Here is a 109,570-nt window from a genome sequence, read left to right on the forward strand (position 1 = left end):
TTGCCAATGTGTCTTGTGTCCATTTGCTGGAAACCGCTGCGGATTTTTCAGCGGCTGTCAAAGCAACTGAAGACAGTTTTTCGTTCAAAGCTGTTGTGGATTTGAACGCGCCGTCCATTGCGGATGTGTCGACCGGGAAAGAACCCATAACGTCTTTGAACATCGCTGTGAAATCTGGTGTATTTGTCATTGGTCTAATCCTTGTTCTATTTTCTATGCAGCGCGGCTGGGAGGAACCGTTTCTTGCTGCGTCTGCAAACTATATAGATGCCGCAGCGCAGCATTGCAAGGATTTTTGCTGCACCGCAGCATATTTTAATATCGTTTATTTACAATCGCTTGACTTGACCACGACGTAAGTACCGGGGGCATCACACAACACAGGGTGGCTAGAATCACCCGGAATACGGGCGTTGACCTGCTTGCCAGACTGCTTAGACAGCCATTTGTCCCAGCGCGGCCACCACGACCCCTCGTGGAATTTTGCACCCTCTAGCCAGTCGGCATGATCAAGGGTCAGATCCTTGTTGGTATAGTGGCCGTATTTCTTTTTGCTGGGCGGATTGACGATGCCGGCGATATGGCCGGACTGCGTCATGATAAATGTCTTGTCCGCTGATCCCATCTTTTGAACGCCGCGATAGCTGTCTTTCCACGGGGCGATGTGATCGGTTTCGCAGGCAATCGCGCAGATCGGTACGTCGACCTCGTCCAGCACCAAATGATGCCCCGACAGGTCAAAGCCGACGGTGGCAAGTTCATTACGTTGGCACAGCCCGCGCAGATATTGTATCGCCATTTTGCCGGGCAAATTCGCCCCATCCCCGTTCCAATACAGCAGGTCAAACGCAGGTGGTGTTTCGCCCAGCATGTAGCTTTTGATTGCCGGCGTGTAGACCAGATCATTGCTGCGCAAAAACGAGAACGTGCGCGCCATCACGACGGAAGGCAAAATGCCTTTGTCCGCGATCTCGGCTTCGATCCCGTCGATAAAGTCGTTTTGCAAGAACGGGGTGAATTCGCCCTGATCGCCAAAATCCGTGAGCGCGGTAAAGAACGTGGCTGATTTTACGGATGTATCGCCGCGTTGCTTCATCAGCGACAAGGTTAACGACAACGTGGTGCCGGCAATACAGTAGCCAACGACGTTGACCTGTTTTTGATCTGTGATCGTTTTGACCTCTTCGAACGCGGTCAAATAGCCGTCTGTAATATAGTCTTCCATTCCGATGTCGCGGTAGGATGCATCGGGGTTGATCCACGAGACAATGAACAGCGTGTAGCCCTGATCGGTCAGCCATTTGACCATCGAATTCTGCTCTTTGAGATCAAGGATGTAGTATTTGTTGATCCAAGGCGGAAAGATGATCAGCGGCGTTGCGTGCACGGTTTCGGTGGTTGGCTCGTACTGGATCAGCTCCATCATCTTGTTGCGAAACACGACCTTGCCCGGTGTGGTCGCGATGTTACGGCCGATTTCAAACGCGGAATCGTCGGCCAGTTTCACAACCAACTCGCCGTTGTTGGCCTCAAGATCAGAGATCAGGTTTTCCAAACCGTCGATAAGGCTTTGGCCTTCGGTGGCGACGGCCTTTTCTAAAGCATCCGGATTGGTCGCCAAAAAGTTTGTCGGGCTCATCATGTCGATGATCTGGCTGCTGAAATAGGTCAGGCGCTGCTTTTCCAGCGGCTCCATGTCCGACACATCTTCGACGGCCTGCTGCAGCGCAGCGGAATTCAGTTGATATTGCTGTTTGATAAAGTTGAAATACGGGTTCGTGTCCCACATCGGATTGGCAAAACGGCGATCTTTGGGGCCCGGATCGGCGGGGGCCTGCAATTTCCCGTGCGACAACGCTTGTTGCGCCTCGACAAAATGAGTGACCGATTTCGACCAGAAATCCAGCTGATGTTCGATCACTTTGGCAGGATTTTGCATCGCCTCAGCCCAATATGCTGTGGTTGCCTGACTGAACAACGCTTGATCCGGTCCATCCAAACTGGATTGGTGGGTCGTTCGATTCGACATAACGCGGCTCAGCCGCTCGGATAATTCCTCTACTTTACGTAGATTTTCATTAAGTTTCTCGAGGTTTGCGCCAGAGATCTCCGAATTATCGGTGTCTTTGGTTGTCATATTAATAATTCCCTCGTATCGTTTGTTTGCAGCTGCAGCATTTTTGCGCGACTGCAGCATCTTGTTACCGGACTAAAATGGGCAAAACGACGCTAAGTCGCACCCACCGGGCAGTATTTTAGGAGTTCCGCATGCGGTACATGGCCACTTACGATCTGATGGAAACGTTCAGAAACACGAATCAGTGGCTGGGCGCGTCGGCTCTCGCTCTGGGATCATACCCTGCCTTTTCGTTTATGCCCAACCCCGCGCTGGATATGTTACGGGCATGGGGCGAAGTGACGGAACGTACATTCCAACGCATGTCGGTCAAACCTGATTGGAACATTCCAACAATCGTCGGCGCGTCTGGAAAAGACCGCATTATCACCGTCGAAAAAGAGCTGGAAGGCGCGTTTGGCGACCTGATCCATTTCAAAGTGGCAGCACGCACATCAAAGAAACCACGCGTTTTGCTGGTCGCCCCGATGTCGGGCCACTACGCGACGCTTTTGCGTTCAACCGTGCATTCGCTGCTGCCGGACACCGAATTGTTTGTGACCGATTGGCACAACGCCCGCGACATTCCCGTCAGCGAAGGCAAATTCGACGTCGAAGATTACACCCTGCGTTTGGTCGAATACATGCGCCACCTGGGGCCTGACACCCACGTAATTGCCGTGTGCCAACCTGCCCCGCTGACCTTGGCCGCAACCGCCTATCTGGCCGAAGAAGACCCCGCCGCGCAGCCGCGGTCTCTGACGTTGATCGGTGGCCCGATTGACCCTGATGCCAATCCGACGGATGTCACCGATTTTGGCCACCGCATGACGATGGGCCAACTTGAGGAAACGATGATCCAACGCGTCGGCTTCAAATACAAAGGTGTTGGACGCAAAGTTTACCCGGGCCTGCTGCAATTGGCCTCGTTCATTTCGATGAATGGCGAAAAGCATCAAAAAGCGTTCACCGACCAAATCCAGCGCGCCGCGCAAGGCGAAAGCTCGGATCACGACAAGCATAACAAGTTCTACGACGAATATTTGGCAGTGATGGACATGACCGCGGAATTCTACCTGTCCACAGTCGACCGCATTTTTAAAAATGGTGAGATCGCCAAAAACCAATTTGTCGTCGCTGGCAAACAGGTCGACATCGGTAAGATCACAACCGTCGCTGTAAAAACAGTCGAAGGTGAAGCGGACGATATCTCGGCCCCGGGCCAATGCATCGCAGCACTTGATCTATGCACCGGTTTGGACGAGTCCAAAAAGGCGAGCTACGTCGCACCTGCAGCGGGTCACTACGGCATCTTTGCAGGCAAAGCCTGGCGCAACAATATCCGACCTCTGGTATTGGATTTCATCACGGCCAACAGCCATCCAGTTGCACCAAAATCGAAAAAACCTGCGAACAAAAACGCCGCCGCATAGGGTGGATCAAGATCCACCTTACCACACATGTGGGTGGGGTGGGTCGACAGTTTCAGGAATGTTCAGCGGGAACGATCTAGACTCGTAAGGTGGATCTTGATCCACCGTTACCAACCAGCGTTATTGCAAAATCATCGGCTTTTTAAGCCAATCGCGCAGCGCCAAGGTGGTTTCTTCCGGTGCTTCTAGTGTCGGCAGATGCCCTGCCGTTTCAATAACCTTCAGTTGCGCATACGGGATCAGTTCAGCCATGAATGTATGGCGTTTGATCGGGCAAAGCGCATCATGCGCGCCGCATAAAACCAACGTCGGCACCTTGCATTTACGCAACGTGCCTTGTTGATCACGGCGACGTTGTAGTGCACGTGATTGGCGTACGAACACGTCTGGTCCCAGCGCTTCGGCCATGTCCATCACCAGTTCTAATACAGCGCCACGGTGTGATCCCGGTGCCAGATAATTCGGCTTCATTTCGTCGCGCATCACTTCGAACAGGCGGCCCGTGCGCGCGCCAATAATTTGCGGTTCACGCGCCGCTGCAACCTGCGGGGTTTCGGCCAGCGGATTGGTGTCCATCAAGGCCAGCCGTGTGATCCTGTCTGGCGCGCGGCGCAGCAGTTCCATCGCGACGATCCCGCCCATGCTAAGACCCGCTAAAGCAAAGCGTGCTGGCAGTTGATCCAGCAGTCCCGATGCGATCTCTTCGATCCGTTCGCCTTGGGTGACGGGTGCAACTGTGACGCTAAATTCTGCTGACAATTCAGCTATTTGCGGTCCAAAAAGGCGCGCATCGCACATCATGCCTGGCAAAAAGACGATAGGCTCAGGCACAATGCACCTGCGCTGTGTTTTCGGTCTGCGCCTCTGTCTTTGAAATCACGTCAGATGCCCAACTTTTGCAATGCCTTCGGTGCTGCACCATGGCGCGATCTTGCCAAATGAGCAAGCGATGCCCGGCAGTTTTCAGCCCTTAACTTTGGACCAGAAATGCGCCAAATGCCGGCTCACGATTTCGTTATAACGATCTGATTGCTTGAGCGTCGCAAGCCCGGCGTTCAGGCGGTACAAATGTGTGGTCCCGCGCCAGTGCTTTTTGGAAATGATCACATGCATGCCTTGGATCGACAAAGGCCGTTGCAAAGGCGCGATCTGCTCAGACAAGCCCAACTCAAACATCTTTTCGACGCCTAAAAATTCATTCACCGCAACCGCATCAACCTGCCCTGTCGCGAGCATGTTAAAACAGTCGTCAGGCGTGTCCGGCTGCACCAGCGTGATCAAGTCTTGGGACAACCAGTTGCGATCCGGCGTGTCCAAATCATGGGTGAAATATCCCGCAGGGCGGCACAAAGTCTTGCCGATCACATCGCTGTCGGCCTCGAAACGCATCGACCCGTCGGTGCGTGCAAACAGCAAAATGACCAGATCAACCAGCGGGTCCGAGAAATGAAAATTCACACACCGCGAATGTTGCGGATTGTTTTCGCAATCCGGGCGAAACCACGGAAACCCCATGTCGACCTGCTTTTCGTCCAGCATCGGGCTGAGGTGTTTGGACCAGTTGTCTTCCCATACGATTGCGTATGGAATTGGCGACGGGCTTTCCTCAAGCGCTGCGTTCACCAGTTCCGTCACCATGCCGTGCCCGGGCCAGTTCCAATCCGTGAACGGCGCGTAGTTCGACGCTGTGACCAAGGTCAGCTCTGCGTCGGCTTGCTGCAAAGGCGTGGGATCAGGCGCTTTTTGCACACTGCCTTCGGGGCATGGAATGTCCAAAACCGTGCCGACTGGAACCTCTAGCAAGCTGCCGCCCTGCAAGTCGGGGTTGTTGTAAAAAATCAGCGACCACTTGGTCAAATCGCCAATCTGGGCCTCGGCAATCGAAAACAACGTGTCGCCATCTTTGACGGTATAGCTTGGTTGGCAGGCCTGCGCGGCACCAGACATCGCAAACGCCGTGCCTGCGGCTAGGATCAAATGTCGTATCATCGTGACGGCTCCTTTGGCCAAGAGGTTTAGCCTAAAAGCTGGCCCAGATTGTCGACATGTGTGTGTCTACGATTTGCTGATACTGGCCGGTGTCCTTGATCTGTTGCAGACCAGAGTTCACGGTCGCCAACAGCGCATCCGCGTTCGGGTTGGATTTGTGGATCAGCACATGCAGGCCCGTGATCGAAATCGGCCGCGCTTGCACGGCGATGATCTGATCCTTCAGACCCATTTCTTTGATCGCGGTGCGCCCGGTGAATTCATTCAAAACAACAGCGTCAACTTTGCCCTGCTGCAACATTTCGAAACAGGCAGACACGGCGACGGGTTGCACCAGCGTAATCTTGTTGCCTTTCACCCAGTTGCGCCCGTCGCTGTCCAGCATGTGGGTTGTATAGCCTTTGGGCCGACACAGCGTGCGCCCATCGATGTCGGAGTTTTTCGAGAACGGGATCGGCCGGTTTTTGTCCACAAACATCAGAACCAGATATTCAAACATCGGATCCGAGAAGTGGAAATTCACACATCGCTCGTGCTCCGGGTTGCTGTTGCAATCCGGTTTTGCCCAAGGGAACGCGAGATCCATGATGTGCGACGACATCATCGGATCCAGATGCGCGCTCCAGTCATTGACCCAAAACGTATCAAACCCTTCTGCCGATACGGACGACGTCAATGCCGCTTGAAACACATCCGCCATCAAGCCGTCGTTCAGCAGGCCGCGGTGCGTAAAAGGTTTGAAATCATCCGCTGTCACCGCTTTGATCAAAGGCAAAGCACCGATCGCCGCAGCTTTTGCCGCCGGTCTTGCGATTGGTTTTGCTGCGGTAACAGTTGCGGTGGCCCCGCCAGACAGCCCTGTCGGCAGGCCATCGATGCAGCCCAAATTCAGCTTCATTCCGACGCTGATGGAATTCGGATTTTCGCCAATCGCGCTGATGTTGTTGGTGTGGATGGCAGACCAGCGGCCGACATTTTGATACTGACGGTCCGCGATCAACGACAGGCTATCGCCGCGTTGCACTGTGTAAACGCCGCCGCAGCTTTGCGCGGCCACCGGTGCCGCAAACGCCGACAGCATCAACGTTGCCGCAGTCAAGAATCGTTTCATCAGTCATCCCCCAGATGCATTTTGTTGGGGAATGTCCCTTATTTAGTGTAGTTAGGTCAACGTGAAAACGACATCTTGGGGCCCGACATAGATGCTTTTGTCGTTAACCACCTCAGGGATAACGAATTCCCCGAAAGGTAGGAAAATCGTCGTAACGGCTTTGGCGTTGCGTGAGCGTCTCATGTGGCTGTTGTCCGGCCTTCAACAGCATTCCGCGCGGGGCGATATAGCTGGAAATCGTGCGCAAGGGCGTCGCCCGCCACACCAGGTTAAACGCGGCCAATTTCGGGAAAAACCAGATGTCGGAATATTCCAGATGATCGTGCATCCACCACGCCAGATCCTGCCAATCGCGCCCTGCGTCGTATTGATCAGCAAACCACGGGATCACGATGGATGCGCCCGCAATTGCAGCCTCGCCCTGATGCCAATCCCAGATGTGACATTCGAGCGGATTATCATTCGCCGCGCAGTTCAGCTTGTTGTCATTGCCGTATTTGTTCAACTCGGGCGACCGATACCCCGAGCGCACAGCGATCCGTCCAAAGGTCTCTTCAAGCGGGTCCAGCAGCGTCGTGCAAAACGCGCGGCCATGTTCTAGCGTCACATCGGGATCGGTCGGAATATTCGGCACGCCGTGAAAACCGTTGATCTCGGAATACATGAAATCGCGCATGTAAAAATGTTTGGACAAGCGTTGACGCCCAAAGGTTTCAAGGCTCCACATGCTGCGCGGCTGGCGCATCAGGCGGCACCGTTCCACTGGAATTCGCCCTGCGGTCCAAGCGGGCTAAACGGGTTGTGCGCAATTTCCCAAATGTGCCCCTCGGGGTCGGCAAAATAACCGTGATGCCCGCCCCAGAACACATCTTGTGCAGGTTTCAAAACCTGTGCGCCTGCGGTTTCGGCTGCGGCCAAAAGCTCTGCAACCTGGTCCTTGGTTTCGACGTTGTGGCCCAAGGTCATGCGCCCGTTCCCCAAGTCATCGACGGACAATCCGATATCTTTGGCCAGTGCATCTAGCGGGTACAACCCCAGTGTTTGTCCAATTAAATCAAAAGCAACGACGCCATCCGGGCTCTCGACGCGTGTCCAGCCCAAGGCTTCGTAAAAGGCGGCAAGTGCTGCGATATCGCGCACGCCCAAAGTGATCAAGCTGACCCGTTGTTGCATGGCTACAGTCCTTTCGCCCAGTCAATGATCGCCGCAGAAGAGCGCGCAGTTTGCCCCGGGGACATGATGTCACCCGCGATGACGTGGAAAAACGGATCGTCGCCGTCGCCCAAATCCGGCCGCACAGTTGTGACAGCCCCACCCCAATTTGCAGCGATGCGATCCGTCACTTCGGACACAACCACGCGATCGTTTTCAGCGTAGTGAAACAGGGCGGGAATGCGCACTTCGGAATAATCCAGCGCCACGGCGGCCTTAACCGCGGCAGCCATCGGCAATGTTGCAATCGTCCGGTACGAGGTCGTCCAATGCGCAGCTTGACCGGCGTTCAGTGGCTCGAAACTGCGGATTTCGCCGGCGACCAGTGGGCCCCAGTACCGCACCGCCGGCATGGTCAAAAGGCCCGCTGCGGGATTGTTTATCGCAAAGTTTGGCGAGACAAAAACCACGCCTGCCACGTCCTGTTGCAGCGTGGGTTCGTGCAACGCGAGGGCCGCAATCGTGCCGCCCGTAGATGTGGTCAGGATGATCACCTGTTCACCAACAGCGCGCGCCACGGCCAAGGCCTCAACCGCGTCCGTCATCCATTGGCTCGCACTCGCTTGTGCCATCGCGTCGCTGTCACGTCCGTGACCCTGAAAGCGGGTGTAAACCAGATTTGCCCCAAGGGCTGCAGCGACGTTGTCTGGCACCGGTCTGATTTCTTCGGAGCTGGCGGAAAACCCATGGAAATAAACGACTGACAGCGGCGTTTTCACCTCGACCCCACCTGCCCAAATCACCCGTTTGTGGCTGTCAGGGCGGATGTCATCAAACGCCGCTTCGGAGGCATCAAAGAACGCCTGAACGCCGCCTGTCAGCTGGCTTTCATCAAAATCGGTGTCCGTGTTGACCTGTTCATACGGGCCAAATTGCCAAAGACCGGCACCCAGAACAACAAGGATCAACAGGATCCGCCCGATCCATTTGCCAAGTGTTCTCATGCGTCCATGACCTCTTGGATTGCGGTTTCGATCAGACCCAAACATGGGCCGTCGGAAAATCGGTGGTCAGCGTCTTTGACCAATGTCAGGCGCATGTCGGGGCTACTCGCGTGGTCCAGCAAGGTCGTGGCGCGGTCCGTCGAAACGGCCGTATCGGCAGTGCCTTGCAGCATACGCACAGGAAACGGCAGGTCCAAAGGTGTACGCAAAACCAACTGGTTACGCCCGTCCTCGACCATCCGTTTGGTGATAATGTAGGGGTCCATGTAGTCGGACGGCATTTCGATTTGCCCGTCGCGATCCAGCGTCGCTTTTTGCGTCTCACTAAACGAGGCCCAATAGCCGTCTTCGGTGAAATCGGGGGCCGCGGCGATGGTCACCAAACCTGCCATCCGTTCAGGGTGATCGCGGGCGAACAGCAACGATTGCCATCCGCCCATCGATGATCCAACTAGCACCACAGGGCCATCGGTTAATGCGTCAATCGCCGCTGCGGTATCTTCGGCCCAATCGCCGATACACCCTTGTTCAAAGCTGCCAGAGCTAAGGCCGTGACCGGAATAATCAAACCGCAGAAACGACTGGCCGCGCGCCTGTGCGACGGCCTCAAGATGCACCGCTTTGGTGCCTTCCATGTCGGATTTTAATCCGCTTAGAAACACGATCCACGGACCCTGCCCGACGCTACGTTTATACGCGATGCGCCGCCCTTGCGGTGTGTCCAGATAGTGCGCGTCGTTTTGAACGTCGGCCATGTCGCCCCCTTGCGTCGTTTCCGAGCACAATGGCGGGACGGGCCCTAGCGCGCAATCCGCAAACGCAAACTTAGCCGCTGATGTAGGCACCAGCGCGTGGGCGGTAGAATGCTTTTTGATTGTGCAGGCGGCCCAGCAATTCGTGAATTTGACGCACATCGTCGCCTTCGGGCGCGGTGTTTGGCCGTTTCTTGAGGCTGTCTTGCGTCAACGCCAACTTGTTGCGCATCAGCGCAGTCTCGATCAGATCAAGGTCTTCGACAGAAAGTTCAAACTGTGTGTTGTAACCTGGCATGAGATCCTCTTTCGGGTGGAGTTTCTTTTCCAAAGTTTCGCACAGCTGGCAGGGGGAAATCCAGCCCAATCTGTCGCATATTGCGGACATTTTGTCGCTTTTCACCCATGTGAATATTTGTTGCCTTTCGGGTCGCGCGCCGTGCCCCATGCGACGTTACGCTATTCTTGATCTTACGCGCCCCCGGATCATAGTCACAAACATGAGCAGTCCCCCCAAGCTAATCCTTCCGGTCATTTCGACCTGCAACTTTCTGATCGGGGTTGGTGCGTTTGTGATCATCGGCGTACTGGAACCCTTGGGGGCCTCGCTAAACGTCGCCCCTGAGCGCGCGGGCATTTTGATGACGGTTTACGCGCTGGCCTACGCTGTGCTGTCGCCTGTTCTGGTTTCTGTCACCGGACACATCGGGCGGCGCCGCGTGATGGCGTTCGGCCTGACAGTGTTTTTGTGCTCGGCGATCCTGTCGGCCATGGCGACCTCGCTGACGATGCTGGCGGCCGCGCGCGTGTTAGCCGCCGCAGGGGCTGGCATGTTCACGCCCGTGGGGGCCGCCGTTGTCGCCGGATTATTCCCCGAAGACCAGCGCGCCCGCGTTCTCGCCGCCGCAATGTTCGGGTTCACGTTGGCCCAAGTCCTTGGCGTACCCGCAGGCAGTTGGGTTGCCTACACATTCGGCTGGCGGTGGGCGTTCTGGGGCGTCGTGATCCTGAACCTGCCCTGCATTTTCCTGATCTGGACCTTCGTCCCTGCTGGGCTCAAATTTCAACCCGTCAGCATGGATGATTTGCGCAGCATCCTGACCAACGGGCGCATGATGCTCGCCATCAGTTTCACTGGCGTGTTCCTCGGCGCGATCTACGTTCTCTACACTTATTTCACCCCGATGCTGAGCCAAATGATGGGCATGGGGCGTGACGGCATCACGTTTATTCTGGTCCTGTCCGGCGTCGGAGCTGTGGCAGGCAACATCATCGGCGGGATCATGGCAGACCGCCTTGGTTGGTACAAAACCCTGATCATCCTGTGTTGCGCACAAATGCTGCTGATGCCGATTTATTCCTTTCTGCCTATCGCCATGCCGGGCTTTTTCGTTCTGTCCATCGCGTGGTCCATCGCCGGCTGGTCGTTCATGGCCGGACAACAAATGCGGCTAATCGGCTTGGCAGGACCCAAAGCGCCGGTGGTTTTGGCCCTGACCGCCGCCTGCATCTACATTGGCGCGGCCATCGGATCAGCGATCGGGTCCATCGTGATCGCATACTTCGGCATCGCAGGTTTGGGCATCGCCGCCGCACTGTGCGCATCACTGGCACTGGCCAATTTGATACTGTCCGCACGCTTTCCACCCAAAGCCCTAACTGGCTCTTGACGGATTCGCGCCGACTTGCCAGATAAGGCGCGAACACATTAACCCGCAACCGGGCGTTTCGTAGGCGCCAAACTGACGAGGAGTGCCCAGATGGCATCAGTCTCCCTTACTTTTCCCGACGGCAATGCACGTGAATACGACGCAGGCGTAACCGCCGCGCAGGTCGCCGAAAGCATTTCAAAATCGCTCGCCAAAAAGGCGATCAGCGCCACAGTCAACGGCGAACACTGGGACATGCAGTGGCCCATTGACGGCGACGCATCGATCGCGTTGCACACCATGGCCGACGACGAACAGGCCAATGAACTGGTGCGTCACGATCTGGCCCACATCATGGCCCGCGCGGTCCAAGAAATCTGGCCGGATACACGCGTCACAATCGGACCTGTCATCAAAGACGGCTGGTACTATGACTTTGATCGCAAAGAATCTTTCACCCCCGAAGACCTGAGCGTCATCGAGAAAAAGATGCGCGAGATCATCAACAAACGCGAACCCGTGCGCACCGAAATTTGGGACCGCGCCCGCGCGATTGCCCATTACAAGGCCAATGGCGAGCCGTACAAAGTCGAGCTGATCGAGAGCATTCCGGGCGATGAACCCCTGCGCATGTATTGGCATGGCGACTGGCAAGATCTGTGCCGCGGCCCGCACCTGCAACACACCGGCCAAGTGCCCGGTGACTCGTTCAAATTGATGTCCATCGCGGGTGCCTACTGGCGCGGCGACAGTGACCGCGCGATGCTGCAACGCATCTACGGCGTCGCCTTTACCGGCAAGGAAAAGCTAAAGGCCCACCTGAACATGCTGGAGGAAGCGGCCAAACGCGACCACCGTAAACTGGGCCGCGAGATGGACCTGTTCCACATGCAAGAAGAGGCCCCGGGCCAAATCTTTTGGCACCCGAACGGCTGGTCGATCTACACCGAACTTCAGGATTACATGCGCCGCAAACAACGTGCGGCGGGCTATGTCGAGGTGAACACACCGCAGGTGGTAGATCGCAAACTTTGGGAAGCGTCCGGCCACTGGGACAAATACCAAGAACACATGTTCATCGTCGAAGTGGACGAGGAACACGCACGCGAAAAAGCCATCAACGCGCTAAAACCGATGAACTGCCCCTGCCACGTTCAAATCTTTAACCAAGGTATGAAATCCTATCGCGACCTGCCCTTGCGCATGGCCGAATTCGGATCGTGCAGCCGCTATGAACCGTCAGGTGCCCTGCACGGCATCATGCGTGTACGTGGATTTACCCAAGACGACGGCCACATTTTTTGCCGCGAGGACCAGATCGAGGCAGAATGTGCAGCGTTCATCACCTACCTGTCTTCGGTCTACAAAGATCTCGGGTTTGATAACTTTGAAATCATGTTCGCAACCCGCCCTGAAAAGCGTGTTGGCTCCGAAGAAAGCTGGGACCACGTCGAAAACGCGCTCGAAAATGCGATCAAAGTTGCGGGTCACCCCTATACTTTGGACGAAGGCGAAGGTGCGTTTTACGGACCAAAGCTTGACTTTAAACTGACCGACGCAATTGGCCGCGAATGGCAATGCGGCACGTTCCAAGTTGACCCCAACTTGCCGGAACGCTTGGATGCAACCTACGTGGCCGAAGACGGAGCAAAGCATCGCCCCTACATGCTGCACCGCGCCTGCCTTGGCTCGTTCGAGCGTTTCATCGGTATCTTGATCGAAAACTCGGCAGGTAAATTGCCGTTTTGGCTGGCACCGCGCCAAGTTGTTGTCGCCTCGATCATCTCGGACGCGGACGATTACGTACACGAGGTGGTCGCCGCCCTGAACGCCGCAGGCGTGCGCGCCGAGGCCGACATTCGCAACGAAAAAATCAACTACAAGGTCCGCGAACATTCAGTTGGCAAAGTGCCGGTGATCTTGGCCGTCGGTGCGCGCGAAGTCGAAGAACGCACGCTCACCGTGCGCCGCTTGGGTGAAAAGCAAACCTCGGTCCAAGGGTTGGACGACGTGATCGCAGGCCTAAAAGTCGACGCAACACCACCCGATTTGCGTTGAAAGTATTACAAAGCCGGATCGCGCGGGCGGTCCGGTTGAAACAAAACCGGCCTTTGACGGGACATTTTCACGTCAATTCACACATCGCGTAACGCGCATGTGACACACAGGCTCGTGACTGGTACTGTGTCAGTCAGCGGGTAATTTGAATGCACAAACAGCGACGACGCCAGTTGTAAAAGGAACATGCTCATGTCTCATTCGAACACATCCAACGCAAAATCCATCGCGATCGCCGGTGCTGTAGCCGGGGCTTTGACAGCACTTGTCGCCGCCCAATCTACGGCCGCCTATGCCGCAACAAAAGAAAAATGCTACGGCGTGTCACTGGCGGGTCAAAACGACTGCGCGGCGGGTGCAGGCACCACATGCGCGGGCTCATCTTCGGTCGATTATCAAGGCAACGCGTGGACGTTGGTCGATGCGGGCACCTGCACCAGCATTGATTTGCCCGACATGGCAAACGGTGCAAAGCGCACAGGGTCGTTGCAGCCTCAGACCCGCGATTTGCCAGCGTAAAGGCAGGCATGCGAGAATTTTCGCCCCTCTGTGATCCTTTACCCGACGCTGTTGGCGTCGGCTATAAACCGCAGCATTTCACAGATATTCTGGACGCCCCCGGCCCTGTCAAATGGGTCGAAATCCATGCGGAAAACTACATGGGTCAAGGCGGACGTCCCATCGCGCAACTGCGTGCTTTGGCAGAGAAATTTACCATTTCGGTTCACGGTGTTGGCCTGTCGATTGGCGGCGCCGGGCCGCTGGACCCCACCCATTTGGCGCGCCTGAAACACTTGATCGATTGGGTCAAACCCGCCAGCTTTTCCGAACATTTGGCGTGGTCCACCCATGGCGGCACCTTTTTGAACGACCTGCTGCCCCTGCCCTACACCGCCGCCACGTTGCAAACCGTCGCGGATCACATCGATCACGTTCAAAATTTGCTGGGCCGTCAGATGCTGCTGGAAAACCCGTCCAGTTATCTCGCGTTTGACAGCTCGACCTACAACGAAACCGATTTTCTGGCGGAACTGGTGAAGCGCACGGAATGCGGGCTGCTGCTGGATGTGAACAACGTGTTCATTTCGGCGACAAACCTTGGCTACACGCCCCACAGCTACATTGATGCATACCCGCTCGCGGCCGTCGGGGAAATGCACGTCGGTGGTCACGCGCTAGACCAAGACGACCACGGCGCGCCTTTGTTGATCGACAGCCACGGTGCTGCGCCCTCGACCGAGGTCTGGGATTTACTGGCTTATACGCTGCAAAAAACCGGACCAAAACCGCTGCTGGTTGAATGGGACAACGATGTGCCTGATTGGAATGTGCTGCGCGCGCAGGCGGATGTGGCAGCCTTGGCCCTTGATCAGGCCGCGACAAAATGAAGGTCCAAACCCAGTTCCGCGAGGCCTTGTTCGATGCGGCCCGTGATGCCCCCCGCGGATTGCAGGACAGTGCAGGCAACCCCGCAGGATCACGCTACGACGTCTATCGCAACAACGTCGTCACGTCCTTGCAAGATGCATTGGCCCGCAATTTTCCTATTCTGGTCAAGCTGTTGGGCGAACAGATCTTTGGATCCTTGGCTGACATTTATTTACACCAACACCCGCCGCAGTCGCCGTTGATGATGCAGTACGGCGATCAGATGCCCACCCTGTTGGCCGGCTTTGCACCGTTGGAGCACATCGGATATCTGGCAGATGTCGCACAGTTGGAAATCGCCCTGCGCGACAGTTATCACGCAGCAGATGCAGACCCGATTGACCCAAGCACATTCGCAATTGATGACGCGGAACTTGCGCTAACCACGTTGACGTTTGCACCAGCAACCGCGCTGATCCACTCCGTTTGGCCGCTGTTTGATCTGTGGCGATTTAACACCGAACCGGATGCACCTGCCCCGCAGGCTGTCCCGCAACCGGTTCTGATCACGCGCGCCGAATTTGACCCACAACCGCACCCATTGACGCCCGCGCAGTACGAATGGATCGTCAGTGTCAGACAGGGCGACACGCTGGGCACAGCACACGCGCAGGCCCTGCAAACCGACGCCACGTTTGATCTGACGCCGCTGTTAACGCTGCTGCTGACCAACAACGCGCTGACCAAAGGATCACAGGAATGACCCATCTTCACAACGCTTTTTTCGCGCGGATTGAACGGGCCGACTGGCTGCTGCCGACCCTTGCGCGTTTGGTCTTTGCGGCGACTTTGTTGATGTATTTCTGGATTTCGGGCCTGACCAAATTGGGCGAAGGGTGGACCGGCATCTTTTTCCTGTCCGACAGCGCCTACATCCAGATGTTCCCCAAAGCGGTCGAGGCGTTGGGCTATGACACGGCCCAGCTGTCGATCGGACATCGGATGATCGCGCTGGTTGGCACGTGGGCCGAATTCATTTTGCCGTTGTTTATTGTTTTGGGCGTGCTGACGCGCCTGTCGGCACTTGGCATGATCGGATTTATCGCCGTGCAGTCGGTGGTCGATGTTTTGGGACACGGGGTGGCGGCCAAAGACATCGGCACGTGGTTTGACCGCACGTCCGGCGCGCTGATTTTAGATCAACGCGCGTTCTGGATTTTGCTGTTGCTGATCCTGGTGATCAAAGGGGCCGGACCACTGTCGTTTGACCGCGCCTTGGCCCCGATGAAACCCGTCTAGACCCCCAAGGCGGCTTGCGTGTCTTTGGTCCACCCCAGATACATCTGATCATCTTTTACAATCAGCGGCCGCTTCATCAACGCAGGGTGCTGCGCGATCAAATCCAGAGGCGCACCTGCGCGCTCAGCCTCGCTGAGGCCCCGCCACGTGGTCGATCGTGTGTTCAACAATTGGGCATCAAACTGCGCATAGGCGGCATTCAGCACCTCTTGGGGCACCCCGTCAGCCCGGGCATCAACCAGTTCGAAACCCGCCAGTGCTTTCAACGCCTTACGGCAGGTATCACAGTTTTTCAGGCCATAAATCTTCATCATTTTTCCTTGCGTATTCATCGTTTTAACCCAACGTCGTTAAGTTTTTCGCGCCAATTTTCTTGATTTTTTGTCCGACTGATCAATGTTGTTGTGCACGTATTGGGCGTCTCACATCAAATCAGATGCGTTGTGTCCAGTCAAAGACGCCAGCGCTTTTGGCAGCACTGGTTTGGTTACAAATTAAAAGGAGGCACCGGATATGCCTAACGGTACAGTAAAATGGTTCAACACCACAAAAGGTTTTGGCTTTATCGCGCCCGATGACGGGGGCAGCGACGTGTTTGTGCATATTTCTGCTGTGGAACGCTCGGGACTGACCGGACTGACGGACAACCAAAAAGTCAGCTATGACCTAAGCGAAGGACGCGACGGGCGTCAAATGGCAGGCGAGCTGCAACTGCTCTGATCACCGAGACAATCCACAAAATTTAAAAACCGGCGCTGGGATCCCCAAGCGCCGGTTTAATTTTGCCTGATGCAAGGGCAGACAGATCGATCCGCCCCATCATATTGCCTAGACCTTAGTCAAATGTGCAGCCTTTGGTGCCGACGGTGCAGTTGACCTGCGCACGGGCGCGGTGCACGTGACGTTTGATCACTTTGCGTGGTGCCGGCGTCATTTTCGCCTGCTGATACGAGATCGACTGGTTCGGTTGACCGCAGCACACAACACCGGAAATGGTGATTGGCTGGTAGCCTGCCGGGCAAAAGTTTTCACCGTGATATGGATAGATTTTCGCTTCTGCAAATGCGGGTGCTGCGCCCATCATCATCAGGCCGAAACCGGCTGTCAGTACTGTTTTGATACGCATATCTTCCCTCATCTGTCGATCATGCCACTATATACATGGCCAATGTGCCTGAGGATGGTGGCAAAAGTCTAGCTTTTTCTGAACTTTAAAGGTCGGGGGCAAGGTGCGCGCGCATGGCAGAATACCCGCGAAACCGAACGCGCCCACCACTCGTTCGCCCCGTGATTGTGTAATCGGGAAAGGCTTGCAAAAACCGGTGCAGTGCAACGCGCCCTTCCATGCGGGCCAGCGTCAGCCCGACGCAAACATGCGGACCACCGGCAAAGGCCAGATGACGGTTCGGCTTGCGGCTGATGTCGAAATGCGCAGGATCTGCAAACACGTCAGGATCACGGTTTGCGGCCCCGATACACAGGTGCAGGTTCGTGCCTTGCGGGATGGTCATACCGCCGATTTCAACCTCGCGCGCGGTCTCGCGATTGCCGAACTGGTTGGGCGAGGCGATGCGCAACACTTCCTCAACCACGCCCGCCATCAAGCCCGGATCGCCCAGCGCCAAGGCGCGTTGATCGGGATTGTCATGCAACAACGCCAGCCCGTTGCCAATCAGATTGGTGGTGGTTTCGTGCCCCGCATTCAGGATGAAAATACAGTTCTGGATCAACTCGATTTCGCTCAGCTGCCCTTGGGTGTCGCCGATGATCAACCGCGTCAGCACGTCGGTTTCAGGATCACCTGGGGTCGCCTTGCGCCGCGCGATCAGGTCCTGAAGGTAGGTTTTGAACTCGCTCGCCGCCGTGTGACCACGCTGTAGTTGCGCATCCGTCAGCACCGGTTCCAGCGCGCCCAAAATCGCCAGCGACCAGTCGCGCAAGGGTGCGCGTTCCTCCATGGGAATGTCGAGCAGATTGCCGATGATCTGGATCGGAATGATGCTGGCGAAATCCTCGATCAAATCAGGCGTGCGGGGCATTTGGGCCAACAGGTGGTCAACCGTTTCGATCAATCCTGATTCCATCCGCGCAATTGCGCGCGGTGCCAACGCCCCCGCCATGATCCGGCGCACACGGCTGTGCAACGGCGGATCGTTGAACACGAGGCTGGTCGTGTGATGTTCAAACAACGGCGAGCCGACACCGAATTTCGGCGCAAATGCTGCCTGTTTGTCAGACGTAAACGTCGCCGTATCCTTATACACCCGCTCCAAATCGCTGTGTTTGGACAGGATAAACGACCCATCCGGTTGCGGATGCACGGGCGCATGTTTCAAAAGCGCATCGTAATATTGAAACGGGTTTTCGTGGAAATCACGCGGAAGGGATGCGAGGGTCAGCATTTAAGCGGTTCATTTCTCAGCAAAATTGGGTGTCTCAAAAGGTCTGTGATCATTTCTATACTGCGCTGCCTGAAAATGAGACAGTTTTATTCATGTAGGCCAAACCAACCCGACCTTCGCAAAATGTCACCGGTCCAACAGCAACAATCAGCCTCCGGTTTGTATTTCGATTGACGACACGGAACGCTATGCGCAAATATCGCCCAGATGGTTCTCAAAACCCGCAAAGGGTGGAGGGATGAAAAGGGAATACGGTGAGGTCTAGCCAATTGGCACCGACTCCGTGACTGCCCCCGCAACTGTGAGCGGCGAGCGCCCCCGAACGATCCACTGGCCAAAAGGCTGGGAAGGATTGGGGAAGCTGTGACCCGCAAGTCAGGAGACCTGCCATCATCAATGAAACTCGAACCGGGCGGGGTGTCCGGACTGGAGGCCATGATGGTTTTTACAGGCAACGCGCCTGCGCACTTACATGTTCCGATCCAAGCCCCGCTGCGCCGCGGAGGGCTGCATGGACCGAACAAAACACACAATTTCCGTAAGCACATCGTGCCGACACAAAGGGACCGACTGTAAACCCGGCCTTGAACTGATCGCACGCCTGCGTGCCGCATTAGACGCGGCAGGCGGGGTGTTCGCAGCTGATTTAGAAATATCTGGCGTTGCCAGCATGGCAGGTTGCGACCGGCCGTGCACTGTTGCCTATCACGCGACGGCAAAAGCCACCTACCTGTTTGGGGACATTGCCCCGGATCAGGATATGTCCGATCTGGTGGCGTTTGCAGATCAGTATCGCGCCCGCAACGATGGCTGGTTTTCCCCCACAACGCCCCCCGAAAAACGACACAGCGCACCACTGGCAAAAGTGCCTGCCGCCCTCATTTACGCAAAAGACGAATGTGTCCAATGACCAGCCGTTTCAGCAGCGCCCGTCGCGTATTTGCGCATTCCAAATCCCCCAGTCTTTCAATTCAGGAGAAAACCAACATGCAGACTGCATTTGCCCTTGTCGCCGCCATCACCGTAAACGCCTTTGCAACGGGCGCTGCCGCGCAGCCTACAGATTACCCGTTGTCCCTGACCAATTGCGGGCGCGACATCACGATTGACCGCGCCCCCCAAAGCACCATCACCATTGGGCAATCGGCAACGGAAATCATCTATGCTCTGGGTCTTGCGGACAAGGTTGTCGCCACCTCGGTCTGGTTCAGCGCAGTTCTGCCGGAATTCGCCGACGCAAACAGCCGGATCGAGCGTTTGGCAGACAACGACCCCAGTTTCGAGAGCGTCGTGAGCAAAAATCCTGATTTGGTCGCCGTCCAGTACGAATGGCATGTGGGCCCGTCTGGCATCGTCGGCACCCACGAAATGTTCGCCGATCTGGGTATCGCGACCTACACGATCCCCGCGGATTGCGACACCAAGGACAACACGACCGGCGGTGACGGCACGCGCACGGGCACATTCACGCCCAGCTCGATTTACAAAGGCATCAAAGAACTGTCGGCGATTTATGACGTTCAGGACGCAGGTTTGGAACTGGTCGCAAGTCTCAAATCCCGTGAGGCGGACGCAATCGAAATGGCGCAAAACCTTGCTCTGCCCGACGACATAACAGCCGCCTTTTGGTTCTCGTCCGCCGATCTTCAGACTGATCCCTACATGGCCGGACGGATGGGCGCGCCGGGGTACATGATGGACCAGCTTGGCATCGAAAATGTCGTGCAATCGGACGAGGAATGGCCGACTGTCGGATGGGAAACGATCGCCCGCGCCGACCCGACAGTTCTGGTCATTGCCGAGATGGATCGCCGCCGCTACCCCGCCGACAACATTGAGGCGAAACTTGAATTTCTGCGCACAGATCCCGTTGCCAGCCAGATGACAGCAGTGCGAAAGGGCCGCGTCGTCGTCATGGATGCCCACGCCATGAGCGCGACCATGCGCACGATATTTGGTCTGGAAACCTTGGCGATGGCACTCAGCACATTCGAGTTCGGGTCTTGACCGATGCCGCAGTACTGACACGCCCGCGCCCCGTCAGACTGGGGTGGCTTGCACCTGTCGTGCTTGTGATTTCGATCATCACGGGTGCTTGCATCGGAGAAACCGGAATACCGGTTGCAACCGTCTTTCAAGTGATCGCCAACAAGCTTTTCGGGGCTGGCTATCCTGTGGGGCGCATTGATGAGGGCATCATCTGGGAATACCGTCTCAGCAGAGCCGTTGTCGCCGCATGTTGTGGCGCGGGGCTGGCGTTGTCGGGGGTCGTGTTGCAGGCCCTGCTGCGCAATGCGCTCGCGGACCCGTATTTATTGGGCATTTCCGCCGGGGCCTCAACCGGAGCTGTCGCCGTCACCGTCGCCGGCATCGGGGCTGGTGCGGTGTCGCTCGCGGTTGGGGCATTTGCGGGCGCAGTTTTGGCCTTTGTCGTTGTGGCGGTGCTGGCACGTGCGGCTGGGGGCGGAACGGGGGTGCAAGCAGCAGGCGTGATTATTCTTGCGGGCATCGCCGGATCGCAGCTGTTCAATGCGCTCACCGCCTTTGTGATTGCAAAATCCGCGAATGCAGAACAGGCGCGCGGGATCATGTTCTGGCTGCTTGGCAACCTATCCGGTGTCCGGTGGGACGACGCGGTTTTTGCCATACCGGCGGCGCTGTTGGGGGTCATCGTTTGCGTTTGGCATATTCGCGCCTTGGATGCGTTCACCTTTGGGGCGGACAGTGCCGCCTCTCTCGGGATTTCCGTGCGGCGGGTTCAGGTTTTGTTGATTGGGATCACGGCGCTGATGACGGCCGTGATGGTGTCGATGGTCGGATCGATTGGCTTTGTCGGGCTGGTGATCCCGCATGCCATGCGCCTCGTTGTGGGGGCGCGTCACGAACGCCTTGTTCCCGCATCCGCCCTGGCCGGAGCGGTCTTTTTGATTGCCTCGGACATCTTGTCGCGCGTTCTTATTCCGGGTCAGGTTTTGCCCATCGGGGTCATCACAGCCCTTGTCGGCGCGCCTGCCTTTGCGCTTATTTTGATACGGGGGCACCATTCAAGATGAGTCTGTCTTGTCACAATCTTGGATGGTCGGTGCGCGGCACATCCATCGTTTCCGGCGTCACCCTAGAGGTGGTCACCGGTGAAACGCTTGGTCTGGTTGGTGCCAACGGGTCCGGGAAATCTACGCTTCTCAAGATGCTGGCGGGCATTCAAAAGCCGCACACCGGATCGGTTTTACTGGCCGGGGTCTGTTGTTCCACGCTGGGCCAACGCGAGATCGCCCGCTCTATCGCATTCGTGGAACAACACGCAGAAACGACGGACCGGATCACTGTGCGCGATGCGGTCGAACTGGGCCGAACGCCGTGGCTTAACGGGATTGGGCGCTGGTCAAAATTTGATACAGCCAGCGTTCAAAGCGCGCTCTGCGCCGTTGAAATGACGTCTTATGCTGACCGTTATTGGCACACGCTGTCTGGCGGCGAACGACAGCGGGTGCACATCGCCCGCTCGCTTGCGCAAGACCCCAAAGTGTTGCTGCTGGACGAGCCGACGAACCACCTCGATATTCGTCATCAACTGTCGATCCTGTCGTTGGTCCACACTCTTGAGATCACCAGCATTGTCGCGCTTCACGATCTAAATCACGCAACGCAATGTGACCGGATCGGCGTGATGCACCACGGTCAGCTTATCGCACTTGGGCGTCCCCACGACATATTAACGCCTGACCTGATGCACCGGACATTTGGCGTCCACGCGCGTTTTGTCACCGACCCACACGACGGCAGCCGGTTCCTGCGTTTTCACCAACCGGCCTGAGGATTACGCCGCACACGAAGGGCACAGGACCATCGGCAATTAACGCGATGGACAACAGGTGTCGTTTCTATCCTAAACCGCGTGCCAACAGATCAAAAACCAAGCGAATTCGCAGATTTGTTTTAAGTTCACGATGGGCGACCACCCAAGTTTCGATTTTGATCGGTTCAAACGCGAGACATGGATTTTCAAGCTCTGGATGGGCCGCCCCGATCTCGATCGGAAGAATGCCAATGCCAAAACCTTGGCGCACAAGTTCCAGAGCAAGCGTTGCACTTGAGGTCGAAAAATTGAAATTTCTGGTGGTCAGATTCACCCCCCGTGACGCCATCAACCCAAGCCGCAGTTCCGGCTGATCGAACCCGACGAATTTCAAACGTTCAAGATCAGCCAGCGTCTTGGGGCGGCCAACCTCATCAAGGTATTGCTTTGAGGCAAAAAGATGCGCGGTTGTGTCACGCAGCCGCTTGGCAAACAGTGTCTCGTCTTTGGGGCGCGCGTGACGGATCGCAATATCAGCCTCACGCCGCCGCAGATCGCTCAGCTTATTTGACGCGATCACCTCGATCTGTAGGTCTGGCGCGGTTTTGCTCAGTTCCTTTAGGATCGGCGGCAGGAAATGCGTCGCCATCAAGTTTGTGGCAGAGATCAACACATGCCCCACGACCGCTTGGGATTGTCCCGTTGCGGCCACGGATATGCTGTTTGCCGCGTCACCCATCGTGCGAAAATGCGCAAGCAATTCGACGCCAGACCGGGTTAGCAAAAGTGCCCGCGATGTCCGTTCAAACAGTGTCACGCCCAGCGCATCTTCGAGACCGGCAACCTGTCTGCTCAGCGTTGGTTGCGTCAATCCAAGTGCACGAGCAGCGGCGGATAACGACCCCTCCTCAGCGGTGACAAGAAACGCCCGCGCTTGGTTCCAATCGAAAGCTGATCGTTTCCACTCCATCATTTACGTATACCAAAACAAGAAAGATGCGCAATTCCGTATTGGCGATCAGAGCTCTATGTTTCGCGCGTCGACTAACTTTAGATGGATAAAACATGACGTTACAACTTGGGTCCCAAAGGCCGCGCATGCCGACGATACCTTGTGCGGATCAGCCCTTTGATCTGATGATGGCCGCGCATGTCCGAGGGCATTTGCCAACCCCACAACGCGCCCTCGCCTTCCAATCTTTGCCAAAGGAAATTCCGTGCGGCATCTAAAAAGAACCGAGTGGATCGCCTTCGCTCTGATCGTCGCTTTTTCATTCATTCCGGCAATTGGCGGTCTGATCCGGGTTCTGGAACTTGCAGGTGGACCGCAAATCGCGCCCGAAAATCCTCGGGCTTTGCTTTCTCCTGCGCCAATCATGCTCCACATTTTCAGCAGTGTTTTGTTCTGCATTGCCGGCGCGTTTCAATTCTTTCCGAGCATCCGGCGTCATCACCCCACAGCGCATCGCCTGATCGGTCGCGTCGTTGCAATCGCGGGCTGTGTCGCAGCGATCAGTGGCTTGTGGATGACACTGTTTTTTGCCTTTCCCGACACCTTGCAAGGGCGTCCACTTTATTGGGTGCGGATCGTTTTGGGGGTCTTGATGATCGGTTTTATCATCGGGGCCGTAATTGCAATCAGGTCGCGCAATGTCTTTCAACACAGTGCCGCGATGCTGCGCGCCTATGCGATTGGTCAAGGTGCGTCGACGCAAACCTTTGTGGGCATCAGTTGGATCATTTTTGTTGGTTACGAGGCAACGGGACCTGCCCGCGACGGGCTGATGATTGGGTCGTGGGTGATCAATCTTTTGGCGGCAGAAATCGTGATCTGGACGGCACTAAGGCCTGCAAATCGATCATCAAAGACGTGATCATTTTGCGGGCAGTGGTGCGTGATCAAACCGTTTAGCATCTAGTCCAGAGTTTGCATCCTGGTCAGACCAGACAGGCCTTTTGTGGGTGTCAGGCCGAACGTTGTCATGGCTGTACGCGCCGTATGCGCCGCATCTGAAAACCCGGCATCGACCCCCGCTATGCCAATGCGCTCGCCTTGATGCGCACTACGGGCAGTCGCCAAAATTGCAGCCCAGATCTTGAATTTCCGAAATGTTTGGCCGGTTGTGGATTTGAAATGCCGCAGGGCTTGTGTCCGTTCCAACCCAAGGCGCTCTGCAAGTTCGATCTGGGACATTCGGACCATGGGGCTGGCATAAATATCCCTTACAATACCCATCACTTTGCGATCCGGAGGGGGGTGCCTCCCCTCAAGCATTGTGCGAAAACGGGTCATAGTTAGGTGGTCCGACGTTTCAAAAACAGTCGGAAACATGCGCCATTCTGCACCCAGCGGTTCAAAATCAGCGGTCTGCGTCGACAGCTGCACGCCATCAAGATAGATGATCTCAGCCCCACCCGAACGGACCACAACACTGTGCGCAACACCGGGCTTTATGCAGACAATTTGCGCGTCCAGTTCTGCTATGTCATTCGCAACACGCACTGGTTCTTGGCACCCGAAAATGACGCACGGCATCAGGTTTTTGTGCAAAGCAAGTGCGCCCGCGTCAAATGAAAACAAATGGTTTTGAAACGTCTTCGTCTGCGCGGGCATATGCGATCCGTCAGTAAAAATGATTGTAAAAAGGGTCCGATCTGTTTTTGATCATACCCGAAATGAAACATCTTTTGACATGGCTTTAACCCTGCCGTGCCCACAGATCGCGCCTTTTTTTGCACGTTCTTTCAAGCGCAAACCTTCGTGCATGTGCAAAGGAGTTGTTCAAATTTGCCCTTACCGGAATGCACAGATTATGAAACGTTTTGCAGCTAACAGCCTGATCGGGATTGTCGCATTGACCATTGGTGTCACCTTCGCCTGGTTCGCCGTACCAAACACCGTCGCAACAGGTTTGCTGAGACTGAACAATATGTCGGCGGGCCTGAGCGCAAAAATTGTAATTACCGAAATTGGCGACATTCATTATCTCGAAGGGGGCCAAGGCGAGACCATCGTCATGGTGCACGGCATCTACGCGCGCAAAGAACATATGGTCGATCTGGCACGTCATTTTGTCGATGATTATCATGTCATTGCGATTGATTTGCCGGGGTTTGGTGACAATGAAAAACGCGCCGATGCGGATTATTTGCTTGCCCAACAGCAGGCAAACTTGGTGGTCGTTCTTGAGGCGCTTGAACTTGAAAACATCCACATTGCCGCCAATTCCATGGGGGCCTATGTGTCGGTACTTTTGGCCACGGCCCGTCCCGATCTGGTGGCCAGCCTCGCATTTATCGGCAGCCCCCTTGGCGTGCCAACTGCGATCAAAAGCGACATGGACATCGCACTTGAACAGGGGCAAATCCCCTTGCTGGTCCAAACCGAGGCTGATTTTCACGCGCGCAACGACTGGCTATCGCCGAATATCCCCTACGTGCCCGGGCCGATTTACAACAGCTGGATGCACAGCGAAATCGCGACGGCCGACAAAAACGCCCGTGTTTGGGATTTTGTGCACAATCGCTCAACGGTTCCCACGGTCTTGGAATTGGCACCCTCGCTGAGCATGCAGTCCCTGATTATCTGGTGCCGCCCTGACCGGATTTTTCACGTCAGCGGGGCGGCGTTGCTTGCCCAAGAGCTGCCAAACGCATCGCTGAGCACTCTGGATGAGTGTGGTCATTTGCCAATGCTGGATCACCCACACTTGGTGGCCGAAATTTATGCGGAGTTCCTCAGAAACCTCACGCTAAATGCCGAGCGTTAACCATGATGACATCAAGTACAACTGCTGACATGCGACAAGAAATCGCTGTTGTTTCAAATCCGGAAAGATCGTCATGAACCCTGCCTCGTTGCTCTTTTGGGCGTCCAGTTTTGTCCTACTGATCTCTGGCGTCCTGCTGCCCGAAGCCATCAGTTTTCTGCGGCCTGACTATAGCTCGATTGCGAACTATATTAGCGAACTCGGCGCAAAAGACGCTAACTATGCGCCGCTCATCAATGTGTTCAGTTTTTTGCCAGTCGCCCTCTCCAGTACGATAGCAATTTTATGTCTGCGGGGACGGTGTTCTGGAAATATCTTGGCCAAAACGGGACTGGTTTTATGGGGCATTGGCTTGTCGGGGGGATACCTCGGCGCGGTTCTTTTTCCTTGCGATTACGGGTGCCCAGCCGAGGGCAGTTCCCGCCAACTGATCCACAACATCGCCGGACTTGTCGCCTATCCGGTCGGAACCATTGGCCTCTTTTTGCTCGCAGCAGGATTGGCGCAAAACCCAGCGACGTCGAAATTTGTAGTCGTCGTTGCGATCCTAACAGCCATTGGCTTTGTGATGATGCTATTGCCCGAGCAGGCTGATTTTCGCGGATTTTGGCAAAGGCTGGCTGACTACTCTATGTTTCTGCTGATCCTGAGCCTTGGGCGGATTTTGCCCCGTACACCCGCCCCATAGCCTCTAATCCGGGAACGCCGCGTGTGCGCAGACTTGCTCTAGATTCGACGCCCACAACGGCTGCTCTGCGGTGAAAATTCTAACCCTTTCGGCGACGTCAACTGGTGCGCTCAGTGATCCCGCCGGAACGATCATCTTGGTTGCGTCGCCATTTATCCACGGAACGCCAGACCCGCAGACTTGGCAAAACGACTTGGAAATGTCCCGTTCGGGGATCTGGTATTTGACGATTTTGTCAACGCCCCCGCACCAGTCAAAACCGTTGATATCCACGAACAAGTTGGACGCAAATGCTGATCCGGTGATTTGGCGGCACTGATCACAGCTGCACAAAAACAGCTTTTCGAAGGTGTTGATTACCTCGAATGACACCGCGCCGCACAGGCAGTTGCCTTTGATTTTCTTCATAATCACGATCCTTTTTTATTTGGCGCAACAAGCCTGCTGATGCGCTGCATTTGATCTTCGGCCTGCGTTATCATTCGGTGCAGGATGTTTTGCGCAGGCTCGATTTTCCGAATAAAATCAGCCGCTTCTCCGACAATCACCGGGGCGATATCTACGTCATCCAGACCCCGAGCAGCCTCAAAACGGATTTGTTCCTCGGCAAGGTTTTGCCTCAGGCCGCCAATGTTTTCGCGCCATTGATGGGTAAAGGAATTGCCCATCGTACGCAGGTTCCAGTCGGATGGCCAATCCAAGCCACGCGCCATGTCAAAGACGCAACTGCGCTCGGTGTCGTCACCGCTGCCACGAACCGCCGCTTGTTTGGCGTTGTCGCTGGCCAGGGATTCGTCACTGGCAAAATAGCCGGTTCCACACAACACGCCTGACGCCCCAAGGGCCAGCGCCGCCGCTAATCCACGGCCATCTGCAATGCCGCCTGCCGCGATGACCGGTATGTTCTGCGCGATGTCGACGACCGCAGGAACGAGAGGTAATGTGGCTCTGGTGCCGCCGTGCCCGCCCGCCTCGGTGCCCTGCGCCACAATGGCATCGACGCCAGCGTCCACCGCTGTGCGGGCTTGATCCAGAGTTTGCACCTGAACGATGATTTTAGTTTGCGCAGCCCTGACTTTCGCAAGAAACGGTTGAAAATCACCGAACGAGAGCATCAGCGCCGCGGGGCCACGATCAAGGGCCAAATCCAACAAATGTGGCTGACGCGCCAAGGACCACGTGACAAAGCCCACGCCGACCCGCGCATTTCCCGCAGCATCGAATTCGCGGACGAGCCAATCGGCGTCGCCGTAGCCACCACCGATCAAACCCAAACCACCTGCCCGACTGACTGCGGCGGCAAGCGCGCCGCCACTGACACCGGCCATCGGTGCCAAAAGAACAGGGTGCTCGATGTTGAACAGGTCACAAACAGGCGTGCGAATGGCCATTTTGCTCAACGCGCCATTTCGCGTCTGTACTGTTCAACCGGCAAGCCACCAATCCCCCAATCCTCAAGCGCGACCTCGTCGATGACGACAAAAGTTGTCGCAGGAGCTTTGTCCAGAACCCGGACCAGCAGGTCGGTAACGCCGCTGATCAACGCGGCTTTCTGCGCAGGTGTGACGCCCTCGCGGGTCACCTTGATGTTCACATAAGGCATATCAGTTCCTCTCAGCTTTCGCGTTCTGTCATGTGGAAAATCTTGGCCATGATCTTCCATTCACCATCGGTGCGCACAATCGTCAGAAAGTCGATGAAATCTTTTGTGCCGATGGAACACCGCAAGCGGGCAAAGGCGGTGTTTTGGCCTGCGAATTGTATCGCCTCGATCACGTCGCGTCTCGGTTCATCGCGTGATGCTGGCGATACGCGCTGTGCCACCACCGGAAAATATTCATCCATCGTGCGGTACAACAGCGGCGTTTCATCCGCAGTTGCATAGATCGCTTTGGGGTGAAACACGCGCCCCAGCAATTCGATGTCAGCGTGGTAAAGACCATCGAAATAGGTCGCAACCACGCTGGTCACTGCGGCAAATCCAGTCATGCCGGTTGCTCCATAAGGCCCTCGGCGACCATCGCTTTGACAACAGCAGGACGTACGGCGATGCGTGCAACATAGCTTTGGGTTTTTGGATACGCGGCAAGGCTTACGCCAACAAAACCCGCCCAGTTAAGCACCACAAACGCATAGGCGTCCGCGACGGTGAACGTGTCACCCAAAAGAAAGGCGCGGCCGTCAGCGAGACTTTGTTCGATGTATGCGGCGCGACGTCCAACGCGCGCTTCGGCCCTTTGCCGTGCATCGCCAACAAGCTCGGTACCTGAAAAAAACGGGCCAAAGGATTTGTGCAATTCAGACGATACAAAGTTGAGAGCTTCCTGAAGCCGCGTGCGCGCCAGCGTGCCATTTGCGGGCGCAAGTCCGGCGTCAGGTGACTGATCCGCCAGATATTGCAGCACGGCAGCGTTTTCCGTGATGATATCGCCGTCGTCGGTGATCAGGGCCGGAACATAGCCATTCGGGCTGATCTTAAGGAAATTGTCGCCCGCTTCGGTCTTGCCCGCATTGGTGTCTGTCTTGTCCAGTTCGAACGCGATGCCGAGTTCGTTCAGGATGATGTGGGATGCCATTGAGCACGCGCCAGGTTTGTAGTGAAGTTTCATGGAAGGTTCCCGTTTCTAAGGTTTCGCTATGGGTCTTAGGGATCGCTACCAAGAGATTTGCCGCAATAATAATATTGAATATTCAGCTTGATGATCTAAAATACTAATCATTCTAGACCAAAGGCGCATTGCGTGATGACATACGAACAATTGGTCGTGCTGCACGCCATCGTCACAGAAGGGACTTTTCGAGGCGCGGCAGTGCGACTGAACAAATCCCAATCTGCCATCAGCCACATGTTGAAAAAACTTGAGACCGAGATCGATATCATTCTGCTGTCGCGTCAAGCGTACAGGCCCACCCTAACCCCGCAGGGTGAGGTGTTTTACCGGCAAGCAACGCGCGTCATGCAGCAGATGAAAAACCTGAATACCGTCGCGAAAAACCTGAACGCCAAGCAGGAACCAGAGGTGCTTTTGGCCGTGACCGCCACCTTTCCGCTCGCGCCGGTCCTCGACGTCATCGGCACCATCAAGGATGAATTCCCGACCACCCACATCCGTTTGTCACGCGAAAGCATGGGGGGTCCGATTGAACGACTGCTGCGCGATGACGCCGACATCATCATCGCAACGATGGACGGCGTGCCCGTCGAGCAGGTCGAGGCGTTGGCCTTTGCGCAGGTCACACTCATGCCCGTCGCCCATCCAGATTTCGAACCCGCAAAAAGTTCGCACATGAAAACAGTCTCGGAAATGCAAAGCTATACCCAAGTGGTCGTTGCCGACAGCAGCAGTGGCGCGTTCGCGCAGAGCCGGGATTTGCTTCCCGGGGGGCTGCGCTGGACCGTTTCCGACTTTGCCGCAAAAAAGGAAATTCTGCTGGCGAAGCTGGGTTGGGGCGGCATTCCTACACATATGATCGAGGATGAATTGGCACGCGGCGAATTGGTCGCTCTTAATGTTGAGGGCTACCAAAAACGCCAATCGCAGCTGTTTCAAATACGCAAACGCGACAAGGATGTCGGCATTGTTGCACAATCAATCTGGGAACAACTCCGAAGATAGCCCAGTGCGCCCGAGGGCCGTGTGCTGCGGATGAAAAGGCGCACAAACGGAACCCTGGCAAGCCGTGCAAAAGGGTCGGCCAAAGCCGGTCTTGCGGTATCAGCCCCCCGTTCAAATTTTCAAGGCTGACGCAGTCACAAACCCAATTCAGAAAGCCCCGGGTGGTCGTCTGGCCTGCGACCTTGCGGCCAATGAAACTTGCGATCAGCGTTAGAAATAGGCAAGTCGTTGATGCTGGCAAAGCGGGTCTGCATCAGCCCGTTTTCGGCGAATTCCCAGTTTTCATTTCCGTATGAGCGAAACCAGTTGCCGCTGTCATCGCGCCATTCATAGGCGTAGCGGACGGCGATGCGGTTGTCGCCAAAGGCCCAGAGTTCTTTGATCAGGCGGTAGTCGATCTCGCGAATCCATTTTGCTTTCAGGAACGCCTCCGCCTCTTTGCGGTTGCTGACAAAAGTCGCCCGGTTGCGCCATTTTGTGTCGTGCGTATAGGCCATGGCGACTTTGGCGGCGTCACGTGTGTTCCAGCCGTCTTCGGCAAGACGCACCTTTTGGATCGCGGTGTCGCGGGTGAACGGTGGCAGCGGCGGGCGGTTTTCCATGAAAAACTCCTTTGTAAGGGCGAGGTTTAAGGGGCGGCGATCAGCCCTTGGCAGCGATCAATGCAGCGGTGTGCGCCGACGCAGCAATCGTGTTCGCGATGTCGGGGTTTGATACGGCGCGCGATAACGTCAACCCACCGATCAGCGTGCTCAGCATTGCCCAAGCGCGTGTGCGGCGGGTCTCATCTGTGTCCCCGCCCAAGCCGTTCGCAATCAAGTCGACAACTTTGTTCATCTTCACCTCGTAGGCCAAATGCACGTCGGGGTCGGCCCGCGCAACTTCGGGCGACAGGGTTGTCATGGCACACCCACAAGCAAGATCATTGCGGTGCGCCTCGCCCAGATAATAATCCGCAAAGGCACGAACCCAATCCGGTCCAAACTCTGTTTGAAAATTCGGAATGCTAACAATCACCTCATCCAGACCAGAGGCAAGCACTGCTTCAAACGCTCCATCCTTTGATCCGAAATGCGCATAAAACGCACCCGAGGTGACGCCCGCAGCCTTTGCAATACCGTCAACGCCCGTTCCCGCATAACCACTGCTTCTAAAGCTTTGGCTGGCCGCATCCAGAATGCGCGCACGGGTTTGTTCTTTCTTCGTCGGCAACAGCGCCATCAACCGTCCTTTCAAATATTTTATAGCGATCGTTATTTTTATCTTGACGATATAACGACCGCTATATAAACGAATTATAGTGATCGTTATATATCATAAAACACCACACTGCAACCGGGTGTTGCTGCACCACAGGAGACCCAAATGAAACATCGGATAGAACTGCAAATCTCTGCGCACTTCGGCACCGCGCCGTGGCTGGCACTGGGCAAGCAGATCGCACGGCACATTCTATGTCGGCGGCACAGCGCAGGAAAAACCGCCGTTTCGTATCGCCGTCACGACACCGCAGGGCGCATCGTTGGCCCCTACGCAAACCGGCTGAACCACTGGGCCATGCTCTACGAGGTCACAGATGGCGGCCGGATCTGGGCAGGACAAATTTTCCGCCTTGGTGACATCCAAAACGCGGTGGATATCGCGGCCGCCTAAACCACACGACACCGACAATATCGCAACCAAAACCAGCTGTTGGCCCTCATTTGCGGGCCAGCGGACGGGTGCCTGCATCCAACCGAAATCGATACGTTCCACTCAACTTTTCCAAAGGAAAACAACATGATCCGTTTCTCACTCGTCGCACTGGCCTTCGCGTCCGGTCTTTCTATTTCTGGCGTCTCTAGCGCGTCTGCAGCCCCTGCTGTCTGCGCACCTATCGGCGGTGTCGCAATCCCGAATTTCTTCGCAGAAGGCGAAGGCAACCCCATCATCATCTCGGCGGCACTGACCGGCACCGTGCAAAACGCTGCGGGCAAAATCACCGCGCAGCGTGAAACAGCCACCGGTCTCGAAATGGACATGGAACACTACTTTGGCCGTGATGATGGCGGCGCGTTCCAAACCAAAGATCTCGGGATTTTGACAGCAGTGCCCGGCAAACCCGGTCGTTTTATGATCGAAATCACTTACGACATCCAAGACGGCACCGCACGCGGCACCATGCAAGGCGCGCACGGAACCTTCAACAGCTACGGCCTCGTTGATTTGCGCGATCCAAACAACATGCAAGGCCTGGTCCGCTACACCGGCGAAGTTTGCCAATAAACACCGCCCAGATGACCCGCCGACAAGCCGCTTAATACGCGCGCCACGATACGGCTTGTCGGCCCCTTCCCTCGCTCTCGCAAGGACATTTCGAATGACCGAACACAACAACTTTGCCACGCGTATTCTGTACACGATGCTCCGCGTCGGCGACCTTGACCGTTCCATCGCCTTTGACACCGACGCGTTGGGCATGACCGAAATCCGGCGAAAAAGAAGTCATCGCATTTCTGAGCGATCCCGACGGATACAGTATCGAGCTGATCGAAGCGGCCAAATAGCGCGTCAAAACAAACAGCCTAAAGCATGATGAAAGGCACAGATGATGACTAATTCTGACAACTCACCGCTCCGGAACATCAAAGGCGGTTGCCTGTGCGGCGCGGTTACATTCGTGGTAGATAACGCATTCGAAAAGCTGTTTTTGTGCAGCTGTGATCAGTGCCGCCAAATCACCGGATCAGCGTTTGCATCCAACCTGTTTGTGCGCATTGACGGGTTCGATTGGCTGGACGGCTTCGACGACATCGCCAACTACCAAGTGCCCGGGCGCGATATTTCCAAAGCGTTCTGTCGCACCTGCGGGTCGGGCGTGCCTTGGAAAAATAGTGACGCAACCAAAATGGTTGTCCCGGCCGGATCCCTGAACGCACCACTAAATGTTGCCGAGCGGTTCAGAATATTCGCGTCAGAACGACCCGATTGGGCATCAGATCTTGAGCAAATCTCTTTACACGCGACGCTCCCCTAGGGTCTAGAGTGTCAGGCAAAACGACCCCTGCCAACATCGCACACGATTGGGAAAATCATGATAACCTGCCACGTGACCTACAAAATCGACCCCGCCAAGACCGCAGATTTCGAGACCTACGCAAAGGCGTGGATCCCTCTGGTCGCGCGATTTGGTGGTACGCATCACGGATATTTCCTGCCGCATGAGGGGCCAAATGATCTCGCGTTTGCGGCATTTTCATTTCCGTCTTTGGCAGCTTACGAAGTTTACCGGACAAAAAGCGCTGCCGACCCCGATTGCAAAGCCGCATATGATTTTGCCGTGAAAACCAAATGCATCCTGCGCTACGACCGACACTTTCTACGACCCGTTCTGGATGGCGATTTGTCGGGCATCCGCAGCCAATAAAAATTGCGCCACGGCTGCGGTTTCGCGTGTCACGCTGTCCATCGACGCCAAATTAGTGTCGTGGATGTGACCCCAAAGTCAGCGGGCCTTGGGGGACTTCGTTTGCCCGCAATCCGCGAACGCACCACATTGTTCACGCGCCGCAAAAGCCGATTTCACCGACTGGGTGCAAGGCCGACAATCATCCGCTCAAACTCGCACCCACTCCCCCGCAATGCACCGCGGCTCTTGGGTTCTGATCTCGGTTTGTGTGTTCAGGCGCCAGTCGTTCCCGTCAAATGAAGGGAAAAACGTGTCGGCGTCCTCGACGTCCAGATTGACTTCGGTCAGGCACAAACGGTCGGCCATGGGCAGCATCGCGCCGTAAATCCCTGCCCCGCCGACGCCGTAAATCCGGTGATAGCCCAGCGATGTCGCGAGCGTTATCGCCTCGTCTATCGATCCCACGCAATGCTCGGCCGCGCAGCCTTTGGACGTCACAACAATGTTCAAACGGTTCTTGAGCGGCGCTGTCGGCAGGCTGTCCCACGTGTTGCGCCCCATGATGATCGCGCCGCCCATGGTTTCGCGCATGAAGTATTTCAAATCCTCTGGCAGGTGCCACGGCATGTCGCCGTTTTTGCCAATCACATTCCCACGCGCACGCGCCACAATCAGCGTAATCATACTGCCACCGGTGCTTTGATGCCCGCATCGGGGTCGTAGCCGATCAGCTCAAAGTCCTCGTATTTAAAGTCGAAAATCGAACTGACCTGTCGTTTAATCCGCATCTGCGGCAACGGTTTCGGGCTGCGTGAAAGTTGCAAATTCACCTGATCCATATGGTTGGAATAAATATGTGCGTCCCCCAATGTGTGCACAAAATCGCCCGCCTCGTAGCCCGTCACATGGGCCAGCATCTGCAACAACAACGCGTAGGATGCGATGTTGAACGGCACGCCAAGGAACATATCGGCAGAGCGTTGATAGAGCTGGAGATGCATTTTCTGACCGATGATTTTGACCTGCCACATGGTGTGACAAGGCGGCAGCGCCATGTCGGCGATTTCACCGGGGTTCCACGCAGACACGATCAAACGACGGCTGTCTGGCGACGATTTGATGTCGGAAATCAGCCGCTCGATCTGATCGACAGTGCCACGTTCGGACGGAAATTCACGCCACTGTTTCCCATAAACCGGGCCAAGATCGCCGTTCTCATCCGCCCACTCATCCCAAATCGACACGCCGTTTTCCTTGAGATAACCGATGTTTGTATCACCAGCCAGGAACCACAACAGCTCGTGAATAATGGACCGCAGATGCACCTTTTTGGTCGTAACCATCGGAAACCCATCAGCCAAAGGATAGCGCATTTGCATCCCGAAATGCGATGTCGTGCCGGTGCCAGTGCGGTCTGTTGTCTCTTGCCCAAGCGCTAAAATCTCGCGCAATGCGTCATGGTATTGTTTCATGTGGCCTCCTGCCTATTGGCGACACGCGTTTAGGTTGCGCATACAGAATCTAACAGAGTTGCACCCTATCTAGTATAACGCCACTTTTGAACCGCAATATCATGGTCGTTTTTCGGCCACGGTTCACTTTCACAATGCGCGTCAAGGTTAAGTGATCGTTGACTTTTTAAGTAAACACACCGAACAGTTTACCCAACGAGGCAGTAATAATCGAAACCCAAAAGAGGTTCGGCAGTATGAAGTATTTTACAAGCGTATGCGCTTTGGCGCTGGTTGTTGGCGCGTGCGGTAGCGGCGGGTCGAACCCTTTTTCAGCGGTGGATTCGTCAACTCCGACCACCGGCACACCCACGACAACATCAACAGTTCCCACCAGCGTTTCCAACGATCTGACGTCTTTTACTTTTGACGGATCGACCTTAACGGTCACCGGACCGGGATTTGACGGCGACGGGCCAGAACTGACTTACACCCGCAAGGCCGGCTTGGACGTTCCAGGCTATGTTGCCTTTGCCGCACAAGACGATGCACTCGATGATCACTTTACGGCCTATGCCCAAACGATCGGCAGCGCGACGGCCGTTCTGACAACGAGCGGCGGCAGCCTGGGTTATTTTGAAGGCGGGGCCAGTTACACTCGCACCGGAAGTTATGAAAAACCCACTGGCGACGATATCCCGACCGCGGGACTGGTGCGTTACGCGGGCAACTACGTCGGGCTTAGCAACGTTGACGGCCCCGGTGGCGATCTGATCACGCCCCCCGTAGGCATCCCGGATGAAGTTTTGCCCGGCCAAGCAGGCTTGGTGACGGGCAACATTATTATCAACGTCGGCTTTGACGACAACGAACTAAAGGGCCTGATTTACCAGCGCGAAATCACAACCGCTGGCGGGGTTCTTGACATGCCTGACATCATTTTGGTGCCGACCAGCATCGATGACAACGGCACATTCAGCGGTGAAGCACAGGTCGGCACGCAAACTGCAGGCGCATACGGCGGCATCTTTGCGGGTGACAATTCAGAAGGTATGGCAGGTGGCGTCCACTTGTCCGATCACTTCCTGGATGGCACAACCGCCGAAGAAGAATACGGCATCTTTGTTCTGGGGCAGTGTAATTCTGCTGTTGAAACAGACACCGAACTCTGCGCGGTAGATGACTAAACGCACCGCATGGGCGCTGTGTGTTTCCCTGCTATGCGCAGGCACACAGGCGGCCATTGCGGACGGATCACAACAGACGACATTGACGTTGGAACAAGGGCGCAAGTTGGCTTTGCACGCCTTATCCAACGGTGATGCGCAACTGGCGCTAAATGTGTCGCGCGGTCTTTGGGAAGCGGACCCGAAGAACCCCCAAACCTATTCGATCATCGCGTCGGCCTACGCCCATCTGGGGGAACATACCGCCGCGCGACGGGCCGCGGCAAAAGCGTATCGATATTCTGACAATAAAACACTGCGCCTTAGTGCCGCCCAATTGGCTGCCCGCGCCGCTTTGGCCGAAGAGCGCCCGACATTGACCCAAGTCTGGCTGCGCCGCGCCGTTTTGAATTCACACTCGCAAGCAGATGAAAAACGCATCGCCAGCGATTACGCCCGCGTGCGTGCCTTAAACCCGTGGAGCTTTCGTTTAAATGGCAGCCTGAAACCATCCAGCAACGTCAACAACGGGGCCGATAGCGCGTTGCAAATCATCGATGGTGACCCGTTGGTCGGCAGTTTATCTGGCAATGCCCAAGCCCTGAGCGGCTGGATCACCGACGTCGATGCGTCTGTCGGCTACAGATTGCGCAGCACTGAAACGTCACGCACATCGCTTGGGGCACGTGTTTTTGTGCATCGTGTGATGCTGTCAGACGGGGCTAAAATACAGGCTCCGAGCACTGAAAATTCCGATTTTTCAAGCACCTACGTCGAAACGTCGTTAAAACAAACGCGGATCGTTGGAGCGCGCAAGAACCGTTTGAATTACGGTTTGGCCGTTGGCACGTCGATTTACGCGCAGAACACGTCCTATCATTTTGCGCGCGGCAGTTTGGGATACAGATGGAAGTTGGCTGCGCAAACCCATTTTTCGTTAAACGGATCGCTGGAACGTCGCCACGTGCCCGGCAAGTCGATCAAGGACAGTTCAATCTATGCGCTCTCAGGCGCGCTTCATCACCGATTGGCTGGCGGCAACACGCTGTCCTTTTCGCTCAGCTTGCGGGATGTCAAATCGGATCACATCAGAACGCCCTATTCCAGCGCCAGCTTGCGTGCATCCTACGCGTTTGCAAAACAAATCGGACCTGCCAAAATTTCGACAGGACTGACGTTCGGATATTCGGACTACGACATCTACTTGACCGGAAATCGCCAAGCCCCCGGCGGACGGCAAGACAGATCGGCCTACGGGGACGTCACGATGGTATTCCCGGAACATGATTACGCGGGCTTTGCACCAACATTGCGCGTTCGCACCGGGCGAAAATTCTCGAATGTCAGCCGCTTTGACACCCGCGAATTTTCGGTGTCATTGGGCATCCAATCAAAGTTCTGAGAGCCGCGCACGCACTGACTGGCATCTTTTGCGCCCCATGCTAGTTTGGACCGTAACAACGTCACACGCAAAGGGCACACCATGACAATCAAATATCTCCACACCATGATCCGCGTTGCTGATCTGGAAAAAACGATGGCGTTTTTCGAACTTTTGGGTCTGAAAGAAACCCGGCGCTGGGACAACGAAGGCGGGCGTTTTTCGCTGGTTTTCATGGCCGCCCCCGGTCAAGAAGACTGCCCTGTCGAGCTGACGCACAACTGGGATGGCGATGATGGTCTGCCATCTGACAGCCGTCATTTCGGGCATCTGGCATACGCCGTCGATAATATTTACGCGACATGCCAACACCTTATGGACAACGGCATCACGATCAATCGCCCTCCACGCGATGGCCACATGGCGTTTGTGCGCAGCCCTGACAACATCTCGATCGAGCTGTTGCAGGCAGATGAACGATTGGCCCCGGCCGAACCTTGGGCCAGCATGGAAAACACAGGTCACTGGTGATCCGGCACGCCGCATTCGTATTGACGGCCTGCCTGATGTCGGCAGGCCCAGCGCTGGCAGAGTGTCGATTGGCGCTTCTGTTGGCGGTGGATGTGTCCAATTCGGTGGATCGGCACGAGGATATCTTGCAGCGAAACGGCTTGGCCGACGCGCTATTGGCACCCGAAGTCGCCGATGCGGTGTTTGCGTCAGATTTTAACGTGGCTTTGGCTGCGTTCGAATGGTCTGGCCGTCATCACCAGAAAATATTGCTGGACTGGACGATGCTAAACGAACCCACACACTTGCAAGCCGCCTCAGATCGCATTCGCGCAAGCCAACGCGGTCAGGTCGATTTCCCGACCGCAATTGGTGCAGCACTGGAATTTGGCGCAATAATGTTCGACCGCGCGCCGCCGTGTTGGGCCCAAACCTTGGATATGGCGGGAGACGGCAAAAACAACGATGGCGATGAACCCGTGGTCGCCTACGCCAATCCGGCCTACGACAACGTCACGGTTAATGGCTTGGTCGTACGCGTTGTGGAACTGGAAATGGACCCGGGCGTTGCGGCCTACTATCGCAGCGATGTCATCCGTGGGCCTGGATCTTTTGTCGAGATTTCCCAAGGCTTTGAGGATTATGAACGCGCGATGCAACGCAAGTTGGAACGCGAACTGGCCCCCGCGATGATCGGGTCTTTGTCGCAGGGAACCCAAGGATGAAGGTCGCATGCGCTACAACTTTGATCATGGCATTTGCACCCTGCGCGCAGGCATCCGAGTGTCGCCTCGCCTTGTTATTGGCGATGGATGTGTCCAGTTCGGTCGACGTCGCAGAAGACCAGTTACAACGCGGTGGCATCGTTGCGGCCCTGACCGCCCCCGAAGTTCAGGCCGCATTTTTCGCATCTGACCACCCGGTGGCACTCGGCATTTATGAATGGTCCGGGCGTTACAATCAGGAAATCCTGCTGGATTGGACAATGATTGATCGCCCCTCTGCACTGCTGTTTGCCGCTGAAACCGTTGCCAACAGCAAACGCAGCCACAACGATTTTCCAACCGCAATGGGGTACGCATTGGGCTATGGGGCGGAAATGTTGAACCGCGCCCCCCCCTGTTTGTACAAAACCATCGATATCGCCGGAGACGGGCAAAACAACGAAGGCTTTCGCCCCGCTGCGGCGTACCGGGAATTCGCATTTCGCGATGTGACTGTGAACGGTTTGGTTGTGAATGCCGCTGATTTTGAAGCGGAAACTGGCCTGATTGCATTTTATCAGCGCGAGGTTTTGCACGGCCCCGGTGCATTTTTGGAAATCGCGCAGGGTTTTGAAGATTACGAGCGCGCGATGCGGCGCAAACTGGAACGGGAACTGACGCCTCACGTGATTGGGCAATCGGAGCGATCAGAGGACGCGGGATGATGCTTCGTCTGCTTGGGGCACTCATGCTAATCGGGTTGGCGACGTCCGCGAATGCGCAATGTCGGCAAGCTTTGGCGTTGGGCTTGGATGTGTCAGGATCAGTCGACGCGCGCGAATATCGCTTGCAGATGGATGGGCTTGCCCAAGCGTTGAGCGCGTCAACCGTTCAATCAAAACTGCTGTCCCAACCGGATACACCCGTCATGTTGCTGGTCTATGAATGGAGCGGTCCAAACGATCAACATACAGTTCTGCAGTGGCAACCTGTGACTTCGGTGCAGGACCTCGAGCAAATCATTGTTGTTTTGCAAAACACCCAGCGGCGTGACGCCAGCCCGGGAACAGCGCTGGGGCAAGCCATGCAAGTTGGTGCCGCACATCTGTCAAAGGCAGACTGTTGGGCCAAGACGCTCGATATTTCGGGGGATGGAAAATCCAACCTCGGGATCAGGCCGCGCGATGCTAAACCGTTGTTGGCACCGCAAGGGATCACCGTAAACGGATTGGTAATCGGGGCAGATGCTCCGACCATCAGTGATACCCGCCAGACTGAAATTGGCGAGCTGTCGTCGTATTTCAGGGCCGAGGTTATCCTTGGCCCTGATGCGTTTGTTGAAACGTCGCTTGGCTTTGCCGATTACGCAGCGGCGATGACCCGCAAGCTGGTGCGAGAGCTGCAAGAGGTGCAGCTGTCCCTGCGTTAAGCGTTCGGGTCAGTAAATATACCTGATCTGATCCGTCCAATAGCGTTCGACCCGTTTGAGCGAGACAGTGATGTCTTCGATCCCTTCAGGCCCCAGCACACCACGGCTTTGCAGCCCTTCGGCGTGGCGTTCGAACAGATCGGTGACGACACTGCGAATGTGGCGCCCCTGTTCTGTCAAACGCACCCGCACTGATCTGCGGTCGATTTCGCAGCGTTGATGGTGCATGTATCCCATCTCGACCAGCTTTTTCAGGTTATAACTGACGTTGCTGCCTTGATAATAACCGCGGCTTTTTAGTTCGCCCGCGGTCACCTCGTTGTCGCCGATGTTGAACAACAGTAGCGCCTGCACTGCGTTTATTTCCAACACGCCAACGCGTTCGAATTCATCTTTGATGACGTCCAAAAGCAACCGGTGCAATCGTTCCACCAGCGATAATGCTTCTAGATATCCACCCATGAACCCCTTTTCAGAGGCTCCGATAAGGGGCTCTTGAATGCTCATTTTTGTCTCCGACTCAATCTGCTCGTTTCAAGCAAACTGCGACAAAAACTGTAATAATAGGTTAAGTTTAGACAAAAGCTGCGAACGCTACTGCAACTGGCGTGAAATCCGGTCAATCAGCCTTGTAAATTGGGGTGGTGGGGCCACCTGCCCCGTCACCCACTGATACAAATCCTGATCGTTTTCGTTCAGCAAAGCGTCATACAAGACGATTTCGGCCTCTTCCATGTTCGCCAAATGTTCATCCGAAAACGCAATCAGAATGATGTCCATTTCCTTGATCCCGCGGCGCATGGATCGCATGCGCAGGCGTTTGATGCGGTGTTCGGGCAGTTCAGACATCTGCCGCGGCCTCGGATGCAGAATTTGCCAACACCCGGCGCAAGCGTTTTTCCAGACGCGCCATTTGTTCGGCGCGCGCGATCATGTCGGCCCGCATTTCGCGAATTTCGGTCAGAATCTCACGCATGTCAGACGTGCTGGTGTCATCATCGGGTGCATCTGCACCGACGCCTTCGCCGTTGATCAGCCACATCATCGAGACATTCAAAATGCCCGCCATGATCGACAGACGGTTGGCGCGTGGCTCGCTTGTGTCGTTTTCCCAGCCCCGGATCGTGCCTGCGCGCACACCCAAACGGCGCGCCAGCTCTTTTTGGCTCATGCCGCTTTGTTCACGCGCGGCCGCAACCCGATCCCCGAATGTTGCTGTGTCAGGTCCGAACCAGTCTTGATCGCCACTATTTGTATCGTTCATTTCGTGTTCCTTAATTCCAAAGCAAATGTTGGGGCGCGCCTTTGCATCAAACTTGATCGTCACAGCCTGCGCGCCTATGGAGGTGGTGATGTAACCCTATCAAACCGAGATCACAATGAAACTGCTCTCCGACACTCTTGCCCGCGTCAAACCGTCCCCCACAATTGCTGTGACAAACAAAGCCGCCGAAATGAAAGCGGCTGGATTTGATGTCATCGGCCTTGGTGCGGGTGAACCGGATTTCGACACCCCCCAGCATATCAAAGACGCAGGCATTGCCGCGATCAATTCCGGCAAAACGAAATACACGGCGGTCGACGGTATTGCTGAGCTGAAACAAGCGATCTGCGCCAAGTTCAAACGCGACAACGGCCTGGATTACACGCCGTCCCAAGTGTCCGTCAGTTCCGGTGGCAAACAGGTGTTGTACAACGCGCTGATGGCGACCTTGAACGAGGGCGACGAAGTTGTCATTCCTGCGCCTTATTGGGTCAGCTACCCCGACATGGTTTTGCTGGCTGGCGGCACGCCCGTTGTGGCCGAAGCATCGATCCAGACCGGTTTCAAACTGACCGCAGACCAGCTCGAGGCGGCGATCACGCCCAAAACCAAATGGCTGATTTTCAACTCGCCCTCCAACCCGACGGGCGCGGGATACACTTGGGAAGAGCTGAAAATGCTCACCGACGTGCTGATGCGCCACCCGCATGTGTGGGTGATGACCGACGACATGTACGAACACCTGTTCTACGATGATTTCAAATTCTGCACCCCTGCCGAAGTTGAACCACGCCTGTACGATCGCACCCTGACAGTGAACGGCGTGTCCAAAGCCTACGCAATGACCGGCTGGCGCATCGGCTATGCAGCGGGGCCGGAAAAACTGATCGCGGCCATGCGCAAGGTGCAATCGCAATCCACGTCGAACCCCTGTTCGATCAGCCAATACGCGGCTGTCGAGGCACTGAACGGCACCCATGATTTTGTGCCCGTTAACAACAAAGTGTTCCAACGCCGCCGCGATCTGGTGGTGAAAATGCTGAACGACGCGGACGGCATCAGCTGCCCAACACCAGACGGCGCGTTCTACGTCTACCCGTCCATCGCGGAATTGATCGGCAAAACCTCGGCCAAAGGGACAACGATCAGCGACGATGAAACCTTTGCCGCAGCCTTGCTTGAGGAAACCGGCGTCGCGGTTGTGTTCGGGGCGGCCTTTGGCCTGTCACCAAACTTTCGCGTCAGCTACGCCACCTCGGACGAGGCATTGCTCGAGGCTTGCACGCGCATCCAGACCTTCTGCGCGGCACTGACATAACCAAAAGACGGGGGCATAACCAAAAGACGGGGGCATAATCAACAGATGGGGGCATAACGCCCCCATCACCCGCATCGCGACTATGCGCCCCTGACAGCGCATGCTATTGTCCCCAAAAGTCATCCGCAGTGGCGGGCACAGCGATAGGCAGGGCAACAGGATATCCAATGGCAGGCGAACTTCCCGACTATTATTTTCGAGTCCGCGAAAACGGTGCAGCGGTGTTTCGTGTCGACACTGAAAACCGTCAACGTCGCATTGAAATGGACCAGATCGCGCTGGTCAACATGCGCAACGGTGAAATCAAACCGCACGGGGACCGGTCCCTGTCTGACGCTGATCTGACCCGCATCAAAGAGTGGATGGAACAGCGCGCAGGCGTACTCGCGCACCGCGACATCGACGATATCCACCGCGCCGTCGACTACATGAACCTCACCACACAATGGGTGCAATCCAAAGCCTCCGATGAACAGCTCGAAGCCGTCACAGATGATCTGCTGTTGGCCATGCATGACTTACGCTCCACTTTGGTGCGCAAAAAGGCGGATCGGTTGATGAAAGGGTAAGTCATCCCTAGATCGGTTCAATCAGGGCCAGTTCTGACAGGGCCAGTTCTGAATAATTTCAATAATATTTAGGAGACCGAGATGTCTGTCGAACTTTCATACCTCGCCATGTACGGCACGTTCACCCTGATTTTGCTGGTGGTTCAAGCAAGCCTCGGCGCGCTGCAACACGGGATCCCCGCATTTGCTGGCAACCGTGACGGGCTGGTGTCTACGGGCATGGCGGCGCGGGCGGATCGCGCGCTCAACAACTCTGTTGTGGCCTTGGCGCTGATCGCCCCTGCCATCGTGATTGTCGCCATGACCGATCAAGCCACCAGCGGCACCGAGCTGTCGGTACGCTTGTTCCTTGGCGCGCGCGTTGTCTACGCAATCGTGTACATTGTCGGCATCCCCTACGTGCGCACTGCCGCATGGGTCGTCGGCTTTTTGGCAACTGCCTGCGTCTATTGCGCAGCGCTGTAAGCGGACTGGAAAACGCGCGCGCGTGGGGGATAACGCCATGCGCGCGAACGACCAAATCGCAAGCAGCGGCGTTCACTCTGGCGGCCACTGATCTGGAATTGTCCGGCCTGCCAAAAATGTGGTAAACGCGTGCCAAGACCCACACTGCCGAAAAGGAACCCACGACAATGATTGCCTACGTCACGGTTGGTGCTGACGACCTCGCGCGCGCGAAACGGTTTTACTCTGCGTTCCTGCCCGCCCTTGACTACGGGCTAAAAGAAGGGCCCGAGGGCCTAAGCTATGCGTTGCCCGTCGCCCTTGGCCAGTCCCCCGTGCTGCCGGATTTCTACGTTAAGCCAACCTTTGACGGGCATCCGGCCTCGGCTGGGAACGGCACAATGGTTGCCTTTGAGGCGCGCACCCAAAAGCAAGTGCGTGATCTTCACGCCGCAGCTCTTGCAGCGGGTGGTTTTGACGACGGCCAGCCGGGTTTTCGCGCCGCCTACGGGGCACATTTTTACGTAAGCTATCTGCGCGATCCGCAAGGCAACAAGATCGCGTTGTTTTCCGACAACCGGGACGAGCCCGGACGCGACGGGTAGTTTAAAATTCACCGCTGATCCTAGGCGACGGCCGCAAGGCTAGCCGATTGATTTGATCATCTTGCCCCAGAACCGCCAGCTGAGCAGCACAGACGCGAATGCGAGACCGATCACCAACCCGCTCCACACGCCGATGCCGCCAAAGCCAAACACAAACCCCAAGACATACGAACACGGGATGCCGATCACCCAATAGCTGACGGCGGCGATGACCATCGGGACTTTGGTGTCCTGAATGCCGCGCAGCAGGCCCAGCGCGATGGCTTGAGTGCCGTCCACCAGTTGAAACAGTGCCGCGATCGCCAGCAGCCCGGTGCCGATGGCGAGGATCTCGAGCCGTGCGGGTTCGGATTCTTGCATGAACAGTGAAATCAACGGCTCTGGCCAGACCAGAAACGCGACTGTGGTGATCAGCGCCATGACCAGCGACATCACGTAAGCGACCTTGGCCCCGCGGGCCAGATGCGCGCGATCCTTGCGCCCGTAGGCGTTGCTAGCCCGAATGGTGCCCGCGTTGCTAAGCCCCAGATGCAGCATGAATGTGATCGCCGACAGTTGCAGCGCCACGCCGTGTGCGGCCAGCGGCACAGTGCCCAGCCAGCCCATCATCACGGCGGTGGCTGAAAACAATCCGGTCTCTGACAGGCCGGTAATTCCGATGGGCAGGCCGAGGCGAAAAACGCGGCTCAGTGCCTCTTGGTCAGGGCGCCACAGACGGACGAACAACTGATGTTCCGGCAGCACGACAATCGCGTAAATCACGACCCCGATCAGCGACACGATCTGGGTGACCAGCGACGCCAGCGCCGCGCCGACAATGCCCAATTCCGGTGCGCCCCAATTGCCAAAGATAAACGCGTAGTTGGCCAGCGCGTTGGAAATCGCGCTGATGATGGTGATCCAGAACACGACCTGTGTGCGCTCGAGTGCGGCGAGATAGCTTTTGATCACCATGACCAACAAGGCCGGGATCATCCCGAAGCCCGCCACCAGCAAATAGCGCCCCGCATCGGCGGCCACGCTGGGTTCCTGGCCCACGCCCAACAGCAACGGTTCGGCCCACAGCATCACCGGCAGCACCATGATCGCATAGCCAAACGACAGCCACAGCCCCATGCGCGTCACCCGCCGGATGCCGACCTGATCGCCCTCGGCGTCCAAACTGGCCACCAGCGGCATTACCGCAAAGGCAAACCCCGCCCCCAGCAAAAACAGCGTAAAGAAATAGCTGCCCGCAATGGTCCCCGCCGCCAGTGCCGCCACGCTGAACCAGCCCAGCATAACCGTGTCGGTCACAGTGATTGCGATCTGGGCCAAATGCCCACCGATCAGCGGCAAGCCAAGCTTTGTGATCGCCTTGGTATGGGCCGGATATGTCATGAATTTAGTTTGCATGCCCTCAGCCTTATCTGGGCTTTCGCGAATGGCAAACCGCAAAAATGTATCGCTACACTTCTTTGCCGGTGCTCAGATGGGTGGCCTTGAAGCCGCGGGCGTATTTCAATCCGTAGCCCAGCATCCGGTCGGCGGCGATATGCACGACCCAAACGCACACAACCGGCCACGCAGCCCCCCAGTCAAATGCGATTGCAACGGCTGCCAGACCGGCGGGGGCCGTGTAGGTGTGCGCCAGATTATAGGCGATGGCCCCGATCCGAGGGCCACGCAAATAGCCAATCATCGCCACGTCAGGCCCTAAAATCAAAGCGGCAAACAGCCACCACGACGCGCCTGTGTAGGCAAATGCGACGCAGGCAATGACGGCAATGGCCGCCCCTTCGATCTGCAAACTGGCGCGCACGGCCCCCGTCGCGTGTCCGGTGTCTGAATAATCCTGCGGCATGCGTTCCATCCTTGTGTGAGGTCTGTGAAACACCTGCCCCCGCACCGCACCCAAAACAATTATCTATATTTCTTCAGTTGCTTGTCATATCTTTACAGGCATGTCCCAGAACCTCCCCTCACTTGATCTGATCCTCAGCTTTCGGGCCGTCATGGACACCGGCAGCCTGACGGGCGCTGCTAAACTGCTGGCGCTGTCGCAACCCACCGTGCGCCGGCAGATTGAAATGCTGGAACAGCAGATCGACACGCCGCTGTTTACGCGCGCCACCAACGGGCTGACGCCCAACGATATGGCCCATGCGCTGCTGCCGATCGCGACCACAATCGCAGCCCAAGGCGCGGCGTTCAAACGGGCGGCGTCCAGTGCTGCGCAGGACACGCACGGCACCGTTCGGGTCACCTGTTCGCGGGTGATCGCCACCCAGGTCGTGCCGTTTATTCTGCCCGCGCTACAAACCCGGCACCCTGATTTGCGGATCGAACTGGTGGCCAGCAACGACACCCAAGACCTGCTGCGCCGCGACGCCGACATCGCAATCCGCATGACCCACCCCACACAAAAAGCCCTGATCCAAAAGGCGTTACCCGACGTGCGGCTGGGTCTGTTCGCAAGCCCCGCACACACCGCCGCGCCGCAAACCACCGATGACATCGCCCATGCGCCGTTTGTGCTGGATGACACCAGCGACCGCATCGCCAAAGGCTTGATCGCCGCAGGCCTGCCCGAACCCCGCAACACCGTTTTGCGCTGCGACGATGAAGTGGCGCAAATCACCGCCCTGCTTGCCGGGGTTGGCACCGGCTTTTGCCAGCTTGGCATTGCCCAGCGCTTGGGTCTGACACAGGTGCTGCCACACATCGAAACAACCCTGCCCTGCTTTGTGCTGATGCACGAAGATCAGCGTCAGATTGCCCGCATTCGGGCCGTCTTTGACCACATGTGCACACACCTACCCGCACAGATTGCACCGAATTCGGTGAAACAACGTAAGGTCAAAGCTTGATCAAGGCCCTGACTGTGGTCACACTCCGATCCGTAAATGATTCAAAGTTCACGACATTACTGTATCGGACCAATTCCAGGAACTGGAAGATCGGAGAACACTATGACTCGCCTTAGCCACCTGATTACGCCTCTCTTTTTCGGAGCCGCAATGACGCTCAACACTGCCCTGCCCGCCGCAGCAAACCCCATCGACACCACCCGCCCCGACGCGCCAGAACTGGCCGCCTACGGGGACATGCCAATTGGCGTGCAGACGATGGAATTTTCCCACGCGGATCAAATCGACATTTTGAACACGACAGCCGACAGCGCCCCAACCTACGAGCGCCCCTTGACGGTCGAAGTCTGGTATCCGGCAGCCGCTGGCACCGAACAGGGCGGCAGTTACACCGCGATCCTGCGCGACGGCAAAACCGAAGTGCCGCTGACAGGGCGCGCCGCACGTGACGCAGCGCCGGCCTCCGGCGCAACATACCCGTTGATCGTGATCTCGCACGGCTATCCCGGCAACCGCTATCTGATGTCGCACTTGGGCGAAAACCTCGCCTCCAAAGGTTATGTGACCGTGTCGATTGACCACACGGATTCGACCTATTCAGACCAAGCCGCGTTCGGATCGACATTGCTGAACCGACCCATCGACCAACGCTTTGTCATTGATCAAATGGCGGCGATGGACGGCCCGCTGGGCGCGATCATCGATGCGGATCAAACCGGCGTTATCGGCTATTCGATGGGCGGCTACGGCGCGCTGATCTTTGGTGGTGCGGGTGTGACCCAAGCGTCCACCGAATACGTCTGGGGCACACCAAACGGGCTGCTCGAACGCCATTTGGCCGGTTCTGACACCCACGAGGCGCTGATTGACGAGCGCGTCAAAGCGGTCATTGCCATCGGTCCTTGGGGCAAAAACGCAGGGTTCTGGGATGCGGACGGCATGGCCGGTTTGCGCAAACCCACGTTGCTGATGGCAGGTGGATCCGATGATGTGTCGGTCTACGCGGCCATGCGCACACTATTCGACGAAGCCGTAGGCACCGACCGTCACTTGTTGACGTTCGAGCACGCAAACCACAACGCAGCCGCACCAATGCCCGCCCCAAAAGAAGCCTACGCGCTTGCGGCCGCTGGCGATTCCGGCCCGTTTGAACACTACGCAGATGCGGTTTGGGACAACACGCGCATGAACAACATCACGCAGCACTTTGCGACCGCGTTCATGGACATGCACCTGAAAGGCGACGCCGAAAAAGCACCCTATTTTGATCTGGTGACCAAAGCCGGCGAAGGCGTCGTGGCCGTTGATGATGCGGGCAAAGAAACGGTCGATCACACGTACTGGAACGGGTTTGCACCACGCACGGCCGCTGGCCTGATGTTCGAAACCAAAAAGGCGGGTGAATAAGCCCTGATGCAAAAAGGTACCAGCAAAACGCTGTCTCTGAATGGCCATGATTTTCACGTGCGGATGTGGGGTTTGCCGCATCTGCCCAAGCTGATCATGTTGCATGGCTACCCGGAATATTCCGGCGCTTGGGACGATCTGGCCCCCAAGTTGTCCGGCATGTTTCACTGCATCGCGCCTGACCAGCGCGGCTATGGCCAAAGCTGGGCACCAAGCGATGTTGGCGAATACACCACCTCGAAACTGGTCAGCGACATTGTCGAATTGATCGGCCATCCGGATGTTGCAGCCAAAGGTCCGGTGTCGGTGTTCGGGCACGACTGGGGGGCGGCAATTGCCTATGGTTTGGCGATGTTCCATCCCGATCTGGTGGCCCGTTTGATCATCGCCAACGGTGTGCACCCGGTCCCGTTTCAGCGTGAAATGGCGGCCGGTGGCGCGCAGACCGAAGCCTCGCAATACATCGGATTTATCCGGCGTGACGATTCCCACGACCAGCTTGCGGCCAACAATTGCGCCAAGATGATGGATCTGTTTTCCGCCAAAATGGACATGCGCTGGCTGACGGAAAATCCCGAAAAGATGGAGGCCTATCGCACGGAATGGTCACGGCCCGGGCGCCTAAAAGGGATGACCAACTGGTATCGCGCCTCGCCGCTGGCGCTGGCTGGCCCCGGCATGCCGATCGAAGTGCCAGAACTGCCGTTGGACAAGCTGCAAGTGCGCTGTCCGCATCTGTTGATCTGGGGGATGGGCGACACGGCATTGCTGCCCGAAACCACCCGCGGATTAGAAGATTTCGCCGCCGATTTAACCCGCGTCGAGATTGAAGACGCCGATCATTGGGTGCTGCACCAACAACCCGATGCCGTTGCGGATGCGGTTGTCGATTGGGTCATCGGCGACGAGTTATACATCCCCTAAAACATGTGCCCCTAAAACATGTGCGCCGCGCTTGAACACGTGGCGCACACCTTTGGAATTTAGCCCGCTTGTGTTTCGTCAGGCTGTTGGGTCAACCCCAACGCCACAACGATCAATACTGCCAGACCGTTCACCCAATAATACCACGCATCCAGACCAGTGAACCCGATCACACCAGGGGCCACAACGAACGCCGCCCCCAGGATGCCGTCCACAGTCAGATGCCCCCAAAACGGAATGATGCGCGCCAGCCCAAAGCGGTAATCCGTCATCAAGCTCAGCGCAAAAACGGCGACCCCTGTGACGACAGACAACCAGAACGCCAGCGGATTGGACGCGCCAAGCCCCAGAACAGACGGTGCAACAATCAGCGCCGTTCCAACCAGAAAATCAAGGACACCGTGTTGATTTGGTGTGATAAAACGAAGTGACATGTGAGCCTCCTAACAGGTGTGAAAGGCGCGCAGGGTATCGCGCGCGCCTGTTTGGGTCGCGATCAGTTCAGGCTGGCAACGCCCAAAGGAACCGCGAATTTCTTGCACCAGATGTAGACCTCGTCGAAATCATCGACGTTGACTGATGCAGGCACGATGTAGACTTGGACGCCGTTCAAGTGCTGCAACGGACCCAAATCCGTGGCATCGGCATACGTGCCGCCTTTGCCAAATCCGACCCGTGGATCAGGCGCACCATCCAGGCTGAAATCGCTGTCCAGAATGACAACCGCACCGCCGTTTGACGTCTTGATGATCTGGATGCCGCCAGTGGTGATGTGATCGCTGGCGCCGGTGAATGTTCCGGTAATTGCGCCTGTGTCTGCTGTGTCGGCAACGCCCTGCAGTGGCGCAAATGACAAGCTGGCAGCAACGACAAGTCCGAGTGTGGTGGCGATAATATTCTTCATGGTTTTGGTCCTATCCAATGTGATGACACCCGAGACATACAGTTAGGAACCAAATAGTTCCAAACACAAAGCCGTGAGTTATTGACTAATTGGTTCCGAACCTATGTAAAGGCAGTAAGCAAAGGGAAATTCCATGGCCAGACCACGCGCATTTGACACCGACCTTGCCCTTGATCGGGCGATGGATGTGTTTTGGGAACTGGGATACGAAGAAGCCACGCTGCCCGACCTGCTCAGCGGTATGCAATTGACCCGAGGCAGCCTTTACAAGGCGTTCAAAGACAAGAAATCACTATTTCTGATCACGCTTGATCGCTACGAAAAACACAGCGTCGCGGACGCAGTCGCGCAGTTAGCAGACACCAGTATCCCGGATGGATGGGACCGCATCATGGCCCTGTTCCACTCGATCGCCGACGCCGTGGGGCAAGACGATCGGCGCGGATGCCTGCTGTGTTCTGCCGCCGCTGGCCCTGCATCTTATGACCCTGAAATCGCCCGCGCGGTGCACCGTGGCTTGGGGCAAATGCGCGCCGCGTTCGAGGCGGCACTGCCCGATGACGGCCCCGCCTTGGCGGACCTACTGGTCACGCAATACACCGGCTTGCGGATTTTGTCGCGCTCGCGCATGCCCACGCCAGTGATCAACGCCAGCATCAACGATTTGCAAAAACTGCGCGACCTGGCGACCTAGGCGTGGTTCCAATCGTCGGGATCGGCCGAATTGTTCGGGCTTAACCCGATGACATCGCCGTCAGTCGAACAGCCCAAGCCCAAAACCGTGCGGTTCGCATAGGAAAAATACGCGCTGACTTGGTTGATTTCCAAAATCTCGCCATCGTCAAACCCTGCGTCGCGCAACGCTTGAATGTCAGCCTCGCGCAGCGCGCTTGGGGCTTGCGTCAACACCTGTGCATAGCGCATCGCCGCCTTTTGTGCGTCATCCAAAGGCAGCGCAGAAATATCGCCCGCCTCGATCCCGACACGGATCGCATCGGCGCGCGGATCATCCCCCAACAAACGCTTCATTCCGGCGAAATGATGTTCAACACAATACGAACAGTCGTTCAGCGCAGACACCCAAACCCCGAGCACCTCAAGAAACCATTTCGGCACCGTATTGCCCGAGTGATGCAGCACGTATTTGTAGACGGCCATGTGCGCCTCCATCGTGTGCGGGCGCAGCGAATGGGCCATCATGATGTTGTCGACGTTGTTGTCGGGGCCGGTGACGCGCGCGTACAGGGTTTTCAATTTGCCCGTTGCCGCCTCGAACGGAATGGTTTTGATCCAAGCCATGATGTCTGTCCTTTTGTTTCGGCCAAACTACCGCAATTCGAACGACTTAAAAGCCAAAGTCGGGTTTGCGATTGCGCCCCTGCCCGATTGCCCCCACAAAAGATCAAATCAAACGCGTGAGTTTTATGTTTTCAGACGGCAGTACAGTTTTCGAATTCCGCGGACCTTTCGGGGTTCCGATCCAGATTTCCAGCACCTTTTTGATGCTGGCATTTTTTATCGTGTTTGTGGGCGGCGGAATGTCGAATTTGCCCTACCAGATCGCCTTTGTCGCCATGATTTTTGTGTCGATTTTGGCCCATGAATTGGGCCACGCGTGGGGCTGCATCGTCCAAGGCATCCCGGTCGAGCGCATCTTGATCCACGGCGGCGGTGGCTACTGTTTACCGGCCCGCCAACCTGCGCGCCTTCAGGACGAATTTATTGTCGCACTCGGCCCGATCGTGAATTTGGGGCTGTGGGCTATCGCGTCGCTGCTGGTGCCGTTCATGGCCGATCCGCTGCTGTATTGGGGCCTTAGCCTGTTTGCGTTAATCAACTTGTTTCTGGCCGTCATGAACATGATTCCCGTCATGCCTTTGGATGGCGGCAAGCTGTTTCAATACGGACTGCGCCGGTTCATGGACAATGATCAGGCGCGTCGTGTCGCCGGTGGCGTCGGCGTTGTCATCGCAATTTTGTGGATCCCCGCGATGATATATTTCTACATTTACCTCGGATTTATCCTGCTGTTTTTCCCGTCGATCCGCGTGCATTGGCAAATGCTGAACAGCACAGATCAAGGTTAACCCAACCGTAAACCCTGCGCGGCTACAACTTGGGTTATGTTGCAAGTCCTGATGCTTTTGCTGCCCGGGCTGATCCCGTCGTGGCAGTTTTTCAAAACGGTCGAACCGTCGCCGCGTGTGCAATGGCGGCTGCTGTCGGATGACGGGTCTGGTGATTGGCGCGACTACCAACCGCGCCCGCAATCGCTGTCTGTGCAGGCCATCCTGCGCCGTCTGCTCTGGAACCCCGATTGGAACGACGCCCTGTTTGTGGTCAGCCTATCAGAGCGGTTGATGGATAGCCCCACGCCCCACAGTTTGCGCGAAATCCAGCGCCGATTAGAGGGCGAAGCCGCGCAAGATCCCTCGGCAGATCGCCTGCAATTCCAGCTGGTTTTTGTCAGTCGTGACGGCGGCGAATTGATGCAAGAAATCACATATCTTTCAGCGCCTTGGCCTCAACCATGAGTTTTGATACCGCCCTGCGCGCCACTGAAATCCTGCTGGCGCTCGCGTTTATCCAGCAAAGTGCGGAACACCTGTGGCGTACGCCCGAAATCCGCTGGCTGTTTGGGCTGCGTCTGGTGGTCAGCATCGTGCTGTTGGTCGGTCTTGCGCCTACCCTATCGCTGCTGATCCTAACGGGTCTTAGCGTGGTCGCACTGCACCATTTCCAAGGACCGTACAACGGCGGCAGCGACCGGATGAGCGTGCTGATCCTGTGGTGCCTGACCCTTGCGCACACCCTGCCGAACCCGCGCTGGCAGGAACTGGCGTTCAGCTATCTGGCCCTGCAACTGACCCTCAGTTATTTCATTTCAGGCTGGGTGAAACTGGTTAACGCAGACTGGCGCACCGGCACTGCCCTATCCGATGTCTTTGCCTTTTCCGCCTACCCCGTGGCCGAAAACATGCGTGCGCTGGCCCACTCCCCCCGCCTATTGCTCACCGCATCATGGGCCGTCATCGCATTCGAGGTCGCATTCCCCCTCGCCCTCTTCACCCCCTTCAGCCTGATCGCAGCACTTTGCATCGCTGCCACATTCCACCTCGCCAATGCCTGCCTTTTCGGGCTTAACCGCTTCTTCTGGATCTGGCTTGCCGCCTACCCCTCGCTGATTTGGTTCCAAGCCCGCGTGTTTTAACCCACGCACCGTCTTCCCCCTGCGCCTCGGCTCTGACATACTGTGCTCCAATCAAAACCAATAAATCCGAGCATGCCCATGTCCAACGACCTGCTTTCTGGCGCCACATCAAACCCTGATGACTACGATGCCTCCTCGATCCAAGTGCTCGAGGATATGGAACACGTTCGCCTGCGCCCCGGCATGTACATCGGCGGCAAAGACGACCGCGCACTGCACCACATGGTCGCTGAAATCGTCGACAACTCGATGGACGAAGCGGTGGCAGGACACGCCACTTGGATCGAGGTCGAATTGCACGAAAACGGGCACGTTTCGGTGCGCGACAACGGGCGCGGCATCCCCACTGGACCACACCCCAAAGACCCCGAAAAATCCGCCCTCGAGATCATCTTTTGCACCCTGAATGCTGGCGGTAAATTCTCGGGCGACAGCTACGAAACATCCGGCGGCTTGCACGGGGTTGGCTCCTCGGTGGTCAACGCACTTTCCGACCATCTCCGGGTCGAAGTTGCTCGAAACAAAGAACTTTTCGCCATGGAATTTTCGCGCGGCATGCCCCAAGGCAAGCTTGAGAAAATCGGCGCAGCCCCCAACCGGCGCGGCACAGCAGTGACCTTTCACCCCGACCCCGAAATCTTTGGCTCGCTTAAACTCAAACCCGCACGCCTGTTCAAAATGGCCCGCTCCAAAGCCTATCTTTTCTCTGGCGTCGAAATCCGCTGGAAAACCGAAATCAACGACGGCGACACCCCGCAAGAGGCGAAATTCCACTTTCCCGGCGGGCTTGCCGACTACCTATCCGAAACCTTCGAAGGGGCCACAACCTACGCCGAGGCGCCCTTTGCAGGCACCGTCAGTTTCGAGAAATTCAAAGTCCCGGGCAAAGTCGAATGGGCGATCAATTGGACGCCTGCGCGCGACGGATTTATCCAAAGCTATTGCAACACCGTTCCCACGCCCGAGGGCGGCACCCACGAGGCTGGCTTCTGGGCCGCAATCCTCAAAGGCATCAAGGCCCACGGCGAACTGGTGAACAACAAAAAAGCCGCGACAATCACCCGCGAAGATCTGACAACCGGCGCCGGCGCATTGGTGTCGTGTTTCATTCGCGAACCGGAATTTGTCGGCCAAACCAAAGACCGCCTTGCCACAGTCGAGGCCCAGCGCATGGTCGAAAATTCGGTGCGCGACCACTTTGACAACTGGCTGGCCTCCGACACAAAATCCGCAGGCGCGATCCTCGATTTCCTCGTGCTGCGGGCCGAAGAACGGCTGAAACGGCGTCAGGAAAAAGAAACCTCGCGCAAAACCGCCACCGCGAAACTGCGCCTGCCGGGCAAATTGACCGACTGTTCCTCCAAAAGCCGCGAGGGCACAGAACTGTTCATCGTCGAGGGCGACAGCGCTGGCGGCTCTGCCAAAATGGCGCGTGATCGCAAAACCCAAGCCCTACTGCCCCTGCGCGGTAAAATCCTGAACGTGCTCGGTGCCGCCTCCTCCAAACTCGGGTCCAACGCTGAAATTTCCGATTTAACCCAAGCGCTTGGCGTCGGTCTCGGCACCAAATTCAACGTCGACGATCTGCGCTACGACAAGATCATCATCATGACCGACGCGGATGTCGACGGCGCCCACATCGCCGCATTGCTGATGACGTTCTTTTTCACCCAAATGCGCCCGATGATCGACACCGGCCACCTGTATCTGGCCTGCCCACCCCTGTTCCGCCTGACCCAAGGTGCCAAACGCGTCTACTGCATCGACGAGGCCGAAAAGAACGCGCACCTAGAGGCCGGCATCGGCGGCAAAGGCCGCATCGACGTCTCCCGCTTCAAAGGCTTGGGCGAAATGGACGCCAAAGACTTGAAAGACACCACAATGAACCCCCTAACGCGTAAGCTCATCAGGGTAACAATTGACGAAGACGAACCCGGCGAAACCAGCGATCTGGTAGAGCGCTTGATGGGCAAAAAACCCGAAATGCGGTTCCAATACATTCAGGAGAATGCGCGGTTTGTTGAGGAGTTAGATGTTTGAGTAAAGGCCGCCTGCAAACCCCTGCCTATGTTGCTCGACAACTTAGACAAGAAGCAGGGTTTGGGTGTGTCGTCTGTGGCAACCCGATTATTGAATACCACCATATAGTAGAGTGGAGTGAACGAAAGCACTTCGAGCCTGAGCACATGGTTGTAGTGTGCCCTACTCATCATAAAGAACTGGCCAGCCAGCGAAGTGAAGTCGCTTATCGTTACAAGAAAAACCCAATAAACATACGCAAAAATCGGTTAAAAGGATACCTTTTCACCAAGCGTAAAAGCCAATCCTTAATAATCGGCTCGATGCGTTTTACCAACATGACTTCTATACTTACGTATGGTGGGAATCGCATTTTTGGGTTTGACATCAAAGACGAAGAAATTCGTTTGAATTTGTTTATTCCAAACGACAAGTTTAATCCTCTTATCGAAATAAAACATAATTACGTGACTTCAGCGGTCGATGATCACTGGGATATTGAATTCAAGCCGCAATGGGTAAAGTTCCGCAGAAAGGCTGGTGATGTCTCCCTTACAGTGGATTTCAGGCAAGAAGATGCCACAATATCGGCAAATTTCTCAATACTTGGTCAAGAATTTTCATTTCAAAAGGGTAAACACCTCGACATTGGTCATTCGGTTCTTGGCAATTTAAATATGGAATACATTGGCGAACCTAATCCAGCATCTGTAGTAACAGCGTTAGGTCTCGGTCCTTCCGGGAGGATATTGAGACCAAATTTCGCGATGGCCAGGCCACAGGCAGTCTTCCTGCCGTCAGGACGCATCTGGGATCCACAACTATTCCCTTAAATTCAGCGGTGCATTCCAAATCAAAAAATTTTTCATCCCCCCAAGATTAACCATTCAAAACCCGAAAATACGTTTCGCACCTCGAAACTGCACAGTTTCAGCTAGAAACTGTGCAGAACACCAAAATCGGCCTAAAATTCATCCCTTACCCGCGCCCAAAACTGCTCACTTTTGGCCTAAAACTGTGCATTTTTCGCCCAAACTCGACCAAAATCACCGCCCTAGTCCCCGCGATACCTCACCGGACGCTGCCTTTGCGCGATGGTCATCTTAAAATGCCCAGCGCCTTCGACAGCCGTGCGGACCTCTACGACTTAGGGCGTAAAGAACGTCAAAACCAACCCGTTCACTGCGGAATCTCTTGCTGCACGCTCTCCAAATAAACCATCAACGCGGCAAGCGGTCTCGGCACCGGCGACATGATCCCGCCCACCTCAAACGGCACGGTTTCCCCCCGCAGCAGCAACCCGAATTCCGGCATTTCGTGGTCCTCGAACGGCGCGCGCGTGTAGCCGTCAATCATCGACAAAACCTGAGTTCGATCAAGCCCGCGTGCGTATAACGTCGTCAAATCCGGCGGCGCGCGACCCAATTCCGGTGGCCAATCCCCTCCGCCTGTTGCAGTCGCACCGTGACACTGGGCGCAATTTTCGGTGAACAAAATCCGCCCCTCATCCGCCTCTGGCATGTCGTTCACAGCGCAGGCAACCAAGCCCAGCGCGCCCATCACAATCAGTAAAAATGTCAAACGCATCAGTCCCTCCAATTTTATTCAAATTGGCACTGAACCTCAGACCACGCCCTGATCCAGATCAAAACGAAACCCACAGCACGAACAAAGGGCGACACCAAAAGCGCCGCCCCAATACTCACTACCATGAAACCAAAACGCATCGCGCTCCGTTACCCTTTAGTACCGCCCCAATGGTAAACAGAACCTTACCAAATCAAGGTCATGTTAAGGCGTGAGTCTTTCTCGTAACACCGCACACCACACATCCCCTTGCAACATCCACGCGTGGCAGTAGGTTAACCATCATTACAACTCGAAAGCCGCCCATGACGCCTGATCAAGCCCAAACTATTCTCGATGAAAACTTCGCGCCTTGGGTGCTCGCTTTGCGCCCCAAAGTCACCACGATCAGCGCTGAGAAGGCTGTCTTGGACATCCCAATCACCGATCAAATTACCCGTATGGGCGATATCGTTTCGGGACAGACCATGGCGACGCTGGCAGATACGGCTATGGTATTGGCCTGCCTCGGAATTCTCGGACAAATGGAACCCGTGGCAACCGTCACGCTAGACACCCAATTCTTGCGCCCCGGCACCGGTGACACCCTGCGTGCTACCGCTGAAGTCACCCGCAAAGGCCGTGCATTGATATTTGCGCGTTGTGTGTTGACCACATGGCCGTCAGGCAAGGATGTGGCCCACGCAACGGCAACCTTTGCGCGTCCCACATGAAGCCCCTGCTGGCCCTGTTGGCGTTAACCATAATAGCCGCTTGTGGGCGGCCTTTGACGCCGCAAGAAATCGCCTTTGCCAAGACCATTCACGGTCCAGAACTTAACGTTGCGAAAGTACGTCTTCACGACGGGGCACCGACACGCGCGGTGACGTTCAGGCGCAAAGCACGCCCTCGCACCACTTGTCGCGAGCTAATTCTACCGCCCGCAACCGAAGAAATTGTGACGGCGAAACCCGCTGCTGTCGCCGTATTCAACACTGTTCTCTTCGACAAAGATTGGTATCTGGACAATTATTTGCCTGACTACCCCGATCAGATCGGTTTGGTTGCAGCGATGTTGCTCAGTCACGAATTAACCCATGTTTGGCAATGGCAGAACCGCAAAAAAACCGGCTATTCGCCCCTGCTTGCCGCCTCTGAACATGAGCAAGGCAGCGACCCGTATTTGTTTGAAATTGCGAACACACGCACCTTTGGTGACTACGCATTTGAACAACAAGGCGCGATCGTTGAGGAGTTCGTCTGTTGCCGCGCGCTGGCCCCACAGGCACCGCGCACCAAGCGGTTGCACACGCTAATTTCCGGTGCAATGCCGGTTGCGCCCCTCCCTCAATCACGCGAATATGACGTGCGTATGCCTTGGAATGGGGTAGAGATTAACGGCATTTGCGGGTAGGAAAAACCATGCGCGACATCCAAGATATTTATGCCATTTCGTTAGCTCGCAAGGGCGAGGCAACCATGCGTGACCTGTTGACCCCCGCAAAATCCGCAGCCGATCTTGCCCAAATTCCAGAGGATCGGTGGCTGGCGCAATTGACCAAAGGCGTGTTCCAAGCTGGCTTCAACTGGAAGGTCATTGAGGCAAAATGGGACGGGTTTGAAAAGGCGTTCAAGGGTTTTGATGTCGGGGCCTGCGCCTTTATGGATGACGAATGGTTCGACAGTTTGCTGTCCAACAAGGCCGTGGTGCGCAATGGCACCAAACTAGCGACCGTGCGCGACAATGCGGCGTTTTTGATGGGCCTGCGCGACCAAGGCGGCGCGGGTCACGTCATCGGCGGCTGGCCCTCGACAGATTTCATCGGTTTGTTAGATTTGATGAAAACCAACGGAGCCCGTTTGGGCGGCACGACAGCGCAATATTCACTGCGATTTATGGGACGCGATTCCTGGGTCATGTCGGCAGACGTGATCGCACGGCTCATCGCCGAAGGGGTCATCGACAAGCCGCCAACTTCAAAGGGCGCACAACGCGCCGTGCAGGCCGCATTCAACGAATGGATGGATCAATCGGACTATGGTCTCACGCAGATCAGCCGCATTTTGGCCACCAGTTTGTGAACATCTGCCTGGCAACACACAAACCTGTAATAAATTGAAAACAAAGGGAAACCACATGACCCAATATGCGTTGATCATGTTGCTGGCAGGCATCGGCATTCCGCTGTTGGCCGCTTTGAACGCCGCACTTGGCCAGTACATCGGATCACCTGCGACGGCCGCGACGTGCCTGTTCCTTGTTGCATTGATCAGCGCAGGGCTCGTGATGATTGCGACTGGATCAGAAGGCGTCGCGCGCCTAACCTCGGCCCCCAAACACCTGTTTGTCGCAGGAGCATTGATCGCATTTTACGTGCTTACAATCACCTACATCGCGCCGCATTTCGGCATCGGGAATGCGGTCTTTTTTGTGCTGCTCGGCCAATTGATCAGCGCAGCTGCCATCGATCATTTTGGGCTGTTCGGAGCGCAAATTTCACCGGTCAATCTGACCCGTGCTGCTGGGATTGCCGTGATGGCATCCGGGGTTTGGCTCACACAACAGGCGTAAGGTGGGCCTGTGGCCCATCCCCTTTTGATCAACCTTCAGCCAGACCCAAGGCTTGCGCCCAAACCGCATCTGGGACGTCCACAGGGTCTGCGCCAACACGACCCTGTCCGGGCATCCTTGCCCCTTCGTCTGCGCTGACGGCCTCGGCAATCCGTTCTAAACGCTCAACAAATCCATCCGACACCACAGGGTCCATGATGATGTAGTACTGCCCCAAATCGTGATGGGGGCCTTCTGGTGCCTTCAACGGCTTCACATCCTGGCTTAGAACAGAGCCCGTCATACCGGCAGCCAACACTTCGGCCATCAGGCCAAAGCCCCAACCTTTGTACCCGCCCATCGACACCAATGATCCGGCCAACGCGGCCTCTGGATCGGTCGTCGGCTTGCCGTCCTTGTCCACAGCCCAACCTTCGGGGATCGACGTGCCAGCCGCCTTGGCCATCGTGATTTTGCCAAGCGCGACCATCGTTGTGGACTGGTCAAACTGCATCGCCAAACCGCCTTTGCCATCGGGCACGGAAAACGCGATTGGGTTCGTGCCGATCACGCGGGTTTTGCCACCCGGCGGGGCCACGATGGGCGATGCATTGGTCAGGCCAATCGCGACAAAACCCGCCCGTGCGATCTGTTCGGTGAAATACCCCAAAGACGTGCAAGTGTGCGCGTGCGCGACAGCCAATGTCGCCGTCCCGAACTGGCGCGCCGCATCCAGCGCAGGTGCCAACCCATAGGCGAACGCAGGTTGCGCAAAGCCAAATCCGGCATCTACATGTACAACGGCGGGGCGTGGGGCAGACGCCAGTGGTACCGCGTCCCCTTTGACGCGCCCAGTCAGCAGCTGTGCACAATAGCTTTCTAGGTAGTACAGGCCGCAAATCCGGTTGCCGTGGCTTTCCGCTTTGCGCACCGCGCGTGCGACTTCGGCTGCGGGAAACGTATCAGCCCCGTGGGCCACAAGCGCTGTCAGAACGACACGCTCGATTTCATCTAGACTGACCTGTGGCATAAAAAAGCTCCCCTTTGTTCGACGTAAAGTCAGATCAAAGGGAAGCTTTTAGGTCAATATACAAAAGGCAAATTGCCTTAAGTTTTAAGGTGTTGCCGTTGGGCCTTCGACCGTGATCAGGCTGGCGTCGATCACACCGTCAACACCCGTCAGTGTGATGGTCTGACCTGTGCTTAGCGTGATCAACAGATCGGCACCGGAATCATCCTGCGTAAAGGTAACGCCTGCGGTTTCGGTCTGGACGAGAACCATGTCTTCGACTTCGTCAAAATCGGTAACCGTGATGTTGCCCGCTGTCACGTCAGAAGCCAGCGTGAATGTGTCGGCCCCGGTACCACCCGTGGCTGTGTCACCGGCACCCATGATCAGTTGATCGTCGCCCGCTTCGCCGTTCAGAACATCCGCGTCATCATCTGTCGCGACGCCGTTGCCGGTTCCGCTGATGATGTCATTGCCGCCGCCGCCATTCAGCGTATCAGCGCCCGTACCACCGTTGATCGTGTCATCGCCCACGTTGTCTGTGGAGCTAACCGAGTCATCGCCGTCATTCATGTTCACAAGGTTCGCACCCGCCTCAAGCGCGCCAGCGGTGCTGTTCCCGTCAGCATCGTTGAATTCAGTGACCGCCGGATCCACGGTTGGTGTCGGATCTTCAAAGGAGATCAGGTTCTCGTTGATCGTCCCGTCGACACCTGTCAGCGTGATGGTTGCAGCGTTGGACAAAGTGATCACCAAATCGCCATCCGGATTCACCGCTTGGCTGCCAAACGTGGTGCCATCTTCGGTTTGAACAGTGATCGTATCGGCCGCAGTGTCAAAGTCAGTCAACGTGACGTTGCCAGTCACATCAGCCGCGACGATGAACGTATCGTTGCCGGTGCCACCTGTGCCGGTGTCGCCGTCGCCCATCAGCAATTGGTCATTGCCGGCACCACCGTCCAACGTGTCAGCGTCTGTATCAGACCCTGTGGCCACGTCACCGTCTGTGCCGTTCAGGATGTCGTCACCGTCATCACCGTTGATGATGTCAGCGCCCGCGCCACCGTCCAGCAGGTCATTCCCTGCCCCGCCGTTGATCGTGTCAGCGCCAGTGTTACCCGTTGCCGAAACCGTATCATCGCCGTCGTTCATGTTCACAAGGTTCGCACCGACTTCCAAAGCCGCGGTGGTGCTCAGCCCGTCTGCGTCGTTGAATTCGGTAACGTCAGGATCCACCGGAGGTGTCGTCGGACCCGCCTCCACAAAGCTGAATTCGCTTTCTTCCAGCGCTTCGTTCACACCCGTCAGCGTCAGAACCGCGCCGTTAGAGAACACAACGTCCAGACCTGTAGTTGTCACTGTTTGGGTGTCGACGGTGACGGTTTCGCCTTCGTCCACCTGCACCACGATGCTGTCTTCGGTCGCATCATAGTCCGTGATCGTTCCAAAATCCGTACCATCGTTCAACAGAACGAACATGTCGGTGCCCGCGCCGCCTGAGGCAGATCCTGTGCCTGCGATATTCAGTTCGTCATTGCCGTCGCCGCCGTCCAGCGTGTTGTCGGATGCGTCAAGGTTGCCCAAAGCGTCACCACCAAACAGCGTGTCATTGCCGATACCGCCAACAACCGTGTCAGCGCCAGAACCGCCGGACAACAGGTCGTTAAAGCCGCCGCCGTTCAGGCTGTCGTCGCCTTCGCCGCCGTCCAGCGTATCAAGGCCGGTGTTGCCGTTCAGGATGTCGTTGCCGGCACCACCTAGCAGGCTGTCATCGCCGTCGTTGCCGCTCATGGTGTCGTTGCCATTGCCGCCATCGATCAGGTCATTGCCGTTGTTGCCCGTCAGCGTGTCGTCACCGCTGCCACCCAAAAGCGTGTCTTCGCCGTCGCCGCCGTTCAGGTCATCATTGCTGTTGCCGCCACTTAGGCTGTCGTTGCCGGTGTTGCCGTTCAAAACGTCATCGCCCGTGCCGCCGTTCAAAACGTCGTCGCCCGCGTTACCAGACAGGATGTCTTCGCCGCCATTGCCGGACAGTGAATCGTTGCCGTCGCCACCTGCAAGAACGTCGCCGCCGTCGCCGCCGCCCACAAGGTCATCGCCCGCGCCGCCGGTTAAAGAGTCAGCGCCTTGGTTGCCGTTAATTTCGTCGTTGCCTTCGCCACCGTCGATCGTGTCCATGCCGTCGCCGCCGCTCAGCGTGTCTGCACCGCCCAGACCGCTCAGCATGTCATTGCCTGTGCCGCCGGCCAAAACATCATCCACCTCGTCCGTGCCGGTCAACATTTGATCACCGACGCCCGGGTCAATTGTATCGTCCGGGGTGTCGTCTGTTGTTTCAGTTTCTTCAGTGTTCGAACCATCGCTGTCCAGAACAGCAATAAGAGGCCCCAAAGCAGCAATCATTAAAATTAACATAGGTGACATAAACGGAGCTCCAATCAAGAATCTATCAAGGTTAACACGCACACTGTGGCGCGCCTATGTCCATAACGAAAACAGAGTGTTGCGTAGTTGGAGACAAAGAAAATTGCGACCTTAATCGCCGGCGCGCAATTGCCCCGCATCAAGGCGCACAATACGGTCCATCCGCGCGGCCAATTCCAAATTATGCGTGGCAATAACGGCCGCCAAACCAGTGCCACGCACCAAGTCCATAAGCGCGCCAAACACCTGATCCGACGTGGTCGGATCCAGGTTGCCGGTTGGCTCGTCCCCCAACAAAAGCTGGGGTTTGTTCGCAAGAGCCCGACAAAACGCGACGCGCTGCGCCTCGCCGCCCGACAGTTCGGCGGGACGGTGTTGAGCGCGCGGTGCAACGCCAACACGACCCAGCAAATCCAACGCCCGCGAATCGGCTTCTGCCCGAGGCGTTCCAGCGGCCAATTGCGGCAAAACCACATTTTCCAAAGCGTTGAATTCTGGCAGCAGATGGTGAAACTGGTACACAAATCCCACATCTTCGCGCCGTAAAGCCGTGCGTTTGCGATCACTTAGGCCATTTACGCGTTGTCCCGCGAACACAACTTCACCCTCGTCCGGGGTGTCCAGCAGCCCGGCCATGTGCAGCAAGGTCGACTTGCCAGCCCCCGAAGGGGCCACCAGCGCAACGACTTCGCCGGCCCGTACTTTTAGGTCAACACCGCGCAAAACCTGGACCTCGCCCGCCAGTCCTTTGTTGTAGGTTTTCGACAGGCCCGTCAGTTCTAAAACAACATCATTCATAGCGCAGTGCCTCAACCGGGTTCATCCGTGCGGCGCGCCGTGCGGGAAAGATGGTAACGATAAACGACAAGCCCAGCGACAGGCCCACAGCCTTAAGAACATCCGACAAATGCAGCTCGGCTGGCAGCGAATACAGCCCGTATTTTTCAGGTGTCCAAGACCCACCCACAACCAGCGAAAAGATCGGATCGATGTACAGTGCAAACAGGCACCCCAACAGCACGCCCATGGCCGTGCCGATGATGCCTGTAAACGCACCGCAGATGAAAAACACCCTTAACACCGATCCCTCAGACAAGCCCATCGTGCGTAAAATCCCGATGTCACGCCCTTTGTTCTTAACCAACATAATCAGCCCGCTGACGATGTTCATCGCCGCGATCAGTACCAGGATCGACAGGATGATGAACATCACGTTGTCCTCGATTTCCAGCGCATTCAAAAAGCCGCCCGCAGACTCTTGCCAGGTGAACGACAAGGCGCGATCGCCGCCTGCGCCCAGAATATCCGGCACCAACACATCGATGGTTTCGGGGTCTTCCACCATCACCTCGAGTTCGGTTGCCACGCCTTCTTTGTTAAAGAAACTTTGCGCTTCGGCCAGCGTCAGATAGGCGCGCGTGCGGTCGATATCATAGCGCCCTGCGGTGAAAATGTAGACAACCTCGTAGGCATTCACGCGCGGGCTGGTGCCAAAGGCAGTTTTAACGCCGTTGGGCGAGATGATCTTGATGCGATCACCCACCGTCGCGCCCAATTCACGCGCTACACCTGACCCGATCGCGATGCCTTGTTCAAAACGCGCAATGTCGCCGGAAAAGCTTTGAGGGTTGGCCACGCGTGGGATGGTCGCCAGATCGGACGCGGCGATCCCGTAGACTTCGATGCCGGCATTGCGCGACTGGCGATTGGCCATGACTTGGCCCCGCACCAAGGGGGCGACGCGGGTCACGCCGGGCACTGCTTTTATGCGGGCGGCCATGTCGATGTAGTCGTTGATGTTGCGATCAAGCTGGCCTGATTGTGTCACCTCGCCAAGGTTGTAGATGGTCACGTGGGCGTTCGAGCCAAGGATCGTGTCGACGAATTCCGCGCGAAATCCAGAGCGCACAGCCAGCGTTGCGATCAGTGCAAAAACGGCAAGCGTGATGCCCACCAGACTGATCCACGTCATGACACTTACGCCGCCTTCGGTGCGGCGCGCGCGCAGATAGCGCCACGCAATCATCCATTCAAATGGCGCGAATGGTCGGGGCGTTTTGGGCGATTGGCTGGCCATTTTTGGCTCCTGAGACTGCTCGTCTTTTTCATTCGTGACGTTAGGGGGCAAAGTGACCGCATGGGCGCAGAGGGTCAAGCGATTGGTGGCATTCCCTTTGGCGCAGGCCTGCGACGCAGCGCCCGAACCACACCGCGCCCCACAGCGAACAGCGCGCTGAGACCGATCAGCCCCGCGAAAAACCCGAAGGCCGCAAAAACAGCGCCCGCCATGTTCAGGGGTACCGCAGGTTGATAGGCCTCCCACGCGGCCGAGGCAACTTGCGTGTCGCTGAACCGCGTCGCGTTGTAGGCGCGCATGAACGGACCAGCGCCCTGCAATGCCTCTAGATCTGCTGACAGGGTTGCGTGCCGCTCAAACGTGGTTTCCATGTCGGCGCGGCGCCGTTCAATGAAATCGGTGCCGGTCATTTGGGTTAAGGCACCGGTGCGGTCCAACCCTTCGGCTGCGGCAGAGGCGTCAAAATCCGCAACGACTTGGCCAAGGGCATCAACCGCCCCGCCCAACCGTTGTGCATATTGTTGTGAGAATTCAGGGAATTGCGACAGGCCAGCGCCCGCTGTCAAACCACCAGCCAATGTGAGTGCACGCAAAATCATTGAAAAACCGCCCCGCTTAACGCTGCATCAAGGTCGCGCATTGCGTCCCATGTCGGGCATATATCATAGGCGGCCACTGCACTCCATTCGCCCTTCCAGCTGACGGCGAAACTGCCGATGTTCGGCCCGTTTGCAAAGCACAGCGCACCGTGGTGCCAATAGTTATGGCCGCCCCGAAAGGTGCGAAAAAGCATGCCTTGGCCATAGTGCGCGCCGCCGCCAACCTTGGCGTTTGGTCGCGTGAATGGGTCCAGTTGCGGTGTGAACCAATGGCTCAGGAACGCGGCGTAGTCATCAACCGACATCTGCCATCCGCCCCACGCGAGATACGCACCCGCCTGTGGGCTGCGCACCGCAATGGCCCCCGCAGGTGTCAAAACCCGATCCGTACACGCCACCTGATAAGAGGCACCGCTGACCGCTTGGATCACCAAAGACAGCAGCGCGTAGTTTTCGTTATTGTAGTGATAACGGCCAGCTTTCTTGCGTGGACCATCGCGTTCGATCACATGATCCAGAACGTCATTGGCCCGGTCCGTGGGCTGGTTGAGCCACCCGACCATCGAACTTTGCGTGGAATCGTGTTTCAAACCGCTGGTGTGGCTTAGCAATTGCGCCACGCTGATGTCCGGCCCGCGATCGACCAAATCGGCAAAGCGATCTGCGTACGATAGCCTGCCCTCGCGCACCAACTCTGCGATGCAAACCGCGGTTATGGCTTTGCTGAGGCTGGCCATTTCCATCGGTGTGTTTGCGTTCAGGCCGACGCCGGTTTGCGAATAACGTCGCCCCTTGTAGCGGATCGCCAAGGTGCCACGCGGCGCATCATTCGCGACCATCCAACCCTCAAACGCCGCGATCATCCGCTCTGCCGTGCCCGCATCTTGGGCGACGGTCGGTAGACCCGTCAGCACCCAAAGGGAAAAGGCCAGAACCAGACGCATCGCCGCATTCTCCTTGTTGCGGGCCGTTTAGTGGTTCGCGTAAATCTCCGCGATTTTGGCAACTGCGGCGTCTGGGCTCATTTCTTCGCTCTCACCTGTGCGGCGCGAGGTCAGTTCAACCACACCGTTTTTCAAACCACGTGGACCAACCGTAATGCGCCACGGCAATCCGATCAAATCCATCGTCGCGAATTTGCCGCCTGCGCGTTCTTTGCGGTCGTCATACAGCGGTTCAAGGCCAAGGGCTGTGATCGATTTGTACAGCGCTTCGCACGCGGCGTCTGCTTCTTCGTCACCCTGTTTCAGATTGACGATGCCACAGTGGTACGGCGTCACGCCTTCGGGCCAGATGATGCCGTTTTCGTCATGGCTCGCTTCGATGATTGCGCCCAACAGACGGGACACGCCAATGCCGTGGCTGCCCATGTGGACGGGAACAGGCTTACCGTCGGGGCCTTGAACCGTCGCCTTCATCGCGTCGGAATATTTGGTGCCAAAGTAAAAAATCTGGCCAACTTCGATGCCACGTGCAGTTTTGCGGCGTTCCTCGGGTACTTCGTTGAACAGTGCCTCGTCGTGGGTTTCATCGGTGCGCGCGTATTTGGTGGTGAATTCTTCCATCACGCCGGCGCATTGTTCGACGTTGTCATAGTCGATGTCACGATCACCAAACGTCAGGTCGGTGACGGCGCTGTCATAGAACACTTCGCTTTCGCCCGTGTCTGCCAGTACCAAAAATTCATGCGTGTCATCGCCGCCAATGGGGCCAGAATCCGCACGCATCGGGATCGCTTGTAGACCCATGCGTTCGTAAGTGCGCAGGTAGCTGACGAGGTGGCGGTTGTAGGCGTGCAGCGCATCTTCTTTTGTAAGATCAAAATTGTAGCCGTCTTTCATGTAGAATTCACGGCCACGCATCACGCCAAAACGCGGGCGCACTTCGTCGCGGAATTTCCACTGGATCTGGTACATGGTCAGCGGCAAATCTTTGTAGCTGCCGACGTGCGCGCGGAAGATGTCAGTGATCATTTCCTCGGCTGTGGGCGTGAACAACATGTCGCGGCCATGACGGTCTTTCATGCGCAGCATTTCTTCGCCGTAGTCATCGTAGCGCCCGCTTTCGCGCCACAGATCAGCGGACTGGATCGTGGGCATCAGCATCGGCATGTGACCGGCGCGTTGCTGTTCTTCGTGCACGATGTTTTCAATCTTGCGCAGCACTTTAAAGCCCAGCGGCAACCATGAATAAATCCCCGCAGAGGACTGTTTGATCATGCCAGCGCGCAGCATCAAGCGGTGGCTGACGATCTGCGCCTCGCTTGGGTTTTCTTTGAGAACGGGCAAAAAGTAACGGCTCAGACGCATGTCGCGGCTCCTATTAGTTGTTGCGTTCTGATTAGGCCAAACTGCGTGGTGTCGCAATCGTGAAACACGGCCCCTACTTTGAGACCTGCCCGGCGCGGCGCGCCAGATGCAAGGCAAGATCGGTGGCTTTGGCCATGTCCTGCACCGAAATCCATTCAAGGGGCCCATGAATTTCCTGCATGCCGGTGAACAAATTCGGTGTCGGCACGCCCATTTCCGTCAGGATCGACCCATCTGTGCCACCACGGATAGGTTTTGAAAACGGCTCCATCCCTGCGTCTTTCATGGCGGTGCGGGCAAGCTCGACGGCCGTCATGTCGTCTTCTAGCCAATAGCGCATGTTGCGATACTGGGTGGTGATCTCGCAGCTGATCTGCGCGCGCGGCTCACTCAGGGCGACCGTGTCACACACGCTTTTCACCAAGGCTCCAAGCGCGTCCAGTTCCTCCATTTCGAAGGCGCGCAGTATGAACCGCAGCTCGCAGGCGGCGGCGTCTCCGTTCATTTCACCGGCGTGAATAAACCCCTCCAGCTCGGACGTGGTTTCGGGGGTCATCGTCACATGCGGCAGTGTCATCAAGACCTTAGCCCCCAAATGCAGTGCGTTCACCATGACATCTTTGGACGAACCGGGGTGGATCGAAACGCCCGTGATTTTGACGCACGCGGCATTGGCGCTAAAGGTTTCATAGACCACCTCGCCCGGGTTCCCGCCATCGAAAGTAAAGGCAAAATCAACCGCCAGATCCGCGGGCAATGGTGCGGTCACTCCGCGCCCGATTTCCTCGTCCGGGGTGAATGCCAACCGGATTTCACCATGCGCAATGTCCGGATTTTCCAGCAAATGGCGCGCGGCCGTCATGATGATCGCAACGCCCGCCTTGTCGTCACCGCCAAGCAACGTCAGCCCACTGGCGGTGATAATATCCTCGCCCTGTTTTTCGCGCAGATACGGCACGTTTTCCGGCGACAGACGCAAATTCGGATCATCTGCAAAGGTGATATCGCCGCCATTGTAACGCCGATGCACAACCGGTTTTACCCCTGTCGCGTTGAATTGCGGGGCCGTGTCGACGTGGGCAAGCCAGCCCATCACCGGGGCCTCGACGCCTTTGGATGCAGGCACCGTCGCCAAGACCACGCCGTAGTCCGTCAGGCGAATATCTGTGGCCCCAATGGCGTCTAACTCAGCCATCAACATGCGCGACAAATCCAACTGACAGGCGGTGCTCGGCGACGTCGGGCTATCTGCGTCACTTTGGGTGTCGACCGCACAATACCGCACCAAACGCTCTTCGAGTTCGCTATCAAAACACGTGGTCATTTCAGGGATCCTTTGCACAATTCTTGTTGGTCATCTGGCGACCTGAGCCTTGCGATGTCAACCATCGCAACGGCGCGCTGCGCACCACACTACAGGAATTCGCCCACGGCAATTCCAGACGCTGCAACAGTCAAAATGCTGACCACTGTTTGGGTATAGCCGCTGACTATTTGATAACGCATTATCACGGATCCGCGAGCGATGTGAACCATCGCCCGCGTCCCTCCGTACCTTTTTCACAAGTCAAAAGGCTTGGATGCACACAACAGAAAGTAGATATTATGAAAACCATGCGCAAGATTGCAGCGATCACAGCTGCGGCACTTACTCTCGGTACAACAGCTCAGGCGGCCAACATTGTTGAGATCGCGGCAGGCGACGAACGTTTCTCGACTCTGGTTGCAGCCGTATCCGCAGCGGGCCTTGCTGAAACTTTGTCCGGTCCCGGCCCTTTTACCGTCTACGCCCCTTTGAATGACGCGTTTGATGCACTGCCAGCCGGCACCGTCGAAACCCTGCTAAAGCCGGAAAACAAAGGTGATCTGACCAATGTGCTTTTGTACCACGTGGATGATCGCAAACTGACGGCCGAAGGCATTCCTGCCGGTTCCAACTATTTCAAACCGGTGCTTGCGTCCGAGCGATTGTGCATCACAAAAGGCGCATCCGGCGTGTCCATCGCGGACGGAACCGGCGAAACGGCCAACGTCGTGGTCGCCAACATTATGGCGGACAATGGCGTGATCCACGTGATCGACAAAGTGCTCCTGCCAGGCACCCGCCCTGCCTGCCACTAACCTCGCACATCTTTGATTTGAGGCCCCGGATGCCGTCGGGGCCTCTTTGCTTTTTTGCGGCTGATCCAGCGATTTGACCCCGCCGAATTAACCCATTCGTCTTGAAACGGCCGCCATTTTCGACCATGTGTCCCTGAACACTTCGGAGAGCGACATGGGCCTGCCAGTACGAGAACAGCTAAAATATTGGGGCATCGCGGGAATTGCGTTTTTAGTCATCCTTTGGGTGCTTGGCGACGTGTTGTTGCCCTTCGTTTTGGGGGCCGCTGTCGCCTATTTTCTGGACCCTGTCGCAGACAAATTAGAAGATCTCGGATGCAGTCGGGTTTTGGCCACAGCCATCATCACGTTGACCGCGATACTTATTTTTGTGGTGGCCGCACTGCTGGTGGTTCCGACTTTGGTCAGTCAATCGGCGGGCCTGATTTCCAGCGCGCCGCAGTATGCCGCAGATTTCGGAGCCTTCCTGACAGACCGGTTTCCCTCGCTTTTGGACGAAAGTTCGACCCTGCGCCAATCTTTGAACAGCGTCGGTGAAACCGTCCAAAGCCGGGGTGGCGAATTTTTGAACACTGCCCTCAGTTCAGCCGCGTCGCTGATCAACGTCGTGGTGTTGTTCGTGATTGTGCCCGTCGTTTCCGTCTATTTGCTGCTGGATTGGGACAATATGATCGCGCGGATCGACCAATTGTTGCCCCGCGATCACGCCCCCATTATCCGTCGCTTGGCAGGCGAAATTGATGCAACCTTGGCCTCGTTCATTCGGGGCATGGGCACTGTTTGTTTGATTTTAGGAACGTTCTATGCCGTCGCATTAATGGGCGTCGGATTGCAGTTTGGGCTGGTCGTCGGGTTCATTGCCGGGCTGGTCACATTCATTCCCTACCTAGGGTCGTTGATCGGCGGCGCATTGGCGTTGGGCCTTGCGTTCTTTCAGTATTGGAACGGCATCGAGGTCGTCGAGAACGGCATCGTGACCTATTCCACAGATTGGCTAAGGATCGCGATTGTCGGCGGGATTTTTGTTGTGGGTCAAGTGGTTGAGGGCAACGTTCTGACCCCGAAATGGGTCGGAAAAAGCGTCGGACTACATCCCGTCTGGCTGATCTTTGCCTTGTCCGTATTCGGATCGATCTTTGGCTTTGTGGGCATGCTGGTGGCCGTACCGCTGGCCGCATCGCTGGGCGTCATCATCCGCTATGTGATCGAACGTTACAACGAAAGCCTGCTCTACCAAGGCAAAAGCGGCTTGGGCGATTAATGGCCGAACAACTTAGCTTTGAATTGCCGGTGAAACCCGCACTCGGGCGTGATGATTTTATGGTCGCGCACAGCAATGCTATCGCGCTTGCCATGATCGAGGCGACGGACGCGTGGGAAAACCACAAGCTGGTTCTAAGCGGTCCGACGGGTGCCGGCAAAACCCACCTTGCGCATGTTTGGGCCGGGGCGACAGGTGGCGAGATTATCCAAGCGCGTGGTTTGGATCAGGTCAACATTCCGGCTCTTGCCACGGGTCCGCTGGTCGTCGAAGACGTTCCGCAAATCGCACAAGATGCAGCGGCCCAGACGGCCTTGTTTCACTTGCACAATTTGATGCAGACTGCCGGGCACCCTCTGCTGTTAACCGGCACCTCGGAACCGCACCATTGGGCGATGTCCCTGCCCGATTTGCAAAGCCGCATTGACGCCTCGGGCGTCGCCACGCTTGAGGCACCCGATGACACATTGCTGGCCGCGGTCTTGGCGAAACTCTTTGCGGATCGCCAATTGATGCCGCGCGCCGATGTGATCCCCTATCTGATCTTGCGCATGGAACGCTCGTTCAAGGCCGCGCGCGACGTGGTTGGGGCAATGGACGAGGCCGGCCTTGCGCGACATGCCCCCCTGACCCGTGCATTAGCCGGGCAAGTGCTGGACAAAATGGCATAACACGCGCAATATCCGTCACTTAACTGTCACAATTGATCGCTAATTGCACCTCATGTCCCATGCAGATTTCCTGACCTCTCCTTTTGATACGCCGGTCGAATTACCGGGCGTCGATATCACGGGACCCGGGCGGTTTCACAACCGTGAACTCAGCTGGCTTGGGTTCAATTGGCGGGTGTTGGAAGAGGCCGAAAATGCCCGTGTGCCCCTGCTTGAGCGGCTGCGTTTTTTGTCGATCAGCGCCAACAATCTGGATGAGTTTTACACCGTTCGGGTTGCGGGCCTGCGAGAACTTGCGCGCGCAGGTAACACGACCCCTGCCGTTGACGGGCTCACCCCCGCCGAACAACTGGTTCTGATCAACGAAGACGCGCGCAAACTAATGCAGGCGCAGCAACGTATTTACGGGCAGCTGCTGATCGAGCTGAAAGAGCGGAACATGTCGGTTCTGAAGCTTGATGATTTAACGGACGATGATCGCGCCTACCTCAAGGAATACTTTCTGACGCAGGTGTTTGCAGTGCTGTCGCCGCTGGCCATCGACCCTGCGCACCCGTTTCCGTTCATCCCGAACACGGGGTACGCCTTGGCGCTGCAGCTAGAGCGTGTCCGCGACAAACGCCCCCTTCAGGCATTGTTGCCCGTGCCCGCATCCATCGATCGGTTCGTGTCGGTGCCCACAGACATCGGGCAGCGGTTTTTGCCGCTTGAGGAACTTTTGATCCTGAATATTGGTGGATTGTTCCCCGGCTACAAATTGAAAGAATACTTTGAATTCCGTGTCTTGCGTGACAGCGATCTAGAGGTTGAGGACGAAGCCGAAGATTTGGTTCGCGAATTTGAAGTCGCCCTGAAACGCCGGCGACGTGGCGAAGTTGTGCGCCTTAGTTTGTCCGCAGGCGCGCCGCCAAAGCTGAAAGCCGTCGTGATGGACGAACTTGGCGTGGGCGACGCAGAACTGATCGAAATCGACGGCATGATCGGTGTTGATGACCTCAGCGAATTGGTAATCGACGAACGCCCTGATTTGTTGTGGCCGACGTTTACGCCGCGTGTGCCGGAACGTGTCACCGATTTTGAAGGCGACATGTTCGCCGCGATCCGCCAAAAAGATATGCTGCTACAACACCCCTACGAAACCTTCGATATGGTTGTTCGTTTCTTGCAACAAGCCGCCCGTGATCCCAAAGTTGTGGCGATCAAACAGACGTTGTACCGCACCTCCAAAAAATCCCCGATTGTCGAGGCATTGTGCGCCGCCGCCGAAGACGGAAAATCCGTGACTGCACTGGTTGAGCTCAAAGCCCGGTTTGACGAGGCTGCAAACATCCGCCAGTCGCGTCGTTTGGAACGCGCAGGCGCGCATGTGGTCTACGGCTTTATCGATCTGAAAACGCACGCGAAAATCAGCACAGTTGTGCGGCGCGAAGGCGCGGATTTGGTCACCTACACGCATTACGGAACCGGAAACTATCATCCGATCACCGCGCGCATCTACACCGATTTATCGCTGTTTACCTGCGACGCAAAGCTGGGCCGTGACGCCACCAAAGTGTTCAACTACCTGTCGGGATATGCCCAACCCGAAGAGCTTAGTAATTTGGCGATCTCGCCTTCGAACCTCAAGGCCCGGCTGTTAGAGATGATCGCAGCTGAGGCGGAACACGCAAAGGCCGGCAAACCTGCTGAAATCTGGGCAAAAATGAACAGCCTCGTCGAAAGCGAAGTCATCGACGCGCTGTACGCGGCATCGCAAGCAGGTGTGAAAATCAGCCTTGTGGTGCGCGGTATTTGCGGTCTGCGTCCCGGTGTTCTCGGCCTGTCCGAAAACATTCGTGTGAAATCAATTGTGGGCCGTTTCCTAGAACATTCGCGCATCGTTTGCTTTGGCAACGGACGTGGATTGCCGCACAAAAAAGCCCGCGTGTTCATGTCATCTGCCGACTGGATGGGGCGCAATTTGAACCGCCGTGTCGAAACGCTGGTCGAGATCGAAAACCCGACCGTCAAAGCGCAGATCGTCAGTCAGGTCATGGCTGCAAACATGGCCGACGTCGCGCAAAGCTGGGTGATGGCCCCCGATGGCAGTTTTTTCCGCCCGCCGGTGACCGAAGGCACGTTTGAATTCAACTGTCACCGGTTTTTCATGGAAAATCCGTCGTTATCAGGGCGTGGATCTGCTGGCGCATCGGACGTACCAAAACTAACCCACACCAAAGACTGACCCGGCCCACCAACACAATTGACCGCGCCGCGCGCGATGGTCCAAACTATGCTCCAAGGGGGAGCCATGACGTTAAACACTGATTCTGGCCAATCCGAACTCGCAAACACTGATTGGGGCCCGTTTGGCCGTCCTTTGTTTGAAGACCCAAGCGTGCGCGCCTTGTCGCGTGTCGGGGTTGTCGACGTGGGGTCGAACTCGGTTCGGTTGGTGGTGTTTGACGGCGCGGCCAGATCGCCCGCCTATTTTTACAACGAAAAGATCATGTGCGCCTTGGGGGCCGGCCTGTCTGAAACGGGTATTTTGAACCCAAGCGGGCGCGCGCGCGCGCTGTCCGCCTTGTTGCGTTTCAAGCATTTGGCAGATGGCATGGGGTTGCCCGCGCTTACAATCGTGGCCACGGCAGCGGTCCGAGATGCAAGTGACGGGCCCGATTTTTGCGCCGAAGTTCAAGCGCTTACCGGTCTGCGTATTTGGGTCGTCGACGGCAAAGAAGAGGCGCGGCTATCTGCCCAAGGCGTTCTATTGGGATGGCCTGGATCATACGGATTGGTCTGTGACATCGGCGGATCATCAATGGAATTGGCCGAAATTTCGGATGGCCGCGTGGGCCGTCGCGTGACATCAAACCTTGGGCCGCTCAAGCTGACGGACATCAAGGGCGGCAAAAAAGGCCGGGCCGCACACATCAAACAAACCATGACTGAATTAGCGGACGCGATGGGCACGCAAACCGATCGATTGTTCCTAGTAGGCGGGTCGTGGCGCGCGATTGCACGAGTCGACATGCACCGGCGTGGCTATCCTTTGCATGTTTTGCACGAGTACCGGATGAGCCCGTCATCTGTCGTCAAAACGGCCAACTACATCGCTGAAAATGACACCGAAGTCATCCGCGCGGCGTGCGGAATTTCTTCGGCGCGGATGTCGCTGGTGCCTTTGGCCGCTGAGGTTTTGAAGCGGTTGGTCAAGACATTCAGACCGAAAGACATCGCCGTCAGCAGCTACGGTATTCGCGAAGGGATGCTGTACGAACAGATGCCCCAGCGCCTGCGGGATCGCGATCCGTTGATCGAATCCTGTCGCTTTTCCGAAGCCAAGGACGCGCGCCTGCCCGGCTTTGGCAAACGGCTGTATGACTTTATCCTGCCCCTGTTCAAATCCGAACCAGAGGCACGAAAACGCCTGATCCGCGCGGCCTGTTTGTTGCACGACGTCAGTTGGCGCGCGCATCCCGACTACCGCGCCGAGGTTTGTTTTGACAATTCGACCCGTGCCAATCTGGGGGGGTTAAAGCACTCCGAACGCATCTTTTTGGGCTTGGCATTGCTGCACCGATATTCAAATTCACGTGGCAGTACACGGTTTGACAACCTTGTTGATCTGATCGATCCCAAGATGCAGCTAGAGGCCGAAATTGTCGGCAAAGCCATGCGCTTTGGTGCAATGTTGTGGTTGCAAAAAGGGGCGGAACGCGCTGATTTCAAATGGTTTCCAAAGAAAAAGCAGCTAGAATTGCGCCTGTCTGCGGATACAGCACCGCTTTATGGCGAGGTTGCAGAAGCACGGCTTCAGTCGTTGGCAAATTCCATGCAGGCCGAATTACAGGTTAAGATCAGCAAGAAATAGGCGTCAGATTTCTGTTTCGCCCATTGGGTTCGCGTCGGGTTCACGCCGGATGATGATATCACCGTTTGGCAAAATTTCTGGTGCTTCATAGACGCTCCAGTCGTCGACTTGGTCCATCAAATCACCTAGCGCAGGGCCCATCTGGGTCGCAAAATCTTGCAACGAGGGACCGACCTGTTCGGCAAAGCCTTGCAAGCCATCCATCGCCGGTTCGACCTCTTGCAACAGCCCCTCGAAAAACAGCTGAACGCCGCGTTCCATCAGCGACAAACCGTCGGTTTCATCGGCCAGCGCGGGGGTGGCGGCGGACATCATAGCGATCAGGGTAATTGCATGTTTCATCAGAACGATATGGGACCTGTCGCGGAAATTTCAATTCCTACAGGTCGACATCCAAGGTCACCGGGAAATGATCTGACGCGGTCACCAAGGCATCACGCAGCTCCGGACGTTTCCAACAATCGGGATCATCAAGAGGATGCCAAATACGCCACTGCGCGTCCTTGTTTTTGATGTCTGGCGACACCATCACGTAGTCAAGCAGGGCTTGTAGGAACCGTTTTTCCTGCCTGATCCAAAACCGCGAGGTCGTCGGCATCGCCGCAAGTTTGCGCGACAAGGCCATGCGTGCGTGCGGATCAAACAATTGCGCTTGATCATCGCGACCCAATAAAATCTCAACCGAAGAGCGCCCGAACAGGTTTTCGTATTCATCCAGACCCGGACCGTCGTTCATGTCGCCCATCACAATCAACGGCGTTCCCGCGTCAAGATGGGCGGAAATCCGTTGGCGCATCCAGATCGCTTGGGCCAATTGCTTGCGCCGATTGGCGATGGAAAAACGCATCACCTCGTCGCGATTATCGGCCCCATGCGGGGCCTTGGATTTCAGATGCGCACCGATAATGTGAAACTCGAAACCGGATTTTGCGGTCATCCTCAGCTCTAGCGGCGGCTTGGAAAAGCGGACCAAATCTTCGGTCTCGTCCACGTCCAGATCAATGCGAAACACACCGTCAAAACGCGGCGCATCACGCCCGCCGGATTTGCCGACGATAACCCCTTGCGGATCATGTTCCGCGCTGAGCACGTCGGGGTCATACAGCATCGCGATCTCTTGCTGCGTGTCGTTGTTAAATCCCATCACAGCCTTGCGGGCACGCAGATCAAAATGCGCTGCAAAGGTTTCGAGCGCGGCAACCGTGTCGCGTTTGCGATTGTGATCCGGGGCTTCGATGATCATCACGGCGTCTGCGTCCATCGCGCCAAAGACAACACCCAAAGCCTGCGTTTGCTGCGCACGCGTAATGTTGTAGCGCGCCGACCAGCCACCATCCATCAAAAGCGCGCCATCATCATCGAACAGGCTGTTCATCCATTCGACGTTGTAGGTGGCAAGGCGCATCAGGCGGCCCCGCTTTGGATGTCTTCCCACGCGCGATTGATATCGACCAAGCGTTTGACGGCAAGTTGCACTGCTTCTTCTGGCACACCGCGTGCGACCATTGCGTCAGGGTGGTTTTCGCGGACCAGCTTGCGCCACGCTGCGCGAATGTCATCAGCAGCCATTTCCGGCGTCACCCCTAAAACCGTGTAGGGGTCGGTTTCAGCATCTGGCACAAACCGCGCGCGCAATGCTTTGAATTCCGGGGCCCCAACTTCGAAAATCTCGGCGACACGTTCCAGGAATGCGTCCTCGTTGGGATGGTAAAACCCATCGGCCATGGCGATGTGGAACAACCCTTCCATCAAATCACCCAGCGTGTGTGGGTCGCCTGCGAACATCGACTGAATGCGGGCGGCGTATTCTTCGAAACCGGCAACGTCCTGACGCGCCAGATTGAACACGCGCGCGGCCCCTGCTTCGTCCGCCGCGGCGATGTGGAACACTTCGCGAAAGGCCGTCACCTCGTCGCGGGTCACCTGCCCGTCGGCTTTGGCCATCTTGGCCCCCAGCGCGATCACGGCAATTGCAAACGCCACACTGCGGTCAGGCCGCGTGCGTAATTTTTCAAAAACGCTCGACAATCCCTCGCCAGAGGTGAGCGCAGCAAGCGCTTCGGTGATACGGGTCCAAATCGACATGCGCACATCTTAGCGGGTGGCGCAGGAAGTGTCAGTGGGCGTTTTACAAGATTTTCTGCATCAGTACCAAATCATGCCAGTCGCCGTTTTTGCGACCAGCCTGTTCAATCACGCCAACATGTTGAAAATCAATCGTTTTGTGGAATGCTATTGCGCTAGAATTGGTGCCACTGATCGCGCCCACCATCACGTGATGACCTGCAACAATCGCCGCAGACATTAATGCATGCATCAAGTGCGATCCCAATCCGTTCCCCTGCGCGGATGTGTGCAAATAAACGGTATGTTCAACTGTCCGCGCATATCCGGGGCCACTGCGAAACGGGCCAACAAGGGCAAAACCAGCGAATGCGCCGTTGTGTTGCGCGACATGAACCAATCGGGCTGTGTCGGCAATTATTTGCCGGATTTCGTCTTTGGTCTTCGGAATCGTCGTGAATGTAATCGAGGTGTCCGCGATGATGTGATTCCACAGCGCTGTGATCGCGGGTGCATCGCTGGCGTTGGCGGTTCGGATCACAACAGGCGCGGCCCGTGCGGCGTATCGAATTCGGCGCGCATACCGCACGCACCGACTTCATACGCGATCCGGTCGTCGCTGAGCACTTTGCCAAGGTGATTGGCCAAATCATCGGCCTGCGGGTGTGATACTGTCAAACGCGTCAACCGGCACCCGGACGGAGCCAACCGCGTCGCAGGATGATCGGATGTGTTCCATCGAATCAACGCCGGACACAGATTGTCGAACGGCAGCAGACCACTGTCTGGCACCACCATGTCCCAACGCAAATCGCCCCGCTGCAAGGCGACCGGTGTGCCGATCCCGTCCGGCATCAAGGCCATGTCATGAGGCAAGTCATCAGTGCGACAAATCCAATTCGTCAGCTGTGCAGGGCCCTTGAACTGATCCAGATTGAACCACCGTGGTTGATCCGGAATTGCCGCATCTGGATTGATTGCAATCGCCTCTAGATACAGTCCGTCTTCTAGACCCAACAGCGTGTTATGCGTGTGAAACACCGCGTGCGCGCCACCGGGCTGCATTTTGACGCCAAGCGCGTCTTCGACAAAAGCTGTGGCCTCGGCCAAAGTTCTGCCAGATACCGCCAAATGATCTAACAACATAATTTGTCCTTTGTGTTCGGCCCCTTTGAACAGCATTGCAGCAAAATTGAATAAGTACGAGAGGTCTTGGGATTTGTGGCAAGGGGGCGCAACAGGTGCCCAATTACTATGCAATTGGGCGGCGCGCATTTAAAGCGAGCTATAATAAACGCTATCGTGAGAGCCTAAGCCTGGCACCAACTGACACAAAACCGAACATCATTCGATGAGAGACAATTCCATCTGGTGGCTTTCGGTTTCCGAAATCTTTACGAAAAAATTCCCGTAAATTACTGTAAAAGAGTAACTATTTCCAAAATTGAATGAACACCAACATTCTACGTGTTGTTGAATGTTGACAGCGCAGGGGTCTGGATGGCACGGTTTGTTCATGGTTCGTAACGATTAGTTAAACTCAAACTTATTTGCAGGGCAAACGCCCAAAATTTATTAGGCTTTTGCTCCCTGACAAACAGGGAAACATAAAATGACAAAACTCAAAACTCTAAGTTTGAGCGGAATGGCAGCGTCTGCTGTACTTGCGCTCGGCTTAAGTGCGGCACCGCAATCTGCCGCCGCACAAATCTACACAGGCGAAATTTTTCCAGTTGGGTTCAATTTTTGCCCCCGGACAACAGCCGCTTTGGACGGCCAACTTTTGGCGATTTCAAGCAATCAAGCGCTGTTTTCGCTATTAGGTACGACGTACGGCGGCGATGGTCGCACGACATTTGCGTTGCCTGACATGCGCGGTCGCACGACAATGCAACACGGCAATGGCCCTGGCCTTTCAACCCGTCTTTTGGGTCAACGTGGCGGCGACACATTGCTTTATGCAAACGTCAATAATCTGCCTGCACATTCCCACCCAGTTGGCGCTGTCATGCAAACTGGCGACAAACGCGGACCCGGCACTGATTTCTATGCGATCCCTTCGGATGACGCGCTGACCTTCACCGACGGGCCTGCGGACGTTGCCATGGACCCCGCGATGATCCAGCCAACAGGCAGCAGCCAGCCGCTCCAGATTGCACAACCGTTCTTGGCAGTGAACTGGTGCATTTCAATGTACGGTGTTTACCCATCGCGGTCATGATTTTAGATTTGCGCAAACTGCCACGGGCGGCTGCGCAAGGGCATTTTCACCTCACAGACTTTCAAGGCGAACACTCGATTTACGCTCTTGAACCACAAGGAACTAAATTATGAAAATTTCTGTTAAAACATTGATTGGCGGCGCAAAAATTGCGGCTGTCGCGACATTGGGCATGATGGCGGCCCCGCAATCAGCGTCCGCTCAATCATTTTACATCGGCCAGCTTGTGCCAGGTGGGTACAATTTCTGCCCACGCGGATCGCTCGCAGCAGACGGACAAATTTTGCCTGTTTCGTCCAACACGGCGCTGTTTTCCTTGATCGGTACGATTTATGGCGGCGACGGGCGCACAACAATGCAACTGCCTGATCTGCGTGGGCGCGCGCCGCTTCATGCTGGCAACGGACCGGGCCTGGCATCCCGCCCTCTTGGCCAAAAAGGCGGTTCCGAAACAGTAACCATGACAACGGCCACAATGCCCTCGCACAATCACTTGGTCGGTGCTCGTAACAAACGTGGCGACAAACGCGGCCCGGGGACAGATTTTCCAGCACCATCAAGCGTCACAGAGCAAAGCCTCTACTCTGAAGGTCCGGCAGACGTAACAATGGATCCGGCAATGATTCAAAACACCGGCGGTGGTCTACCGATGCAAATCATGAACCCATATTTGGTCATTCAATGGTGCATTGTGACCGAAGGTACCTATCCATCACGGAGCTAATCCGGCGGATCAAAACATGTTTAAGGGGCCCCATTGCTGGGCCCCTTTTTTTGTCACTTACGTGTTGTGCGAATGATGTCGAGGATTTCTGACGCCGCAATTGGAATATTGGTGCCCGGCCCAAAGATCGCTTTGACGCCATTGTCGTACAGATACCGATAGTCCTGCTGCGGGATGACCCCGCCACAGATCACGATGATGTCTTCGGCACCCGCGTCCTTTAGGGCTTGGACCAATTGCGGTGCCAGCGTTTTGTGACCCGCTGCCTGGCTGGAAATACCAATCACGTGCACGTCGTTGTCGACCGCGTCTTGGGCTGCTTCGGCAGGCGTTTGAAACAACGGCCCCACATCCACGTCAAACCCGATGTCCGCAAATGCCGTCGCGATAACTTTAGCCCCACGATCGTGGCCATCTTGCCCCATTTTGACGACCAGCATGCGCGGGCGCCGCCCCTCGTCTTCGGCGAAATCCTCAACCGATTTCTGGATCGCGGCAAAGCCTGCGTCGCCTTCGTATGCAGCGCCATAAACGCCGGCGAGGGTCTTAACTTCAGCGCGGTGACGCCCGAAAACTTTTTCCATCGCCATGCTGATTTCTCCTACGGTTGCGCGCGCGCGCGCGGCTTCAACGGCAGCTTCTAACAGGTTGCCGCCTTCGGTCGCGCAGCGGGTGATGTTTGCCAAAGACGCCTCGCATGCGGCAGTGTCGCGGCTGGCGCGGATGCTTTCGAGGCGGGCAATCTGGCTGGTGCGCACGGCATCGTTGTCGATATCTAAAATGTCGATCGGATCTTCTTTGTCGAGCCGGTATTTGTTGACGCCCACGATAACTTCACGGCCGCGATCGATGTTGGCCTGACGGGTTGCTGCGGCTTCTTCGATCCGGAGTTTGGGCATGCCAGACGCCACCGCCTTGGTCATGCCGCCCATTTCCTCGACTTCGCCGATCAGCTTCCATGCCGCTTCGGCCAAATCATGCGTCAGCTTTTCAACATAATAAGAACCAGCAAGCGGGTCGACCACGTTGGTCACGCCGGTTTCTTCTTGCAAAATCAACTGCGTATTACGGGCAATCCGGGCGCTAAAATCAGTGGGCAAAGCGATGGCTTCGTCCAGTGCATTGGTGTGCAACGACTGGGTGCCACCAAGGGCCGCGGCCATGGCTTCGTAGGCGGTACGCACAACATTGTTGTAGGGATCCTGTTCTTGCAAAGACACGCCAGAGGTTTGGCAGTGGGTGCGCAGCATGCTCGACTTCGGGTTCTTGGGCTCGAACTCTTCCATAATGCGGTGCCACAACAGCCGGGCGGCGCGCAATTTGGATGCTTCCATGAAAAAATTCATGCCGATGGCAAAAAAGAACGACAAGCGTCCTGCGAATTGGTCCACATCCATGCCAGCCGCAATCGCGGCCCGCACGTATTCGCGACCATCCGCCAGCGTAAACGCCAGTTCTTGGACTAAGTTCGCGCCAGCCTCTTGCATGTGGTAGCCAGAAATCGAGATCGAGTTGAATTTCGGCATGCCATCAGATGTGAATTCGATGATGTCAGACACGATCCGCATCGAGGGTTCAGGCGGATAAATATAAGTGTTGCGCACCATAAATTCTTTGAGAATATCGTTCTGGATTGTGCCCGCGAGCACCGATTTGTCGTGCCCTTGTTCTTCGCCCGCCACAATAAAACTAGCCAAAATCGGGATCACGGCACCGTTCATCGTCATGGAAACCGACACTTTGTCGAGCGGGATGCCGTCAAACAGGATCTTCATGTCTTCGACACTGTCGATCGCCACGCCAGCTTTGCCGACATCACCAACAACACGTTCGTGATCGCTGTCGTAACCCCGGTGCGTGGCCAGATCAAACGCAACCGAAACGCCCTGTTGGCCAGCGGCCAAGCCACGACGGTAAAATGCATTAGATTCTTCGGCTGTGGAAAAGCCCGCGTATTGACGGATCGTCCATGGGCGCCCTGCGTACATCGTCGCCTTAACGCCGCGCGTGTACGGTGGTTCGCCCGAAATTGAACCCAAGTGGGTCACATCCGCCAAATCGTCTTTGGTATAGATCGGCTGAACGTCGATCCCTTCCAGCGTCTTCCATGTCAGATCTTCGACGGGGCGACCGCGCAATTCGCCCTCAGCTAGGCTGCGCCATGTGTCTTTCTTGGATGTCATGATTATGTCCTTTGTTGATGGCACCAGCTGGCGGGATTTTCCCTGCTCTTGTCCGGGCCGTGTCCTCTGTCAGTGTTGCCAATCTGTCTGCTCCGGCGGTTAACCAGAACATGTCGTCGGCGTAATCTTCGCGCAAAGCGGCGGTTTGGGCCGCATCAAATGGGTGCCAGCGCCCGATGACCCCATCCAATTCAGGGGCGGCAATTTTTCGGGCTTTCAAGATTTCGCGTAATTCCGTTGTGTTGGGGGCACGGTTCAACCATTCGTCCGTGCCATTTTTAGGTGCATCACATCCAGCAATCGCACGCAGCATTGCGTCGGGGCGACCGGCAAAGCGTTCAAACGGTAAAACGGCCACGTCCGCACCATCGACCGCGCAAGACAGATCAGTAATCACGTCACGCCAACTGCGCGTGCTGGCCGTCATCCCATCAAATGCGACGGCACGTAACATTGGGTGACCGCGCGCAACCCCGTATGCCGAACAGGACGCCCAGTACAAATCCTGCGCTCGTGTGTTCAGAACGACCCGGCTGATGCGTCCCTCAAATGCAGGGGCAAACCGCGCCATACGCTCACCAATAGCCGGATACAGGCTTCTGCAACGCAGATTGGAACGGACCGATCCGATCATGTTTTCATCGCTCACGATCAGCGTTTTCACACCGTCTTTGGCGGCGCGGTCCAATTGCATTTGGATGCGGCCGTGTGCGCGTGCTTGCGTACTGCGTCCTGTATAAGTGTTGGGCTGGATCCCCGCGAACAGACCAGAGCGGGTACGCGGTGGTCCCCAATACATCACGCCTTTGGCCCGCAACGCCGATCTGTTGCGCGTCATATAGCTTTGAAAAGTTGTGGATCCGGTGCGGTGTGCGCCAAGATGTAAAATAACGTCCATAGTGCGGCCAGCCCTATTTCGAACGACCGCCCCGTTCGGCCATGTACCGGGGATTCTTCCCGTCATGACACCAAACCTGTTGCAATGGGTTTAATGTTAAAAATGCGCAGATAGGCCATCGAATTCGCTGAGAATAAGCCTATGTTCGTATCAACAGGAGTTGAAATGAAACGCACATTATCCATTGTTATTGCGACGCTTTTTGCCACTTGCGCCGTCGCCCAGGACACCAGTTTATCGCTTGAGGACACAGTCTTTGTGACGCAAAGTGAAGCCAATTTGAACGAATTTGTCTGGAAAAAACGCCCCGTTGTGGTCTTTGCAGACAGTGATGCAGACCCGCGATACGGCGAACAAATCGAATTGTTGATGGCCAACCTGCCTGATTTGGCCGAACGCGACGTGGTGGTTTTGACCGACACGGACCCTGCGGCGCGGTCCGAATTGCGCACGAAATTGCGCCCACGCGGGTTCATGTTGGTGATCATTGGCAAAGATGGCGATGTAAAGCTGCGCAAACCTTTGCCGTGGGACGTGCGTGAAATCAGCCGGTCGATTGACAAAATGCCGATGCGCAAACGTGAAATACGCGAACAAAGACTGGTACCCAACGACGGCTGAGCACCCCGCCTCTTTCCAGAGGCACAGCGCGACAGGCGCGCTATGTTTGTTCGCAATATCATGGAGTTATTCGAATTCCATGATCACTTCGTCCACCGCAAGACTGGCACCCGCGCTGGCGTTGATCGCAGCGACGATACCCTTCTTTTCGGCGCGCAAGATGTTTTCCATCTTCATCGCCTCGATGGTGCACAGCGCTTGGCCTTCCTGAACCTCTTCGCCAATTTCGACGTTCAGTTTGACCACCAGACCCGGCATCGGACACAGCAACAATTTGGATGTGTCTGGCGCGACTTTTTCTGGCATCAGCAAGGCCAGCTCGGCTTGACGAGGGGTGCGCACGTGCACTTTCATATCGGCCCCGCGCGTACGGATGCGGAAACCACCACTGATTTTGCCGACTTTCAACACCAAAGGCGCGCCGTCGACGATCATCTGCGCCAGCTGATCACCGGGCGTCCAAAGGCCTGTCACGCGCATACACGTGCCATCCTCGAACGTCACGTTTGAACCGTCGCGATCCGCGCTGATCACCATGCCAAACGATGCCCCCTGCAACGTCACGTTCCAATCGGTGCCGACTTTGCGTTCGTGATTGTCCATCCGGCCCGTCACACGCGTGCGGCGGATTTCGGACACCCGGTTCATGGCAGCTGTGGCGGCAGCAATGCGGCGCAAGTCATCCTCTGCCAGCTCAACCCCTTGGAAACCTTCGGGATATTGTTCCTCGATAAAGGCCGTTGTCATTTCGCCAGCGATAAAAATCGGGTGGTCCATGACCGCAGACAGGAAGGGCAAGTTGTGGCCGATGCCTTCGACCTCAAAGCTGTCGAGAGCCACGCGCATCGCCTCAATCGCCGCATCGCGGGTTGGGGCCCATGTGCACAGTTTGGCGATCATCGGGTCATAATACATGCTGATCTCGCCGCCCTCGTAGACGCCGGTGTCGTTGCGCACAGCCACGTCCGCAGACGGCGCATCACCCTGCCATTTGTCATTGTCGAGCAACGGCCCAGCGGCCTGTTCCATCGGCGGGCGGTAGCGGGTCAAGCGGCCAATGGATGGCAGGAATCCGCGATACGGATCCTCGGCATACAGGCGGTTTTCGATGGCCCAACCGTTCAGTTTCACGTCGGATTGCTTGATGCTGAGCGGTTCACCGTTGGCGACGCGGATCATCTGTTCCACCAGATCGACCCCAGTGATCAATTCGGTCACAGGGTGTTCCACCTGCAAGCGCGTGTTCATTTCCAGAAAGTAGAAGTTCTTGGCCCCGTCCACAATGAATTCTACCGTGCCAGCGCTGGCATAATCGACCGCTTGGGCCAAGGCGACGGCCTGTTCGCCCATGGCTTTGCGGGTGGCTTCGTCCAGAAACGGGCTTGGAGCTTCTTCTACGACTTTTTGCTGACGCCGCTGGATCGAACATTCGCGTTCCCCCAGATAAATGCCATTGCCGTGGCTGTCGCACAGGACTTGGATTTCGATGTGGCGCGGTTGGGTGATGAATTTTTCGATGAAAATCCTGTCATCGCCAAAGGAATTCGCCGCCTCGTTTTTAGAGGATTGAAATCCTTCGCGGGCCTCTTCGTCGTTCCACGCGATGCGCATGCCTTTGCCGCCGCCGCCTGCGGATGCTTTAAGCATCACGGGATAGCCGACCTCATTTGAAATCTTGACCGCCTCGTCCGCGTCCTCGATCAGACCCATGTAGCCGGGGACAGTGGAAACACCGGCCTCTTGGGCGATCTTTTTGGAGGTAATCTTGTCCCCCATCTTTTCGATTGCGCCCACAGGGGGGCCGACAAATGCCACGCCTTCGGCAGACAGGGCTGAGGCAAATTTGGAGTTCTCGGACAGGAAACCATAGCCCGGATGCACGGCCTCTGCGCCCGAGGATTTCACCGCTTCCATCACTTTGTCGATAACGATGTAGGATTGGTTGGCCGGGGGCGGACCAATGTGCACCGCCTCATCCGCCATTTGCACATGCAACGCCTGCTTGTCGGCATCAGAATAAATGGCGACCGTGCCGATGCCCATTTTGCGGGCCGTTTTGATGACGCGGCAGGCGATTTCGCCCCGATTGGCGATCAGGATCTTTTTGAACATGTGCAGTCCCCGGTATTTGAGAATTCGTTTGAGAATGTTTTTTGATTGGACAAACGCATTTGACCGCCCCGAATGAACGGGACGGTTACTGCGATTTTAAAGGATGTGGCCGCCAGACGCGGCCCTTGGATCAGTTCGCCGTGAGCGGGCCCAGCGGCGATATCGTGCCACGACTGGATGCGTCGGGCTTGGTGCATGCGCCAGCCAACATGGCGGCGGACACTGCAAAAATGCAGATTACTCGTTTCATAAAACTTGCCTCTCAATTGGGCTTTTGGTGCCCATTGAGTGCAGTCTAGCGCAGGCTTACGCAACTTAAACGTGCGTAAGTCAGAATTTATGAAACGTGGCGCGCCTGCATCAGTTGCATTTGCTTGGGTAGGCTTGGCAGTACAAGTAGTTGCCCGCAGCGCCGATGGCCGCACCCTTAAGCGGGCTACCGTCTGTGATGACGGCCACACCCGCACCTGCGGCACCACCGATAAGCGCTTGGTCTGTGCCTGTGTCTCCGCAGGCTGATAAGCCCAAAGTTGCGGCGGCGACGAGGGTCCATACTTTGAATGACATTTTACTACTCCTGTATCTGTTCGCACATAAAAGTGCGCAGACATCAGATGTGGCGGTGTCTTGCGATCTTGTCCAGTAACGGGCTTTGAATCGGCAGAAGACCGCCAATAACCTGATTTAGAACAGAAAAAGACGGGCGAACAAACGCGGGGTAGCGCCTGCCGCCCGTCAGGGGAAGGGGTTCGGAAATGGTGCGCACGTGCCACATAAATCTGGGACATGACCCGTGCAAAATCAGGTTTGCACGCCACCACCGCTCGCGCCATAGCAATACACGCTATACGCGTAAAATCGGCGGAGCCCTGCCGTTTTTGGGGATGCGCAAGCAACAACACGCCTAAACCTCGCCCATACTCTCGGGAAACGACGCGCGTGCGATGTTGGGATCAATCACCAACAGCGCCTCGTAGTCCTCTGGATCAAAGTCATCGGTTGCAGGAATCACTTCGCGTCCGAACAGCCAACACAAACGGCCTGCATCCAGGTTGCCGCGCTCGAACGGTTGTTCGCCGAATTGTTCCCACAACGCTTTCATGAAACCAGCATCAGCGCGCCGGTCCGCAGGCTTGCGGTCGCGTTTGCGTTCACGACGTGTGATCGGCGTCACCCCTTTGGGGTTGGCGCGGCGCAGGGTAAATTGAAAATCTGTACCGGTCAGACGGCCCGGAAACCCGCGATGTTTTAGCACGGCGCACCTCCTGTCAAAAGGAGGCTGGTCGGGGTGGGCGCGAACGCCCGCCCCGTAAGTTCGGTATTACTTGTATTTACCGGTGTATGTCGGCTCAACCGAGATCGGCTCTGGATCAACCACGACAAATTCTTCGACCTGCTGCTCGCGCGCACAGGCAGCAACCGCGGCGATAAAGCCGAATGTTGCCAAAAGTTTGATGCTCTTTGACATCTGAGTCTCCTGTCACTTAAAAAATGACGAATGGACGCAACACGCGCCCCTCGCCTTGGTACTGAGGTAAGGAAATCTTGGATTTTCCTTGGGGCATATGTACTGGAAATTGTGTCAAAAAGATATCCACAGGCAACGGATGCGCGGATTTGTGTCGCCAGCGCATCAGGTGCCCCTTTGGATGAGCTGTGTGGCGCAACATATTGTGGTTGCATTAAAAAGCCTCCCAGATGCAGGTGTGGTTTTCGACCCTAAAGGCGTCGAAAAATTGTGTGGCTTCGGGATTTGTTGCCCCGAATTCCGTGACTTGGTCAGACAATGAGATAATAATCATGTCCGCGCTCAGGTCATATTCGCTCATGTAAGGCAAGGCCATGGTTTGGCAAAGATGCTCCATGTCTAGCCCTGCTTGTGCGTAGGTGATGTCGCCGTTTTCGCGCGCAATTTGCGGCGCGATAAACCGAAAACGCAGCCAGTTTTGCGCGTTCACATCGTCGATCAACACCTCGTGCAAGGCGACAACCTGACCTGACGGAACGTCTTGGGCATGCGCGGCGGAGGCTGTCAACAACAGGGCGATCAAACGTATCATGGGGCGTCTTCGCCTTTGGTGGCGAATTCAGCCGGAGAAATTATTTCGATCAATTCCATATCGTCTGAATGGCGCACCTCTCGGTGGCGAATGCCAGAGGGCTGCAACACGCAAGACCCCGCGCGCAAAGTGTGCTCGCCAGTGCCTTCGTACTCAAAAACAACCCAACCTTGGGTGACGTAAACCATCTGGAAGTTCAGGTCATGGGAATGCCATTGTGCGGGACTTTCCAAACCCGGGACGGCGCGAATAACATGCGCCCCATAGGCCCCCGCCGTTGCAGTGTTGATCCCCAGATCGCGGTATTCAAAAAACGGACGCAGACCAGCGCCGATGAATTTGCCCTCATCCGCATGCGAGATCGTGAAGGCTTGATTGTCGAAAATGGCATTGCTCATCTAGGGCCTCCGGCGATCTTGCGAACAGCGCAGCCAGCGGGCACGGTTCTCTGGGTCTTCCAGCACGGCTTGGATTTGCTCAATGGTTTTCGCGCTTGTGGTGCCCAAGACGCGGCCCCCCGCGATAACCTCTAGCTGATCGCTACCTTTGGTGATCTGCACCACTGGTGAAAAGCCACGCAGGTTTTGCAAAGCGCGCCACAAATCCTGACGGATTTGACTGACCAAACGCACCATGTTGGCGTGCGGCAACGTGGTTACTGCTTGTACATCAAAACGTGCGGGCAACTGACGGCTTAACGTCACTTGCCCCTCGTCTTTTTGAATATGCCAACCACGCGCCATCAGATTACAACGGAATATTGTCGTGTTTTTTCCACGGGCTTTTCAATGACTTACCCCGTAGCGAAGCAAAAGCGCGGCTGACCCGTTTGCGGGTAGAACGTGGTTGGATCACCTCGTCGATAAACCCGCGTTCGGCTGCGACAAACGGGTTGGCAAAGCGCGCCTCGTAGTCTGCGGCGTGCTGCGCGATTTTGTCGGCGTCACCCAAATCGGCACGGTGAATAATCTCGGTGGCACCTTTGGCCCCCATCACCGCGATTTCGGCCGTTGGCCACGCGTAGTTGAAATCACCGCGCAGGTGTTTGGACGCCATAACGTCGTAGGCACCACCGTAGGCTTTGCGTGTAATTACAGTGACTTTGGGCACTGTCGCTTCGCCGTATGCGAACAACAGCTTGGCACCGTGCTTGATAACGCCGCCGTATTCCTGGGAGGTGCCAGGCAGGAACCCCGGAACATCGACCAGCGTCAGGATCGGAATCTCAAAGGCATCGCAGAACCGCACGAAACGCGCCGCTTTGCGCGAACTGTCGATGTCGAGGCAGCCCGCCAGAACGGTCGGTTGGTTGGCGACAACGCCCACAGATTGCCCTTCGAGCCGGATGAAACCGGTGATGATGTTCTTGGCGTAGTCTTCTTGGATCTCGTAGAAATCCGCCTCGTCCGCGATTTTGTGGATCAATTCTTTCATGTCGTAGGGCGTGTTCGGATTTGCCGGGATCAGCGTGTCCAGCGATGCCTCAACGCGGCCCGGTTCGTCAAAGAACGGGCGGACAGGTGGTTTTTCGCGGTTGTTCAGTGGCAGGAAATCAACGAGGCGGCGGACCTCGGCCAGTGCCTCAACATCGTTTTCGAACGCGCCATCTGCCACGGATGATTTTTTGGTGTGGGTGGAGGCGCCGCCCAATTCTTCGGCTGTAACAACTTCGTTGGTGACAGTTTTCACCACGTCAGGGCCGGTTACAAACATGTAAGACGTGTCTTTGACCATGAAAATAAAGTCGGTCATAGCGGGGCTATACACCGCGCCGCCCGCGCATGGGCCCATGATCAAGCTGATCTGCGGTACGACGCCAGAGGCCAAAATATTGCGCTGGAACACTTCGGCGTAGCCCGCGAGGGATGCCACGCCCTCTTGGATTCGTGCACCACCCGAGTCGTTGATGCCGATCAAAGGCGCGCCATTTTGCATTGCCATATCTTGGATTTTGCAGATCTTTTGCGCGTGGGTTTCAGACAATGATCCGCCAAAAACGGTAAAGTCCTGAGAGAACACGTAGACCATGCGTCCGTTGATTGTGCCCCAGCCCGTCACAACGCCATCACCCGCAGGCTTTTGATTTTCCATACCAAAATCGGTACAGCGGTGGCTGACGAACATGTCGAACTCTTCGAAAGAATCCTCATCCAACAGCAGCTCGATCCGCTCGCGCGCCGTCAGCTTGCCACGCGCGTGTTGTGCGTCGATCCGCTTTTGACCACCACCCAGACGCGCTTGCGTACGACGGTCGTTCAACTCTGTCAGAATATCTTTCATCATCAGCCCCACTAGCAATTTCGTAACAATATACGTGTAAAAGGTGCAGGCTCCCAGCGCCATTGCGCATATTTGCAAAGTCTATGCAGATGGTGTTTTGCAAAGTGCAAACATGCAAATATTTGACCTAATGATCCGCTCTTGGTGGACAACCCTACAAACGCGGAATAGCTGTTAACACATGCAAAACAAACCAGTGATCCGGTTTCTGGATCGCAGCACTCCGCCTCATATTTTCACACTTATCTTCATGGCTGGCATGTCCGCTATGGTGATGAATATGTTTTTGCCAAGCTTGCCGCAAATGTCCACGTTCTTTGGCGTTGACGATGGGGTGATGGCGCTGTCGGTGCCGTTGTTTTTGTTCGTCAGCGCAATTTTGCAAATCTTTATCGGCCCAGTGTCGGACCGCATGGGGCGCAGGCCCGTATTACTGGTCGGCATTGCGATTTTCATGCTGGCAACCATCGGCTGCATCTTGGCCACGAACATCACGGTATTTCTGATCTTTCGCATGATCCAGGCCGCCATCGCCGTTTGCATGGTGCTAAGCCGCGCGGTCATTCGCGATTCATTTGACCAAGAACAATCGGCCTCAATGATCGCTTATGTCACGATGGGCATGGCCGTGGTGCCAATGATCAGCCCGGCGATCGGTGGTTTTTTGGACGAATTATTCGGATGGAAAGCCAACTTTTGGGCATTTTTCTTTGTCGGCGGTGCGTTGTTCGCACTGGTTTGGCGCGATTTGGGCGAGACGGTCAAACCGTCAGGCCTGACGTTAACCCAGCAGTTCAAAGAATACCCCGAGCTGCTGCGCTCACCCCGATTTTGGGGATACTGCATGGCATCGGCCCTAAGTTCGGGCGCGTTTTTTGCCTATCTTGGCGGCGGCCCTTTTGTTGGATCCGTGGTGTTTGGCATGTCCCCAAAATGGGTCGGGGTTTTCTTTGGCGCACCGGCTGTTGGTTATTTCGCGGGCAACTGGATCACCGGGCGCAACGCAAAGCGTTTGGGCGTCAACAAGCTGATTTTGTGGGGCGCAATCGCGGTCAGCTGTGGCACGGCGTTGATGCTGGGCTTGTTCTTGATTGGCTTTGGCTCGCCCCTCACCTTCTTTGGGCTAATGACCTGTGTTGGTTTGGGAAACGGTATGGTCATTCCAAACGCCACAGCCGGCATGCTGTCCGTGCGACCACATTTAGCTGGCACGGCATCGGGCTTGGGCGGCGCAATAATGATCGGCGGCGGCGCGGGATTGGCGTCTCTGGCGGTGTTTTTGCTGAAACCCGAAACAGGGGCATACCCGCTGATCCTGATCATGATGTTCACGTCTATGGCAGCGGTCGTCGCGATCCTTGGGGTGTACCGACGCGAGGCGCGCATAAAGGCCAGCGGCAACTGATCGTTACGTCCTTGCGCCCTTAACTTTGCAAAGCTACGCTAAGTTATCTGCAAAGTTGCAAAGGTGCCCTGATGGCGACCCAAAAACTATACGCTGGCGCCAAGCTGCGTGAATTGCGCACGCGCATCGGTCTGACCCAAAAGGATTTTGCCGCCAAATTGGGCGTCTCCTTGCCCTACCTCAACCAGATGGAAAACAACAATCGCCCCGTCAGCACGTCGGTGGTGTTGGCCCTTGCGCGCGAATTCGGACTGGATGTGACCGAACTTAGCATCGGTGACAGCGAACGGTTGGTCAGCGACATGCGCGAGGTTTTGTCCGATCCAGTTTTTGCATCCGACATGCCGCCAATGGCTGATCTGCGCCTGGCTGCATCCAACGCCCCTGCCCTTGCCCGCGCGTTTATCGAACTGCATCAATCCTATCGCCAAACCCACGAAAGGCTCGCGTCACTGGACGAAGCATTAGGGCGCGAAGACGCCCGCGCGCGGCCCAGCCCGTGGGAAGAAGTGCGCGATTTCTTTCACTACTGCGACAACTACATCGACGCGATGGACCGCGCGGCCGAACATTTTGCGAGCTCCGAAGGCGGCTATGACAACATTCGCGTGGCCGCCGTGGCGAGCCTAGGCCAGATCGGTGCAAAGGTTGAATTTACCGACACGGATCGATTGCGCAGCTACGATGCAACCACCAAGACCCTGTCGATTTCGGTGCGCGCGGCCCCTGAAACCCAGACGTTTCAATTGTTGCTACAGGTCGCGCTGCTACGGCAAAACCCGCTGCTAGAGGCGACGTTGGATCTCGCGCGTTTTCAAACGCCTGCCGCACGCGATATCGCCAAAATCGGCCTTGCGAATTATTTTGCCGGTGCCGCGTTGATGCCCTACACCGCGTTCTTGCAAGCTGCCCAAGAGAGCCGCCATGATGTGGAATGGTTGGCCGGGCGTTTTGGCGCATCGATCGAACAAGTCGCGCACCGTTTGTCGACGTTGCAGCGCCCTGCGGCCAAGGGCATTCCATTCTTTTTCGTGCGCGTCGATCAGGCAGGGACAATCACCAAACGCCACTCAGCGACGCGGTTACAATTTGCCCGATTTGGCGGGGCTTGCCCGTTGTGGAACGTGCACCGCGCATTCGAAATGCCGGGGCAGTTCCTGCGCCAGATGGCGGAAACACCCGACGGTGTACGCTACATCAGTTTGGCCCGCGACGTGTCCAAACACGCCGGCCGCTACGGCGCGCCGGTGCGTCGTTTTGCAATCGCGCTGGGTTGCGAAGTCGGGCATGCGGGGTCGTTGGTTTATGCAGATGGGTTGGATCTAAACCGCGCTGACGCCTTTGAACCCATCGGGATTTCCTGCCGGATTTGCGAACGCAAGCAGTGTCATCAACGCTCGGTTCCGCCGTTGGAACGGCAATTGCATGTGGATGCGGACACCCGCGATGTTTTGCCCTACGAGGTCCGCTAGCGGCGTGACGCGCGCCAGCCTGCTTTGATTGCATCGCTGGATGAACAAAACCAGCGTTCGCCATTGCGCGTGCTGATCCCGGTGCGATCGTAAAACGCTTGACCCGGAACGTGGAAAATTCGCGTCCCATCAACCGAGATATTGCCCTTGATCACGCAATCACGGTCGCGCGGAATACGCCCGTTTGTCTGGGTGTTGCGAAACTGGCTCGGGTTCTGAACATGGCTCGCGTGTAGCCCGCGATTACTGATCATCGCGCCCTTTTCATCAAGGTCATAGGCCATCGAATATTTGCGGTAGGCAAAGGCCAAACCGTCCGCCACAAAAGCGCGCCCAATGTCCTGGCCTGCGACAGTGCAAGTCGCAACCACGCGGTTGTACCGGTCGATATCGGTTTGAACGCAGTGCGCAATTTGACCCTGAATGCGCTGGCGCACCTGTTCATTGACCCACAGCCCACAGGCCCAATCCACACCTTGTTCAGACTGGCAATGTTGATCTTTTTCCGGCGCATCAATCCCGTGAATACGCACGCGCACAGCACCCACGTCGATCGTGTCGCCATCAATCACCAGCACACGACCAGAAAACTCGGCAGCGGCAATCTCGGGAAACAAAAAGAGAACAAAAGCGATACAAAATCTAAACATACTGCACAGATGCGCGTTCTTTGCACACTTATCAAGGGAAACCGACCAACTTCCTTAACACTGCATGAGAAAGTTGGTCGCTGTTAACGTTTGCCGTTTACCTTTGGGATGTTTCCCAGTCGGGATTTAGCCACGGTTCATCGTTCGATTTAGGCAACGGGTCACGCCCCAAAATGTGGTCTGACATCTTTTCACCAACCATAATCGACGGCGCGTTCAGGTTTCCGTTGGTGATACGCGGAAAGATCGAGCTGTCAGCGACACGCAAACCCTCGACGCCAATCACAGCGCCATGCGGGTCAACCACCGCCATCGGATCATCGCGGCGGCCCATTTTGCAGGAACCACAAGGGTGATACGCGCTTTCCACATGCTCCGAGATAAACGCATCTAATTCTGCGTCTGTGTCGACATCGGCACCGGGTTGGATTTCGTGTTTTACGAACGGCTTAAACGCCTTTTGTGCGAAAATCTCGCGCGTGAGGCGGATACAGGTGCGGAAATCCTCCCAATCGGACGGATCAGACATGTAGTTGAACAGGATTTTTGGCGCGTCCGCAGGATCAGAGGATCGCAATGTGACCGCGCCGCGAGACACCGATCGCATCGGGCCGGTGTGCGCTTGGAAACCGTGCCCTTCGGCGGCGGCCTGACCGTCGTATCGCACTGCAATTGGCAGAAAATGGTACTGAATGTCAGGGTAATCAACACCGGGTTTCGAGCGGACAAAAGCCGCGCTTTCAAATTGGTTCGATGCCCCCAAACCGGTCTTTAGGAACAGCCACTGCGCGCCGATCACTGCTTTGGACAGCAGGTTCCAGTGTTTGTACAGCGTGATCGGTTTGCTGGCGGCCATCTGAATGTACAGCTCCAGATGATCTTGCAGGTTTTGACCGACGCCGGGACGATCCGCGATCACCTCGATGCCGTGTTCCTTCAGGTGCGCGGCAGGCCCGATGCCCGACAGCATCAGCAGCTTGGGCGAATTGATGGACGAAGCCGCGATGATCACCTCGCGATTGGCTGTGACGGTCTTGCCGCCAGCCAAAGCAACACCGGTTGCGCGCCCGTCCTTGATGATGATTTTGTCGACCAAACCGTTCATCAACGTGCAGTTCTCATGCTTTAGCGCGGGGCGCAGATAGGCATTGGCCGCAGACCAACGACGGCCATTGAAAACGGTTTGCTCCATCGGGCCAAAGCCCTCTTGTTTTTGGCCGTTGTAATCCTCTGTTGCCTCATAGCCTGCTTGTTTTCCAGCCTCGACAAAGGCCTTGAACAACGGATTGTTGCGGGGGCCTCGGGTGACGTGCAGTGGTCCGTCAGTGCCGCGCCATTCAGCGTCGCCGCCGTGCCCGTTATCGTCCCAGTTTTCCATGCGTTTGTAGTAAGGCAGCACGTCGGCGTACGACCAACCGTCAGCGCCGCTTTCGGCCCAGTGATCGAAATCTTTGGCGTGACCGCGCACATAGACCATGCCGTTGATCGACGACGAACCACCGATGACTTTGCCGCGCGGACAGGCCAGTTTACGCCCCCTCAAATGCGGTTCCGGTTCGGATTCGTAGCCCCAATCGTACCGCTTCATGTTCATCGGATACGACAGCGCGGCAGGCATCTGGATCAGCGGACCAGCGTCGGTTCCACCGTGTTCGATGACCAGTACGGATTCGCCCGCCTCGGCCAAACGGTAAGCAATGGCGCAACCCGCACTGCCCGCCCCCACAATTACATAATCTGCATTCATTTAAAACGGAGCCTCGACGTCACCCATGCGCACATAGACGGATTTCAATTGGGAATAATGGTTGATCGCCGCCTTGGAATTTTCACGGCCCACACCGGACTGTTTGGAACCGCCAAACGGAGCCTCGACCGGCGCGTCGTTGTAGGTGTTGATGTAGCAAGTGCCCGCTTCAAAGTTGGCCGCAACACGGTGCGCGCGGCTGATGTCTTTGGTAAATACGCCTGCGGCCAACCCGAATTCTGTGTCGTTGGCGCGCGCCATCACGTCTGCTTCGTCCTCGAAATCAAGGACTGCCATGACGGGGCCAAAAATTTCTTCGCGTGCGATTGTCATGTCGTCTGTGACGTCTGCAAACACTGTTGGTTCGATGTAAAAACCGTCTTTTTCCAAGCGGTTGCCGCCGTAGGTGATGCGTGCGCCTTCGGCTTTGCCTTTTTCGATGTAGCCCAGCGTGATGTCCAATTGGCGCTGGCTGACCATTGGGCCAAAGCTGGTGGCGGGGTCTTGGGGGTCGCCAATCACGGCGGTGGCAAGGCGTTCGGACAGACGTTTCAGAAATGCCTCTTTGATCGATGTGTGCACGAACACGCGGGTGCCGTTGGAACAGACCTGACCGGAGGAATAGAAGTTGCCCAAAATCGCACCGCTGACCGCGTTTTCAATGTCTGCATCCTCGAACACGATCATCGGGGATTTGCCGCCCAGTTCCATCGTGACGTGTTTGATGCCAGCTGCTGCTGCCGCGTACACTTTTTTGCCGGTCGGGACTGATCCGGTGAGTGAAACCTTATCGACGCGGTCGTCTGTGACCAGTGCCGCGCCCACATCACCCAAGCCCTGAACAACGTTGTAGAGGCCCGCAGGCAGGCCTGCTTCATGCAGAATTTCGGCGACTTTCAAGGCGCACAGCGGTGTGGTTTCGGAGGGTTTGAACACAACGGAATTGCCGCAGGCCAGCGCAGGTGCGCCTTTCCAGCAGGCGATTTGCGTGGGGTAGTTCCACGCACCGATGCCGACGCAAACGCCCAACGCTTCGCGGCGGGTGTAGACCCAGTCTTCGCCCAGTTGGATGTGTTCGCCGGTCAAGGTCGCAGCCATGCCGCCAAAATATTCCAGCGCGTCCGCCCCGCTGGTCGCATCAACAACGGAGGTTTCTTGATAGGGTTTACCCGTGTCAAAGGTTTCCAAAACCGACAGGTCGTGGTTGCGTTCGCGCATGATTTCAGAGGCGCGGCGCATGATACGGCCGCGTTCTGTTCCGGTCATCGCGGCCCATGCGGGTTGCGCGGCTTTGGCGGCGGCCAATGCTTGGTCGATGATCGCAGGGGTCGCGGAATGGATCGTTGCGATCTTTGCGCCCGTGGCAGGATAGATCACATCAAATGGCGTGCCGGCGGTGTCTTCGACGTATTGACCGTTGATGAAGTGGCTGGCGGTGGGTTGCGTTGGATAGGTCATTTAGGTCTTTCGCCTCCGGCGGGAGTTGTTTTGTAAGATGAAAAAGGCCGCACCAATCCGATTGGCGCGGCCCGCAATGATTTATTCTGCGGGAACAGATCCCGTTGACGTGATGCCAGACAACGCATCACGCTTGGCAAAGGCAATGTAGCCCAAGCACCCGACGTAGAGCGCGATCACCACCGTGCCGACCCACTGGATTTGCAACCATTGGCTTTGGAACAACAGCGTCAGCACAAACAGCACGATGGTGTTGCCGCCGACGTAGGCCGCTTTGCCCCAACGTTCGACCGTCAGGCTGAGGTTGTCGGTGTACAGACGGATCAACGAGTCAAACGAGTTGATCACAAAGGTGATGCCGACAATCGTCATGGCCCAGTTCGCAATGCCAGCGGTTGGGATACTTTCCAGGTGGTAGAAATACAGCACCGAAAACCACAGCGCCAGCGGGATAGACGGGATCACCAACAAGGCCGCCAGCAGCTGCCACGTGGTCAAACCACCGATAAAGCGCGAGGTGAACTGCCCGATCATGATTGACCAAGCAAACCACCAGAACAGGTAGAATTCGTGGTAATCCGTCAGCGGTACGATGAACTTGTGAATGTTCGCAAAATAGCCGCCAACGTTACTGGCCGTGCTTGCAAATTCACCGATCCCCATGCCTGCGTTGATCCACATAAACGCGATCAGCGCGAGGAACAGGAAGGTCGAGGCGACCGACAAAACCTTAACGTATTTGATGTCGGTTGAAGACAAAACAGCCACCAAGATCACCAAGAATGCGATGATGTAGAACGCCGGTAAAATTGTGTCGCCGTCACCGACTTCGGCAATGTAGTAGGGCATGTAAATCAGGAACAACGCGCCGGTGAATGCGCAGGTCGTGATGATAACGATGTTGTTCAGCAGCTTGACCACAGGAATTTTAAAGAAACCAACGCGTGGTTCGATGGCACAGAAATAGAACGCCGTCAGGAAATAGAACGCCCAGATCAGAAAGCCCCAAAAGCCGAATTCCAGCGCCAGTGGGTTGGTGAAGCCGTAGGCTGGTTCGGTCGCCACATCCGCATAAAGCGGATAGTCAAACGCCAGCGGAAACATGATCAAACCAACGTCCAAACCGGACGTGAACAAAATAGCGATAAAGGTGAATAGCCCAACAGGCGTGGGCCCGATCAGCCGCAAATTCCACCACTTGATGGTGCAGAAGATCACCAGCGCGAACGCCAGCAATACTCCGAACGAGATAATAGATGTCATCATAAAAAGTCCCTCTCTTTTTGCCCGTTTCAGGTTTTATTTAGCACGTTTGACTATTCCCCTCTTGGGAACCGCGCATCGTCTTCAACGTTGTTCAAATCCATGTGGTTGCGCATGTAGCGTTCGGATGCTTTTTGCAGCGGTTGGTAGTCCCATGGATAATAGCCGCCCTCGCGCAGGGCCTCGTAGACGACCCACCGGCGGGCTTGGCTAACTCGGACTTCGGCGTCGTATTTATCAAGATCCCAGCGCGCTTCGGATTTCGCACGAAGCTGATCCAACGTACCTTTGTGCGCAGGCACATCGGCCAAGTTGGTTAACTCGTGCGGGTCATTTTCCAGATCGAACAGTTGATCCGGGTCCAGCGCACAGCGATTGTACTTCCATTTACCATAGCGCAACGACACCATCGGCGCATAGGATGCCTCGGCCGCATATTCCATCGCAACGGGTTCAGTGCGCTCGACACCCTGCCCCATGGGTTTGACCGATTGGCCCGTGGTCCAGGGTTCAACCTCGGCCATGGACACGCCAGCAAGATCGCACAACGTCGGGCAAACGTCGATGTTGGACACTGGCGTGGTGATCAGGCCCGGTTCCATGTCAGGTGCACAAATCATCATCGGCACGCGCGATGAGCCCTCATAGAACGACATTTTGAACCAAAGACCGCGTTCCCCCAGCATGTCGCCGTGATCGGAGACAAAGATGATGATCGCCTCTTGGCGGGATGCTTCTAGCGCCTCGAGCACCTCGCCGACCTTATCATCCAGATAGCTAATGTTGGAGAAATAAGCGCGGCGCGAGCGTTTGATGTCTGTTTCAGAAATGTCAAAACTGCGCCAGTCATTTGCATCAAAGATACGCTTGGAATGGGTATCTTGATCCTCGTACGGGATGGCCGGAACCGTGGGCAACAGATGCTCGCAATCCTCGTAGAGGTCCCAGTATTTCTTGCGGGTCACATACGGGTCATGCGGGTGGGTAAAGCTGACGGTCAGGCACCAAGGGCGCTCGTCTTTGCCACGCGACAGATCGTAAATCTTGCGGGTGGCGTTGTAGGCAACCTCGTCGTCGTATTCCATCTGGTTGCTGATTTCGGCAACCCCAGCCCCCGTGACCGAGCCCATGTTGTGGTACCACCAATCGATGCGTTCACCCGGTTTGCGGTAATCCGGCGTCCAGCCGAAATCAGCCGGATAAATGTCGGTGGTCAATCGTTCCTCGAACCCGTGCATCTGGTCAGGGCCGACAAAATGCATCTTGCCTGACAGGCAGGTTTGATAGCCCGCGCGGCGCAAATGGTGGGCGTAGGTTGGAATCGACGAAGTGAACTCGGCCGCGTTGTCATAGACACCCGTGGCCGATGGCAACTGTCCCGACATAAACGCCGCCCGCCCCGGCGCGCACAATGGCGATGCTGTGTAGGCGTTCTGAAACCGCGTGGATTTCGCCGCCAGTTTTTTCAAATTCGGCGCGTGCAGCCAGTCCGCTGGCCCGTCGGGAAACAGCGTGCCGTTCAATTGGTCGACCATCAGGATCAGGATATTGGGTTGGGTCATGGGTGGCGTCCGATCATCATATTAAGCGCGCGCAGGGCGCTGTTTTTGGCCTCGGTCGCATCGCACCCCCGCGACAAGGCCGCCCGCAGATACAGCCCGTCGATCAGGGCGGCCAGCGTTTGTGCATCTGTGGTCGGATCAGCGCTCAGCGGGCGCAGCGCATGGGTCAGGTTTGAATGCAAGCGCCACTGGTAGAGCTTGAGCAATCGTTTGGTTTCGGGCTGCGTTTGCGCGCCTGAATACAGCGTCATCCACGCACTGATGATGGATGGATCGAAACACGACGGCGCAAAGCTGGCCTCGATAATTGCACTGGCGCGCGCATAGGGCGTGCGGGCAGCGGCGAGGGCTGCGCGCACTTCGGCCCCGAATTCGCGCAGAATGTGGCGCATCGCAGCAAGGAAAATCTGGTCTTTTCCACCGAAATAGTGGTGCGCCAAAGCGGTCGACATACCGGCCCGTTTTGCGATCTGACCGACAGTCACATCCAGATGCCCCGCCGCACCAATTTCAGCAATCGTGGCCTGCACCAGCGCTGAGCGGCGGATTGGCTCCATCCCGAGTTTTGGCATCATGGCCCCCCTTGAAAACTTGGGGAACGGTAACCACGGGGATATTGTCTCGTCAATCAATAAAAAACATGTGCCGTTAAACTTTGGTCGCGTTTGTGGGTGGTGTGATGGGGGATCGCTTGAGCGTGGCCTCGCGCCATGTGATGAAAGTGACGGACGCAAGGATCACGACGCCGCCAATTACCACCCAGATATCAACAGGTTCCGCGAACACCAGCAGACCCAGCAACGTCGCCCACACCAATTGCAAAAACGTAATCGGCTGGGTCACGGTCACGGGTGCGGCGGCAAAGGCCAGCGTCATGGTGTAATGCCCTGCTTGGGCAAACATCGCGACGACCAGCAGAATTCCCAGATCTGACCAACTAGGGCTGACCCAATTGGCAAAGGCGAACGGGGCCAATGCCAGCGTCACAAACAGCGACAGCATGGCAACGACCACGGTCGGTTTCACCTCGTCCGCGAGGACTTTGGCCAGCAAATACGACCCTGCAAAAACGACGGCTGCAATCAGCATCGCGAGATGGCCCGGGTGGACCTCGCGAAAGCCGGGGCGCAGGATGATTGCCGCCCCAAGCAGGGCGATGATCACCGCCATAATCCGGCGCAACGCCAGTTTTTCCCCGAGGAAAATCGCCGCCCCAATCGTCACGTAAACCGGCGCGAGATAGTTCATCGCGGTGACCTCGGCGATCGGAATGCGGGTCATCGCAAAAAACCACAGCATCACCCCGAAGGCGTGGAAAAACCCGCGCAGACCGAACAGCTTCCATTGGCGTTTCGTCACTGTCGCCGATCGCAAATCATTGATCATCGGCAACAAGAACACCAAGCCGAGCAAGTAGCGCAAAAACGCAGATTGCGCCGGCGGCATGCCAGGGCCCATCCATTTGACCAACGCTGTCACAGCGACAAAAAACAATCCTGTCGTCAGCATCCAAAAGATGCCAACCATGGGGCGGGGCGTGGTTGTTGGGTTCATTTTGCTATCAACACTGAAACGCGCAAGGGCTGCAAGCTAGGACAACAATAACTTTGCGGCAATCGCCCACATTATCAACGCAATACCCCCATCCAGCACTTGCCACGCGCGCGGATTGGCAAACAGCGGGCGCAACAACCGCGCCCCATAGCTCAGGCTAAAGAAGAATGTGAAACTCGCGACGACAGCCCCGATCCCGAACGCCAGTTGGTTGTCATACTGGGCCGAAATCGAGCCGACGAACACCACCGTGTCCAGGTAAAGATGCGGGTTCAGCAGCGACAAGGCGGCCAATGTGGTCAAGGCTTGGCGCAGGGTTTGCGCATCGTCCGTCGCGGCCTCAAGGGCGTTGCCACCGCGCCACGCTGATTTGGCGTTTTGCCAGCCATACCAGATCAAAAACGCGGCGCCGCCCCACAACAACACAGTTTCGAACCACGGGGCGGCTGTCGCTAAGGCTCCGAAGCCCAAGATGCCCGCACATATCAAAATCGCATCCAGCACGCTGCACGCCAATGCGATCCAGAACACGTGTGCGCGCCGCAACCCCTGGCGCAGCACAAATGCGTTTTGCGCCCCAACCGCGAGGATCAGAGAAAAGCTGACGGCAAAGCCGGAAAACAAGGAATACATACAAATGCCAGTTCAAAATCGACCTCTGATGGCTATGCCCTGCCCCATGCGACATCAATCGAAACTTGCGCTGTGTCGGCGAAAAAATGATTGTTACACTTTTTTCACGGTGATCTGATGCAAGGTCATTGGCGTATCCCTTTGGACTGCCCATATAAAGGGGAAGCCAAAGCAAGGACGCCGCGAAATGTTAGAGACAAAAAACTGCGTAGATTTCAGTGAACACGATCTGGATTTGATCGAGTCTGCCTTGCATACCCAAGAGAAAATCTTGGCCGTTCAAAGCCGGGCCAGCGGGAACAACACCGCCAAAGTCCGCCTGAACGAGCTAAAATCCGTGCTGCGCCGGGTACGTCGCAAAAACGCAAAGGCCACACAAACGCCCTGCCGTTCAGGTGGTGGCCTTGGCGGATTTGCGCGCGCATTGTTTGGCTAAGATGGCCTAAGCATTTGTGATTTCATAAAAAAACCCTCTGACCTGACGGCAGAGGGTTTTTTCGTTTCTCGAGATCGCAGTGGTCGTTTAGCCCAACTGCTCCATCACTTCGTCGCTGGCATCAAAGTTTGTCGTGACACGTTGAACGTCATCGTCATCCTCCAATGCATCGATCAGACGCATCAGCTTTTCCATGCCCTCAAGGTCCATCTCGGTTGTGATGGTTGGCTTCCAGACCAGCTTGGTGCTGTCGGATTCGCCCAGTTCCGCCTCAAGCGAGGTTGAAACCTCGTTCAGATCCGTGTCCGCACACCACACGACGTGCCCGTCTTCTGAGCTTTCGACATCTTCGGCACCAGCCTCGATTGCGGCCATCATCACGGTGTCCGCATCGCCCACAGAAACGCCGTAAGACACGGCACCTTTGCGATCAAACATGAACCCGACGCTGCCGGTTTCACCCAGATTGCCGCCACATTTTGTAAAGGTCGAGCGCACAACTGAGGCCGTGCGATTGCGGTTATCGGTCATCGCCTCGACGATCACAGCCACGCCATTGGGGCCATAGCCTTCGTAGCGGATCTCTTCGTAATCTTCGCCCTCGCCGGCTTGCGATTTCTTGATCGCGCGGTCGATCACGTCCTTAGGAACCGAGCTCGACTTAGCCTCTTTGACGGCCATACGCAGACGCGGGTTTTTATCGGGATCAGGGTCGCCCATTTTCGCGGCAACGGTGATTTCCTTTGCCATTTTCGAGAACAACTTGGCGCGCAGTTTGTCCTGACGCCCCTTGCGGTGTTGAATATTTGCCCATTTTGAGTGGCCTGCCATCAGAGCCTCCGAACGTTAATGTGTCTGATATGTTTGGCATGGGCTATAGGCCAAGCAACCCTATGCGCGCAAGCCCGCAGCCCTTTCGCACGAATTTTCCCCCTAATTAGCGCTGGCACCTGCACGGGGCGAGGCATAGATTGCCCAAATGACCCAAGATCAAATCATCCTGTTTTCACTGTTCGGTGCCGTCTTTGCTTTGCTTTTGTGGGGCAGATTTCGCTACGATATTGTCGCGTTTTCAGCCCTTGTTGCAGGCGTCATGCTGGGCGTTGTCCCCGAAAAAGAAGCGTTTTCCGGCTTTGGCCACCCTGCGACGCTGGTTGTTGCCTTGGTTTTGGTGGTCTCGGCAGGTTTGGTACGCTCGGGCGCTGTCTTCTTGATTACGCGCACGCTGGTAGATGCCAGCCGGTCCTTGGGCGCGCACATTGCATTGATGGGGGCCGTTGGCGGCATCTTGTCCGCCTTCATGAACAACGTCGCGGCCCTTGCGCTGTTGATGCCCGTCGACATCCAGACCGCGCGCAAAGCCGGTCGCAGTCCAGGCCTGTCGCTGATGCCGCTAAGCTTTGCAACGATCCTTGGGGGCATGGTCACGTTGATCGGCACGCCCCCCAACATCATCATCGCCGCCATCCGCGAAGAAAGCCTTGGCGCGCCGTTCAAGATGTTCGATTTTGCGCCCGTTGGTGGCATCGCGGCTATCGCGGGTCTAACGTTTGTGGCCCTTGTTGGCTGGCGCCTGATCCCTGCGCGCGACGACAAAGGGTCAGCGGCCGAAGACCTGTCGCAGTACATCGCCGAGCTGACCGTGCCTGACGACAGCAAACACATCGGCAAGCGTTTGGCCGAGCTGGACAAAGATGCCGAAAAAACCGATGTCGCGGTGATCGGTTTGATCCGCGACGGCAAGCGCCGCTATGGCCAAGCCCGCAATGCAACCTTGCGCGCCGGCGACACACTCGTGCTAGAGGCCACGCCCGATGCGCTGGATGAATTCCGCACAGCCCTTGATCTGGCCCTGTCCGACACCGAACGCACAGAACGTTTGACCGCTGGCGGTGACGGCGTCGAAGTGATCGAAATTGTCGTGACCGAAACCAGCCGTCTGGTAGATCGTACCGCCGAAACGGTAGGCCTTGCGTGGCGCCAAAACGCTGTCTTGATGGGCATTTCGCGCAACGGACAAGCCGTCAAAAACCAGATCCGCAAGACCCCGATCCGCGCGGGCGACATCTTGTTGCTGTTGGTTCCACGCGATACTGGCCCGGACGTGACGGTTTGGTTGGGCTGCCTGCCTCTGGCGGATCGTGGTCTGGCTGTGACGGAAAATTCCAAAGTTTGGATGGCCATTGGCATGTTTGCCGGTGCGGTCGCCGCCGCCAGTTTTGGTCTGATCTATCTGCCCATTGCGTTGGGTCTGGTGGTTGTCGCCTATGTGCTGACCAAAATCGTGCCGTTGTCCGAACTTTACACACACATCGAATGGCCGGTGATTGTGCTGCTCGGGTCGATGATCCCGTTGGGGGCGGCCCTAGAGGCGTCAGGTGGCACTGAGTTGATCTCGGGCAAGCTGATCGGCTGGACCGACGGATTGCCTGCATGGGTGATCCTGACCGTTTTGATGATCGTGACCATGACGCTGTCAGACGTGCTGAACAACACGGCCACCACAATCGTCGCAGCCCCTGTCGGCATCCAGATGGCACAGACGCTGGACGTGTCGCCCGACCCGTTCCTGATGGCCGTTGCGGTTGCCGCTTCATCAGCGTTTCTGACCCCCATCGGGCACAAGAACAACACGCTGATCCTTGGCCCCGGTGGGTATAGCTTTGGCGATTACTGGCGTATCGGCCTGCCGTTGGAAATCATTGTGGTTGCCGTTTCCATCCCTGCCATTTTGGTGTTCTGGCCACTTTGACCAAAGGTCAATCGCGCATTTCCTTGCGCAAGACCCCGCCCCACGCGTAGCTTGCGTGAAAACGGGGGACATCAATGGACACTCTTATCAACGTGGTTTTGCCACTGGCGCTGGCCTTTATCATGCTGTCGCTGGGCATCGGCCTGACGTTCGGCGATTTTCGCCGCGTGCTGAACCGCATCCAAGCCTTTGCCATCGGGGCCGGCGCGCAAGTGATCTTGTTGCCACTGACGGCCTACATTGTTGTGCGCCTGTTCAACCTGCCCGGCGAACTGGCCGTCGGGTTCATGCTGCTGTCCTTTTGTCCGGGCGGCGTGACCAGCAATATGATCACCAAACTGGCCAAAGGCGATGTCGCACTTTCGGTGTCTTTGACGGCCGTCATCAGCCTGCTGTCGATCCTGACTGTGCCGTTTTTGGCCGCATGGTCGGTGGTGCACTTTATGGGTGCGGATGCGCCCGCGATCACGGTGACCGAATTGGCAATCGCGATGTTCCTGATCACCACTTTGCCGGTCTTGATCGGGATCACCATTCGCCATTTCGCACCTGCGTTTGCGGTGCGTGCAGAACCGATCTTGTCGCGTGCAGCCACGATCCTTTTTGTCGTTATTGTCTTGGCCGCTTTGGCTGGAAACTGGGATGTTTTCGTAAGTAACTTGGCAACCCTAGGCCCTGCCCTGATCACCTTGAATGTCGCGCTGATGGTGTTGGGCCTTGCCGTCGCCTTTGGGGCTGGATTGATCTGGAACGAGGTCAAAACGATCTCGGTCGAAACAGGCGTGCAAAACGCCACGCTTGGTATCACACTGGCCGCCATCATTTCCGGTCAAGCCTCAGGGTTTTCGACCATGGCACTGCCGTCTGCCGTCTACGGCATCTTGATGTATTTGGTCGCGGCACCGTTCGTGGTTTGGTACCGTAACAAATAGGAAAACTGATATGGATCAAGCAGATGCAATCGTTGTAGGAGGTGGTCTGTCAGGTTTGACTGCCGCTGCCGAGCTCGCAGATCGCGGTAAATCCGTGATCGTCCTGGACCAAGAACCCCGCCATTTTCTAGGGGGGCAAGCGTTCTGGTCCTTGGGCGGATTGTTCATGATCGACACACCAGAACAGCGGCGTATGGGCATCAAAGACAGCCCCGAGCTGGCCCTGAACGACTGGATGGGATCAGCCCAATTTGACCGCCCCGAGGACGCAATGCCGCGCAAATGGGCCGAGGCCTATCTGGATTTTGCCGCCGGCGATATGCGCCCTTGGTTGCACAAAATGGGACACCGTTGGTTTCCGGTTGTCGGCTGGGCAGAACGCGGTGGATCGTTTGCAGACGGGCACGGCAATTCGGTGCCGCGATTCCATGTCACATGGGGCACTGGCGAGGGTATTGTCGAGCAATTTGCGCGCCGGTGTCTGGAGCATGAAAAAGCCGGTTTGATCACGTTCAAGTTCCGCCACCAAGTCGACCGGATCGAGATGGAAAACGGGGCGGCCAAGGGTGTGAGCGGCACGGTGCTGGCCGACGACACTGCCCTGCGCGGTCACCCCACCAACCGAGATGTCGTGGGCGATTTTTCCTTGCGATCGCCGTCGGTCATCGTCACATCCGGCGGCATCGGCGGCAACTTTGAAATGGTGCGCAAGGTCTGGCCAACGGACCGCCTGGGCCCCGCCCCCAAGGAAATGGTCGCCGGTGTTCCGGCGCACGTCGACGGACGCATGATCGCTATTTCCGAGACCGCCGGCGGCCACGTCATCAACGGCGACCGCATGTGGCACTACACCGAAGGCGTCAAAAACTGGGACCCGATCTGGCCCGCGCACGGCATCCGCATTTTGCCCGGTCCGTCGTCCATGTGGTTTGACGCGACAGGCAACCGCTTTGCCCCGCCAAACTTGCCCGGATTCGACAGCATGACCTCGCTCAGGGAAATCTTGTCGACCGGCTATGACTACAGCTGGTTCGTGCTGACCCAAAAAATCATCGAAAAAGAATTCGCGCTGTCAGGGTCCGAACAAAACCCTGATTTGACGTCGAAAAAATGGCTGGAGGTCATCAAAGCGCGGCTGTTGTCGGGCGGCGGTGCCCCAAAGCCAGTTGAGGCGTTCAAAGAAAAAGGCGAAGATTTTGTCGTGGCAAACACGCTCGAAGAACTGGTCCAAGGCATGAACAACATCGCCGAGGGTGACTTGATCGACGCCGATAAATTGCGCAGCCAGATCGAAGCGCGCGACAGCCAAGTCGACAACCCGTTCACCAAAGACGCGCAATTGATGGCCATTCATGCGGCGCGAAATTACCGCGGTGATCGGCTGGTGCGTGTGGCGAAACCGCACAAAATACTGGACCCAAAGAACGGGCCGCTGATCGCGGTGAAATTGCATGTTTTGACCCGTAAAACGCTGGGCGGATTGCACACGGATTTGGACAGTCGCATGATCGGCGCAGACGGGCACGTGGTGCCGGGGTTGTTTGCAGCAGGCGAAGTCGCGGGTTTTGGCGGCGGCGGTTATCACGGCTACAACGCGCTTGAGGGTACGTTCTTGGGCGGCTGTATTTTCTCAGGTCGAAATGCCGGTCGGTCCAAATCTATCGCTTAGAACACCGAATGATCGCCGCGTTCCGCTGACGCGTCCTGTTCAATCAAAGTACGATAATAGTCGAACAAAGTGTCGCGTCCGGTTTCCGGCGTGGCGTCTGCTTCATAGCGCGTGCCATCCCATACCAGCATCGATTCCGTTGCGTAATAATGCCCGATGCGCGCAAAATCTGCCTTTGCCGCAAGGTTCGGAAAGGCCCGTCCGGCAATCGACAATCCGGTTACAATAGCACCCATCACGGCCACTGGGACATGGCGGATGCGCGGTTCTTGCCCCAACATTTCGAACAGCGCTTTGGCCTGATCACGTGGTGTGATCGCTGGTCCCGGTCCGCCGATTGGCAAAATCCGGTTATGACGGGTTTTGTCTGTGAGGCAGTCGGCCATGAACCGCCCCAAATCCGCATCGCTGATTGGCTTGCACGCAGTCAACGCACCATCACCGAAAACCAGGAACGGTTTGCCTGCGCGAAGCCGATCGAGCTGCCCTGAAAGGGATTTGAACAGAGCAGTTGGGCGCACAATGGAATAGTTTAAACCGCTGGTGATCAGCGCAGTTTCAAACGCAAGTTTGGCGTGTTGAAAGGCCAGCTTGGGCTTTTGCACACAGATCGCAGACATCAGGACAAAGTGTTGAATTTTCGAATTTTTCGCGGCCTCAAGCACGTTCATATGGGCCTTGTGGTC

The 109,570-nt window shown here is 56.4% G+C and carries 124 protein-coding genes and 1 riboswitch (2 of these 125 only partly in view); of the genes, 58 read left to right on the forward strand and 66 right to left on the reverse strand.

Features of this window, described 5'->3' with window-relative positions; translation table 11 throughout:
* Positions 1-190, reverse strand: the 5' end (the start) of a protein-coding gene (locus ACFIO0_RS11580; protein ID WP_390910551.1) for a phasin, PhaP. It extends 254 nt beyond the left edge of the window; only the first 190 of its 444 coding nucleotides appear in the window; the start codon lies at positions 188-190; its stop codon lies off the left edge, out of view.
* 135 nt (positions 191-325) lie between these two features.
* On the reverse strand, positions 326-2,137 hold the full coding sequence (locus ACFIO0_RS11585) for a class I poly(R)-hydroxyalkanoic acid synthase (protein ID WP_390910552.1): 1,812 nt from the start codon (positions 2,135-2,137) through the stop codon (positions 326-328).
* Between the two features lie 131 nt (positions 2,138-2,268).
* On the opposite strand from ACFIO0_RS11585, the gene phaZ reads away from it, so the two are divergent.
* A complete protein-coding gene (gene phaZ, locus ACFIO0_RS11590; protein ID WP_390910553.1) occupies positions 2,269-3,549 on the forward strand; it encodes a polyhydroxyalkanoate depolymerase in 1,281 nt (426 codons plus the stop codon).
* Between the two features lie 120 nt (positions 3,550-3,669).
* Here phaZ and ACFIO0_RS11595 read toward each other — a convergent pair whose 3' ends face one another.
* The 8 genes from ACFIO0_RS11595 to ACFIO0_RS11630 all read right to left on the reverse strand — a co-directional run bounded on the left by ACFIO0_RS11595 (position 3,670) and on the right by ACFIO0_RS11630 (position 9,855).
* The gene (locus ACFIO0_RS11595; RefSeq protein ID WP_390915330.1) at positions 3,670-4,350 is read right to left on the reverse strand and encodes an alpha/beta fold hydrolase; all 681 of its coding nucleotides are present in this window, start codon (positions 4,348-4,350) and stop codon (positions 3,670-3,672) included.
* A 162-nt stretch (positions 4,351-4,512) separates the two neighbouring features.
* Positions 4,513-5,538 carry a LysM peptidoglycan-binding domain-containing protein gene (locus ACFIO0_RS11600; RefSeq protein WP_390910554.1) on the reverse strand — a complete coding sequence of 342 codons (1,026 nt, stop codon included), beginning with the start codon at positions 5,536-5,538 and terminating at the stop codon, positions 4,513-4,515.
* A gap of 31 nt (positions 5,539-5,569) precedes the next feature.
* Positions 5,570-6,649 (reverse strand): peptidoglycan-binding protein LysM, encoded by a 1,080-nt coding sequence (locus tag ACFIO0_RS11605; RefSeq protein WP_390910555.1) that lies wholly within the window; start codon positions 6,647-6,649, stop codon positions 5,570-5,572.
* 112 nt (positions 6,650-6,761) lie between these two features.
* The gene (locus ACFIO0_RS11610; protein ID WP_390915331.1) at positions 6,762-7,376 is read right to left on the reverse strand and encodes a hypothetical protein; all 615 of its coding nucleotides are present in this window, start codon (positions 7,374-7,376) and stop codon (positions 6,762-6,764) included.
* Between the two features lie 17 nt (positions 7,377-7,393).
* Entirely contained in the window at positions 7,394-7,822 is a 429-nt protein-coding gene (locus ACFIO0_RS11615; RefSeq protein WP_390910556.1) for a VOC family protein, read from the reverse strand.
* A gap of 2 nt (positions 7,823-7,824) precedes the next feature.
* The gene (locus ACFIO0_RS11620) at positions 7,825-8,805 is read right to left on the reverse strand and encodes an alpha/beta fold hydrolase (RefSeq protein ID WP_390910557.1); all 981 of its coding nucleotides are present in this window, start codon (positions 8,803-8,805) and stop codon (positions 7,825-7,827) included.
* Positions 8,802-9,560, reverse strand: a complete 759-nt coding sequence (locus ACFIO0_RS11625) for an alpha/beta fold hydrolase (RefSeq protein WP_390910558.1) — start codon at positions 9,558-9,560, stop codon at positions 8,802-8,804. The genes ACFIO0_RS11620 and ACFIO0_RS11625 overlap by 4 nt, the downstream gene beginning before the upstream one ends.
* Before the next feature lie 70 nt (positions 9,561-9,630).
* Positions 9,631-9,855 (reverse strand): hypothetical protein, encoded by a 225-nt coding sequence (locus tag ACFIO0_RS11630; RefSeq protein WP_390910559.1) that lies wholly within the window; start codon positions 9,853-9,855, stop codon positions 9,631-9,633.
* A gap of 202 nt (positions 9,856-10,057) precedes the next feature.
* Between ACFIO0_RS11630 and ACFIO0_RS11635 the strand changes: the two genes are divergently transcribed.
* From ACFIO0_RS11635 to ACFIO0_RS11660, 6 genes are all read left to right on the forward strand, one after another.
* Positions 10,058-11,227 carry an MFS transporter gene (locus tag ACFIO0_RS11635; RefSeq protein ID WP_390910560.1) on the forward strand — a complete coding sequence of 390 codons (1,170 nt, stop codon included), beginning with the start codon at positions 10,058-10,060 and terminating at the stop codon, positions 11,225-11,227.
* A gap of 90 nt (positions 11,228-11,317) precedes the next feature.
* Entirely contained in the window at positions 11,318-13,264 is a 1,947-nt protein-coding gene (gene thrS, locus ACFIO0_RS11640; RefSeq protein ID WP_390910561.1) for a threonine--tRNA ligase, read from the forward strand.
* A gap of 192 nt (positions 13,265-13,456) precedes the next feature.
* Entirely contained in the window at positions 13,457-13,783 is a 327-nt protein-coding gene (locus ACFIO0_RS11645; protein WP_390910562.1) for a DUF2282 domain-containing protein, read from the forward strand.
* An 8-nt stretch (positions 13,784-13,791) separates the two neighbouring features.
* Complete coding sequence (locus tag ACFIO0_RS11650) at positions 13,792-14,652, forward strand: DUF692 family multinuclear iron-containing protein (protein WP_390910563.1); 861 nt, start codon at positions 13,792-13,794, stop codon at positions 14,650-14,652.
* Positions 14,649-15,395 (forward strand): putative DNA-binding domain-containing protein, encoded by a 747-nt coding sequence (locus ACFIO0_RS11655; RefSeq protein ID WP_390910564.1) that lies wholly within the window; start codon positions 14,649-14,651, stop codon positions 15,393-15,395. Before ACFIO0_RS11650 ends, ACFIO0_RS11655 begins: the two co-directional genes overlap by 4 nt.
* Positions 15,392-15,931, forward strand: a complete 540-nt coding sequence (locus ACFIO0_RS11660; protein ID WP_390910565.1) for a DoxX family membrane protein — start codon at positions 15,392-15,394, stop codon at positions 15,929-15,931. The genes ACFIO0_RS11655 and ACFIO0_RS11660 overlap by 4 nt, the downstream gene beginning before the upstream one ends.
* Here the strand turns inward: ACFIO0_RS11660 and ACFIO0_RS11665 are convergent.
* Positions 15,928-16,242: an ArsC/Spx/MgsR family protein gene (locus tag ACFIO0_RS11665; protein WP_390915332.1), complete on the reverse strand. Its 315-nt coding sequence runs from the start codon at positions 16,240-16,242 to the stop codon at positions 15,928-15,930. The two genes, ACFIO0_RS11660 and ACFIO0_RS11665, sit on opposite strands and share 4 nt — an antisense overlap.
* Positions 16,243-16,444: 202 nt before the next feature.
* Here ACFIO0_RS11665 and ACFIO0_RS11670 point away from each other — a divergent pair, with 202 nt between their 5' ends.
* The gene (locus ACFIO0_RS11670) at positions 16,445-16,651 is read left to right on the forward strand and encodes a cold shock domain-containing protein (protein ID WP_390910566.1); all 207 of its coding nucleotides are present in this window, start codon (positions 16,445-16,447) and stop codon (positions 16,649-16,651) included.
* A gap of 115 nt (positions 16,652-16,766) precedes the next feature.
* Here the strand turns inward: ACFIO0_RS11670 and ACFIO0_RS11675 are convergent, their stop codons facing one another.
* Together ACFIO0_RS11675 and ACFIO0_RS11680 are read right to left on the reverse strand one after the other, a co-directional pair.
* A complete protein-coding gene (locus tag ACFIO0_RS11675; RefSeq protein WP_390910567.1) occupies positions 16,767-17,057 on the reverse strand; it encodes a hypothetical protein in 291 nt (96 codons plus the stop codon).
* 85 nt (positions 17,058-17,142) lie between these two features.
* On the reverse strand, positions 17,143-18,333 hold the full coding sequence (locus ACFIO0_RS11680) for a cytochrome P450 (RefSeq protein WP_390910568.1): 1,191 nt from the start codon (positions 18,331-18,333) through the stop codon (positions 17,143-17,145).
* A 191-nt stretch (positions 18,334-18,524) separates the two neighbouring features.
* A riboswitch (cobalamin riboswitch) is annotated at positions 18,525-18,740 on the forward strand.
* A gap of 104 nt (positions 18,741-18,844) precedes the next feature.
* Between ACFIO0_RS11680 and ACFIO0_RS11685 the strand changes: the two genes are divergently transcribed.
* The 4 genes from ACFIO0_RS11685 (at position 18,845) to ACFIO0_RS11700 (ending at position 22,147) form a co-directional block, all read left to right on the forward strand.
* Positions 18,845-19,243 carry a DUF1636 family protein gene (locus tag ACFIO0_RS11685; protein WP_390910569.1) on the forward strand — a complete coding sequence of 133 codons (399 nt, stop codon included), beginning with the start codon at positions 18,845-18,847 and terminating at the stop codon, positions 19,241-19,243.
* A 77-nt stretch (positions 19,244-19,320) separates the two neighbouring features.
* Positions 19,321-20,340 (forward strand): ABC transporter substrate-binding protein, encoded by a 1,020-nt coding sequence (locus tag ACFIO0_RS11690; RefSeq protein WP_390910570.1) that lies wholly within the window; start codon positions 19,321-19,323, stop codon positions 20,338-20,340.
* Positions 20,337-21,386 (forward strand): iron chelate uptake ABC transporter family permease subunit, encoded by a 1,050-nt coding sequence (locus ACFIO0_RS11695; RefSeq protein WP_390910571.1) that lies wholly within the window; start codon positions 20,337-20,339, stop codon positions 21,384-21,386. The genes ACFIO0_RS11690 and ACFIO0_RS11695 overlap by 4 nt, the downstream gene beginning before the upstream one ends.
* The gene (locus ACFIO0_RS11700; protein ID WP_390910572.1) at positions 21,383-22,147 is read left to right on the forward strand and encodes an ATP-binding cassette domain-containing protein; all 765 of its coding nucleotides are present in this window, start codon (positions 21,383-21,385) and stop codon (positions 22,145-22,147) included. Before ACFIO0_RS11695 ends, ACFIO0_RS11700 begins: the two co-directional genes overlap by 4 nt.
* A gap of 67 nt (positions 22,148-22,214) precedes the next feature.
* Here ACFIO0_RS11700 and ACFIO0_RS11705 read toward each other — a convergent pair whose 3' ends face one another.
* A complete protein-coding gene (locus ACFIO0_RS11705; protein ID WP_390910573.1) occupies positions 22,215-23,102 on the reverse strand; it encodes a LysR substrate-binding domain-containing protein in 888 nt (295 codons plus the stop codon).
* Between the two features lie 244 nt (positions 23,103-23,346).
* On the opposite strand from ACFIO0_RS11705, the gene ACFIO0_RS11710 reads away from it, so the two are divergent.
* Complete coding sequence (locus ACFIO0_RS11710; protein ID WP_390910574.1) at positions 23,347-24,003, forward strand: DUF2306 domain-containing protein; 657 nt, start codon at positions 23,347-23,349, stop codon at positions 24,001-24,003.
* Positions 24,004-24,044: 41 nt separating this feature from the next.
* Here the strand turns inward: ACFIO0_RS11710 and ACFIO0_RS11715 are convergent, their stop codons facing one another.
* Positions 24,045-24,665, reverse strand: a complete 621-nt coding sequence (locus ACFIO0_RS11715) for a helix-turn-helix domain-containing protein (RefSeq protein WP_390910575.1) — start codon at positions 24,663-24,665, stop codon at positions 24,045-24,047.
* A gap of 277 nt (positions 24,666-24,942) precedes the next feature.
* Here ACFIO0_RS11715 and ACFIO0_RS11720 point away from each other — a divergent pair, with 277 nt between their 5' ends.
* Positions 24,943-25,899, forward strand: a complete 957-nt coding sequence (locus ACFIO0_RS11720; protein ID WP_390910576.1) for an alpha/beta fold hydrolase — start codon at positions 24,943-24,945, stop codon at positions 25,897-25,899.
* Positions 25,900-25,972: 73 nt separating this feature from the next.
* Positions 25,973-26,587, forward strand: coding sequence for a DUF998 domain-containing protein (locus ACFIO0_RS11725; protein ID WP_390910577.1), 615 nt, complete (start codon positions 25,973-25,975; stop codon positions 26,585-26,587).
* 3 nt (positions 26,588-26,590) lie between these two features.
* On the opposite strand, the gene ACFIO0_RS11730 is transcribed toward ACFIO0_RS11725, so the two are convergent.
* Genes ACFIO0_RS11730 through gstA form a run of 5 tightly spaced genes read right to left on the reverse strand, consistent with a single transcriptional unit; the run spans position 26,591 to position 29,196 of the window.
* Positions 26,591-26,995: a GFA family protein gene (locus ACFIO0_RS11730; RefSeq protein WP_390910578.1), complete on the reverse strand. Its 405-nt coding sequence runs from the start codon at positions 26,993-26,995 to the stop codon at positions 26,591-26,593.
* Positions 26,996-26,997: 2 nt separating this feature from the next.
* A complete protein-coding gene (locus ACFIO0_RS11735; protein ID WP_390910579.1) occupies positions 26,998-27,978 on the reverse strand; it encodes a nitronate monooxygenase in 981 nt (326 codons plus the stop codon).
* Positions 27,979-27,983: 5 nt separating this feature from the next.
* A complete protein-coding gene (locus ACFIO0_RS11740) occupies positions 27,984-28,190 on the reverse strand; it encodes a 2-hydroxymuconate tautomerase family protein (RefSeq protein ID WP_390910580.1) in 207 nt (68 codons plus the stop codon).
* Positions 28,191-28,201: 11 nt separating this feature from the next.
* Positions 28,202-28,576 (reverse strand): nuclear transport factor 2 family protein, encoded by a 375-nt coding sequence (locus ACFIO0_RS11745; RefSeq protein ID WP_390910581.1) that lies wholly within the window; start codon positions 28,574-28,576, stop codon positions 28,202-28,204.
* Positions 28,573-29,196, reverse strand: coding sequence for a glutathione transferase GstA (gene gstA / locus ACFIO0_RS11750; protein ID WP_390910582.1), 624 nt, complete (start codon positions 29,194-29,196; stop codon positions 28,573-28,575). The genes ACFIO0_RS11745 and gstA overlap by 4 nt, the downstream gene beginning before the upstream one ends.
* A gap of 135 nt (positions 29,197-29,331) precedes the next feature.
* Here gstA and ACFIO0_RS11755 point away from each other — a divergent pair, with 135 nt between their 5' ends.
* Positions 29,332-30,204, forward strand: coding sequence for a LysR substrate-binding domain-containing protein (locus ACFIO0_RS11755; RefSeq protein ID WP_390910583.1), 873 nt, complete (start codon positions 29,332-29,334; stop codon positions 30,202-30,204).
* A gap of 134 nt (positions 30,205-30,338) precedes the next feature.
* Here ACFIO0_RS11755 and ACFIO0_RS11760 read toward each other — a convergent pair whose 3' ends face one another.
* Positions 30,339-30,806, reverse strand: a complete 468-nt coding sequence (locus ACFIO0_RS11760; protein WP_390910584.1) for a DUF1348 family protein — start codon at positions 30,804-30,806, stop codon at positions 30,339-30,341.
* 40 nt (positions 30,807-30,846) lie between these two features.
* The gene (locus ACFIO0_RS11765) at positions 30,847-31,425 is read right to left on the reverse strand and encodes a TetR family transcriptional regulator (RefSeq protein WP_390910585.1); all 579 of its coding nucleotides are present in this window, start codon (positions 31,423-31,425) and stop codon (positions 30,847-30,849) included.
* A gap of 144 nt (positions 31,426-31,569) precedes the next feature.
* Here ACFIO0_RS11765 and ACFIO0_RS11770 point away from each other — a divergent pair, with 144 nt between their 5' ends.
* The 5 genes from ACFIO0_RS11770 (at position 31,570) to ACFIO0_RS11790 (ending at position 33,610) form a co-directional block, all read left to right on the forward strand.
* On the forward strand, positions 31,570-31,857 hold the full coding sequence (locus tag ACFIO0_RS11770; protein WP_390910586.1) for a hypothetical protein: 288 nt from the start codon (positions 31,570-31,572) through the stop codon (positions 31,855-31,857).
* Positions 31,858-31,983: 126 nt separating this feature from the next.
* On the forward strand, positions 31,984-32,469 hold the full coding sequence (locus ACFIO0_RS11775; RefSeq protein ID WP_390910587.1) for a hypothetical protein: 486 nt from the start codon (positions 31,984-31,986) through the stop codon (positions 32,467-32,469).
* 94 nt (positions 32,470-32,563) lie between these two features.
* Positions 32,564-32,779: a VOC family protein gene (locus tag ACFIO0_RS11780; RefSeq protein WP_390910588.1), complete on the forward strand. Its 216-nt coding sequence runs from the start codon at positions 32,564-32,566 to the stop codon at positions 32,777-32,779.
* Positions 32,780-32,794: 15 nt separating this feature from the next.
* On the forward strand, positions 32,795-33,220 hold the full coding sequence (locus ACFIO0_RS11785; protein ID WP_390910589.1) for a GFA family protein: 426 nt from the start codon (positions 32,795-32,797) through the stop codon (positions 33,218-33,220).
* Between the two features lie 72 nt (positions 33,221-33,292).
* On the forward strand, positions 33,293-33,610 hold the full coding sequence (locus tag ACFIO0_RS11790) for an NIPSNAP family protein (RefSeq protein ID WP_390910590.1): 318 nt from the start codon (positions 33,293-33,295) through the stop codon (positions 33,608-33,610).
* 189 nt (positions 33,611-33,799) lie between these two features.
* Here the strand turns inward: ACFIO0_RS11790 and ACFIO0_RS11795 are convergent, their stop codons facing one another.
* Both ACFIO0_RS11795 and ACFIO0_RS11800 read right to left on the reverse strand, forming a co-directional pair.
* Complete coding sequence (locus ACFIO0_RS11795; protein WP_390910591.1) at positions 33,800-34,276, reverse strand: dihydrofolate reductase; 477 nt, start codon at positions 34,274-34,276, stop codon at positions 33,800-33,802.
* A complete protein-coding gene (locus ACFIO0_RS11800; RefSeq protein ID WP_390910592.1) occupies positions 34,273-35,064 on the reverse strand; it encodes a thymidylate synthase in 792 nt (263 codons plus the stop codon). Before ACFIO0_RS11800 ends, ACFIO0_RS11795 begins: the two co-directional genes overlap by 4 nt.
* Before the next feature lie 236 nt (positions 35,065-35,300).
* On the opposite strand from ACFIO0_RS11800, the gene ACFIO0_RS11805 reads away from it, so the two are divergent.
* From ACFIO0_RS11805 to ACFIO0_RS11830, 6 genes are all read left to right on the forward strand, one after another.
* On the forward strand, positions 35,301-36,230 hold the full coding sequence (locus ACFIO0_RS11805) for a thymidylate synthase (RefSeq protein ID WP_390910593.1): 930 nt from the start codon (positions 35,301-35,303) through the stop codon (positions 36,228-36,230).
* Positions 36,223-37,611, forward strand: a complete 1,389-nt coding sequence (locus ACFIO0_RS11810; protein WP_390910594.1) for a hypothetical protein — start codon at positions 36,223-36,225, stop codon at positions 37,609-37,611. Before ACFIO0_RS11805 ends, ACFIO0_RS11810 begins: the two co-directional genes overlap by 8 nt.
* An 81-nt stretch (positions 37,612-37,692) precedes the next feature.
* A complete protein-coding gene (locus tag ACFIO0_RS11815; protein WP_390910595.1) occupies positions 37,693-38,121 on the forward strand; it encodes a VOC family protein in 429 nt (142 codons plus the stop codon).
* Positions 38,118-38,825: a DUF1194 domain-containing protein gene (locus tag ACFIO0_RS11820; protein ID WP_390910596.1), complete on the forward strand. Its 708-nt coding sequence runs from the start codon at positions 38,118-38,120 to the stop codon at positions 38,823-38,825. The genes ACFIO0_RS11815 and ACFIO0_RS11820 overlap by 4 nt, the downstream gene beginning before the upstream one ends.
* A gap of 26 nt (positions 38,826-38,851) precedes the next feature.
* Positions 38,852-39,529: a DUF1194 domain-containing protein gene (locus ACFIO0_RS11825; RefSeq protein ID WP_390910597.1), complete on the forward strand. Its 678-nt coding sequence runs from the start codon at positions 38,852-38,854 to the stop codon at positions 39,527-39,529.
* Complete coding sequence (locus ACFIO0_RS11830) at positions 39,526-40,233, forward strand: DUF1194 domain-containing protein (protein WP_390910598.1); 708 nt, start codon at positions 39,526-39,528, stop codon at positions 40,231-40,233. The genes ACFIO0_RS11825 and ACFIO0_RS11830 overlap by 4 nt, the downstream gene beginning before the upstream one ends.
* Before the next feature lie 9 nt (positions 40,234-40,242).
* Here the strand turns inward: ACFIO0_RS11830 and ACFIO0_RS11835 are convergent, their stop codons facing one another.
* The 3 genes from ACFIO0_RS11835 to ACFIO0_RS11845 form a co-directional block, all read right to left on the reverse strand.
* Positions 40,243-40,740, reverse strand: coding sequence for a winged helix DNA-binding protein (locus ACFIO0_RS11835; RefSeq protein ID WP_390910599.1), 498 nt, complete (start codon positions 40,738-40,740; stop codon positions 40,243-40,245).
* 87 nt (positions 40,741-40,827) lie between these two features.
* Positions 40,828-41,082: a succinate dehydrogenase assembly factor 2 gene (locus ACFIO0_RS11840; protein WP_390910600.1), complete on the reverse strand. Its 255-nt coding sequence runs from the start codon at positions 41,080-41,082 to the stop codon at positions 40,828-40,830.
* Positions 41,075-41,497 (reverse strand): helix-turn-helix domain-containing protein, encoded by a 423-nt coding sequence (locus ACFIO0_RS11845; RefSeq protein ID WP_390910601.1) that lies wholly within the window; start codon positions 41,495-41,497, stop codon positions 41,075-41,077. The genes ACFIO0_RS11840 and ACFIO0_RS11845 overlap by 8 nt, the downstream gene beginning before the upstream one ends.
* A gap of 115 nt (positions 41,498-41,612) precedes the next feature.
* Here ACFIO0_RS11845 and ACFIO0_RS11850 point away from each other — a divergent pair, with 115 nt between their 5' ends.
* The 4 genes from ACFIO0_RS11850 (at position 41,613) to ACFIO0_RS11865 (ending at position 44,433) form a co-directional block, all read left to right on the forward strand.
* Positions 41,613-42,815 carry an aminotransferase class I/II-fold pyridoxal phosphate-dependent enzyme gene (locus ACFIO0_RS11850; RefSeq protein WP_390910602.1) on the forward strand — a complete coding sequence of 401 codons (1,203 nt, stop codon included), beginning with the start codon at positions 41,613-41,615 and terminating at the stop codon, positions 42,813-42,815.
* 167 nt (positions 42,816-42,982) lie between these two features.
* Positions 42,983-43,384 carry a hypothetical protein gene (locus ACFIO0_RS11855; protein ID WP_390910603.1) on the forward strand — a complete coding sequence of 134 codons (402 nt, stop codon included), beginning with the start codon at positions 42,983-42,985 and terminating at the stop codon, positions 43,382-43,384.
* An 81-nt stretch (positions 43,385-43,465) separates the two neighbouring features.
* Positions 43,466-43,849, forward strand: coding sequence for an MAPEG family protein (locus ACFIO0_RS11860; protein WP_390910604.1), 384 nt, complete (start codon positions 43,466-43,468; stop codon positions 43,847-43,849).
* Positions 43,850-44,016: 167 nt separating this feature from the next.
* Positions 44,017-44,433, forward strand: coding sequence for a VOC family protein (locus tag ACFIO0_RS11865; RefSeq protein WP_390910605.1), 417 nt, complete (start codon positions 44,017-44,019; stop codon positions 44,431-44,433).
* Positions 44,434-44,472: 39 nt separating this feature from the next.
* Here the strand turns inward: ACFIO0_RS11865 and ACFIO0_RS11870 are convergent, their stop codons facing one another.
* Together ACFIO0_RS11870 and ACFIO0_RS11875 are read right to left on the reverse strand one after the other, a co-directional pair.
* Entirely contained in the window at positions 44,473-45,828 is a 1,356-nt protein-coding gene (locus ACFIO0_RS11870; RefSeq protein ID WP_390910606.1) for an MATE family efflux transporter, read from the reverse strand.
* A gap of 52 nt (positions 45,829-45,880) precedes the next feature.
* A complete protein-coding gene (locus tag ACFIO0_RS11875) occupies positions 45,881-46,276 on the reverse strand; it encodes a DUF4260 family protein (protein WP_390910607.1) in 396 nt (131 codons plus the stop codon).
* 100 nt (positions 46,277-46,376) lie between these two features.
* Between ACFIO0_RS11875 and ACFIO0_RS11880 the strand changes: the two genes are divergently transcribed.
* From ACFIO0_RS11880 to ACFIO0_RS11890, 3 genes are all read left to right on the forward strand, one after another.
* A complete protein-coding gene (locus ACFIO0_RS11880; RefSeq protein ID WP_390910608.1) occupies positions 46,377-47,282 on the forward strand; it encodes a LysR substrate-binding domain-containing protein in 906 nt (301 codons plus the stop codon).
* A gap of 150 nt (positions 47,283-47,432) precedes the next feature.
* Complete coding sequence (locus ACFIO0_RS11885) at positions 47,433-48,689, forward strand: alpha/beta fold hydrolase (RefSeq protein WP_390910609.1); 1,257 nt, start codon at positions 47,433-47,435, stop codon at positions 48,687-48,689.
* A gap of 6 nt (positions 48,690-48,695) precedes the next feature.
* A complete protein-coding gene (locus ACFIO0_RS11890) occupies positions 48,696-49,613 on the forward strand; it encodes an alpha/beta fold hydrolase (protein WP_390910610.1) in 918 nt (305 codons plus the stop codon).
* Positions 49,614-49,672: 59 nt separating this feature from the next.
* Here ACFIO0_RS11890 and ACFIO0_RS11895 read toward each other — a convergent pair whose 3' ends face one another.
* Positions 49,673-50,047 carry a hypothetical protein gene (locus ACFIO0_RS11895; protein WP_390910611.1) on the reverse strand — a complete coding sequence of 125 codons (375 nt, stop codon included), beginning with the start codon at positions 50,045-50,047 and terminating at the stop codon, positions 49,673-49,675.
* A gap of 62 nt (positions 50,048-50,109) precedes the next feature.
* Positions 50,110-50,517, reverse strand: a complete 408-nt coding sequence (locus tag ACFIO0_RS11900; protein WP_390910612.1) for a DM13 domain-containing protein — start codon at positions 50,515-50,517, stop codon at positions 50,110-50,112.
* Positions 50,518-50,650: 133 nt separating this feature from the next.
* Here ACFIO0_RS11900 and ACFIO0_RS11905 point away from each other — a divergent pair, with 133 nt between their 5' ends.
* On the forward strand, positions 50,651-51,211 hold the full coding sequence (locus tag ACFIO0_RS11905; RefSeq protein WP_390910613.1) for a TetR family transcriptional regulator: 561 nt from the start codon (positions 50,651-50,653) through the stop codon (positions 51,209-51,211).
* Here the strand turns inward: ACFIO0_RS11905 and ACFIO0_RS11910 are convergent.
* Complete coding sequence (locus ACFIO0_RS11910) at positions 51,208-51,816, reverse strand: peroxidase-related enzyme (protein WP_390910614.1); 609 nt, start codon at positions 51,814-51,816, stop codon at positions 51,208-51,210. The two genes, ACFIO0_RS11905 and ACFIO0_RS11910, sit on opposite strands and share 4 nt — an antisense overlap.
* A 203-nt stretch (positions 51,817-52,019) precedes the next feature.
* On the opposite strand from ACFIO0_RS11910, the gene ACFIO0_RS11915 reads away from it, so the two are divergent.
* The 5 genes from ACFIO0_RS11915 to ACFIO0_RS11935 all read left to right on the forward strand — a co-directional run bounded on the left by ACFIO0_RS11915 (position 52,020) and on the right by ACFIO0_RS11935 (position 56,580).
* Positions 52,020-52,604, forward strand: coding sequence for a site-2 protease family protein (locus tag ACFIO0_RS11915; RefSeq protein ID WP_390910615.1), 585 nt, complete (start codon positions 52,020-52,022; stop codon positions 52,602-52,604).
* A 51-nt stretch (positions 52,605-52,655) separates the two neighbouring features.
* Entirely contained in the window at positions 52,656-53,051 is a 396-nt protein-coding gene (locus tag ACFIO0_RS11920) for a hypothetical protein (protein WP_390910616.1), read from the forward strand.
* Positions 53,048-53,728 carry an HTTM domain-containing protein gene (locus tag ACFIO0_RS11925; RefSeq protein WP_390910617.1) on the forward strand — a complete coding sequence of 227 codons (681 nt, stop codon included), beginning with the start codon at positions 53,048-53,050 and terminating at the stop codon, positions 53,726-53,728. The genes ACFIO0_RS11920 and ACFIO0_RS11925 overlap by 4 nt, the downstream gene beginning before the upstream one ends.
* A gap of 78 nt (positions 53,729-53,806) precedes the next feature.
* Positions 53,807-55,768, forward strand: coding sequence for an ATP-binding protein (locus ACFIO0_RS11930; protein ID WP_390910618.1), 1,962 nt, complete (start codon positions 53,807-53,809; stop codon positions 55,766-55,768).
* The gene (locus tag ACFIO0_RS11935) at positions 55,765-56,580 is read left to right on the forward strand and encodes an HNH endonuclease (RefSeq protein ID WP_390910619.1); all 816 of its coding nucleotides are present in this window, start codon (positions 55,765-55,767) and stop codon (positions 56,578-56,580) included. Before ACFIO0_RS11930 ends, ACFIO0_RS11935 begins: the two co-directional genes overlap by 4 nt.
* Before the next feature lie 346 nt (positions 56,581-56,926).
* Here the strand turns inward: ACFIO0_RS11935 and ACFIO0_RS11940 are convergent, their stop codons facing one another.
* Positions 56,927-57,334: a c-type cytochrome gene (locus ACFIO0_RS11940; protein WP_390910620.1), complete on the reverse strand. Its 408-nt coding sequence runs from the start codon at positions 57,332-57,334 to the stop codon at positions 56,927-56,929.
* A 305-nt stretch (positions 57,335-57,639) separates the two neighbouring features.
* On the opposite strand from ACFIO0_RS11940, the gene ACFIO0_RS11945 reads away from it, so the two are divergent.
* From ACFIO0_RS11945 to ACFIO0_RS11960, 4 genes are read left to right on the forward strand one after another with little or no spacing between them, the layout of a single operon-like run.
* The gene (locus ACFIO0_RS11945; RefSeq protein ID WP_390910621.1) at positions 57,640-58,047 is read left to right on the forward strand and encodes a hotdog fold thioesterase; all 408 of its coding nucleotides are present in this window, start codon (positions 57,640-57,642) and stop codon (positions 58,045-58,047) included.
* Positions 58,044-58,727 (forward strand): hypothetical protein, encoded by a 684-nt coding sequence (locus tag ACFIO0_RS11950; RefSeq protein WP_390910622.1) that lies wholly within the window; start codon positions 58,044-58,046, stop codon positions 58,725-58,727. The genes ACFIO0_RS11945 and ACFIO0_RS11950 overlap by 4 nt, the downstream gene beginning before the upstream one ends.
* A gap of 8 nt (positions 58,728-58,735) precedes the next feature.
* The gene (locus tag ACFIO0_RS11955; RefSeq protein ID WP_390910623.1) at positions 58,736-59,395 is read left to right on the forward strand and encodes a DNA-3-methyladenine glycosylase I; all 660 of its coding nucleotides are present in this window, start codon (positions 58,736-58,738) and stop codon (positions 59,393-59,395) included.
* Positions 59,396-59,450: 55 nt separating this feature from the next.
* Positions 59,451-59,885, forward strand: coding sequence for a DMT family transporter (locus ACFIO0_RS11960; protein ID WP_390910624.1), 435 nt, complete (start codon positions 59,451-59,453; stop codon positions 59,883-59,885).
* 28 nt (positions 59,886-59,913) lie between these two features.
* On the opposite strand, the gene ACFIO0_RS11965 is transcribed toward ACFIO0_RS11960, so the two are convergent.
* The 8 genes from ACFIO0_RS11965 to pepT all read right to left on the reverse strand — a co-directional run bounded on the left by ACFIO0_RS11965 (position 59,914) and on the right by pepT (position 69,606).
* Complete coding sequence (locus tag ACFIO0_RS11965; RefSeq protein WP_390910625.1) at positions 59,914-60,894, reverse strand: Ldh family oxidoreductase; 981 nt, start codon at positions 60,892-60,894, stop codon at positions 59,914-59,916.
* Between the two features lie 84 nt (positions 60,895-60,978).
* A complete protein-coding gene (locus ACFIO0_RS11970) occupies positions 60,979-63,297 on the reverse strand; it encodes a calcium-binding protein (RefSeq protein ID WP_390910626.1) in 2,319 nt (772 codons plus the stop codon).
* A gap of 111 nt (positions 63,298-63,408) precedes the next feature.
* On the reverse strand, positions 63,409-64,095 hold the full coding sequence (locus ACFIO0_RS11975; protein WP_390910627.1) for an ATP-binding cassette domain-containing protein: 687 nt from the start codon (positions 64,093-64,095) through the stop codon (positions 63,409-63,411).
* Entirely contained in the window at positions 64,088-65,374 is a 1,287-nt protein-coding gene (locus tag ACFIO0_RS11980; RefSeq protein WP_390910628.1) for an ABC transporter permease, read from the reverse strand. The genes ACFIO0_RS11975 and ACFIO0_RS11980 overlap by 8 nt, the downstream gene beginning before the upstream one ends.
* Before the next feature lie 74 nt (positions 65,375-65,448).
* Positions 65,449-65,973, reverse strand: a complete 525-nt coding sequence (locus tag ACFIO0_RS11985) for a DUF2937 family protein (RefSeq protein WP_390910629.1) — start codon at positions 65,971-65,973, stop codon at positions 65,449-65,451.
* A complete protein-coding gene (locus ACFIO0_RS11990) occupies positions 65,970-66,917 on the reverse strand; it encodes a serine hydrolase (RefSeq protein ID WP_390910630.1) in 948 nt (315 codons plus the stop codon). Before ACFIO0_RS11990 ends, ACFIO0_RS11985 begins: the two co-directional genes overlap by 4 nt.
* Positions 66,918-66,944: 27 nt before the next feature.
* Positions 66,945-68,282 carry a proline--tRNA ligase gene (gene proS / locus ACFIO0_RS11995; RefSeq protein WP_390910631.1) on the reverse strand — a complete coding sequence of 446 codons (1,338 nt, stop codon included), beginning with the start codon at positions 68,280-68,282 and terminating at the stop codon, positions 66,945-66,947.
* 73 nt (positions 68,283-68,355) lie between these two features.
* Positions 68,356-69,606, reverse strand: a complete 1,251-nt coding sequence (pepT, locus tag ACFIO0_RS12000) for a peptidase T (protein ID WP_390910632.1) — start codon at positions 69,604-69,606, stop codon at positions 68,356-68,358.
* A gap of 290 nt (positions 69,607-69,896) precedes the next feature.
* On the opposite strand from pepT, the gene ACFIO0_RS12005 reads away from it, so the two are divergent.
* From ACFIO0_RS12005 to ACFIO0_RS12025, 5 genes are all read left to right on the forward strand, one after another.
* A complete protein-coding gene (locus ACFIO0_RS12005; protein WP_390910633.1) occupies positions 69,897-70,403 on the forward strand; it encodes a fasciclin domain-containing protein in 507 nt (168 codons plus the stop codon).
* A gap of 154 nt (positions 70,404-70,557) precedes the next feature.
* On the forward strand, positions 70,558-71,664 hold the full coding sequence (locus ACFIO0_RS12010) for an AI-2E family transporter (RefSeq protein WP_390910634.1): 1,107 nt from the start codon (positions 70,558-70,560) through the stop codon (positions 71,662-71,664).
* A complete protein-coding gene (locus ACFIO0_RS12015) occupies positions 71,664-72,335 on the forward strand; it encodes a chromosomal replication initiator DnaA (protein WP_390910635.1) in 672 nt (223 codons plus the stop codon). Before ACFIO0_RS12010 ends, ACFIO0_RS12015 begins: the two co-directional genes overlap by 1 nt.
* Positions 72,336-72,387: 52 nt before the next feature.
* Positions 72,388-74,559 carry an RNA degradosome polyphosphate kinase gene (locus ACFIO0_RS12020; RefSeq protein ID WP_390910636.1) on the forward strand — a complete coding sequence of 724 codons (2,172 nt, stop codon included), beginning with the start codon at positions 72,388-72,390 and terminating at the stop codon, positions 74,557-74,559.
* A gap of 66 nt (positions 74,560-74,625) precedes the next feature.
* Complete coding sequence (locus ACFIO0_RS12025; protein ID WP_390910637.1) at positions 74,626-76,188, forward strand: Ppx/GppA family phosphatase; 1,563 nt, start codon at positions 74,626-74,628, stop codon at positions 76,186-76,188.
* 3 nt (positions 76,189-76,191) lie between these two features.
* Here the strand turns inward: ACFIO0_RS12025 and ACFIO0_RS12030 are convergent, their stop codons facing one another.
* From ACFIO0_RS12030 to ACFIO0_RS12050, 5 genes are read right to left on the reverse strand one after another with little or no spacing between them, the layout of a single operon-like run.
* Positions 76,192-76,530 (reverse strand): hypothetical protein, encoded by a 339-nt coding sequence (locus tag ACFIO0_RS12030; protein WP_390910638.1) that lies wholly within the window; start codon positions 76,528-76,530, stop codon positions 76,192-76,194.
* 37 nt (positions 76,531-76,567) lie between these two features.
* The gene (locus ACFIO0_RS12035) at positions 76,568-77,593 is read right to left on the reverse strand and encodes an endonuclease/exonuclease/phosphatase family protein (RefSeq protein ID WP_390910639.1); all 1,026 of its coding nucleotides are present in this window, start codon (positions 77,591-77,593) and stop codon (positions 76,568-76,570) included.
* Positions 77,593-78,273: a TerB family tellurite resistance protein gene (locus ACFIO0_RS12040; protein WP_390910640.1), complete on the reverse strand. Its 681-nt coding sequence runs from the start codon at positions 78,271-78,273 to the stop codon at positions 77,593-77,595. The genes ACFIO0_RS12035 and ACFIO0_RS12040 overlap by 1 nt, the downstream gene beginning before the upstream one ends.
* A 43-nt stretch (positions 78,274-78,316) precedes the next feature.
* Positions 78,317-78,793 carry a GNAT family N-acetyltransferase gene (locus tag ACFIO0_RS12045; protein WP_390910641.1) on the reverse strand — a complete coding sequence of 159 codons (477 nt, stop codon included), beginning with the start codon at positions 78,791-78,793 and terminating at the stop codon, positions 78,317-78,319.
* Positions 78,790-79,398 carry a VOC family protein gene (locus ACFIO0_RS12050; protein WP_390910642.1) on the reverse strand — a complete coding sequence of 203 codons (609 nt, stop codon included), beginning with the start codon at positions 79,396-79,398 and terminating at the stop codon, positions 78,790-78,792. The genes ACFIO0_RS12045 and ACFIO0_RS12050 overlap by 4 nt, the downstream gene beginning before the upstream one ends.
* A gap of 466 nt (positions 79,399-79,864) precedes the next feature.
* Between ACFIO0_RS12050 and ACFIO0_RS12055 the strand changes: the two genes are divergently transcribed.
* Together ACFIO0_RS12055 and ACFIO0_RS12060 are read left to right on the forward strand one after the other, a co-directional pair.
* On the forward strand, positions 79,865-80,473 hold the full coding sequence (locus ACFIO0_RS12055) for a tail fiber protein (protein ID WP_390910643.1): 609 nt from the start codon (positions 79,865-79,867) through the stop codon (positions 80,471-80,473).
* 109 nt (positions 80,474-80,582) lie between these two features.
* Positions 80,583-81,197: a tail fiber protein gene (locus tag ACFIO0_RS12060; RefSeq protein ID WP_390910644.1), complete on the forward strand. Its 615-nt coding sequence runs from the start codon at positions 80,583-80,585 to the stop codon at positions 81,195-81,197.
* Between the two features lie 53 nt (positions 81,198-81,250).
* Here the strand turns inward: ACFIO0_RS12060 and scpA are convergent, their stop codons facing one another.
* Positions 81,251-83,380, reverse strand: coding sequence for a methylmalonyl-CoA mutase (scpA, locus tag ACFIO0_RS12065; protein WP_390910645.1), 2,130 nt, complete (start codon positions 83,378-83,380; stop codon positions 81,251-81,253).
* On the reverse strand, positions 83,343-84,218 hold the full coding sequence (locus tag ACFIO0_RS12070; RefSeq protein ID WP_390910646.1) for a hypothetical protein: 876 nt from the start codon (positions 84,216-84,218) through the stop codon (positions 83,343-83,345). The genes scpA and ACFIO0_RS12070 overlap by 38 nt, the downstream gene beginning before the upstream one ends.
* 225 nt (positions 84,219-84,443) lie before the next feature.
* Between ACFIO0_RS12070 and ACFIO0_RS12075 the strand changes: the two genes are divergently transcribed.
* Positions 84,444-84,899: a DUF4174 domain-containing protein gene (locus ACFIO0_RS12075; RefSeq protein ID WP_390910647.1), complete on the forward strand. Its 456-nt coding sequence runs from the start codon at positions 84,444-84,446 to the stop codon at positions 84,897-84,899.
* Between the two features lie 66 nt (positions 84,900-84,965).
* Here the strand turns inward: ACFIO0_RS12075 and ACFIO0_RS12080 are convergent, their stop codons facing one another.
* From ACFIO0_RS12080 to ACFIO0_RS12115, 8 genes are all read right to left on the reverse strand, one after another.
* Positions 84,966-87,011 (reverse strand): acetyl-CoA carboxylase biotin carboxylase subunit, encoded by a 2,046-nt coding sequence (locus ACFIO0_RS12080; RefSeq protein WP_390910648.1) that lies wholly within the window; start codon positions 87,009-87,011, stop codon positions 84,966-84,968.
* Between the two features lie 360 nt (positions 87,012-87,371).
* Complete coding sequence (locus tag ACFIO0_RS12085; protein ID WP_390910649.1) at positions 87,372-87,578, reverse strand: hypothetical protein; 207 nt, start codon at positions 87,576-87,578, stop codon at positions 87,372-87,374.
* 337 nt (positions 87,579-87,915) lie between these two features.
* The gene (locus tag ACFIO0_RS12090) at positions 87,916-88,266 is read right to left on the reverse strand and encodes a hypothetical protein (protein WP_390910650.1); all 351 of its coding nucleotides are present in this window, start codon (positions 88,264-88,266) and stop codon (positions 87,916-87,918) included.
* Between the two features lie 66 nt (positions 88,267-88,332).
* On the reverse strand, positions 88,333-88,479 hold the full coding sequence (locus ACFIO0_RS12095) for a hypothetical protein (protein ID WP_390910651.1): 147 nt from the start codon (positions 88,477-88,479) through the stop codon (positions 88,333-88,335).
* A 214-nt stretch (positions 88,480-88,693) separates the two neighbouring features.
* The gene (locus ACFIO0_RS12100) at positions 88,694-89,071 is read right to left on the reverse strand and encodes a DUF6497 family protein (protein ID WP_390910652.1); all 378 of its coding nucleotides are present in this window, start codon (positions 89,069-89,071) and stop codon (positions 88,694-88,696) included.
* Positions 89,068-89,469, reverse strand: a complete 402-nt coding sequence (locus tag ACFIO0_RS12105; RefSeq protein WP_390910653.1) for a cupin domain-containing protein — start codon at positions 89,467-89,469, stop codon at positions 89,068-89,070. The genes ACFIO0_RS12100 and ACFIO0_RS12105 overlap by 4 nt, the downstream gene beginning before the upstream one ends.
* Entirely contained in the window at positions 89,470-89,814 is a 345-nt protein-coding gene (locus tag ACFIO0_RS12110) for a hypothetical protein (RefSeq protein ID WP_390910654.1), read from the reverse strand.
* Positions 89,815-89,818: 4 nt separating this feature from the next.
* Positions 89,819-91,351 (reverse strand): carboxyl transferase domain-containing protein, encoded by a 1,533-nt coding sequence (locus tag ACFIO0_RS12115; protein WP_390915333.1) that lies wholly within the window; start codon positions 91,349-91,351, stop codon positions 89,819-89,821.
* Between the two features lie 181 nt (positions 91,352-91,532).
* On the opposite strand from ACFIO0_RS12115, the gene ACFIO0_RS12120 reads away from it, so the two are divergent.
* Positions 91,533-92,756: a Bcr/CflA family efflux MFS transporter gene (locus ACFIO0_RS12120; RefSeq protein ID WP_390910655.1), complete on the forward strand. Its 1,224-nt coding sequence runs from the start codon at positions 91,533-91,535 to the stop codon at positions 92,754-92,756.
* Positions 92,757-92,827: 71 nt separating this feature from the next.
* Positions 92,828-94,228, forward strand: a complete 1,401-nt coding sequence (locus ACFIO0_RS12125; RefSeq protein ID WP_390910656.1) for a short-chain fatty acyl-CoA regulator family protein — start codon at positions 92,828-92,830, stop codon at positions 94,226-94,228.
* On the opposite strand, the gene ACFIO0_RS12130 is transcribed toward ACFIO0_RS12125, so the two are convergent.
* The 8 genes from ACFIO0_RS12130 to ACFIO0_RS12165 all read right to left on the reverse strand — a co-directional run bounded on the left by ACFIO0_RS12130 (position 94,225) and on the right by ACFIO0_RS12165 (position 103,095).
* Positions 94,225-94,878, reverse strand: a complete 654-nt coding sequence (locus ACFIO0_RS12130) for a thermonuclease family protein (RefSeq protein ID WP_390910657.1) — start codon at positions 94,876-94,878, stop codon at positions 94,225-94,227. The two genes, ACFIO0_RS12125 and ACFIO0_RS12130, sit on opposite strands and share 4 nt — an antisense overlap.
* 97 nt (positions 94,879-94,975) lie before the next feature.
* A complete protein-coding gene (gene betA / locus ACFIO0_RS12135; RefSeq protein ID WP_390910658.1) occupies positions 94,976-96,625 on the reverse strand; it encodes a choline dehydrogenase in 1,650 nt (549 codons plus the stop codon).
* Entirely contained in the window at positions 96,626-98,083 is a 1,458-nt protein-coding gene (gene betB, locus ACFIO0_RS12140) for a betaine-aldehyde dehydrogenase (RefSeq protein WP_390910659.1), read from the reverse strand.
* Positions 98,084-98,164: 81 nt separating this feature from the next.
* Entirely contained in the window at positions 98,165-99,346 is a 1,182-nt protein-coding gene (locus ACFIO0_RS12145; protein WP_390915334.1) for a BCCT family transporter, read from the reverse strand.
* A gap of 53 nt (positions 99,347-99,399) precedes the next feature.
* Complete coding sequence (gene betC, locus ACFIO0_RS12150; RefSeq protein WP_390910660.1) at positions 99,400-100,908, reverse strand: choline-sulfatase; 1,509 nt, start codon at positions 100,906-100,908, stop codon at positions 99,400-99,402.
* Positions 100,905-101,480 carry a choline-responsive transcriptional repressor BetI gene (gene betI, locus ACFIO0_RS12155; protein ID WP_390915335.1) on the reverse strand — a complete coding sequence of 192 codons (576 nt, stop codon included), beginning with the start codon at positions 101,478-101,480 and terminating at the stop codon, positions 100,905-100,907. Before betI ends, betC begins: the two co-directional genes overlap by 4 nt.
* A gap of 76 nt (positions 101,481-101,556) precedes the next feature.
* On the reverse strand, positions 101,557-102,462 hold the full coding sequence (locus ACFIO0_RS12160) for an EamA family transporter (protein ID WP_390910661.1): 906 nt from the start codon (positions 102,460-102,462) through the stop codon (positions 101,557-101,559).
* 36 nt (positions 102,463-102,498) lie between these two features.
* Positions 102,499-103,095 (reverse strand): LysE family transporter, encoded by a 597-nt coding sequence (locus tag ACFIO0_RS12165; protein ID WP_390910662.1) that lies wholly within the window; start codon positions 103,093-103,095, stop codon positions 102,499-102,501.
* Between the two features lie 187 nt (positions 103,096-103,282).
* Here ACFIO0_RS12165 and ACFIO0_RS12170 point away from each other — a divergent pair, with 187 nt between their 5' ends.
* The gene (locus ACFIO0_RS12170) at positions 103,283-103,531 is read left to right on the forward strand and encodes a hypothetical protein (RefSeq protein ID WP_390910663.1); all 249 of its coding nucleotides are present in this window, start codon (positions 103,283-103,285) and stop codon (positions 103,529-103,531) included.
* 87 nt (positions 103,532-103,618) lie between these two features.
* Here ACFIO0_RS12170 and ACFIO0_RS12175 read toward each other — a convergent pair whose 3' ends face one another.
* Positions 103,619-104,362: a YebC/PmpR family DNA-binding transcriptional regulator gene (locus ACFIO0_RS12175; protein ID WP_390910664.1), complete on the reverse strand. Its 744-nt coding sequence runs from the start codon at positions 104,360-104,362 to the stop codon at positions 103,619-103,621.
* 148 nt (positions 104,363-104,510) lie between these two features.
* Here ACFIO0_RS12175 and ACFIO0_RS12180 point away from each other — a divergent pair, with 148 nt between their 5' ends.
* The 3 genes from ACFIO0_RS12180 (at position 104,511) to ACFIO0_RS12190 (ending at position 108,884) form a co-directional block, all read left to right on the forward strand.
* Positions 104,511-106,283 (forward strand): SLC13 family permease, encoded by a 1,773-nt coding sequence (locus ACFIO0_RS12180; protein WP_390910665.1) that lies wholly within the window; start codon positions 104,511-104,513, stop codon positions 106,281-106,283.
* Between the two features lie 74 nt (positions 106,284-106,357).
* On the forward strand, positions 106,358-107,215 hold the full coding sequence (locus tag ACFIO0_RS12185) for a bile acid:sodium symporter (protein WP_390910666.1): 858 nt from the start codon (positions 106,358-106,360) through the stop codon (positions 107,213-107,215).
* Positions 107,216-107,225: 10 nt separating this feature from the next.
* Complete coding sequence (locus tag ACFIO0_RS12190) at positions 107,226-108,884, forward strand: FAD-binding dehydrogenase (RefSeq protein WP_390910667.1); 1,659 nt, start codon at positions 107,226-107,228, stop codon at positions 108,882-108,884.
* Here the strand turns inward: ACFIO0_RS12190 and ACFIO0_RS12195 are convergent.
* On the reverse strand, positions 108,881-109,570 hold the 3' portion of the coding sequence (locus ACFIO0_RS12195; protein ID WP_390910668.1) for an NAD(P)H-binding protein. 255 nt of this gene lie beyond the right edge of the window; 690 of the gene's 945 nt are visible here — the last part of the coding sequence; its start codon lies off the right edge, out of view; the stop codon is at positions 108,881-108,883. The genes ACFIO0_RS12190 and ACFIO0_RS12195 overlap by 4 nt on opposite strands.

This window comes from Pseudosulfitobacter sp. SM2401, from assembly GCF_042932805.1.
Classification (GTDB): Bacteria; Pseudomonadota; Alphaproteobacteria; order Rhodobacterales; family Rhodobacteraceae; genus Ascidiaceihabitans.

What these genes read in the sequence shown, in the direction of transcription:
- ACFIO0_RS11705 (WP_390910573.1), bottom strand. Translation starts at nt 23,102, where the DNA reads ATGATGGAGTGGAAACGATCAGCTTTCGATTGGAACCAAGCGCGGGCG.
- ACFIO0_RS12080 (WP_390910648.1), bottom strand. Translation starts at nt 87,011, where the DNA reads ATGTTCAAAAAGATCCTGATCGCCAATCGGGGCGAAATCGCCTGCCGC.
- ACFIO0_RS11870 (WP_390910606.1), bottom strand. Translation starts at nt 45,828, where the DNA reads ATGCAAACTAAATTCATGACATATCCGGCCCATACCAAGGCGATCACA.
- ACFIO0_RS12030 (WP_390910638.1), bottom strand. Translation starts at nt 76,530, where the DNA reads ATGAAACATGCAATTACCCTGATCGCTATGATGTCCGCCGCCACCCCC.
- ACFIO0_RS11855 (WP_390910603.1), top strand. Translation starts at nt 42,983, where the DNA reads ATGGCAGGCGAACTTCCCGACTATTATTTTCGAGTCCGCGAAAACGGT.
- ACFIO0_RS11625 (WP_390910558.1), bottom strand. Translation starts at nt 9,560, where the DNA reads ATGGCCGACGTTCAAAACGACGCGCACTATCTGGACACACCGCAAGGG.
- ACFIO0_RS11885 (WP_390910609.1), top strand. Translation starts at nt 47,433, where the DNA reads ATGACGCTCAACACTGCCCTGCCCGCCGCAGCAAACCCCATCGACACC.
- ACFIO0_RS11905 (WP_390910613.1), top strand. Translation starts at nt 50,651, where the DNA reads ATGGCCAGACCACGCGCATTTGACACCGACCTTGCCCTTGATCGGGCG.
- ACFIO0_RS11875 (WP_390910607.1), bottom strand. Translation starts at nt 46,276, where the DNA reads ATGCCGCAGGATTATTCAGACACCGGACACGCGACGGGGGCCGTGCGC.
- ACFIO0_RS11595 (WP_390915330.1), bottom strand. Translation starts at nt 4,350, where the DNA reads ATGATGTGCGATGCGCGCCTTTTTGGACCGCAAATAGCTGAATTGTCA.
- ACFIO0_RS11985 (WP_390910629.1), bottom strand. Translation starts at nt 65,973, where the DNA reads ATGATTTTGCGTGCACTCACATTGGCTGGTGGTTTGACAGCGGGCGCT.
- gstA (WP_390910582.1), bottom strand. Translation starts at nt 29,196, where the DNA reads ATGAAACTTCACTACAAACCTGGCGCGTGCTCAATGGCATCCCACATC.
- ACFIO0_RS11860 (WP_390910604.1), top strand. Translation starts at nt 43,466, where the DNA reads ATGTCTGTCGAACTTTCATACCTCGCCATGTACGGCACGTTCACCCTG.
- ACFIO0_RS12075 (WP_390910647.1), top strand. Translation starts at nt 84,444, where the DNA reads ATGAAACGCACATTATCCATTGTTATTGCGACGCTTTTTGCCACTTGC.
- ACFIO0_RS11630 (WP_390910559.1), bottom strand. Translation starts at nt 9,855, where the DNA reads ATGCCAGGTTACAACACACAGTTTGAACTTTCTGTCGAAGACCTTGAT.
- ACFIO0_RS12035 (WP_390910639.1), bottom strand. Translation starts at nt 77,593, where the DNA reads ATGCGCCTTGCCACCTACAACGTCGAATGGATGAACAGCCTGTTCGAT.
- betA (WP_390910658.1), bottom strand. Translation starts at nt 96,625, where the DNA reads ATGAATGCAGATTATGTAATTGTGGGGGCGGGCAGTGCGGGTTGCGCC.
- ACFIO0_RS12060 (WP_390910644.1), top strand. Translation starts at nt 80,583, where the DNA reads ATGAAAATTTCTGTTAAAACATTGATTGGCGGCGCAAAAATTGCGGCT.
- ACFIO0_RS12055 (WP_390910643.1), top strand. Translation starts at nt 79,865, where the DNA reads ATGACAAAACTCAAAACTCTAAGTTTGAGCGGAATGGCAGCGTCTGCT.
- ACFIO0_RS12095 (WP_390910651.1), bottom strand. Translation starts at nt 88,479, where the DNA reads ATGTCAAAGAGCATCAAACTTTTGGCAACATTCGGCTTTATCGCCGCG.
- ACFIO0_RS12190 (WP_390910667.1), top strand. Translation starts at nt 107,226, where the DNA reads ATGGATCAAGCAGATGCAATCGTTGTAGGAGGTGGTCTGTCAGGTTTG.
- ACFIO0_RS11880 (WP_390910608.1), top strand. Translation starts at nt 46,377, where the DNA reads ATGTCCCAGAACCTCCCCTCACTTGATCTGATCCTCAGCTTTCGGGCC.
- ACFIO0_RS11610 (WP_390915331.1), bottom strand. Translation starts at nt 7,376, where the DNA reads ATGTGGAGCCTTGAAACCTTTGGGCGTCAACGCTTGTCCAAACATTTT.
- ACFIO0_RS11835 (WP_390910599.1), bottom strand. Translation starts at nt 40,740, where the DNA reads ATGAGCATTCAAGAGCCCCTTATCGGAGCCTCTGAAAAGGGGTTCATG.
- betB (WP_390910659.1), bottom strand. Translation starts at nt 98,083, where the DNA reads ATGACCTATCCAACGCAACCCACCGCCAGCCACTTCATCAACGGTCAA.
- ACFIO0_RS11825 (WP_390910597.1), top strand. Translation starts at nt 38,852, where the DNA reads ATGGCATTTGCACCCTGCGCGCAGGCATCCGAGTGTCGCCTCGCCTTG.
- ACFIO0_RS11950 (WP_390910622.1), top strand. Translation starts at nt 58,044, where the DNA reads ATGAAGCCCCTGCTGGCCCTGTTGGCGTTAACCATAATAGCCGCTTGT.
- ACFIO0_RS11865 (WP_390910605.1), top strand. Translation starts at nt 44,017, where the DNA reads ATGATTGCCTACGTCACGGTTGGTGCTGACGACCTCGCGCGCGCGAAA.
- ACFIO0_RS12125 (WP_390910656.1), top strand. Translation starts at nt 92,828, where the DNA reads ATGGCGACCCAAAAACTATACGCTGGCGCCAAGCTGCGTGAATTGCGC.
- ACFIO0_RS11785 (WP_390910589.1), top strand. Translation starts at nt 32,795, where the DNA reads ATGACTAATTCTGACAACTCACCGCTCCGGAACATCAAAGGCGGTTGC.
- ACFIO0_RS11730 (WP_390910578.1), bottom strand. Translation starts at nt 26,995, where the DNA reads ATGAAGAAAATCAAAGGCAACTGCCTGTGCGGCGCGGTGTCATTCGAG.
- ACFIO0_RS11605 (WP_390910555.1), bottom strand. Translation starts at nt 6,649, where the DNA reads ATGAAACGATTCTTGACTGCGGCAACGTTGATGCTGTCGGCGTTTGCG.
- ACFIO0_RS11655 (WP_390910564.1), top strand. Translation starts at nt 14,649, where the DNA reads ATGAAGGTCCAAACCCAGTTCCGCGAGGCCTTGTTCGATGCGGCCCGT.
- thrS (WP_390910561.1), top strand. Translation starts at nt 11,318, where the DNA reads ATGGCATCAGTCTCCCTTACTTTTCCCGACGGCAATGCACGTGAATAC.
- ACFIO0_RS11975 (WP_390910627.1), bottom strand. Translation starts at nt 64,095, where the DNA reads ATGAATGATGTTGTTTTAGAACTGACGGGCCTGTCGAAAACCTACAAC.
- ACFIO0_RS11890 (WP_390910610.1), top strand. Translation starts at nt 48,696, where the DNA reads ATGCAAAAAGGTACCAGCAAAACGCTGTCTCTGAATGGCCATGATTTT.
- ACFIO0_RS11725 (WP_390910577.1), top strand. Translation starts at nt 25,973, where the DNA reads ATGAACCCTGCCTCGTTGCTCTTTTGGGCGTCCAGTTTTGTCCTACTG.
- ACFIO0_RS11810 (WP_390910594.1), top strand. Translation starts at nt 36,223, where the DNA reads ATGACTAAACGCACCGCATGGGCGCTGTGTGTTTCCCTGCTATGCGCA.
- ACFIO0_RS11650 (WP_390910563.1), top strand. Translation starts at nt 13,792, where the DNA reads ATGCGAGAATTTTCGCCCCTCTGTGATCCTTTACCCGACGCTGTTGGC.
- ACFIO0_RS11980 (WP_390910628.1), bottom strand. Translation starts at nt 65,374, where the DNA reads ATGGCCAGCCAATCGCCCAAAACGCCCCGACCATTCGCGCCATTTGAA.
- ACFIO0_RS11600 (WP_390910554.1), bottom strand. Translation starts at nt 5,538, where the DNA reads ATGATACGACATTTGATCCTAGCCGCAGGCACGGCGTTTGCGATGTCT.
- ACFIO0_RS11800 (WP_390910592.1), bottom strand. Translation starts at nt 35,064, where the DNA reads ATGAAACAATACCATGACGCATTGCGCGAGATTTTAGCGCTTGGGCAA.
- ACFIO0_RS11830 (WP_390910598.1), top strand. Translation starts at nt 39,526, where the DNA reads ATGATGCTTCGTCTGCTTGGGGCACTCATGCTAATCGGGTTGGCGACG.
- ACFIO0_RS11770 (WP_390910586.1), top strand. Translation starts at nt 31,570, where the DNA reads ATGAAACATCGGATAGAACTGCAAATCTCTGCGCACTTCGGCACCGCG.
- ACFIO0_RS11840 (WP_390910600.1), bottom strand. Translation starts at nt 41,082, where the DNA reads ATGTCTGAACTGCCCGAACACCGCATCAAACGCCTGCGCATGCGATCC.
- ACFIO0_RS11645 (WP_390910562.1), top strand. Translation starts at nt 13,457, where the DNA reads ATGTCTCATTCGAACACATCCAACGCAAAATCCATCGCGATCGCCGGT.
- ACFIO0_RS11775 (WP_390910587.1), top strand. Translation starts at nt 31,984, where the DNA reads ATGATCCGTTTCTCACTCGTCGCACTGGCCTTCGCGTCCGGTCTTTCT.
- ACFIO0_RS12100 (WP_390910652.1), bottom strand. Translation starts at nt 89,071, where the DNA reads ATGATACGTTTGATCGCCCTGTTGTTGACAGCCTCCGCCGCGCATGCC.
- ACFIO0_RS11700 (WP_390910572.1), top strand. Translation starts at nt 21,383, where the DNA reads ATGAGTCTGTCTTGTCACAATCTTGGATGGTCGGTGCGCGGCACATCC.
- ACFIO0_RS12020 (WP_390910636.1), top strand. Translation starts at nt 72,388, where the DNA reads ATGTCCCATGCAGATTTCCTGACCTCTCCTTTTGATACGCCGGTCGAA.
- ACFIO0_RS11900 (WP_390910612.1), bottom strand. Translation starts at nt 50,517, where the DNA reads ATGAAGAATATTATCGCCACCACACTCGGACTTGTCGTTGCTGCCAGC.
- ACFIO0_RS11955 (WP_390910623.1), top strand. Translation starts at nt 58,736, where the DNA reads ATGCGCGACATCCAAGATATTTATGCCATTTCGTTAGCTCGCAAGGGC.
- ACFIO0_RS11930 (WP_390910618.1), top strand. Translation starts at nt 53,807, where the DNA reads ATGTCCAACGACCTGCTTTCTGGCGCCACATCAAACCCTGATGACTAC.
- ACFIO0_RS12105 (WP_390910653.1), bottom strand. Translation starts at nt 89,469, where the DNA reads ATGAGCAATGCCATTTTCGACAATCAAGCCTTCACGATCTCGCATGCG.
- ACFIO0_RS12165 (WP_390910662.1), bottom strand. Translation starts at nt 103,095, where the DNA reads ATGTATTCCTTGTTTTCCGGCTTTGCCGTCAGCTTTTCTCTGATCCTC.
- betC (WP_390910660.1), bottom strand. Translation starts at nt 100,908, where the DNA reads ATGACCCAACCCAATATCCTGATCCTGATGGTCGACCAATTGAACGGC.
- ACFIO0_RS11760 (WP_390910584.1), bottom strand. Translation starts at nt 30,806, where the DNA reads ATGGAAAACCGCCCGCCGCTGCCACCGTTCACCCGCGACACCGCGATC.
- ACFIO0_RS11780 (WP_390910588.1), top strand. Translation starts at nt 32,564, where the DNA reads ATGACCGAACACAACAACTTTGCCACGCGTATTCTGTACACGATGCTC.
- ACFIO0_RS11740 (WP_390910580.1), bottom strand. Translation starts at nt 28,190, where the DNA reads ATGCCTTATGTGAACATCAAGGTGACCCGCGAGGGCGTCACACCTGCG.
- ACFIO0_RS12070 (WP_390910646.1), bottom strand. Translation starts at nt 84,218, where the DNA reads ATGACGCGCAACAGATCGGCGTTGCGGGCCAAAGGCGTGATGTATTGG.
- ACFIO0_RS11945 (WP_390910621.1), top strand. Translation starts at nt 57,640, where the DNA reads ATGACGCCTGATCAAGCCCAAACTATTCTCGATGAAAACTTCGCGCCT.
- pepT (WP_390910632.1), bottom strand. Translation starts at nt 69,606, where the DNA reads ATGACCACGTGTTTTGATAGCGAACTCGAAGAGCGTTTGGTGCGGTAT.
- ACFIO0_RS12145 (WP_390915334.1), bottom strand. Translation starts at nt 99,346, where the DNA reads ATGACATCTATTATCTCGTTCGGAGTATTGCTGGCGTTCGCGCTGGTG.
- ACFIO0_RS11815 (WP_390910595.1), top strand. Translation starts at nt 37,693, where the DNA reads ATGACAATCAAATATCTCCACACCATGATCCGCGTTGCTGATCTGGAA.
- ACFIO0_RS12110 (WP_390910654.1), bottom strand. Translation starts at nt 89,814, where the DNA reads ATGGCGCGTGGTTGGCATATTCAAAAAGACGAGGGGCAAGTGACGTTA.
- ACFIO0_RS11845 (WP_390910601.1), bottom strand. Translation starts at nt 41,497, where the DNA reads ATGAACGATACAAATAGTGGCGATCAAGACTGGTTCGGACCTGACACA.
- ACFIO0_RS12175 (WP_390910664.1), bottom strand. Translation starts at nt 104,362, where the DNA reads ATGGCAGGCCACTCAAAATGGGCAAATATTCAACACCGCAAGGGGCGT.
- ACFIO0_RS11970 (WP_390910626.1), bottom strand. Translation starts at nt 63,297, where the DNA reads ATGTCACCTATGTTAATTTTAATGATTGCTGCTTTGGGGCCTCTTATT.
- ACFIO0_RS11720 (WP_390910576.1), top strand. Translation starts at nt 24,943, where the DNA reads ATGAAACGTTTTGCAGCTAACAGCCTGATCGGGATTGTCGCATTGACC.
- ACFIO0_RS11940 (WP_390910620.1), bottom strand. Translation starts at nt 57,334, where the DNA reads ATGCGTTTGACATTTTTACTGATTGTGATGGGCGCGCTGGGCTTGGTT.
- ACFIO0_RS11805 (WP_390910593.1), top strand. Translation starts at nt 35,301, where the DNA reads ATGAAGTATTTTACAAGCGTATGCGCTTTGGCGCTGGTTGTTGGCGCG.
- ACFIO0_RS12185 (WP_390910666.1), top strand. Translation starts at nt 106,358, where the DNA reads ATGGACACTCTTATCAACGTGGTTTTGCCACTGGCGCTGGCCTTTATC.
- ACFIO0_RS11960 (WP_390910624.1), top strand. Translation starts at nt 59,451, where the DNA reads ATGACCCAATATGCGTTGATCATGTTGCTGGCAGGCATCGGCATTCCG.
- ACFIO0_RS11635 (WP_390910560.1), top strand. Translation starts at nt 10,058, where the DNA reads ATGAGCAGTCCCCCCAAGCTAATCCTTCCGGTCATTTCGACCTGCAAC.
- ACFIO0_RS12115 (WP_390915333.1), bottom strand. Translation starts at nt 91,351, where the DNA reads ATGAAAGATATTCTGACAGAGTTGAACGACCGTCGTACGCAAGCGCGT.
- ACFIO0_RS12130 (WP_390910657.1), bottom strand. Translation starts at nt 94,878, where the DNA reads ATGTTTAGATTTTGTATCGCTTTTGTTCTCTTTTTGTTTCCCGAGATT.
- ACFIO0_RS11715 (WP_390910575.1), bottom strand. Translation starts at nt 24,665, where the DNA reads ATGCCGTGCGTCATTTTCGGGTGCCAAGAACCAGTGCGTGTTGCGAAT.
- proS (WP_390910631.1), bottom strand. Translation starts at nt 68,282, where the DNA reads ATGCGTCTGAGCCGTTACTTTTTGCCCGTTCTCAAAGAAAACCCAAGC.
- ACFIO0_RS12180 (WP_390910665.1), top strand. Translation starts at nt 104,511, where the DNA reads ATGACCCAAGATCAAATCATCCTGTTTTCACTGTTCGGTGCCGTCTTT.
- scpA (WP_390910645.1), bottom strand. Translation starts at nt 83,380, where the DNA reads ATGACATCCAAGAAAGACACATGGCGCAGCCTAGCTGAGGGCGAATTG.
- ACFIO0_RS11585 (WP_390910552.1), bottom strand. Translation starts at nt 2,137, where the DNA reads ATGACAACCAAAGACACCGATAATTCGGAGATCTCTGGCGCAAACCTC.
- ACFIO0_RS11910 (WP_390910614.1), bottom strand. Translation starts at nt 51,816, where the DNA reads ATGGCTTGGATCAAAACCATTCCGTTCGAGGCGGCAACGGGCAAATTG.
- ACFIO0_RS12160 (WP_390910661.1), bottom strand. Translation starts at nt 102,462, where the DNA reads ATGAACCCAACAACCACGCCCCGCCCCATGGTTGGCATCTTTTGGATG.
- ACFIO0_RS12170 (WP_390910663.1), top strand. Translation starts at nt 103,283, where the DNA reads ATGTTAGAGACAAAAAACTGCGTAGATTTCAGTGAACACGATCTGGAT.
- ACFIO0_RS12040 (WP_390910640.1), bottom strand. Translation starts at nt 78,273, where the DNA reads ATGTCGATTTGGACCCGTATCACCGAAGCGCTTGCTGCGCTCACCTCT.
- ACFIO0_RS11615 (WP_390910556.1), bottom strand. Translation starts at nt 7,822, where the DNA reads ATGCAACAACGGGTCAGCTTGATCACTTTGGGCGTGCGCGATATCGCA.
- ACFIO0_RS11690 (WP_390910570.1), top strand. Translation starts at nt 19,321, where the DNA reads ATGCAGACTGCATTTGCCCTTGTCGCCGCCATCACCGTAAACGCCTTT.
- ACFIO0_RS11915 (WP_390910615.1), top strand. Translation starts at nt 52,020, where the DNA reads ATGCTGGCATTTTTTATCGTGTTTGTGGGCGGCGGAATGTCGAATTTG.
- ACFIO0_RS12010 (WP_390910634.1), top strand. Translation starts at nt 70,558, where the DNA reads ATGGGCCTGCCAGTACGAGAACAGCTAAAATATTGGGGCATCGCGGGA.
- ACFIO0_RS12015 (WP_390910635.1), top strand. Translation starts at nt 71,664, where the DNA reads ATGGCCGAACAACTTAGCTTTGAATTGCCGGTGAAACCCGCACTCGGG.
- ACFIO0_RS12120 (WP_390910655.1), top strand. Translation starts at nt 91,533, where the DNA reads ATGCAAAACAAACCAGTGATCCGGTTTCTGGATCGCAGCACTCCGCCT.
- ACFIO0_RS11675 (WP_390910567.1), bottom strand. Translation starts at nt 17,057, where the DNA reads ATGCGTATCAAAACAGTACTGACAGCCGGTTTCGGCCTGATGATGATG.
- ACFIO0_RS11895 (WP_390910611.1), bottom strand. Translation starts at nt 50,047, where the DNA reads ATGTCACTTCGTTTTATCACACCAAATCAACACGGTGTCCTTGATTTT.
- ACFIO0_RS11920 (WP_390910616.1), top strand. Translation starts at nt 52,656, where the DNA reads ATGCTTTTGCTGCCCGGGCTGATCCCGTCGTGGCAGTTTTTCAAAACG.
- ACFIO0_RS12050 (WP_390910642.1), bottom strand. Translation starts at nt 79,398, where the DNA reads ATGTTGTTAGATCATTTGGCGGTATCTGGCAGAACTTTGGCCGAGGCC.
- ACFIO0_RS11755 (WP_390910583.1), top strand. Translation starts at nt 29,332, where the DNA reads ATGACATACGAACAATTGGTCGTGCTGCACGCCATCGTCACAGAAGGG.
- ACFIO0_RS11850 (WP_390910602.1), top strand. Translation starts at nt 41,613, where the DNA reads ATGAAACTGCTCTCCGACACTCTTGCCCGCGTCAAACCGTCCCCCACA.
- ACFIO0_RS11680 (WP_390910568.1), bottom strand. Translation starts at nt 18,333, where the DNA reads ATGCTGACCCTCGCATCCCTTCCGCGTGATTTCCACGAAAACCCGTTT.
- ACFIO0_RS12005 (WP_390910633.1), top strand. Translation starts at nt 69,897, where the DNA reads ATGCGCAAGATTGCAGCGATCACAGCTGCGGCACTTACTCTCGGTACA.
- ACFIO0_RS11765 (WP_390910585.1), bottom strand. Translation starts at nt 31,425, where the DNA reads ATGGCGCTGTTGCCGACGAAGAAAGAACAAACCCGTGCGCGCATTCTG.
- ACFIO0_RS11620 (WP_390910557.1), bottom strand. Translation starts at nt 8,805, where the DNA reads ATGAGAACACTTGGCAAATGGATCGGGCGGATCCTGTTGATCCTTGTT.
- ACFIO0_RS11795 (WP_390910591.1), bottom strand. Translation starts at nt 34,276, where the DNA reads ATGATTACGCTGATTGTGGCGCGTGCGCGTGGGAATGTGATTGGCAAA.
- betI (WP_390915335.1), bottom strand. Translation starts at nt 101,480, where the DNA reads ATGCCAAAACTCGGGATGGAGCCAATCCGCCGCTCAGCGCTGGTGCAG.
- ACFIO0_RS12025 (WP_390910637.1), top strand. Translation starts at nt 74,626, where the DNA reads ATGACGTTAAACACTGATTCTGGCCAATCCGAACTCGCAAACACTGAT.
- ACFIO0_RS11665 (WP_390915332.1), bottom strand. Translation starts at nt 16,242, where the DNA reads ATGAAGATTTATGGCCTGAAAAACTGTGATACCTGCCGTAAGGCGTTG.
- ACFIO0_RS12085 (WP_390910649.1), bottom strand. Translation starts at nt 87,578, where the DNA reads ATGTCATTCAAAGTATGGACCCTCGTCGCCGCCGCAACTTTGGGCTTA.
- ACFIO0_RS11660 (WP_390910565.1), top strand. Translation starts at nt 15,392, where the DNA reads ATGACCCATCTTCACAACGCTTTTTTCGCGCGGATTGAACGGGCCGAC.
- ACFIO0_RS11990 (WP_390910630.1), bottom strand. Translation starts at nt 66,917, where the DNA reads ATGCGTCTGGTTCTGGCCTTTTCCCTTTGGGTGCTGACGGGTCTACCG.
- ACFIO0_RS11965 (WP_390910625.1), bottom strand. Translation starts at nt 60,894, where the DNA reads ATGCCACAGGTCAGTCTAGATGAAATCGAGCGTGTCGTTCTGACAGCG.
- phaZ (WP_390910553.1), top strand. Translation starts at nt 2,269, where the DNA reads ATGCGGTACATGGCCACTTACGATCTGATGGAAACGTTCAGAAACACG.
- ACFIO0_RS11685 (WP_390910569.1), top strand. Translation starts at nt 18,845, where the DNA reads ATGGACCGAACAAAACACACAATTTCCGTAAGCACATCGTGCCGACAC.
- ACFIO0_RS11670 (WP_390910566.1), top strand. Translation starts at nt 16,445, where the DNA reads ATGCCTAACGGTACAGTAAAATGGTTCAACACCACAAAAGGTTTTGGC.
- ACFIO0_RS11925 (WP_390910617.1), top strand. Translation starts at nt 53,048, where the DNA reads ATGAGTTTTGATACCGCCCTGCGCGCCACTGAAATCCTGCTGGCGCTC.
- ACFIO0_RS11745 (WP_390910581.1), bottom strand. Translation starts at nt 28,576, where the DNA reads ATGACTGGATTTGCCGCAGTGACCAGCGTGGTTGCGACCTATTTCGAT.
- ACFIO0_RS11735 (WP_390910579.1), bottom strand. Translation starts at nt 27,978, where the DNA reads ATGGCCATTCGCACGCCTGTTTGTGACCTGTTCAACATCGAGCACCCT.